The organism is Streptomyces sp. Da 82-17, assembly GCF_046098215.1.
Classification (GTDB): Bacteria; Actinomycetota; Actinomycetes; order Streptomycetales; family Streptomycetaceae; genus Streptomyces.
Genome location: NZ_JBJURH010000019.1, coordinates 56,938 through 172,280, shown reverse-complemented (window position 1 = coordinate 172,280; position 115,343 = coordinate 56,938). Strand labels below are relative to the sequence as shown.

The window sequence follows — 115,343 nt, the reverse complement described above, 5'->3', positions numbered from 1 at the left end:
CTCGTTGACCCGCACGCCGCCGCGGCGTCTGACCTCGTCCAGGATCAGGGCGCGGCGCTGTTCCGCGAGCAGGTTCTGGTTCTCGCTCACGCCCGATCCCGGTCCTTCCGTCGCGTGCGGTCCTCGGCCTTCGGCCCTCGCCTCCGACCTCGGAGAACGGGTTCGGCGCGAGGTGTTTCATCCTCGCACGCGGCACTGACAGCCGTGCCATCGCCCGTACGTGCGGCGGGACCGTACACCTTTGGGAGATTCCGTGACGAGGGGTGCCCAGCGGGCCCGCGAACGGGGATCCTTGTCACGCACAACGACATGGAGAATCACGGGGGTCGGGGGGCCAGTGGGGCGCGCGAAGGACACAGCTGAACAGCGGGGCCAGAACCCGGCCGGCGGGAGCGGCGACAGGGTCGCCCTGGAACTCCTCGTCCACGGCGTCGGCGGCACCACCCCGCAGGAAATGCTCAACGACCCGAGCACCGTGCGGATCACCGGCGACAAGACCGCCGCCGTCCACCGCCGCGCCGACGACGCGGACGCCGAAAAACGCCCACAGGACTACGCGGACGAGCCCGTCGCCGAGGCGTACGTCTGGTCCAACCTCACCTCCGGCAACGGCGCCCGCGCCCTGTGGCTGCTGCTCCTGCCGTTCATGGTGGTCAACCTCGCCCACTGGATGCGCCCCACCGCGGACGGCATGCGCCGCGCGGTGCGCGCTTACGGGACGCTCGTGCGGCTCGTCGCGCTCACCCTCACCGTGCTCCTCGTCGCCGCCGCCTGCGAGGTCGCCCTCGACCTCACCGCCTGGCAATGCGCCGGCACGCGCGCGTGCGCCGAGGAGCGGGCCTGGCTCGGCTTCCTCGCGCCCAGCGAGACGCCCGGCGGCTGGTGGACCCAGCCCGGCCGCCGCCTCGCCCTCGCCTCCCTCGCCCCCGCGGCCCTCACCGCCCTGCTCTGGTACCTCTCCCAGCGCACCTGGAGCGCGTACGAGTCCCAGCAGCCCCTGCCGCACCAGTCCGAGCCCGAGGAGGACGGCTCCCGGAGCGCCCTCAGCCGCCCCGGCTTCTGGTACGGGCGGCGCCTGGTCGCCCGCCTCCGCGCCGCGCACACCGCCGCGGGCCTGCTCACCGTGGCCGCCTCCGTCGGCACGTCCGCCGCGCGCCACGACCGCACCGCGGGCGACGGCGCCCTGCACGTCTTCGGCATCGCCCTCGAAGCCGTGCTCGCCCTCGGCGCCGTGATCGTCGTGACCGTGGTCTGCCGACGCGGCCGCAGCGAGTCCACGCTCGACGAGCACCTCGACCGCGCCGTGAAGGTCCTTCCCCTCAGCGCGCTCGCTGTCCTCGGCGTCGCCATCGTCTACGCGTCCTGGGACCGCCCCGACTGGCGCTCCGGGGGCCGTCTGCCCGGCGACGAGACGTTCGGCGTGATCGCCCTCGTGCAGGGCCTGCTCGTCCTCGCCCTCGCCGGCTTCGCCTACGCCCTGCACCGCCGAAGCGCCGTCCCGGGCACCGTGCTCGGCGGCCTCGGCGGGCCCGCCGTCGCCATGCTGGCCTGCGCGCTCGGCGGCGTGATGTCCGGCGGCGTCGCCCAGCGCGTCGGCGACTGGCTGGACGACGGCGGCACACCCGGCGCCGACGGCTCGGTCTTCCTCGGCCCGCCCGTCGTCCTGACCTGGCAGTCCGCCGTCATCCCCGTCCTCCTCGTCGCCGTCCTGCTCCTCGCCGTCGTCCTCGTGATGCGCGCCCGCCGCCGCAGCCGCCTCGAGGTCGCCCGCGTCCACCGCGACTACGCAGGCGAACGCCCCGACCCCGAACGCACCCGCCGCATCGCGAACACCCGCGCCCTCGCAGCCCTCACCGACCGCGCCCCTGTGATCGTCGGCATCGTCTCCGCCCTCACGCTGCTCCTCGGCGCCGCCGCCCTCGTCGGCGCCTGGGGGACCCGGCAGGTGCCGAGCGAGGCCGCCGAAGGCACGCCCGCGTTCGTCGAAGGCGTCGCCGACACCACCCAGGCCCTCGGCTCCTGGCTGATCGGCTTCGGCTTCATACTCTTCGTCACCTGGGGCAGGCGCGCCTACCGCGACCCCTCCGCCCGCCGCACCATCGGCATCCTCTGGGACGTCGGCACGTTCTGGCCGCGCGCCGCCCACCCCTTCGCCCCGCCCTGCTACGCCGAGCGGGCCGTGCCCGACCTGACCTGGCGCATGGCCACCTGGACCCGGCAGACCGGCGGCCGCCTCGTCATCTCCGGCCACTCCCAGGGCAGCGTCCTCGCCGCCTCCGCCCTGTGGCAGCTGAGCCCGTCGGTGCGCCGCCGCGTCGCCCTGCTCACGTACGGCTCACCGCTCCAGCGCCTCTACGGCCGCTGGTTCCCCGCCCACTTCGGGCCCGCCGCGCTGATGTCCCTGCACCGCGAGGTCGACTGCTGGCGCAACCTGCACCGCCCCACCGACCCCATCGGCGGCCCGATCGGCCTCCCCGGCGCCTGCGGCCCCGACGTCGACCACGCCCCCCTCAAGGACCCCCTCGCCTACGGCCGTACGGAGAGCCAGCCCCTGCCCGCCCCGATCCTCGGACACGGCGACTACCAGGCCGACCCGGTCTTCGCCGACGTCCGCGGCACGCTCCTCGCCCGCCTCCGCCCCGGCGCCGACCGCGACAACGGCCACGACTGCGCCGGGGACGCACCGGCCGCCGAGCCTCGTACGACCGGCCTGCCCGGGCCGCGCGGTGACGGCGCCGTGACCGTGGCCGCGGACGCGGCGGGCCCCGACGCCGAGGCCGGTCAGGGGAGTTCGGGCAGGTCCTCCGGGTAGAGCAGCGTCAGGTCGTCCGTGCTGGCGTCGGCGACCTTGGCGACCCGGCCCGCGTGCCGCTCGACCATCGCCTCGAAGGTCTGCCGCGCCGTCCGGCCGTTGCCGAACGCCGCCCCCTTCGGCAGCGCCGTGAAGTACTTCAGGAGCGCCTCCGACGTGCCGGTGCCGAGTCTGTACTCGTGCTCGTCGGCCTGCTGCTCCACGATCCGGAGCAGCTCCTCCGGGTCGTAGTCACCGAAGGTGATGGTGCGTGAGAAACGGGACGCCACACCGGGGTTGACCGACAGGAAGCGCTGCATCTCCGCCGTGTAGCCCGCGACGATCACCACGACCGCGTCCCGGTGGTCCTCCATCAGCTTCACCAGCGTGTCGATCGCCTCACGCCCGAAGTCCCGACCCGAGTCCTCCGGCGACAGCGCGTACGCCTCATCGATGAACAGCACGCCGCCACGCGCGCGTTCGAAGGCCTCCTGCGTGCGGATCGCCGTCGAACCGATGTGCTCGCCGACCAGGTCGACGCGGGACACCTCGACCAGATGGCCCTTGTCGAGCACCCCGAGCGAAGCCAGGATCTCGCCGTACAACCGCGCCACCGTCGTCTTTCCGGTGCCCGGCGAGCCCGTGAAGACCAGGTGGCGGCGGACCGACGCGGCCTTCAGACCCGCCAGTTGACGCTTGCGGCCGACCTCGATCATGTCGGTGAGAGCGCGCACCTCGCGCTTCACGCTCTCCAGGCCCACCAGCGCGTCGAGTTCACCGAGGACGTCCTGCGAGCTGCGGACCTCCTCCGGGGCGGGCTCGGGCTCGGCGGGCTCCGTCGGCCGCTGCTCGGGCACGCCGCCGAGCAGGCCCACCGACTGCGTCGCGCGCTGCACGACCGGCTCGCCCGGGGCGGAGGGCGCGCGCACGCCGCCGCTCTCGTCGCTCGTGCAGTCCTCCACCTGAGGCCCTCCTGTGCCGCCCGAGCCCTGGGCGGCGCCGTCACCGAACTCGTACCCACCGCGCGCGCAGCGCTCCGTACGGCAGCGGCGCAGCGTGGCCCGGCAACCGTCGAGGACGTGGAAGCCGTAGCCCCCGCTGCCCGTCACCCGGCAGTTGACGAAACTGCCGCGCCCTTCCGCCGACACATAGAAACCGGCCTCCGAAGGGGAGGTGACCTCGCACCGCTCCACCGTCGGATCGGCGCCCTTCGTGACGATCACGCCCGTCTGCGCGCCGTCGATCGTGCACCCCGCGAGCGTGCCCCCGCTGCCGTGGTCGCGGAACCAGGCGCCCGTGGCGACCTCACGGATGCGGCAGTCGTCGAGCTGCGCGATCGCGCCGTCGCTCACCGACACCGCGGTGTTCCGCACCTGCGACAGGTCGCTGTCCACGACGTCCACGCGCGAGCCCCGGTCGAGCACGAACAGCGCGTCCGGCACGTCCCGCACCCGGCAGGCCTCCAGCACGGCGGTGGCGCCGTCACTGACCCACACCGCCGGGTAGTCGCCCGTACTGTCGTGGATCTCCGACTGGTTGGCGTCCACGCGCGTGCCCGGGTCCCACACCGACAGGCCGTTGCGCCCGAAGCGGCTGATCGTGGAGCGGGTGAGGGTGAGCACGGAGCGGGAGCGCAGGTCGATCGCGTTCTCCGGGATGTCGTGCAGCCGGCAGTCGGCGAGCGTCAGGACCGCGTCCGTGTCGAGCGTGATCCCGTCGGCCGTCGTGCGGTGCACCTCGCAGTCCGTCAGGTGCGCGCCGGCCCGCCCGGTGATCTGCACCCCGGCGCCCTTCACCTCGTAGACCTCGCAACCCAGGCCTTCGAGCGCGGAGTTCTCGCCGGTGACGGAGATTCCGGTGCCGGACGCGTGGTGCACACGGCAGCGCTCCAGGCGCGGGTGCGCGCCCCCGCGCACGGTCACGCCGCTCTGCCCGGCCGCGACGACCTCGCACTCCTCGAAGACACCGCCCGCCCCGTCGAGCACGGCGATGCCGATGCCCGCCGGGTTGTCGACCGTGCAACGGCGGACGGTGGGCCGCGCCCCCGCCCGCACTTCGAGCCCGGCGGCGGAGCGGGTGACGATGCGTACGTCGATCAGCTCGGGGGCGCCGTCCTCCACGAGCAGGGCGGGCGCGGCGGCGTCCTGGCCCTCGAACTGCAGGTCCTGCAGCACGGCCGAGGCGCGCACGGTCAGCGGCACTCCGTCTGCGGGCGCTATCCGCACGGAGCCGGGGGAGCCCTCGGGCCCGCGCAGCGTCACCGCGCGCTGCACCACGAGGTTCTCCCGGTACGTCCCGGGAGCAACGGTCAGCACGTCACCGTCGCCGGCCGCCTCTAGGGCCGCGGCGAGCGATCCGTACTCGCCCGTGCGGCGCCGCCACCGCGAAGTGCCGGTGTGCGTCACCTGGACCGTGCCCTGTGCCATGGCGTTGTTGTGCCCCCACCTCGTGCGATCCCCGTCGGACAGGCGTCCACCGTAGCGTGCGTGGAGGACGGGAGTTGACCGCTCGCCCCGGTCTGTGGACAACCCGTACGGCCCGGAAGGGGGAGGTGTTGTGACGTTGCGGTGTCGGGCCTATGGGCAGGGGCGCCGCGCGGGGTCATCTACCGTGCGGGGCACGGAAGTTCGAGTTCCGGACGTACGTCGACGTGGAGGCGGCGGGGCGTGGCCTCGGGGTCAACTCCCGGTGCCCGTACGGCCCCAGTCCGGGCCTGCGGCGGCCCACTCGCGCTCCCAGTCCGCGTAGCGGCGGCACACGAGGCGCCACAGGACGAGTCGGCGCGCGCCCTCGATGGTGGCGGCGGTGGCGGCTGCGACGCCGAGCCCGGCGAGCACCGCGTGCACGGTGGCCGTTCCGAGATCCATCGGCTGCGCCACCTGGCGGCCTGCCTGGTCGGTCCAGAGCGGGATGCGGTCGCCGGGGGCGGAGACCGCGCCGGCCGTCACGGTGCCGGAGCGCGGACTGCCGTCGGGGGCCGTCCAGTTGGCGACGACACGGCGATGGCCGTCACGCGCGGTGGCGGTTTCCGGGTCGGGGTCGACGGGCGGCTGTGTCACCGTTCTGACCACCGTCGCCGTCACCTTGTGGCGGTTCTCGTGCTGCGCCTGCACCGCCTGGTGCAGGGCGTCCTGGGTCAGTCCGCCCGCCACGGATCCGACGAAGGGCGCCGCCACCGCGATGAGCACCGCGGCCGCAAGCGCCACCAAGGCCTCGACGAGATCGGTCGTACGGCGCAGCGGATTGTGCCGCCAGCGCCAGAGTCCCGCGATCGCCCGCACGATCCTGCACCTCCCCCTTCCGCGTCCGTCATTACCGCCAACGGCACGGCCCAAGCGCGAGTGGCGCCGGAAGAGAGCGAAATCACCCTTCCCGGCGGCGGCCCGCGCACGCCTCCGGTCACGTCCGAGCCGTGCCGCGCTGCGACGAACCGGCCCGGCTGCCCGGTGGCCGCATTCTCACCGACCGGGGTCCGTACCGCCTTCTGCCCAGTGTGCGCCTGGACGCTTTCGGCCACATCCCGGGGTGGGAGGTTCCGGGAGGCCGGATCGGCGGGTGATTCTGCGGGTGCCGTCGCTTTTCTGCTGGGTGGTGCCGCCGACCGGGGCTGGACGGCCGACGGCCTCTCGCACATCCTGCCGGGTTCCCCGGGGCCCGGGGTCTATTCGAGGATCTTCACGGGATCGCCGACGCGGATCGTGCCCGTGGTCTCGGGCACCAGGTTCTGGCCGAAGACCAGCTGGTCACCGAAGCGGCGGTGCCGCGCGAGCGTGCGCAGCGGCTCCTTGCCGCGCTCTGCGGTGCGCTGGTCGGTGGTCGTCACGACGCAGCGGCCGCAGGGTTTGGCGACGCGGAACGGGATGTCCCCGATGGCGATGCGCGTCCACTCGTCCTCGGCCCAGGGCGCGGTGCCGTCGACGACGACATTGGGCCGGAAGCGGTTCATCGGAAGCGGGCCCTCATCGGCATGATCACCCTGCTCGATCAGGGAGTTGAGGGCGTCGAGCGACGACAGCGCGGCGAGCAGCAGCGGGAACCCGTCGGCGAAGCTGACGGTCTCGTCCGCCTGCGCGTACCCCGGGTCGAGCGGGCGGCGGCGGGTCGGGTCGTCCATGTGGACCAGGCGTATCTCGGTGTCGAGCCACTCGCTCAGCCAGGCGCTCGCGGACTCGTCGGCCGGAACCGCCTCCACCTTGTCCCGCCACACCTCGACCGGGACGGTGCGCGAGGCGTCCGGCACCGCGACGGTGAGCGGCGCACGGCCCGGAGCGGTCAGGCGGAGTCCGCCACCGGGCTGCGGTTCGGCGGACACCAGCGCGAGCCGCGGCTGCTGGCGCTGTGTGACGTACCGTCCGTCCGGCTCGACCACCATCCACCGGCGGTCACCGGCGAGCCCCCAGGGCTCCACGACGGCCTCCGCCGTGGCGTACCCCTGCACCGATTTGAGCGGGTGGATGTGGATCGAGCGCAGCGTTGGGTTCGGCATGGGGCCATCCTGCCAGGAGGCACTGACAGCCCCGGAGCCGGTCGAGCGTCAGTACCCGCGGCCGGGGTGCTGGCGGTAGTACGGGTCGTCGTGCGGGTTGGGCGCCGGTGCCGGGCGCGGAGCCGCCGGTCGCATCGCCTCGTAGCCCGTGCCGCCGAACGGCCGCTGCTGCTGCGGCTGTCCGCCGCCGTACCCGCGCGGGCCGGTGGCCTGCTGCGGGATGTGCGGCGCGGGCGCGGGCTGCATCGGCGCCTGCTGCTGGGACGGATAGCCGTACGAGGACGACTGGGGCGAGGGCGCGGCCGGCAGGGCGGGCAGCGCCGACGGGAGGGCCGGCAGGCTGCTTCCGGTGTCGTACGCGGAGGGGACCCGGATCGGGGCGATTTGCGGAGTGCCGCGCTCGGCCACGAGCGAGTCATAGATCGGGGTGTCCGGGAAGGACGGCGCGGAGTAGTAACCGCCGCCATAGGTGGAGCGGGGGGAGGTCATGGCACATAAGTTAAGCCCAAGATGTGCTGGTTGGGGAGACCGATAAGAGGGTTGCTTTACGTGTCGGTAGTGACCGGGCGTCCCCAATCCGAGCGAACTCGGCTAAAAACGGTCGCCCTTGAGGGTGTTGATCGTGTAAAGCGCGCGTTACCGGCGGTTGACCAGTGATCTTCGCTGCCCCCGGGTTGGGTCGTGCGGACCCTCGGGGAATAGGTTGGCCGTAACTAATCGGTCGCTTCCGGGCGGCCGTTCATGACCCTTCCCGACCGACGACTCGCAATGGGGGCGGACATGTCAATGCCCAAAGGATCGAATGTTCCGGTGCCCGCACCGGCAGTGCGGGTCGAAATCGGCTGGCACTCGGGCCCCGGCGTCCCGGACGCCGACGCCTCGGCGTTGCTCCTCGTGGCGGGAAAGGTGCGCTCGGACGGCGACTTCGTCTTCTACAACCAGGCTCAGCACGCCTCGGGAGCGGTCCGGCACGAGGGCAAGCAGCCCGCCGGAGGGCAGGTGACCGACACGCTGTTCGTGGACCTCGCGCGCGTGGAGCCGGATGTCGAGACCGTCGTGCTCGCCGCCTCCGCGGACGGCGGCGCCTTCGGGCAGATCCCCGGTCTGCACATCCGCCTCGTCGACCCGGCGAACGGCGCCGAACTCGCCCGCTACGACAGCGGGGACGCCACCGTGGAGACCGCCTTCGTGCTCGGCGAGCTCTACCGGCGGCAGGGCGCGTGGAAGTTCCGCGCCGTCGGCCAGGGCTACGACAGCGGACTCGCGGGCCTCGCCACGGACTTCGGCATCGCGGTCGACGAGCCGCAGGACGCGCCGCCCGCCCCGGTCTCCGCAGCGCCCGTCGCGCCTGCCCCGGCTCCCATGGCGCCTCCGCCGCCGGCCCCTGCGCCTGCCCAGCCGATCAGCCTCAGCAAGGTGACGCTCACGAAGGAGGCCCCGGCCGTCTCCCTCACCAAGCAGGGCGGCACCTCGGGAGCGATGCGCGTCAACCTCAACTGGCAGGTCCGCAAGCAGTTGAAGGGCTGGATGGCCAAGCTCAACCAGGCCATGGCCGCCCCCGGACTCGACCTGGACCTGGGCGCCCTGTACGAACTCGCCGACGGCCGTAAGGGGGTCGTCCAGGCGGTCGGCAACACCTTCGGCGCCCTGCACGAGCCGCCGTACATCCAGCTCGACGCGGACGACCGCACCGGGGCGCGTACCAGTGGCGAGAACCTGACCATCAACCTCGATCACGCACAGCAGTTCAAGCGAATTCTCATCTTCGTGACCATCTATGAGGGCGCCCGGAGCTTCGCCGACCTGAACGCGACCGTCACCCTCTCCCCGCAGCACGGAGCCCCCGTCGATTTCCACCTGGACGAGTGCACCGTCCCGTCCACCGTGTGCGCCCTCGCCCTCCTCACCCAGGAAAGCGGTGACCTCGTCGTGCGGCGGGAGGCCCGCTACCTGGTGCCGGAGCGCGGCGTCAGCATGCAGCGCACCCTCGACTACGCCTACGGCTGGGGCATGAACTGGACGCCCGGCCGCAAATAGCGGTCCACAAAGGGAGAGCGTTCACTGATCGGGAGCGGCCTCGGCGCGGTCCGGGCGCTTATAGGTGCGGCCTTTCCACGCCGCGCCCTTCCCTCTGTAGTGCTGGACGGCGGAGTCCACGGTCATGAAGAGATACAGCAGAGCCGTCATCGGCAACAGCGGCGCCAGCCACAGCGTCTGGCAGTAGTAGCGGAGCATCGGCAGATACGTCGCCGTCATGATCAGCCACGCCGCTCCACCCGCAGCCGCGGCCACCGGCTGATCCGTCACCAGCCCCGTGACGAGGGTGAGGGGCGGCGCCAGATACACCACCGCAAGCCCGAGCACAGTGCCGATCAACAGCGCCGGATTGTGCCGCAGTTGGGAGTACGCGCTGCGCGACACCATCCGCCACAGATCGGCGAGACGCGGATACGGGCGCACGCTGTCGACGCGTTCCGCGAGCCCGAGCCAGATGCGGCCGCCGCTGCGCTTCACGGCCCCCGCGAGAGCCACGTCGTCGATCACCGCGTGCCGGATCGCCTCCGGCACCCCCGCCCGCTCGGCGGCCTCCGTACGCAGCAGCACGCAGCCTCCGGCGGCGGCCGCGGTGCGTCCGTTGCTCTTGGCCACCCAGCGGAACGGATACAGCTGCGCGAAGAAGTACACGAAGGCCGGGACGATCAACCGCTCCCAGGCGCTGGCCACCCGCAGCCGCGCCATCAGCGACACCAGATCGAAACCGCCGGACCGCGCCGCGGCCACCAACTCCCGCAGACTGTCCGGCTCGTGAGCGATGTCCGCGTCCGTGAGGAGCAGGTACTCGGGCGTCTGCGCGGTCGCGTCGTGGTGGTACTCGCGGGCCGTCGCACGCGCGCGTGGTCCCTGTTCCCGGTCGGCCGCCGCACGCGCACAGGCGATTCCGTGCCGCACCGCCCACAGCTTCCCCGTCCACCCGGCCGGGGGCTCGCCCGGCGACGTCACGGTCAACGGCAGGCCCCGGTGCCGGTCGGCCAGCGCACGCGCGAGCCGGCCCGTCCCGTCGGAACTCCCGTCGTCCACGAGGACGATCTCCGCGCGGCCCGGATAGTCCTGCGCGAGAAGCGACGGCAGGCTCTCCCGCAGCACGGCCGCCTCGTCCCGGGCGGGCACCACGATGCACACGTACGGCCAGTCGTCGGGGTCGCGGCGCGGCGGAAGACGCAGGTCCGTACGCCAGAACAGACCCTGGCCGAGCAGCAGCCAGAGCCAGGCGGCCAGAGACACGAGGGCGATCCACGCAACGGCGCTCATCCCCGGGAGTCTGCCCCACAGGGCAGGGCCCGCAAGGCCCATCGACTATGGTGACCGGGTGAAGATCGCGCTAGTCGACTCAGGAATCGGACTCCTCCCGGCCACCGCGGCGGTACGCCGCCTGCGGCCCGACGCCGACCTCCTCATCTCCTCGGACCCCGACGGAATGCCCTGGGGACCGCGTACGCCCGAGGACCTCACGAAGCGCGCACTCCAGGCCGCCGAGGCAGCCGCGGCGCTGGGGCCCGACGCCCTGATCGTCGCCTGCAACACCGCTTCCGTGCACGCCCTGCCGACGCTGCGCGCCAAGCTGGAGCCGCAGCTTCCGGTGATCGGCACCGTGCCGGCGATCAAGCCGGCGGCCGCCGGTGGGGGACCGGTCGCGATCTGGGCCACGCCCGCCACGACCGGCAGCCCCTACCAGCGCGGGCTGATCCGCGAGTTCGCGGACGGCGTCGACGTCACCGAGGTGCCCTGCCCGGGTCTCGCCGACGCGGTCGAGCACGCCGACGAGGACGCGATCGACAAGGCCGTCGCCGCTGCCGCCGCGCTCACGCCCAGCAAGGTCGAGGTCGTCGTCCTCGGCTGCACCCACTACGAGCTCGTCGCGGAGCGTATCCGCGCCGCCCTGCAGCGGCCCGGGCAGCCGCCGCTCGTCTTCCACGGCAGCGCGGGCGCCGTCGCGGCCCAGGCGCTGCGCCGCATCGGCGCCTCCGCCCAGCCGGACGCCGAGCCCACCGGGTCGCTCACCGTGCTCCTCAGCGGCCGTGAGGGCGCCCTGCCCGCAGCGGCCCTGAACTACGCCGAGGGACGCCTGCTCGGGCAGCTCAGCCCGGCCCGCTGACCGCCCCGGGGCGGGCGGTTCTCACGCTCGGTGAGCTTCTGCCTGCGCAGCGGGACACGAGTAGCCTGCTGGTATGAGGCACCACCCGCACACCGCGCGGGGCGCCGATGAGCCCCCGCCGGAAGTCTGGACCGGACACGCCACGAATCGCATGCAGTGGCTGCTGGCCCTCGTGGGCGCCGCGTGCATGGCGCTGGGGATCCAGCTCGCCGTCGACTCGTCCTGGACGAACGGCCTCACACCGCTGGTCATGGCCGTCGTGGGCTGCGTCGGCGCCGGACTCCTCATGCTGTTCGGCACCCTCGCGTTCGTCCAGGTGGCCGTTCGCGTCGACAAGGACTCGCTCGAAGTGCGCTGCGGGCACATCGGCGTGCCGCGCCGCCGCATTCCGCTGTCGCAGATCGTGGCCGCCGACTTCGCGCCGCAGGTGTGCCCGCGCCAGTGGGGCGGCTGGGGGTACCGCTGGCGGCCGGAGAAGGGCACCGCTGTGATCGTGCGGCGCGGCGAGGCGGTGGTGCTCAACCTCGGCGACGGGCACAAGTTCACGGTCACCGTCGACGACGCCGAGTCGGCGGTACGCGTCATCCGCGACCGGCTGCGGATGCGTTCGACGGGGCCCGCGGCGGGGGTCTGAGGCCGCCGCTCCGCCGAGCCGGAATCGGTCTCCCTGGCACTGACTGCAATTGAGCCGGATTTCGTCGTCGCTGAGCTGGATTTGGCGGTCACTGAGCTGGATTCGGCGGGTCGCCGTCCGGCAGCGGTTGGGCCGTCGCCAGGCCGGCCAGCACACCCACTCCCACGGTCACCGCGGCGAAGCTCAGCGTGTTCCCCACGGCGGCCGTAGCCGCGACCGCGGTCAGGGCGAGGCCCGCCGTCAGCACGAGCGGTGTCGACCGCGACGAGCGCCACAGTGCGTGCAGCAGCCAGCAGAACGCGGTGCCGAGGAGGACGACTCCGACGACACCCTGCTCGGCGGCGAGCTGCAGCGGCGCGGAGTGCGGCCTGGCATCGGAGTGCAGCGCCTGCTGGGCGGCGACGCTGAACTCCGCGTACCGGCCGGGGCCCACGCCGAGCACCGGGTCGCGCTGCGCGAGGAGCAGGGCGTCGTGCCACAGGGCGACGCGATGGCCGGTGAGCCGGTCCGTGAGGGCGTCCGTCAGACCGGTGGGCAGGGCGGAGGCGGCCACCGCCCACGTCGTCCCCACGAGCAGCCCTGCCGCCAGCCCCAGGCAGGTCAGCACCCGTCCCCGGTGGTTGAAGCGCTCCGCGGCGAGGGAGCACAGCAGAATCGCGACGCAGCCGACGAGACCGGCCGCCGAACCGAGCACAGCCGCCACGACCGCGGCACACAGCGCGAGCAGCCGCAGCGCCAGCCGCACAAGGAGCCAGCCCGTCGCCCAGGCCGCACAACAGGCAGCACCGGCCGACAGCACGAGCAGTGACGCCGCGGGGCTCGTATGGCCGAGTGGCGAGTCGAGCGGTGAACCGCCGACGCCGGACAGCGCGGTACGTGTGGGGTCGGTGCTGGACACGGTCGGGGAGGCGTTGACGGCGAGGCCGAGCCAGGCGAGCGCGGCGGCGGCGCAGGCGCCGACGGGGAACACCGCACCGCCGATACGGCCGCACGCGTACCCGGCGGCGAGGGCCAGGACAGCGAGCAGCACGCCCTCGGGACGGCCGCCGCGTGCCGTCGCCGTGATCAACGCCCATAACGCGCAGCAGCCGAGGATCGTCATGCCCGCGACATCGGCCACCGCGCGGGGCGTGGACCGGCTGTCGTCGACATGCGCCGTCACAGAAGTCATCGGCTGTCCCCCCCCGTCGCCCCCGACCGCCCCTGACGACCTCGGGCGATCCGCAGAACTCCCGGTCAGAAGCACGGCCAACGGTAATGGCTGCCATGCGGATGTGTGCCCCTAATGCGGGGATGCCGTGGCTCGTCGAGCACTGTGCGCGGGCTGTCGGGCACTACGCGCGCGTGGTGCCGGACGAGGCACGCGCGCGTGGTGCCCGATGCCGATGAGAGCCGGTCGGCCTCGCTGGACCACCATGTCGGTATGTCAGGGCTGCGCCGTAGACTCCGCGAGGTGACAGCCACCACCACCTCCACCTCCACCGATGTGCCGGGACCGCAGGAGCAGGAGCCCGAGCGTTCCACGCGGGACAAGCTGCTGCGGCGGTTCGCGCGCCCCGCGGCCGCCGTCGCCGCGGGACTGCTCCAGTACGCGACGTTCCCGCCGCGTGAGCTCTGGTGGCTGGCCCCGATCTCCTTCGCGCTGTTCGGCCTCGCCGTGCACGGGCGCCGGGCACGGGCCGGATTCGGCCTGGGCCTGCTCATGGGGCTCGGCTTCCTGCTGCCGCTCTTGTCGTGGACGGGCGTCGACGTGGGCCCGCTGCCGTGGCTGGCGCTGGCCGTCACGGAGGCGGTTTTCGTCGCAGTGGGGGCGGCCGGCATCGCCTTCGTGACGCGGCTGCCCGCGTGGCCCCTCTGGGCGGCGGCGGTGTGGATCGTCGACGAGGCGCTGCGGGCCCGATTCCCGTTCGGCGGCTTCCCCTGGGGCAAGGTCGCGTTCGGTCAGCCCAGTGGTGCGTTCCTGCCGCTGGCGTCGATCGGCGGCACGCCCCTGCTCGGGTTCGCGGTGGTGCTCTGCGGCTTCGCGCTCGCCGCGCTGGTGCGCCGACTCGTCGCCGTACGCGGAGTGCGGGACCGGGGGGTGATCGCCGCGGCGGCGCTGACCGTGGCCCCCGTGGTCGCGGGGGCCGGGGTGCTGCCGACGATGTCCGACGAGGCGGAGAACGGCACCGCGCGGGTGGCCGTGATCCAGGGAAACGTGCCCCGTATGGGGCTCGATTTCAACGCGCAGCGGCGGGCCGTCCTCGACTACCACGTACGCGAGACCATGAAGCTCGCCGACGCCGAGAACAAGCCCGACCTGGTGGTGTGGCCGGAGAACTCCTCGGACATCGACCCCTACGCGAACCCGGACGCGTACGCCGAGATCGACAAGGCGGCCAAGGCCGTCGGAGTGCCCATCTCCGTGGGCGCCGTGGTGACCGCCGAGGACGGCACCGCGCGCAACCGCCAGATCCTCTGGGACCCGAAGACCGGTCCCGGAGAGGTGTACGACAAGCGGCAGCTGCAGCCCTTCGGGGAGTACATGCCGTACCGCAGCTTCTTCCGGATCTTCAGCTCCGACGTGGACCGCGCGGGCAGCTTCGTCCCCGGTGACGAGCCGGTGGTGTTCGACATGGCGGGCACCGGGATCGGGCCGGTCACCTGTTACGAGGCGGCTTTCGACGGGGTCGTGCGGGATCAGGTGCAGGCCGGGGCCGAGGTGCTGTCCGTGCCGAGCAACAACGCGACCTTCGGGCGCAGCCAGATGACGTACCAGCAGCTCGCCATGGACCGCGTGCGCGCCGTCGAGCACGGGCGCGCGGTGCTCGTGCCGGTCACGAGCGGCGTGAGCGCGGTGATCCGCCCCGACGGGTCGATCGCCCAGGACACCGGGCTGTTCGTGCCCGCCACGCTCGTCGCCGAGGTGCCCAAGCGGACGTCGCTGACCGTGGCCACCCGCGTGGGCGCCTGGCCGGAGGCGCTGATCGTCGCGCTCGGCGTGGGCGGTCTCGGGTTCGCCGTGGCGCGGTCGATCAAGGCCCGGCGCACGGAGTCCTGACGCGCCCCCGGCAGGCGCTCCCGCGCGCCGCCGGGAGTGTCGTACGTCCCGGTTAGGGTCGACGACATGGCGATTCCTGAGTTCCTTCGTGAGATCCGAGCCTCGGCGGGCAACCAGCTCCTGTTCCTGCCGGGCGTCACCGCGATCGTCTTCGACGACGAGGGCAGAGTCCTGCTCGGCCGCCGCTCCGACACCGGGAACTGGGCGGTCATCGGCGGCATCCCCGAGCCCGGCGAGCAGCCGGCGGCGTGTGCGGTGCGCGAGGTCTACGAGGAGACCGCCGTGCACTGCGAGGTCGAGCGGATCGTCCTCGTCGAGACGCGCGAACCGATCCAGTATCCGAACGGCGACATCTGCCAGTTCCTGGACATCACGCTGCGCTGCCGGGCGACCGGCGGCGAGGCGCGGGTGAACGACGACGAATCGCTCGAAGTGGGCTGGTTCGACCTCGACTCGCTGCCGCCGCTCGAGGAATTCGGCACGCAGCGCATCAAGATGGCGACGGAGGACGGCCCCACCTGGTTCGAGGGGATGCCCAGGGGATGAACACGGCGACTCCGGCGGTTGCGGTCCCCCAAGGGCCTGCCTCGGTGTTGCGCAAGTGGATGTTGTGTTCACGACATTCGGCTCTGAACTCTTCCTCGGGGAGCGGCTCGCGGGGTGAAGTGGCCCCTGATCCCGATCGCGGCGGGCGGTGCACCTCCATGCCCGGATCCGGGTGCCCACCCATGCGCACTTCTAGTCGAGTTGGAGGCAGGCCGATGACGGCAAGAACAGCGAACGGAGACCTCTTGTGATCGTCGGAGTCCTCAAAGAAGCACGGCCGGGCGAGAGCCGCGTCGCGGCGACGCCGACCACGGTCGAGCAGATCCGCAAGCTGGGTTACGAGGTCGTGGTCGACGCGGGCGCGGGCCTCGCGGCGAGCTTCGCCGACCGTGCGTACGAGGCAGCGGGGGCGCACATCGGCGACGCGACGGCCGCCGACGTGGTGCTCGGCGTGAACGCGCCCAGCCCCGCGCAGCTCGACGGCGTGCGGCCGGAGGCGACGGTCATCGCCCTGTTCTCGCCGGCCTTCGACAGCGAGATGGTCGAGGAGTTGGGGCGTCGGCCGTTCACCGCGCTCTCCATGGACGCGGTGCCGCGGATCAGCCGGGCACAGTCGATGGACGTGCTGTCGTCGATGGCGAACATCGCCGGGTACCGCGCGGTGGTCGAGGCGGCGCACGAGTTCGGCCGGTTCTTCACCGGGCAGGTGACGGCGGCGGGCAAGGTGCCGCCGGCCAAGGTCCTGGTCGCGGGCGCGGGCGTCGCGGGCCTCGCGGCGATCGGCGCGGCGGGCTCGCTCGGCGCGGTGGTGCGGGCGACGGACCCGCGGCCCGAAGTGGCCGAGCAGGTCCGGTCGTTGGGCGGCGAATACCTGTCCATCGAGTCGCAGGAGGCGGAAGTCTCGGCGACGGGCTACGCGAAGGAGATGGGCGACGACTACAAGGCGCGCGAGGCCGAGCTGTACGCCGCGCAGTCCCGTGAGGTCGACATCGTCATCACCACCGCCCTGATCCCGGGCCGCCCCGCACCGCGGCTCATCACCGCCGAGATGGTGGCGGAGATGAAGCCCGGCTCGGTGATCGTCGACATGGCGGCGGCCAACGGCGGCAACGTCGAAGGCACGGTGAAGGGCGAGAAGATCGTCACCGAGAACGGCGTGACGATCATCGGCTACACGGATCTGGCGGGCCGACTGCCCGCCCAGGCCTCGCAGTTGTACGGCACGAACCTCGTCAACCTCTTGAAGCTCCTCACGCCGGACCAGGACGCCCAGCTGGTCCTGGACTGGGACGACCCGGTGCAGCGCTCCATCACCGTCGTACGGGAAGGGGAGTTGGCGTGGCCGCCTCCGCCCGTGCAGGTGTCGGCGGCCCCGGCGCCCGCCGCCGCTGCCGCACAGGAGAAGGCACCGGCGAAGCCGGAGAAGAAGCCGATGACGGCGGCGCAGAAGTTCGGCGGAGTGGCCTTCGGGGCGCTCGCGCTGTTCCTCGCCGCGGCGTTCGCGCCGCCCGCGCTGCTGCCGCGCCTCACCGTGTTCGTGCTGGCGATCGTGATCGGCTTCTATGTGATCGGGCACGTGCATCACGCGCTGCACACGCCGCTGATGTCGGTCACGAACGCGATCTCCGGGATCATCGTGGTGGGCGCGATGGTGCAGATCGGGCACTCGTCCAGCACCGCCGTGATGGTCCTGTCGTTCGTGGCGATCCTTCTGGCCACCATCAACATCGTCGGCGGCTTCGCGGTGACGCGGCGCATGCTCGGCATGTTCAGCAGGAGTTGAGATGTCTGCGACCATCGCCGCCCAGGCGGCCTACCTCATTGCGGCCCTGCTGTTCATCCTGGCCCTCGCCGGGCTCTCCAAGCACGAGTCGGCGCGGCTCGGCAACGCCTTCGGCATGCTCGGCATGGGCGTCGCGCTGATCGCGACGGTCGTGCTCGCGGTCTCCGACCACCTCAGCTACGCGAGCATCGCGCTGCTGGCCGTCGCCATGCTGATCGGCGCGGCCGTCGGCCTGCAGCGGGCCGGCCGCGTGGAGATGACCGGCATGCCCGAACTGATCGCGCTGCTGCACTCGTTCGTCGGTCTGGCGGCCGTCCTCGTCGGCTGGAACGGCTTCCTGTCGGTGGAGAACGACCCGGGCGGCGCGGAGGCCAAGTCCCTCGACGCGCTGGGCACGTTGGGCATCCACCACGCCGAGGTGTTCATCGGGGTGTTCATCGGCGCGGTGACGTTCACCGGCTCGATCGTGGCCAACCTGAAGCTCTCCGCGAAGATCAACTCCAAGCCGCTGATGCTGCCCGGCAAGAACGCCCTGAACGTCGGTGCGCTGGTGCTGTTCGTCGCGCTGACGGTGTGGTTCACGATCGCGCCCGCCCTGTGGCTGCTGATCGTCGTCACCTTGGTGGCGCTCGCCCTCGGCTGGCATCTGGTGGCGTCGATCGGCGGCGGTGACATGCCGGTCGTGGTGTCGATGCTCAACAGCTACTCGGGCTGGGCCGCGGCGGCCTCCGGCTTCCTTCTGGAGAACGACCTGCTGATCGTGACGGGCGCCCTGGTCGGCTCCTCCGGTGCGTATCTCTCGTACATCATGTGCAAGGCGATGAACCGCTCCTTCCTGTCCGTGATCGCGGGCGGCTTCGGCATCGAGGCGCCGTCGGGATCGGACGTGGACTACGGCGAGCACACCGAGATCACCGCCGACGAGGTCGCCGAACTCCTCGAAACCGCGCGGTCGGTGGTCATCACTCCCGGGTACGGGATGGCGGTCGCCCAGGCGCAGTTCCCGGTCGCGGAACTCACGTCGAAGCTGCGCGCGAACGGTGTGGACGTGCGGTTCGGCATCCATCCGGTCGCGGGTCGTCTGCCGGGGCACATGAACGTGCTCCTCGCCGAGGTGAAGGTGCCGTACGACATCGTCCTGGAGATGGACGAGATCAACGACGACTTCCCCGACACGGACGTCGTCCTGGTGATCGGTGCGAACGACACGGTCAACCCGGCCGCGGCGGAGGACCCGGGCAGTCCGATCGCCGGGATGCCGGTGCTCAATGTGTGGAACGCGGGCAAGGTCATCGTGTTCAAGCGGTCGATGGCCTCCGGCTACGCGGGAGTTCAGAACCCGCTGTTCTTCCGGGACAACACGGCGATGCTGTTCGGCGACGCGAAGGACCGGGTCGAGGACATCGTCGCGGCGCTGACCGAGCGCGGTGTGCGTCATGCGGACAGCGGGGCTGCGGCGAAATAGCCCTCCGCGTGAGCCTGCGCATGCCTGAGGAGTGCGCTGGGGCGGCGGGCCGGTGCGTGCCGAGTGAGCGCGCGCCGGCCCGCCGCCTTGTAGCGTCGGCTGCTTTATACGGGGCTCCGCTCGTACGGCCCGTCCTCCGCACATGGTCCGAGCCCAGCTCTGAGGGTCGAAGTATGGGTTCTGACCACATGGGGGCGGTCGGAAGTGCTGCCTAGGGTGCCTGCATGAGCGCCTCACCGATCACCCGCAGCCCGCTCGACGCTCCGGCAGGCCGTACCGTCGCCGTCGACCTGTCCGGCCGTACCGCACTGGTCTCCGGCGCCGCGTCGGGCATCGGCCGCGCCTGCGCGCTGCGCCTCGCCGCGGCAGGGGCGCGGGTCAGGGCCGTGGACCGGGACGTCGACGGCCTCGGCACGCTCGCCCACGAGGACGTGGACGGCGGCGGCAGCATCGAGCCCCGCCCGCTCGACCTCACCGACCTCGACGCAGCCGAACGCGCGGCCGCGGGCGCCGACATCCTGGTCAACAACGCAGGACTCCAACTCGTCCGCCCCATCGAGGAGTTCCCGCCGGACGTCTTCCACACGGTCCTCACCGTGATGCTGGAGGCGCCGTTCCGCCTGCTGCGCGGCGCGCTGCCGCACATGTACGCGCAGGGCTGGGGACGCGTCGTCAATGTGTCGTCGGTGCACGGGCTGCGCGCTTCGCCGTACAAATCGGCGTACGTCGCCGCCAAGCACGGGCTCGAAGGGCTCTCCAAGACGGCGGCGCTCGAAGGTGCACCGCACGGCGTGACCTCGAACTGTGTGAATCCCGGCTACGTCCGCACGCCCCTCGTGGAGAAGCAGCTCGCCGATCAGGCGGCCGCGCACGGCATCCCCGAGGAGCAGGTGCTCAGGGACGTGATGCTGCGCGACAGCGCGGTGAAGCGGCTGATCGAGCCGGCGGAGGTCGCCGAAGCGGTGGCCTACCTGTGCGCCCCGCAGGCCGCGTTCGTCACCGGCACGTCGATGGTCATCGACGGCGGCTGGACGGCGCACTGACCTCCGGCCCTCGCACGGTCCGCACTCCGCTGACCTGGGGCGGAAGGGAGTTATCCACAGGCCTGGCGGTGATGTCGGCCGCGTCGGTCATGCTGTCCTCATGTCCATCGACCACCCGCCGACCGCCGTGAGTGCGGAGGCCCCCTTCCTCGCGCTGCTCGCACGGGACGCCGACGCCGAGGCGTACGAGCAGCCCGTGCGGCTGGCCCGCGCCGAGGGCGCGTCGGCCGAGCGGATCGCCGAGCTCGAACACGCCAAGCTCCTCGCGCTGCGGGTGCGCGCCGAGCTGGAGGGGCGCAGGCGCCGCGAGGCGGAGTTGTCGGCGCTGTTCGAGACCGCCCACGACCTGGCGGGACTGCGGGATCTCGACGAGGTGCTGCAGGCGATCGTGCACCGTGCCCGCTCGCTGCTCGGCACGGACGTCGCGTATCTGTCGCTCAACGATCCGGTCGCGGGCGACACCTACATGCGGGTCACCGAAGGCTCGGTGTCCGCCCGGTTCCAGCAGGTGCGGCTCGGCATGGGGGAGGGGCTCGGCGGCCTCGTCGCCCAGACGGCCCGCCCTTATGTGACGGACGACTACTTCCGGGACGAGCGTTTCCGCCACACCCAGTCCATCGACACGGCCGTCCAGGACGAGGGCCTCGTCGCCATCCTCGGCGTGCCCCTGCTGCTCGGCACCGAAGTGATCGGCGTGCTGTTCGCGGCCGACCGCCGGGCGCGGGTCTTCGAACGGGAGCAGATCGCCCTGGTCCGCTCGTTCGCCGCGCTCGCCGCCGCGGCCATCGACTCGGCGAACCTCCTGGCGGAGACGCGTTCGGCGCTCGCCGATCTGGAACGCGCCAGCGACATCATCCGGGACCGCAGCGGCGTCATCGAGCGCGCCTCCGACGTGCACGACCGCCTGGCCCAACTCGTCCTGCGCGGCGGCGGTGTGCAGGACGTGGCGGCCGCGGTGTCCGAAGTCCTGGACGGCACCGTCGAGTTCAGGGACAGCGCCCACGCCCCCGCCCAGGCCCTGGAACGCTCCCGCGCGGACGGCCACGCGGTGCAGCACGGGGACGACTGGATCGCGGCGGTCGCGGCCGGCGGCGAACTGCTCGGCGCGCTCGTCATGCGCGGCCACCCCGCGCTCGACCCGGTCGACCAGCGCACCCTGGAGCGGGCCGCGATGGTGACCTCGCTCCTGCTGCTCGCGCGCCGCTCCGCGGGCGAGGCCGAGCGTCGGGTGCGCGGGGAGCTCCTCGACGACCTCCTGGACGGCCGCGACCACGACCCCCGGCTCCTGCGCGAACGTGCGGCGCGGCTGCAGGCCGACCTGGACGCACCGCACGTGGTGCTCGCCGCGCACCTCGGCTCGGGTGCGACGGCCGGAGACCCGGAAGGCGCGGCCCGAGGTCGACTCTGGGCCGCCGCCTCGCACCTGGCGGCCACCCGGCACGGCCTGGCCGCGGAGCGCAACGGGGGTACGGTCCTGCTGCTCCCGGTCGAACATCCCTGCACGGCAGCCGAGTTGGCGCAGGAGGCCGCGAAGTCCCTCGGCGCGGCGGCACGGGAGCCGGTCACTGTGGGAGCCTCCGGCCCGGTGCACGCGCCGGCGGCCGAGCCCGAGGCGATCTCCGTGGGGTACGCGGAGGCGCGGCGCTGCGTGGACGCGCTGCGGCTCCTCGGGCGTACGGGGGAGGGCGCGGCCACGGAGGACTTCGGTTTCCTGGGGCTGCTGCTGTCGGACGGCCGGGACATATCCGGGTTCGTGAGCCGCACGATCGGGGACGTCGTGGCGTACGACGAGCGGCGCGGCACGGACCTCGTGCGCACCCTCGACGCCTACTTCGACTCGGGGATGAGCCCGGCCCGTACGAAGGACCGGCTGCATGTGCACGTGAACACGGTCGCGCAGCGGCTGGAGCGAATAGGTCGGCTGCTCGGGGACGACTGGCAGAGCCCGTCCAGAGCGCTGGAGATCCAACTCGCCCTGCGACTGCATCGGTTGGGGGCGGCGGTCGAGCGGTAGGGCGGTCCAGCTCCTGCCGCGGACGTCGGGAGCGCCGGGAATGCCTCCGCCCCGTCCGGTTCGACGGTCGGGGTGACCGGTCGAGCCCGGCGGGGCGGGTGGAGGGAGGCGGTGCGGGGCGCGGCGCGGCTCACGCGGGTCAGGACGGCACCGGTGGTCCCGCAGCAGGTGCTGGGTGCCGGGCCGCTCGGGCGGCGCGTGACCGCTCAGGCGGTGCGTGCGTCGGTCGGGGACGGAGCGCTGTCGGCCGGAGTCGGGGAGTGCGGGTCGACGTCGGACAGGTCGCGGTGCCGGGTCTCGCGGGCCACGCCGACGGCGAGCAGCGTGAGGAGCGCAGCGGCGATCACGTAGAGGGCGATGGGGGTGGAGCTGTTGTAGTCCGCGAGCAGGGCGGTCGCGATGAGCGGGGCCGGGGCGCCCGCGGCGACGGAGGAGAACTGCGCGCCGATGGAGGCACCCGAGTACCGCATCCGGGTCGCGAACATCTCGGAGAAGAAGGCCGCTTGCGGTGCGTACATCGCACCGTGCAGGACCAGGCCGACGGTCACGGCGAGGAGGAGGTTGCCGAAGGTGCCGGAGTCGATGAGGGCGAAGAACGGGAACATCCAGGCGCCCACGCCGGCCGCGCCGAACAGATACACCGGCCTGCGGCCGATCCGGTCGGAGAGCGCGCCCCAGGCCGGGATGACGGCGAAGTGCACGGCGGAGGCGATGAGTACGGCGTTGAGGGCGGTCTGCTTGGACACCCCGGCGGAGGTGGTGGCGTAGACGAGGATGAAGGCGGTGACGACGTAGTAGCTGATGTTCTCCGCCATGCGGGCGCCCATGGCGATCAGGACGTCGCGCCAGTGGTGACGCATGACGGCCACCAGCGGCATCTTCTCGACCTGGCTCTCGTCCCGAGCGGCGGCCTTCTTGGCCTCGGCGCGGGCCAAGGCCTCCTTGAAGACGGGGGACTCGTCGACGGAGAGACGGATCCAGAGGCCGACGATCACGAGTACGCCGGACAGCAGGAACGGGATGCGCCAGCCCCAGGAGGTGAAGGCCGATTCGGAGAGGAGCGCGGTGAGGGCGGAGAGGACACCGGTGGCGAGCAACTGCCCGGCGGGGGCGCCGGTTTGGGGCCAGGAGGCCCAGAACCCTCGGCGTCGTGCGTCGCCGTGTTCGGAGACGAGGAGGACGGCGCCGCCCCACTCGCCGCCGAGCGCGAAGCCCTGGACCAGGCGCAGCACGGTCAGCAGGATCGGCGCGGCGGTGCCGATGGTGGCGTGCGTGGGCAGCAGGCCGATGGCGAAGGTCGCGCCGCCCATCATCAGCAGGCTGAGGACGAGCAGTTTCTTGCGGCCGAGCCGGTCGCCGTAGTGGCCGAACACGAGGGCGCCGAGCGGGCGGGCGGCGAAGCCGACGGCGTACGTGAGGAAGGAGAGGAGGGTGCCGACGAGGGGGTCGGACTCGGGGAAGAACAGCTGGTTGAAGACCAGGGCGGCGGCCGAGCCGTAGAGGAAGAAGTCGTACCACTCGATCGTGGTGCCGATCAGGCTCGCGGCGACGATGCGCTTGAGGTTGGAGGGTGTTGGTGGAGCGGTTGCTGCGGAGGCCATGTGCACCACTTCCAGGCGGTGAGCGGGGACTTGTGTCTGCTGGTACGTGCTGGCACAAGGTAGGAACCCGCAGGTCAGTGGCACATGTGGTGGGACACCATAGTTCTGGGGGTGAGTATGGCGTCAGGGGCTGGGTGGGGCGAGATGCGGTCGACTCCGGGAGGTTCGGCTCAGGTCGGCTCGGATCACTTCGGCTCGGTTCACTTCGGCTCGGTTCAGGGGCACTTGAGGTCCGAGGAGCCCTGTGTCACCGAGTCGACGAGCTTCTCCAGCTCCGGCTTGAGGCGGGTGAGGATCTCCGGTACGGGAGTGCCGTCGGGGATGTCCTCGTAGGCGCGCTTGAGGCCGTCGGCCGCGCCCGTCACCGCGTCCTCCTTGGCCGAGCTGAGGGCGGTGATGTGCTCCTTGGCGTCGTTCCAGTCGTCGCGGATGTCGCCGTAGGCGTCCTGGACCTGCTCCTTGGTGGCGGACGCCGGGTCGAGGCCGGTGAGCTTGGCGATGTCGGCCTGCAGGTCGTCGATGTCGCCGCAGAGCTCGGTGGCGGCGCTGGTGGCGGCTTCCTCGGGCGACTCGTCGTCGGAGCACGCGGCGGTCGACAGGGCGAGGGTCGCGCAGAGGGCCCCGGTCAGGACGAGCCGCTTCGCCGGTACGAGTCGCTTCATGGGGTGCCCTTCTCGGTCGGACCTGCTGGAAGTATCCGTTCCGGTCACGCGCCCCGCACCTTGGCGAACGTTCCGGCGGGCTCACCTTTGACCGGCGAGCTCAGCCGCAGCGCGCGCTTGGCGGATCGGGCTCTCCCGGGGCCCTGGCGGGAAACTCTGAATGGTGGTTCACTTCTTTCATGGCGTACCGCAAGACCCCTGCAGAGATCCGTCGGCTCGAAGCGGCCCGCGAGCGGCTGGTCGGCTGTGCGACCGAGGTCGTCGCCGAAGTGGGCTGGTCGCAGGCGTCCGTGACGGCGGTCGCCGACGCTGCCGGGATCGCGGCCGGCTCGGTCTACCAGCACTTTCCGTCGAAGGCCGCCCTCGCCGTCGAGGTGTTCCGGCGGGCGGCGGGCCGTGAGGTGGAGGTGCTGGGCGAGGTTCTGCACGCCCCGGGGGAGCCGGTCGAGCGGCTGACCCGCGGTGTCGAGGTCTTCGCCCGCAGGGCCCTGGAGAACCGCGGCCTGGCGTACGCGCTACTCGCGGCCCCCGCCGAGCCCGCGGTCGGCGCCGAACGCCTGGAGTTCCGGCGCCGCTACCGGGCGCTGTTCGCCGAGGTCGTACGCGAGGGCATGGCGCAGGGCCAACTGCCGGAGCAGGACGGGGAGATCACCGCGGCGGCGCTGAGCGGCGCGATCGGCGAGGTGCTCGTCGACCCGCTCGGCGCGCCCGAGGAGAGCGAGGTGGAGGAGCTGATCGCCGAACTGACCGCCATGGCCCTGCGCTGCGTGGGCGCCCCACGCGCCTGACGCCGAACGCGCAGCGCGCACGCGACGCCGAACGCGGCGCCGATCGAGCAGCGCCCCAGCAGTACGCACGCCCGCACCCGACGTCCACACACGCCCCGCCGGAGGAGCCGGTTCCATGACCACGGAAGCGCCCCGCAGTCGGCCCAGTGCCGAGACGCATCAAGTCACCAACCAGGCACCGCCGTTGACGGGGCACGACGCCGCCGACGACCCCGTGCTGGCCGAGGGCGTGCGCCGGGAGGGTGCCGAGTGGCATCTCGACGAGCTGCACGCGTTCGGCCGGTACGTCGGCAGCGAGGGGGCCCGTACCTGGGCGGAGCAGGCCAACCGCCACGAGCCGGAGCTGCGCACGCACGACCGCTACGGCAACCGCATCGACGAGGTCGACTTCCACCCCGCGTACCACTCGCTGATGTCCGCCACCGTCGGCGCGGGCGCGGCCGGTTCGGCGTGGGCGGACGCGCGGCCGGGGGTGCACGTGGCGCGGGCGGCTACGTTCATGGTGGCCACCATGCTGGAGCAGGGCCACATGTGCCCGGTCTCCATGACGTACGCCGTCGTCCCCGCCCTGCGGCACGCGCCCGAGTTGGCGAAGACGTACGAGCCGCTGCTCACCAGCACCGTCTACGACCCGGGGCTGCGGGCGCCGGCCGAGAAGCGTGGGCTGCTGGCGGGGATGGGCATGACGGAGAAGCAGGGCGGCACCGACGTCCGCGCCAACACCACCACCGCGGCCGAACAGGCCGACGGGACCTGGCGGTTGCGGGGGCACAAGTGGTTCACGAGCGCGCCGATGAACGACCTGTTCCTCGTCCTCGCGCAGGCGCCCGGCGGGCTGTCCTGCTTCCTCGTGCCGCGCGTCCTGCCCGACGGCAGCCGCAACACCTTCCGGATCCAGCGGCTCAAGGACAAGCTCGGCAACCGCTCCAACGCCTCCAGCGAGCCGGAGTTCGACGACACCGTGGCCTGGCTCGTCGGGCCCGACGGCAAGGGCGTGCGGACGATCATCGAGATGGTCACCATGACCCGGCTCGACTGCGTCCTCGGCTCGGCGGGCCACATCAGGGAGGCGCTCGCCCAGGCCGCCCACCACACCCGGTACCGCTCGGTCTTCGGCGCCAAGCTGATCGACCAGCCGCTGATGCGGAACGTCCTGGCCGACCTGGGCCTGGAGTCGGAGGCCGCCACGACCCTGGGGCTGCGGCTCGCGGGCGCCGCCGACCGGGCGCAGCGGGGCGACGCCCAGGAGCGCGCGTTCCTCCGCCTGGCCACGGCGGTCGCCAAGTACTGGGTGTGCAAGCGGCAGCCCGCGATCGTCGCCGAGACCCTGGAGTGTCTGGGCGGCAACGGGTACGACGAGGCGTCCGGCATGCCCCGGCTCTATCGCGAGGCCCCGCTCAACGGCATCTGGGAGGGCTCCGGCAACGTCAATGCGCTCGACATGCTGCGCGCCATGACCCGCGAGCCGGAGTCCCTGGACGCGTTCCGTGCGGAGGTCGAGTCCGCGGCCGGCGCCGACGCCCGACTCGACGCCGCCTGGCGGGAGTTGAGGGATCAGCTGACTCTCACCGAGGACGCCCCGCTGCGGGCCCGCCGGGTCATCGAACGCGCGGCGCTCGTCCTGCAGGGCTCACTCCTCGTACGGCATGCGCCCGCCGCCGTCGCCGACGCGTTCTGCGCCTCGCGCCTCGCCGGCGACCAGGGCCTCGCCTTCGGCACGCTGCCGCCGGGCACGGACTTCGAGGGGGTGTTGCAGCGGCTGCCCGCCTGAGCAGACCCAGGGGCCGGCTTCAGCGGCTCCCCCCCCGAGCTGACCCAGTGGGGGCCGTCGTCGCCGAGCTCCGGCAGCAGTGGCTTGGCCCCGGCGGGGCCGTCGGCCGCCCGACCCGCGAGGCCCTCAGAGCTCAGGCCGCCGGTCAAAGCCACGGCCGCCGGCCAAGCCACGGCCGCCGGCCAAGCCACGGCCGCCGGTCAAAGCCACGGCCGCCGACCAGAGCTACGGCCGCCGCCGAGTCAGAGCTCAGGCCTCCGATGCAGATCCAGCGGCACCGTCCCCGTGGAGAAGCCGCGGCGGTCCAGGCGGCGACCGGCCAGTTTGTACGGGCGTATCACCACGCTGCGGTCGACCACGTCGATGTGCGGCAGCTTGCGCATGATCGACGTCTCCAGGCGCTGCCCGTCGCTGATCGTGCGCAGCCACACCGCGATCAGCAGGTTGAACGGGCCCGCCGCCGACAGGATCGCCCGCACCTCGCCGACCGTCGCGAGGGTGGCCGCCGCCTCGTCGAGCCGGTCCGAGGGCACCCGCGCGAACAGCCACTCCGAGACCGACCAGCCGGTGAGCGCGCGGGCCAGTTCGCAGCGCAGCCGCAGACTGCCGTTGCCGATCAGCTGGTTGAGGCGGCGCCGGGTCGTGCTCTCGCTGGTGCCGGTGGCCTGAGCGAGCTCGCTGAGCGGGGTGCGGCCGTCCACCGAGAGGGCCGCGGCCATCTCCCGGTCGGCCGCCGTCGGCAGATACGCGCCGCCGTCCTTCGACGGCTTCGGCAGGCCGGACTGCAGCTGCCGCTCCTGCGCCCGGCTCAGTGCCCGCAGCCGCCACTTGCTCGCGTCCGTGTACGTGTTGACGAGGATGTGGCTCTGCACGCGGAGCACGTGCGGCACCCGGGCGAGGCGTTCGAGCAGGTACCAGGAGAGCTGGTCGGGGTCGTCGCACACCACCGTCACCAGGAGGTCGCGCGCGCCCGCGGACACGTCGATCGTCATGGCCTGCGGATCGCCGGCCAGCGCCTCGGCGACCTCCAGGCTGCGGCCCGGCTCCGTGATGATCTCCACCAGGGCCATGGACGGATCCGGCACGAACAGCGGCTGGCACGACACCCACGCCGCCCCGTGACTCTGCAGCCGCGCCCAGCGCCGTGCCGCCGTCGACGCGTCCACGGCGAGGGCGCGGCCGACGGCGGCCCATGGAGCGCGCGGGTTGATCTGCAGCGCGTTGACGACCTCGAGGTCCAGCTCGGACAGCTTGAAGGCCTCCGCCTGCCCTGTGGAGGGTTCCGGCCCGCTCGGCTGCCTCCTGGCGGGATCCCGCCCATCCGCAGTGGCGGAATCCGGTGATTCTCTCGACGTCATGACGGAATCATGCATCTTCACCGGTCGATCTGGAACCGGTCCCACCCTGGTCGGCACCACCCGAACCTGTCACGACCCGAGGGGCCCGACATGACGACCCTGGCCGACCAGGAGAAATGCCCGGAGACCGGCGAAGCCGTGGGAGCCGTCGTAGCCGAATCCGAAGACGGACCCGAAACCGGAACCGGAACCGCCGTCGCAGCCGACGTCGTGGCCGAGATCGCTCGCCTCCGGGAGCGGCTCGTCCGGCTCAGCCACGACATCCACGGTTACGCCGAGCTCTCCTTCGAGGAGCACAAGGCCGCCGCAGCCCTGGCCGACGCCCTGGACGAGTCGGGCTTCGCCGTCGAGCGCGGCGTCGCCGGACTGCCGACCGCCTTCAAGGCGTCGTACGGGACGGGTGACCTGGTCGTCGGGATCTGCGCCGAGTACGACGCGCTGCCGGACGTCGGCCACGCCTGCGGGCACAACATCATCGCCACCAGCGCCCTCGGCGCAGCCCTCGGCCTCGCGAAGGTCGCCGACCGGCTCGGCCTCACCGTGAAGGTCCTCGGCACGCCCGCCGAGGAGCACGGCGGCGGCAAGGTCCTGATGCTCGACGCGGGCCTCTTCGACGACCTGACCGTCGCGATGATGGTCCACCCCGGCAACGCCGACGCCCACCCGGCCGACACCGCCACGCAGGGCGTGAGCCGCTGGGCCGCCACGTTCACCGGCAGGGCCTCGCACGCCGCGGCCGCCCCGCAGCTCGGCGTCAACGCCGCCGACGCCGCGGTCGTCACGCAGGTCGCCGTCGGCCTGCTGCGCCAGCAGCTGCCCGCGACCGCCCGCGTCGCCCTGTTCGTCCGCGAGGGCGGCCAGGTCACCAACATCATCCCGGAGCGCACCGTCGTCGACTTCGAGGTCCGCGAGTTCGACCTCGACGCCCAGCGCGACCTGCACGCCCGCGTCCTTGCCTGTTTCGAGGCCGGCGCGCTCGCCACCGGCTGCACCCTCGAAGTCGAGGAGACCGAACCGGAGTACGCGCCGCTGCGCCAGGACGTCCGCCTCGCCGAGCGGTACGCCGCGGCCCTCGACCGGGTCGGCCGCCCCCTCGCCGACCGCTCGCCGCTCAGCGGCGGTTCGACCGACATGGGCAACGTGTCCCAGCTCCTGCCCAGCATCCACCCGATGATCGCCGTCCGCGGCAGCGTCAACGCCCCGCACACCTACGGCTTCGCCGCGGACGCGATCAGCGCGGAGGGCGACGCAGCCGTGGTCGACGGCGCGACCGCCATGGCGCTGACCGTGGTGTCCGTGGCCCAGGACGCCGCCCTGCGCGCCGAACTCCTCGCCGAACAGCGCGACCGCGACGCCCACACCCCGAACCGGAGCCGGCGATGACGACCACGACGAACAAGTCCGGCGCGAACAGACCCGCCGCGACCAGCTCAGCCGCGACCGGATCCGGCTCCGACAGGCCCGGCCGCCCGCGCCGACCCGCCATGACGACGACGTCCCGCCTCGCCTCGTACGCGCCGCTCGTCCTGACCGCGCTCGTGCTCACCGCGGTCGCCGAGCTGATCGGCCCGCACACCCTGAACCTCGGCATCGGCGAGGTCACCCTGCACCCGTTGGTCTGGGGCATCCTCATCGGCGGCGTCGTCAGCGTGCAGAAGGTCAAGCCGCTGCCGGTACGCCTGCAGCAGCTCGCCACGCAGACCGTCCAGGTCGGCATCCTGCTGCTCAGCGTGCGCCTCGCGTTCCTCGTCGGCGAGAACCTGCCCGTCCTGGCCGAGGCCGGTCCGGCGCTGCTGCTGCAGGAACTCGGCCACCTCTTCGGCACGGTGGTGTTCTCGCTGCCGCTCGCGGTGCTGCTGCGGATGGGCCGCCCGGCGGTCGGCGCCTGCTTCTCCATCGACCGCGAGGGCTCCTTCGCGATCGTCTCGGAGCGGTACGGGGCGGACTCCGACGAGTACCGCGGCGTCCTGTCGATGTACGTCTTCGGCACCATCGTCGGCGGCCTCTACGTCACGCTCCTCGCCTCGTTCCTCGCGGGCACCGGCGTCTTCGACCCGCTGGCCCTCGCCATGGGCACCGGCGTCGGCTCGGGCTCGGTGATGGCGGCCTCGTCGGCGGCGATCGCGGCCGAGTACCCGCAGATGGCCGACCAGATCCTGGCACTGGCGGCGGTCAGCAACCTGATCACGAGCCTGCTCGGCCTGTACGTCGGGATGTACGTGGCGCTGCCGATGGCGGAGCGGTTCTACCGGTTCCTCACGCGGAAGCGGAAGCAGCCGGAGCCGACGGTTCCGGCGCAGGCTCCCGAGCAGGCCGCCGACCCTCAGGAAGCTCCGGAATCGGCGGAAGCCCCGGAATCGGAGGAAGCCCCGGAAACGGAAGAAGCCCCGAAGGTCTCGCTCCGCTTCGCCCTCCCGCTGGTCGTCTCCGGAATGGTCCTCTCGACGATCCTCTTCAACAAGGGCTTCGACTGGAAGATCCTCGCCGGCTACGCCCTGATGACGGCCGTCGTCCTCGCCGCCCTCGCGCTGCGCAAGTACACCCGCCTGTCCCCGGTCATCGGCGTCACGACCATCGGCATCCTGCTCAGCTCGCCCTGGTCGCCGGTCGCCGAGCAGGCGTCGGCGCTGCTCAAGCCGATCGAGTTCCTCGCCCTGACCACCCCGGTCCTGGTCCTCGCGGGCCTCGGCCTCGGCAAGGACTTCGGGATTCTGCGCCGGGTCGGCTGGCGGATCTTCCTCGTCGGCCTGGTCTCGTTCGCCGCGTCGTTCGTGGTGTCCACCCTGATCGCCGAGATCTCCCTCGGTCTCGGCTGACCCTGACCCGGGTCACACCCCTGCGACCGCCCCCGGCCACCGGAGCCGTACCCCGTGTACGACCCCCGGCCGAGGGCGGTCGCCTCGTCGGTGCTCAGGCCCGCGCGACGAGCGACGCCAACTCCTCCGCCGTACGCGGAACTTCACCGTCCGCCGCCGTCAGCCCCTGCGCCCGCAGCAGCGATCCCACCGCCACGCCCCACGGCAGCCGCAGCCCCGCCTGCGCCAGCAGCTCGCTCCGGCCCAGCAGGTGCGGGGCCGGGCCGCAGCGGACCCCGGCCGGGGTGAGCAGCGCCGCGTCGTCGGCCCAGCGGAGGGCGAGGTCCACGTCGTGCGTGGCCATGACGACCGTCGTGCCCGCCGCCCGCAGCCGCGCCAGTGTGTCGAGGAGCCGTTCCTGCCCGTCGGGGTCGAGCCCGGCCGTGGGCTCGTCGAGGATCAGTACGCGCGGCCGCATCGCCACCGCCCCCGCGATCGCCGCGCGTTTGCGCTGCCCGTACGACAGCAGGTGCGTGGGGCGGTCCGCGAGGCCGGTGATGTCGAGCGCCGCCAGGGCCTCGTCGACCCGGGCCCGCACCTCGGGTCCGGCGAGCCCGAGGTTGAGCGGCCCGAACGACACGTCCTGCGCGACGGACGCGGCGAACAGCTGGTCGTCCGGGTCCTGCACGACCAGCTGCACACTGGTCCGCAGCCGCACAAGACCCTTGCGGTCGTACGCGACCGGCGCGCCGTCGACGCTCAACTGCCCGGCGTCCGGCCGCAGTCCACCGCTCAGCAGCCGCATCAGCGTGGTCTTGCCGCTGCCGTTGCGGCCGAGCAGGGCGAGGGCGCGGCCCTCGGTGACGTCGAAGTCGAGCCCGTCGAGCACGGTCGGGCCGTCCTCGTAGGCGTAGCGGGCGCCCCGCAGGGAGACCAGGGGCACGCTCATGGCAGCAGCCTTTCCAGTACGAGGGTGAGGGCGGCGAGCGCGAGCAGCAGCGCGAGGCTCGCCCCGACGAAGCGGCGGGAGACGCGGACGTCGGGCACGAGGACGTGCAGCGTCCCGTCGTAGCCGCGCCCGGCGAGCCCGGCCTGCAGTCGGCTCGCCCGGTCGAAGGCGCGCACGAACGCCGTCGCGCCGAGCCCGGCGAGGGAACGCCAGGCCGCCGCGCGGGTGGTGTGCCCGAGCCGAGCGGCCTGCGCCTGCCGGATCCGGCTCATGGAGTCGAGCAGCAGAAAGCTCATCCGGTACGTCACCAGGGCCACGTCCACCACCGGCGCGGGCACGCCGGCCCGGACGAGGCGGGGCAGCAGGTCCGACATGGGCGTGGTGAAGGCGAGCAGCAGCACGCCGAGCGAGGCGGCCGACGTACGCAGGAGCAGCTCACCCGCGCGTGCCGGACCGTCGTCCGCGAGCCCCAACAGGCCGTCCGGGCCGCCGACCTGGACGAGCAGAGTCAGGGCGCCGGTCACGCAGAACCCGAGCGGGACGCGATACGCACGCCACAGCTTCCGCGGCGGCACACCCGCGGGACCCAGCAGCAGCGTGAGCGCGGCCACGCTCACGAGCGCCGCGCCCGGCCACGGCGGGAGCGACACGGCGAGCACGGTCAGCCCGAGCCCGAGCACGGCCTTGTCCAGGGGGTGCCGCCGACGCCAGCAACTGCTGTGCGCCGCCACATCAATGGGCAACACGACCCGTCAGACCCCTTCGCCCTGGGCACGGCGGGGCGCCGGATCGCCTTCGGCTCGGCGGGGCGCCACCGGGGAGGCTTCGGCTTCTCCGGCTCCGGCCTCGTCGGGCTCCGACCGCACGCCTTCGCTTCGAGCGGCCGCCGTCCGGTCGGCATGGGTGGCTGGGGTGCCTTGGCTGGCTTCGGCGGCGTTCCTGGGCTGCGGCCGAATTGCCTCGGGCGCGGCGGCTTCGGCGCGACCCGGTTCGTACGGGGCGGCTTCGGCGCCACCCGTCCCGGCCGGGCCGATCGCCCCGGACCGGCGAACCTCCGTCCGGTCGGCCTCCGCGCGGCTCGCCCCTGCCCGGCCCGCTCCAGCGCGGGTTGCCTCCGCCTGGCCCGCTCCAGCGCGGGTTGCCTCCGCCTGTCCTGCCGCCTTGGGCCGACCGGGCTCCGTCGGCCGCTCCTCGACCGCACCCGCCTCAACGGCCTCAACCGCCGCAGCCGAAACCGCCGTTGCTCGTTCCGCTCCCTGGCGGCGGCCCCTGCGGAGGCCGAAGTAGTACGCCAGGACGCCGGCGCCGATGGCTGCCTGCAGGGCGAAGAGGGCCGACTCGACCTCGCCGGACGGGGGTTCGTACAAGGGGGAGAACCAGGGCTCGTACTCCGGGGCCAGTTCCGTGATCGCGGTTTCCGCCTGGGCGTCGGCGCCCGTGAACGGTTCCTTCTTGTGGTCGCCGAGGCCGAGCGCGAGCGGCAGCGTCGCGAGGGCGGCCACGGCGAGCAGCAGGACGGCGTTGATCTTCGCGTTGCGGCTCATCGGGCGCTCGCCCCCGTCCCGGCCTCGCTGGTCTGCTTCGGCTTGCCCGACAGCACGCCGAGCCGTGTGAGTTCACCCCTGCTGGACTGCACGAGCAGCCGCATCACCAGAACCGTGAGCAGGCCCTCGCTCACGGCGAGCGGGATCTGCGTGACGGCGAAGATCGAGCCGAACTTGGCCAGCGCGCCGAGGAATCCGCTGCCCGGGTCCGGGAACGCCAGGGCGAGCTGGACGCTGGTGACGCAGTACGTCGACAGGTCGGCGACGAACGCCCCGGAGAACACGGCGACCATCAGCGGCACGTCGTACCGCTTGAGCAGGCGGTACGTCCCGTACCCGGCCCAGGGGCCGACGACCGCCATGGAGAAGACGTTGGCGCCGAGCGTGGTGAGCCCGCCGTGGGCGAGCAGCAGCGCCTGGAAGAGCAGGGTGATCGTGCCGAGCACGGCCATGACGGGCGGGCGGAACAGGATCGCGCCGAGGCCCGTGCCCGTCGGGTGCGAGCAACTGCCCGTCACCGAGGGGATCTTGAGGGCGGACAGGACGAACGTGAAGGCCCCGGAGGCGCCGAGGAGCAGTGTGCTCTCGGGGTGTTCCCTGACCTCACGGGTGAGGGAGCGCACTCCCTGGACGACGAACGGGGCGGACGCGACGCTCCAGGCGACCGCGTGTGCCGGTGGCAGAAAACCTTCGGCTATGTGCATGGCTCAGCAGACCCTCTCCAGCACCTCGTGGATGGCAACGTGCCTTGGCCGGTCTCCTGGCTGACGGGTCGTACCGCCCGGACTCCGCCTTCCCGGGCGCTCGCGCGCCCAGTGGCCGCCCGCAGGGGGCTGGAGCCGGACTTCCCGATCACAGTGGCGAGGGCCGCACCGGCATCACACCGGATTTCCCGAACACCAAGGCCTGGTGACCATATTGCGTACCCGGAAGGTTGACAACAGCGGGTCCCGGTCGCGCCCAGCGCGCGCGACCTCCCCGCACGCCGGGGTCAGGCGGCTCGGGCGGTTCAGACAGCTCGCGCGGCTTCCGCGGCGCGTGCGGCTTCCGCGGCTCGCGCCGCGCGGACCGTCTGCCGGGCCCGGCGCACGGCGAGGGCGAGTCCGACCGCGGCGAGCAGCACGGGGACCGCGAGGAGGACGGCCAGGTGCGCCGCCCAGTCGGGGTTGAGCCGCTCTGTCGTCCCGCTCGTGTACCGGCAGGTGGCCTGCGGCGGGAAGAAGCTGTACGTGAGCGTGCGCGGCGGGTTCGAGCCCCAGTCGGCGCCCGACGAGCAGACCGACGACGGGCCCGTGAACAGCCGCCAAGCCACGAGCGCGTAGTACGTCAGGAACGCCGAGCCGGTCACGAACAGCGCGGTCAGCGCGCGCCGCAGCCGCTCGGCCCGCGACCTCGGCACGACCGCCGCCCCGCCCCGAAGCAGCCCCGGCCCCCGGCCCGCCTTCGCCCCCGTGTCGAGGGGCGGCTCGAACCACTCCGCGACCAGGGCGAGCAGCACGCACCCCACGAACACCGCCATGGCCGCCCACAGCAGCACGGACAGCACCCCCGAACCGCCGACCGACGCGACCTCGCCGCCCGTGAACTCGCAGACGGTGGCCGGGGGATAGGCCGCGTACCGCGCGCGCTCGAACCGGCCCGGGCCCGTGATCATCCCGTGGGCGCACCGCTCGTCGAACTCCAGCATCCCGAACAGCGCCACGGCCGAGCCGAGCACGACCGCACCGAAGGCGATCCCGGCCCCGGCCCACACGGCGCCCGTCCGGAAACCGCCGTACGCGGGGGAGTTGGACATGCGCGCACCTTAACCGGCGGCCCCCGCGCGGAAGTTCGGTGCTGGGCGCGGTGGCCTCAGGGTTCGATCAGGCCCGAGCGGATCGCGTACCGGGTGAGTTCGAGGCGGTCGCGCAGGCCGAGTTTCTGCAGCAGGTTGGCGCGGTGCCGCTCGACCGTCTTCGGGCTGATGAAGAGCAGGTCGGCGATCTGCTGCGAGGTGTGGCCCTCGGCGACGAGTTTGAGGATCTCCTCCTCGCGGTCCGTGATCGTCCGCGTACGCGCCGGGAGGTCGGCGTCGCCGTCCGCGGCCCGGTCGAGGAAGTTCCGGATCAGCGCGTTCACGGCGCCCGGGTAGATGAACGGCTCGTCCCGCATCGCCGCCCGGCACGCCTCGACGAGGTCCCGGTCGGCGACGGACTTCAGGACGTACCCGCACGCCCCGGCGCGCAACGCCTCGAAGAAGTACTGCTCGTTGTCGTACATCGTCAGCATCAGGATGCGGGTCCGCGGCAGCAGCCGGGACAGTTCACGGGCCGCCTGCAGACCGGTGAGCCGGGGCATCGCGATGTCGAGGACCGCCAGGTCGGGGGCCTCCGCCCGGGCCAGCTCGACGGCCTCGGCGCCGTCCCCGGCCTCCGCGACGACCGTCAGATCGGGCTCGCTGTCCAGGATCAGCCGCACGCCCCGGCGTACGAGCGCGTGGTCGTCGGCGAGAAGGATGCGGGTGGGGCGGGGCGCGGCCGGGTGGTCCGTCGGGTCGGGCCGGGCGCCAGGGTCGGGCCGGGCGCCCGGGGCAGGCGGGCCCGTGGGCGCCGCCGAAGTGCCGGGGCCGGGCGGGCCCGTGGGGGCGGGTGGGGTGCCCGGGGTGCCCGGGGCTGGAGTCGGCAAGGTCACGTGCTCAGTTGCTCCTCTCACGCAGCGGCGCCCGAAGCCGTACCTCGGTGCCGCCGTCCGGGCCGGGGCCCACCGTCAGGTCCGCGCCGATCAGCAGCGCCCGCTCCCGCATGCCGCGGATACCGGCGCCCTCGGCCGCGCCGCCGATGCCGCGCCCGTCGTCCCGGACCGACAGGGTCAGCGTCCCGGCGCTCCCCGCCGTGCCGCGGCGCAGGCTGAGGCGGGCGTGCCGGGCGCCGGAGTGGCGGACGATGTTGGTCAGGCTCTCCTGCGCCACCCGGTACAGGACCAGTTCCTCGTCCGGGCCGAGCTGCGGCAGGTCGGCGTCGAGATCGTGGCGTACGGTCAGCCGGTCCGGGGTGCTGTTCTCGGCGGCCAGGGCACGCAGGGCGCTCGCCAGGCCCAGCTCCTCCAGTACGCCGGGGCGCAGCCGGCGGGCGATGCGGCGGATCTCGTCGAGGTTGCCGCGGGTGGTCTCCTGCACGTGGTGCAGCGCGGCGCGCAGCTCGAGCGGGGCGTGGTCGGCGGCGGTCTTGAGGCCGAGGAGAACCACGGTGAGGGACTGCCCGATCTCGTCGTGCAACTCCTGGGCGATGCGGCGGCGTTCGGCCTCCTGCGCGGAGAGGGCCAGTCCGCTGCTCGCGGCCCGCTCCGCCTCCAGCCGGTCCAGCATCGTGTTGAACGTCCTGATCAGACCGGCGACCTCCCCGTTGCCGGACACGGCCGGGCGGCTGCCGGGGCGCAGCAGGTCGGTGGTGCTCATCGCCCGCGTCAGGCGCTGCAGCGGGGCGAGGCCGACGCGCAGCAGCGCGGCGTTGGCGATCAGCATCACGACGAGCCCGGCGCACAGGATCAGCGCCTCGGTCAGCAGCACCGGCGTGGACACGGTGACCGGGCCGAGCAGCAGCAGCGCGGCGGCCACGAACAGCACCGAGGCGTTGAGCAGAAAGATCCGCCAGAACAGGGACACGGGTGCGGGGGCTCCTCGGGGTCGACGGTGGCCGTGCTTGCAGCCAGCCTCCGTGCCCCGCGGCCGGTCTGTCCATCGGGGCCGCCACCCATCTTGCCCGCCATGCCCGCCCCGACCTGCATGTTCGCCCCGCCCCGATATGGGTGCCGCCCCCGATGGCCCGACCCGGCCCCGCCCGCCGAGCCTGGAAAGACCACGGCCCCAGTCCCTGACGACCACGGTCCCTGGGCCCCTGCCCCTTACGCCCACCGATCCCGTACGCAGAGGAGTCCCCGATCCCGTACGCCGAGAAGCGCTCGATCCCGTACGCCGAGCAGCCCCCGATGCCGAACCGGTCGCCCAGGGAGGAGGAGCATGACGCGCTACGACGACGAGCGGCTCGGCGACATCGCGGCCCGACTCGCCCGCGACGACCCGGAGTTCGCGCGCGCCATCGGCAGCGGACGCCCCTGCCGGCCGCGCGAGTACCGGCACGGCCGCGCCTGGCTCGCGCTCACGCTGGCGCTGGCCTGCCTGGGCGTGGGGATCGCCGTGGGCCACGGGGTCGTCATCGGGGCGGGCCTGATCCTCGCGGGCGCGTCGGCCCCGCACTTCGACCCGCACCGCAGACGCCCGCCGGGCCCGCCGCCGACGGCGGACGACTGAGCGGGCGCGGCGGGCGTGACGGGCATGGTGGGCCTCGTGGGTCTCGTGGGTCTCGTGGGCCTCGTGGGCGTCACAGGCGTCACTGGAGTGCCCACGTCGAGGAGGTGACATGAGCCTGCAGTCGCTGTACCTCGGCCTGCTCGTCGGCGGAGGAGTGCTCCTCGCCAGCATCGCCGCCGCGCGGATGGCCGGCCGGCTCGGGCTGCCCAGCCTGCTGCTCTTCCTCGCCGTCGGCGTGATCGTCGGGGAGGGCGGTCTGGGGCTCGACTTCGACGACGCGCAGCTCGCGCAGGCGCTCGGCACGGCCGCGCTGGCCGTGATCCTCGTCGAGGGCGGCCTGAGCACCTCGTGGTCCGACGTACGGAGACTGCTCGCGCCCGCCGGAGTGCTGGCCACGGTCGGCGTCGCCCTGTCCGTCGCGGTGACGGCCGCCGGGGCGCACTTCCTGCTCGGCGTGGACTGGCATCTCGCGCTGCTGCTCGGCGCGATCGTCTCGTCCACGGACGCAGCCGCCGTGTTCGCCGTCCTCCGCGCGCTGCCGCTGCCGCGCAAGGTCACCGGGCTCCTGGAGGCCGAGTCCGGCTTCAACGACGCCCCGACGATCATCCTCGTCCTGGTCTTCAGCACGGCCGCCGGCGACCTGCCGAGCCCTGCGGCCGTCGGCGGGAACCTCCTCTACCAGCTGGCCGTCGGCGCCCTGATCGGCCTGCTCGTCGGCCGGGTCGGCGCCGCCGCGCTCCGGCACGTGGCGCTGCCCGCGACCGGCCTGTACCCGCTGGCCACCGTCGCCTTCGGCATCGTCGCGTTCGCCGCGGGCGGGGCGGCCGGGGCGAGCGGGATCATCGCCGCGTACCTGTGCGGACTCGTCCTCGGCAACGCCGGGCTGCCGCACCGGGCGGCGACCCGCTCCTTCGCGGAGGGCGCGGGCTGGCTCGCGCAGATCGGGCTGTTCGTGATGCTCGGCCTGCTCGTCGACCCGGCCGAACTGCCCGCCGCGATCCTCCCGGCGGTCGGGGTCGGACTGGTCCTGCTGCTCGTGGCCCGGCCGGTGTCGGTGGCGCTGTGCCTGCTGCCCTTCCGCACGCCGTGGCGCGAGCAGGCGTTCATCTCGTGGGCCGGGCTGCGCGGGGCGGTGCCGATCGTGCTCGCGACGTTCCCGGTCGTCTCGGGCGTCGAGGGCGCGCGGCACCTGCTGCACATCGTGTTCGTCCTCGTCGCGTTCTTCACCCTGGTCCAGGGCCCGACGCTGCCCGCCGTCGCCCGCCGCCTCGGCCTGACCCGCGCGGGCGCGCTGCACGACGTACGGGTGGAGACCGCGCCCCTCGACGTCCTGCACGCCGACTTGCTCACCGCGACCGTCCCGCCCGGCTCCCGGCTCGCGGGCGTCGCGATCTTCGAGCTGCGCCTCCCGCATCCGACCGCGGTCACCCTGATCGTCCGCGAGGGCAGCACCCTCGTCCCCACCCCGACGACGGTCCTCCGCACCGGAGACGAGCTCCTCCTCATCACCACCCCGGAGTCCGCGGCCCCCACGGAGAACCGCCTACGAGCAGTGAGCCGCCGCGGCCGCCTGGCCCACTGGCACGGGGAGAGAGGCGAAGACGGGCCGCAGGAGCGCGAGTTGAGGGCGACGACGGAAGGCCCGCGTCCGCAGTAGCGGTACGGGAGACCGCACTCGTCGAGCCCGCTGACGCGGCACGCCCCACCGCACCCACGCCGGACACCCACGACGGGCGAGGCCCCGCCACCCACCCCGCCGAACCCGACCGACCCCCGCCGGGCACGGAGCGAAACCACGGGCGGGCAGCCGGGGGCCCCGCTCGTCGGGCGGGCCCGCCCCGGCAAGTCGGCGAAGGGGCCGGGCCGCCCAGGCCGGGGAGCCGACGAGGAGAACGCGCGGCACCGGAGGCCGCCGAAACCCGCGCGAGGCGGGGTAGGTCATGCCCAGGGCTCAGGCCCGCTGACGGGCCCGTGCGCCCGTACCGCCGCCCCGCCCCACCGCGCCGGTCGGCGGGGAGACCGGCGCCGCACAGCCCGGGAAGCCGACGGCGAGAGCGCGCGGCTCCGGAGGTCGTAGAACCCGCGCCCGGCGGGGCGGCCATGCCCTGAGCCCCGCTCCTCGACGGCTCGGAGTGCCCCGCCTCGCCCCTGCCCGCCGCGCATCCTCGGTCATGCCCGTCCGCCCCCGGCCGGTCAGCGGAGGGGACCAGACCGCGTACCCCGCGAGCCGAATGACGAGAGTGCCTCTGCAGCCGCCGCCCCGCTCCGGCGGAGGCGCAATGCGTGTCGGGCGGGGGAGGGGACGCTGGGCCCCGGTGGGAGCAGTTCCGGCGTGACCGGGTATCAAGGAGCCATGGTCCCTTCCCCGTTCCGTGCGGCGCAGCGTCACCTCGGGTCCCGGTCCCTTCGTGCGGGGCGGTCCCTGCACGGGGTGTTGCGGCGGGCCGATCACTCCGTGTTCCGGCAGGTGGCCGCGCGGGCGTGGCCCGGGGCCGAGCCGGTGTTGCCGCGGCTCAGCCGGGCCGCGAACCACGGCATGCTGTGGGGCGGCGTCGCCGTCGGGATGTGGGCGCTGGGCGGGGCCAGGGGACGGCGGGCCGCCGTACGGGGCGCCGCCTCGCTCGCCCTCGCCTCGGCGACCGTGAACACCCTCGGCAAGGGCGCCGTACGCCGCTCCCGGCCGCTCCTGGACGCCGTACCCGTCATCCGGCATCTGCCGCACCAGCCCCTGACCAGCAGCTTCCCGTCCGGGCACGCCGCTTCCGCCGCCGCGTTCGCCGCCGGTGTCGCCCTGGAGTCGCGCGGCTGGGGCGCGGCGCTCGCGCCCGTCGCGTTCTCGGTCGCGTTCTCCCGTGTCTACACCGGCGTGCACTACCCGAGCGACGTCCTCGTCGGCGCCGCCCTCGGCGTGAGCGCCGCCTTCGCCGTGCGTGGTCTCGTCCCGTCCCGCGACCAGCTCCCGCCGCCCGCCCGCTGCCAGGTCGACGCCCCCGCCCTGCCGGACGGCGACGGACTGTACGTCGTCGTCAACCCCTCGTCCGGTGCGCAGCCCCAACTCGTCGACCCCGTGCGCCAGTTGAGGACCCTGCTGCCGCAGGCCGAGATCGTCCTGTACGACGACGAGGCCGGGCCGCTGCCGGAGGTCCTGCGGGCGGCGGCGCAGGACGCGGCCCGCAAGGGCGGCGTGCTCGGGGTGTGCGGCGGCGACGGCACCGTCAACGCGGCCGTCGAACCCGCGCTCGCCGCCGACGTCCCGCTGCTCGTCCTGCCCGGCGGCACCTTCAACCACTTCGCGTCCGACCTCGGCGTCGACACCGTCTCCGACGCCTGCGCCGCCGTCGCCGCCGGGCACGCCGTCCGTGTCGACGTCGGCCGGATCAGCCCCCTCACCGGCCCCGTCACGGCCGACGGCGCGGCCCGGCCCGTGTACTTCCTCAACACGTTCAGCCTCGGCGCGTACCCGGATCTCGTGCGCCACCGCGAGCACTGGTCGCCGCGGATCGGCGGACCGGCCGCCTCGGTGCTCGGTGTCGCGAAGATCCTGCGCACCGCCGAACCGATGCGGGCCGTCGTGAACGGGCGCCGCCGCGCCATGTGGCTGCTGTTCGCGGGCAACGGCGTCTACCGCAGCCTCGGTATCGCCCCGGTCCGCCGCCACGACCTCGCCGACGGCCTCCTCGACATCCGCATCGCCCACGGCGGCCGCCTGGCCCGCACCCGCCTGTTCGCCACGGCCCTGGGCGGAGGCCTGGCCAGGACCCGTACGTACGCGGCCGCGCACGTGCCGCGCCTGCTCGTGTCCGGCCTGGCCGAGGGCACGCGGATGGCGTACGACGGGGAGGTCGTCGACGCCCCGAGGGCCTTCCGCGTCGACAAACTCCCCGAGTCCCTGACGGTCTACCGGCCCCTCCCGGAACCCGCCGACCTGGACCACTGATCCGGGGCCGGCGGCCGCAGTCCGGCGCCGCGAACGCGCTCCGCCCGGTCCACCACCCCCGAAGGGGCGGCGGACCGGGCGGAGTCGGGGCCGGGAGCCGGAGCGGGTCAGGCCACCGGGGCCGGGTACGTCGGGTACTCGACGCCCGAGACGTGCTGGACGACGCGGATGACCTGGCAGGAGTAGCCGAACTCGTTGTCGTACCACAGGTAGAGGATCGCGTTGTCGCCGTCGACCTTGGTCGCGCCGGCGTCGACGATCGAGGCGTGGCGCGAGCCGATGAAGTCGTTGGAGACGGCCTCGGGGGAGTCCGTGAAGTCGATCTGGCGCTTCAGCGGCGAGTTGAGGGAGACGTCCCGCAGGTACTCCAGGACCTCGTCGCGGTCGGCCTCGCGGCCCAGGCGCAGGTTGAGGATCGCGATCGACACGTCCGGCACGGGCACGCGGATCGAGGAGCCGGTGATCGGCGCCTTCAGGTCCGGCAGCGCCTTCGCGACGGCCGAGGCGGCGCCGGTCTCCGTGATGACCATGTTGAGCGGCGCGGAACGGCCGCGGCGGTCGGCCTTGTGGTAGTTGTCCAGGAGGTTCTGGTCGTTCGTGAACGAGTGGACGGTCTCCACGTGGCCGCGCAGCACGCCGTACTCGTCGTCCATCGCCTTCAGCGGCGGCACGATCGCGTTGGTCGTGCAGGACGCGCAGGACAGGATCTGCTCGTCCGGCTTGATCATGTCGTGGTTGACGCCGTGCACGATGTTCGGGACGTCGCCCTTGCCGGGGGCCGTCAGGACGACCTTGTCGACGCCCGGGCGCAGGTGCTTGGACAGGCCTTCGCGGTCCCGCCACTTGCCCGTGTTGTCGATGAGGATGGCGTCCTTGATGCCGTACGCCGTGTAGTCCAGCTCGGACGGGTCGTTGGCGTAGATCACCTTGATCTCGTTGCCGTTCGCGACGATCGTGCTGTTCGCCTCGTCGACGGTGATCGTGCCCTGGAACTGGCCGTGGATGGAGTCGCGGCGCAGCAGCGAGGCGCGCTTCACGAGGTCCTGGTCACCGCCGCCGCGCACGACGATGGCGCGCAGCCGCAGGCCGTTGCCGGAGCCCGCCTTCTCGATGAGGAGCCGGGCGACGAGGCGGCCGATGCGGCCGAAGCCGTAGAGGACGACGTCCCGGCCCTCGCGGCGCTCGATCTTGTTGGCGCCCGTGGCGCCCGCGACGGCCTCCGCGGTGAACTCCTCGACCGACAGGCCGCGGTCGTCCGCGCGGTGCGCCTCGGCGAGCAGGCCGATGTCCACCTGCGAGGGGCCCAGGTCGAGCGTGGTGAGCGCCTGCAGGAACGGCAGCGTCTCGGTGACCGAGAGCTCCTCGCCGGCGATCTGGCGGGCGAAGCGGTGCGTCTTCAGGATGCTGACCACCGACTTGTTCACCAGGGAGCGGCTGTGCAGCAGGACGGTGACGTCCCGCTCGCGGTGCAGCTTCCCGATGATCGGGATCATCGACTCCGCGATCTCCTCGCGGTGCTTCCAGTTGGTGAACGAGTCCTCGTTGACAGTCACGTTTTTATCTTTCGAGCTAGGCGGTGCTCATATGCTAACCCTCCCGGTTCCGAGCACCGCCAGGGGCCTCCGCGGCCCTACTCGAAGAGCGTCGTCGGGCCCGCGCCCCGGCGTACGACCTCGGCCTCGCCGCCGGAGAAGTCGATCACCGTCGTCGGCTCCGTACCGCAGTCGCCGGAGTCGACGACCGCGTCCACGACGTGGTCCAGGCGCTCCTTGATCTCCCAGCCCTGGGTCAGCGGCTCGTCCTCGTCCGGCAGCAGCAGCGTGCTGGACAGCAGCGGCTCGCCCAGCTCGGCGAGCAGGGCCTGCGTGACGACGTGGTCGGGGATGCGCACGCCGACCGTCTTCTTCTTGGGGTGCATCAGCTGGCGCGGCACCTCCTTCGTCGCGGGCAGGATGAAGGTGTAGCTGCCGGGGGTCGCCGCCTTGATCGCGCGGAACACGTCGTTGTCGAAGTAGACGAACTGGCCGAGCTGCGCGAAGTTCTCGCAGACCAGGGTGAAGTGGTGGCGCTCGTCGAGATTGCGGATCGACCGGATCCGGTTGATGCCCTCGCGGTTGCCGAGCTGGCAGCCGAGCGCGTAGCAGGAGTCGGTCGGATAGGCGACGAGGGAGCCGGAACGGATGCCGTCGGCGACGTTGGTGATGATGCGCCGCTGCGGATTTTCGGGGTGCACGTCGAAGTACTTCGCCATTGGCCGAGCGTATGGGATCCCGCCCGCACAGGGGCCGTCACGCGCTGATCGCCCCCGCGCGGGGGACGTCACGCGACCCTCCCCGCAGCTGCCGGGCGGCCGTCACGCGCTGATCGCGCCCAGCAGGGTACGCGCGCACAGCTCCCTGACCTCGTCCCGGCTCAGGTCCGGCTCGTCCAGCCAGTCCAGGCAGACCGTCACCAGGAACGCCAGCCAGCCGCGCACCGCGAGCCGCAGCGCCGGGCCGTCCGCCGCGTCGGCCGGGCGGGACGCGGCGAGCGCACCGAGGATCTGCTCCTCCTGCGCGGCGAGGCTCGCCCGGTACACCTCGCGCACCGTCGGATCGCCCGCCGCCTCCGCGCGGTGGAAGGCGCGAAAGCCCTCCGCGTGCTGCTCGACGTACGACAGGAACAGGTCGATGCCCGCGTCGATCTGCTCGCGCAGCGGGCGCCCCGGCACGGCCGCGGTCAGCCGCAGCATGCGCTCGCTCTCGTGCCGTACGACGGCCGCGAAGAACTCCCGCTTCGTCGGGAAGTAGTGGTAGAGGAGGCCGCGCGAGACCCCCGCGATCTCGGCGACCTGCTCTATCCACACGTCGTCGTACGGGCTGCGCGCGAACAGCCGCGAGCCGACCGAGAGCAGTTGCGCGCGGCGTTCCTCGGTGCTCAGCCGGCGGCGGGCCGGGCGTGCGGTGCCTGAGCTGCGGTTCGCTGCCATGCCAAGGACCGTACAGGGCGCGTCCGCGCGCCCGGCGGGACGTTCGCGGACCTTCGGCAGGCGTACGTCCTTGACGTGGATTCGACGGCGCGACCACACTGGCAGCGTCTATTGAACCGAGATGCAATAGCGCAATCGGCGGGCGCGGCAGGGGAGTTGGGGCGAGATGGCACAGATCACCGAGGCGGCGCACGACGAGGGCGCCGCACTGCCCAAGGGCTTCCGCAGCGCCCAGCAGGGCTGGCCCGAACTGCACCGCATCCCGCACCCGCCCCGCCGCGTCCCGCTCGTCGGCGACGTGCTCGGCGCGAACGTGCGCAAACCCGTGCAGGACTCCATGCGGTTCGCCCGCGCGCTCGGCCCGATCTTCCGGCGCAAGGCCTTCGGCAAGGAGATCGTCTTCGTCGGCGGCGCCGAGCTCGCCGCGGACATGGCGGACGAGACGAGGTTCGCCAAGCACGTCGGGCTCGGCGTCGCCAACCTGCGCCCGGTCGCCGGGGACGGGCTGTTCACCGCGTACAACCACGAGCCCAACTGGCAACTCGCGCACGACATCCTCGCCCCCGGGTTCAGCCGCGACGCCATGGCCGGATACCACCGGCTCATGCTCGACGTGGCCGGACAGCTCACCGAGCGCTGGGACGCACACGAACGCGCCGGGCGGACGGTGGACGTGCCCGGCGACATGACGAAGCTGACCCTGGAGACCATCGCGCGCACCGGGTTCGGGTACGACTTCGGATCCTTCGAGCGGGAGCGGCCGCACCCCTTCGTCACGGCGATGGTCGGCACCCTCGCCTTCGCGCAGCGCCGCAACGTCGTGCCCGGACCGCTCGCCCCGCTCCTGCTGCGCGAGGCGACCCGGCGCAACGACGCGGACATGGCGTACCTCAACCGCACCGTCGACGAGGTCGTCGCCGCGCGCCGAGCCGAGGGCGGCAGCGGTGAACTGCGCGATCTGCTCGACCGGATGCTGGAAGTCAGCCACCCGGAGACCGGCGAGCGGCTCACCGCCGAGAACATCCGGCGCCAGGTCATCACGTTCCTAGTCGCCGGACACGAGACCACCTCCGGGGCGCTCTCCTTCGCCCTCCACTACCTCGCCCGCCACCCCGAGGTCCTCGCCCGCGCACAGGCCGAGGTGGACCGGGTGTGGGCGGGCAAGGACGAGCCCGCGTACGAGGACGTGGCGAAGCTGCGCTATCTGCGCCGGGTCCTCGACGAGTCGCTGCGTCTGTGGCCGACCGCGCCCGCCTTCGCCCGTGAGGCCCGGCAGGACACGGTGCTCGGCGGCGAGCATCCGATGCGGCGCGGGGCGTGGGCGCTCGTCCTCACGATGACCGTGCACCGCGACCCGGCGGCGTGGGGCGAGGACGCGGAGCGCTTCGACCCGGACCGCTTCGAACCGTCGGCGGTACGGGGACGGCCCGCGCATGTCTTCAAGCCGTTCGGCACCGGGGCGCGGGCGTGCATCGGGCGGCAGTTCGCTCTGCACGAGGCGACGTTGGTGCTGGGGTTGTTGTTGCGCAGGTACGACCTGCGGGCCGAGGAGGGGTATCGGTTGCGGGTCGCGGAGCGGTTGACGTTGATGCCGGAGGGGTTGAGGCTGCACGTCGGGCGCCGTTGACCTGGGGCTCCGCCCCCGGGCCCCCTCTTTCCGGTTGTCGCCCGTCCGCGGCTTTCGTCGTGGCCGCTCGCGCAGTTCCCCGCGCCCCCTGGGCCGGGGCTTCGCCGCCGGTTCCCCGTTCGTTGTCCGGTTGCCGGGCCGTCGTGGCTGGGTGCGCAGTTCCCCGCGCCCCTCACGGGGCACGTCCCGGCCCCTCTTGGCCCGCTGCCCGGCTTTCTCGCCGTCGTGGCCGCTCGCGCAGTTCCCCGCGCCCCTGGGCCGGGGCTTCGCCGCCGGCTCCCCGCTCGTTGTCCGGTTGCTGCGCCGTCGTGGTTGCTCGCGCAGTTCCCCGCGCCTCTGACGGGCACCCCCCTGCCCGCAAAATCAGCCTCTCCGGCGTTTGAGGAGCGGGGGTTCGGGGGCGGAGCCCTCGAAGTGCCGCAGGCTTTCGGGAAGGGGTGGGGTGGGGGACAAAGGGAGCCCGTCCGGCGATTGAGGACGAGCCCGCAGGCGATGGCCCGCACCCCCTCCCGCCCGCACGGATAGGCCACCGCACCCGCATGATCAAGAGCCCCCCGGAGAGGGCAAGGTCACAGCCGTGGGGCCTGCTACTGACGAGTGAACGTGCCCTAACATCCGAGCCATGACGGTCCTGCCTGACGACGGGCTTTCGCTGGCCGCCGAGTTCCCTGATGCGACCCACGAGCAGTGGCAGACCCTGGTGTCGGGCGTACTGCGCAAGTCGGGCAAGGAATTCTCGGGCACGGCGGCCGAAGACGCCCTCTCCACCGCACTCGAGGACGGGCTCAGCACCCGCCCCCTCTACACGTCCCACGACCCCGCGCCGCACACCGGCCACCCCGGCTTCGCCCCGTTCGTCCGGGGCGGCAGGCCGCACCGCGGCACCGCCGGCGGCTGGGACGTACGGCAGCGGCACGCCGACCCCGACCCGGCGCGCGCCAACGAGGCGCTCCTCGCCGACCTGGAGAACGGCGCCACCTCGGTCTGGCTCACCGGCGTCCCCGCCTCCGGCCTCGCCCGCGCCCTCGACGGCGTCTACCTCGACCTGGCCCCGGTAGCCCTCGACGCGGGCGCCGAATACGCCGACGCCGCCGCCGAGTTGCTGCGGCTGTACGCCGAGCGCGGCGTGACCGGCGAGCAGGCGGCCGGCACCCTCGGCGCCGACCCGCTCGGCCACGAGGCCCGTACCGGCGTCGAGTCGGACGCCGCGCCCGCCGCCGAGCTGGCCGCCCGCTGCGCCCGCGACTACCCCGGCGTCCGCGCCCTCGCCGTCGACGCCCTGCCGTACCACGAGGCCGGGGCCTCCGCCGCGGAGGAGCTGGCCTGCTCCCTCGCCACCGGGCTCGCCTACCTGCGGCAGCTCACCGCCGCCGGGCTGGACCTCGGACAGGCCCTGGGCCAGCTGGAGTTCAGGTACGCCGCGACCGCCGACCAGTTCCTCACCATCGCCAAGCTGCGCGCCGCCCGCCGCCTCTGGGCCCGGGTCGCCGAGGTCTGCGGCGCGCCCGCCGACGGTGCGCAGCGGCAGCACGCCGTGACCTCGTCGGTGATGATGACCCGCCGCGACCCGTGGGTGAACATGCTGCGCACCACGGTGGCCACGCTCGCCGCAGGCGTCGGCGGCGCGGACTCCGTGACCGTACTGCCCTTCGACGAGGCGCTCGGTCTGCCCGACGCGTTCGCCCGCCGCATCGCCCGCAACACCTCCACCATCCTCCTGGAGGAGTCGCACCTCGGGCAGGTCGTCGACCCGGCCGGCGGCTCCTGGTACGTGGAGCGGCTCACCGACGAACTCGCCCACGCCGCCTGGGAGTTCTTCCAGGAGATCGAGCGCGAGGGCGGCCAGGCGTCCGCCCTGCGCAACGGTTTCGTACGCGACCGCCTGGCCGCCACCTGGGCCGCGCGCAGCGCGAAGCTCGCCACCCGCCGCGAACCCGTCACCGGCGTCAGCGAGTTCCCGCACCTCGCCGAGAAGCCCGTCGTCCGCGAGCCCGCCCCCGCCCCGCGCACCGGCGGCCTGCCGCGGGTGCGCCGCGACGAGCAGTACGAGGCGCTGCGCGCCCGCTCCGACGCGCACCTCGACGCGACCGGCGCCCGCCCCAAGGTGTTCATCGCCGCCCTCGGCCCGGCCGCCGCCCACACCGCGCGCGCCACGTTCGCCGCGAACCTCTTCCAGGCGGGCGGCATCGAGCCCGTCCACGACCCGGTCACCGTCGACGCGGACACGGTCGCCGAGGCGTTCAAGGCCAGCGGCGCGGGCGTGGCCTGCATCTGCTCCAGCGACGCGCTGTACGAGGAGCAGGCCGAGGCCGTCGCCCAGGCGCTCCGACTGGCGGGCGCCCAGCGGGTGTTCCTCGCCGGGAAGCCCGCCGAGCGCACCGGTGTCGACGCCCATGTGCACGTCGGCTGCGACGCGGTCGCCGTCCTCAGCTCCACCCTCGACCGGATGGGAGTGGCGTGATGCCGAACCAGATTCCCGACTTCTCCGTGATCGGCCTCGGCACCGGCGCCCCCGCGGGCTCCGACGAGGAGTGGCGGGCCGCCGTCAAGGAGTCCACCGGCAAGTCGGTCGACGACCTGACGTGGGAGACCCCCGAGGGCATCGCCGTCCAACCCCTCTACACGGGGCGGGACTTGGAGGGCATCGACTTCCTCGGCACGTACCCGGGCGTGGCCCCGTACCTGCGCGGCCCGTACCCCACGATGTACGTCAACCAGCCCTGGACGATCCGGCAGTACGCCGGTTTCTCCACGGCCGAGGAGTCCAACGCCTTCTACCGGCGCAATCTCGCCGCCGGGCAGAAGGGCCTCTCCGTCGCCTTCGACCTGCCGACGCACCGCGGGTACGACAGCGACCACCCGCGGGTGACCGGTGACGTCGGCATGGCCGGTGTCGCCATCGACTCCATCTACGACATGCGGCAGCTCTTCGACGGCATCCCGCTGGACAGGATGACCGTGTCGATGACGATGAACGGCGCCGTGCTGCCCGTACTGGCGCTGTACATCGTGGCGGCGGAGGAACAGGGCGTACCGCCCGAGAAGTTGGCCGGGACCATCCAGAACGACATCCTCAAGGAGTTCATGGTCCGCAACACCTACATCTATCCGCCGAAGCCGTCGATGCGGATCATCTCCGACATCTTCGCGTACACCTCGCAGCGGATGCCGCGCTACAACTCCATCTCCATCTCCGGCTACCACATCCAGGAGGCGGGTGCGACGGCCGACCTGGAGCTGGCGTACACCCTCGCCGACGGCGTGGAGTACCTGCGCGCCGGGCAGGAAGCGGGCCTGGACGTGGACGCGTTCGCGCCGCGGCTGAGCTTCTTCTGGGCGATCGGCATGAACTTCTTCATGGAGGTCGCCAAGCTGCGCGCCGCCCGCCTGCTGTGGGCGAAGCTGGTCAAGCAGTTCGAGCCGAAGAACGCCAAGTCCCTCTCCCTGCGCACCCATTCGCAGACCTCCGGCTGGTCGCTCACCGCGCAGGACGTGTTCAACAACGTGACCCGTACGTGCGTCGAGGCGATGGCCGCCACCCAGGGCCACACCCAGTCGCTGCACACCAACGCCCTGGACGAGGCGCTCGCCCTGCCCACCGACTTCTCGGCGCGCATCGCCCGCAACACCCAGCTCCTCATCCAGCAGGAGTCCGGCACGACCCGCACCATCGACCCGTGGGGCGGCAGCGCGTACGTCGAGAAGCTCACGTACGACCTCGCGCGCCGCGCCTGGCAGCACATCCAGGAGGTCGAGGAGGCGGGCGGCATGGCCAAGGCCATCGACGCCGGCATTCCCAAGCTGCGCATCGAGGAGGCCGCGGCCCGCACGCAGGCCCGTATCGACTCCGGCCGGCAGCCGGTGATCGGCGTGAACAAGTACCGCGTCGAGAACGACGAGCAGATCGAGGTCCTCAAGGTCGACAACTCCTCGGTCCGCGCCCAGCAGATCGAGAAGCTGCGCCGCCTCAGGGAAGAGCGCGACGAGCAGGCCTGCCAGGACGCGCTCGCCGCGCTCACCCGGGCGGCCTCCGGCGAGGGCAACCTCCTGGAGCTGGCCGTCGACGCGGCCCGCGCCAAGGCCACCGTCGGTGAGATCTCGGACGCACTGGAGAAGGTGTACGGGCGGCACGCGGGCCAGATCCGTACGATCTCCGGCGTGTACCGCAACGAAGCAGGCCAGTCGCCGTCCGTGGAGCGCACCCGCGCCCTCGTCGTCGCCTTCGAGGAGGCCGAGGGGCGCCGCCCGCGCATCCTCGTCGCCAAGATGGGGCAGGACGGGCACGACCGCGGCCAGAAGGTCATCGCGTCCGCCTTCGCCGACCTCGGCTTCGACGTCGACGTCGGCCCGCTGTTCCAGACCCCGGCCGAGGTGGCGCGGCAGGCCGTCGAGGCGGACGCGCACATCGTCGGCGTCTCCTCCCTCGCGGCCGGGCACCTCACGCTCGTACCGGCGCTGCGGGAGGAACTGGCCGCCGAGGGACGCGAGGACATCATGATCGTCGTCGGCGGCGTGATCCCGCCGCAGGACGTGCCCACGCTCCTCGACATGGGCGCGACCGCGGTCTTCCCGCCCGGCACGGTCATCCCCGACGCGGCGTACGACCTGGTGGAGCAGCTCGGCGAGCAGCTCGGCCACGAGTCCGCCGGGCGTTGATCCGATGCCGAAACCGATCGACATCGACGGGTACGTGCAGGGTGTCCTCGACGGGAAGCGTGCGCACATCGCGCGCGCCATCACCCTCGTCGAGTCCACCCGGCCCGACCACCGCGCCCACGCCCAGGAGTTGCTGACGCGGCTGCTTCCGCACTCCGGGCGGGCCCGGCGGGTCGGCATCAGCGGAGTGCCGGGGGTCGGCAAGTCGACGTTCATCGACGCGCTCGGCACGATGCTCACCTCGCTCGGACACCGGGTCGCGGTCCTCGCCGTCGACCCCTCCTCGACGCGCACGGGCGGCTCCATCCTCGGCGACAAGACCCGGATGGAACGGCTCTCCGTCGACCCGAACGCGTTCGTCCGGCCCTCGCCAAGTGCGGGCACGCTGGGGGGAGTCGCCAAGGCGACGCGCGAGTCGATGGTGGTCATGGAGGCCGCCGGATACGACGTGATCCTCGTGGAGACGGTCGGCGTCGGGCAGTCCGAGACGGCCGTCGCGAACATGGTCGACTCGTTCCTGCTGCTCACCCTTGCCCGTACGGGGGACCAACTGCAGGGCATCAAGAAAGGCGTCCTCGAACTGGCCGACGTGCTCGCGGTCAACAAGGCCGACGGCCCGCACGAACGCGACGCCCGCGCGGCGGCGCGTGAACTCGCGGGCGCGCTGCGCCTGATGCACCCGGCCGACGCGGCCTGGACCCCGCCCGTCCTCAGCTGCAGCGCCCGCGAATCCACCGGGCTCGACACGGTCTGGGAACGCCTGGAGCAGCACCGCTCGCTGCTCGACTCGACCGGCCGCCTCACGGCCAAGCGGCGCGACCAGCAGGTCGACTGGACCTGGACCATGGTCCACGAGGAACTCCTCCAGCGCCTGCACGCCCACCCGAAGGTGACGGACCTCGTGCCGGGGCTCGAACGCAGGGTCAGGGAAGGCGAGTTGACGGCGACGCTGGCGGCGGAGGAAATCCTGCGGGCTTTCCGGGGCTGAGCGCTCCCTCCGGGGGGGCGGCGTTCTTCGTCTGCGGCCCCGTCGTGGCTGGTCGCGCAGTTCCCCGCGCCCCTGGGGAACCGGGGCCGTCGTTCGTCTGCGGCGCCGTCGTGGCTGGTCGCGCAGTTCCCCGCGCCCCTGAGGACGGGGCTGCGCCCCTGCCCTCCTCGGGCCCGTCGTGGCTGGTCGCGCAGTTCCCCGCGCCCCTGAGGAACCGAGGCCGTCGTTCGTCTGCCGCGCCGCCGTGGCTGGTTGCGTAGTTCCCCGTGCCCCGGGAGCGTTCGCAGGACTTTCGGGAAGGGGCGGGGTGGGGGAAACAAAAAGGGAACCAAGAACGATCACCGCACGTCACACCTGCGCCGTATCGTCGCCCTGCGGCGGACCGCGCTGACCACGTGGGCCGCCGGGACGCGACACAACCCCCCACAGCACCCCCCACAGGAGCTACAAGTGTTCGGCGCCACACCCCCCACAGGCATACCCGAAAACACCCCGAACTCGACCGTGTCGTACGGGAGTTGCCCGTACCGCGGGGGACAGGCCGTCCACGCCCGCGTCGACGCATGAGGCCCGCCCGGCGGCGTGGGCGCCGTAACCGGCCGGTGTTCATCGAGCGTGCGGGGCGCCGCAGACGAGTGCTGCGGCAGCTCGCCGCGCTCCTCGGCTGCGCCTGCGCCGGCTACCTGCTGTTCCTCGTCGTCCTCGTCGACGCCGTACGGCAGCCCGCGGGCACCGCACCACCGCGCATGGACGTACCCCTGCAGACCACCAACGCCCGCCACGACACCACCGTCCCCGACGAGCAGACCCGGCCGAGCAGGCCCCCCACGCCCGTACCGACGTCGACCACCACCGCGCCCGCCCCGCCGCGGGACGGCCGGTGAGCCCCCGGCACGCGCTGCGCCGTACCCCGCGAGGGCACTGGATCCTGCTGTTCCTCGTGCTGCCCGTGGTCACCATCAGCCTGCTCTTCGAGGGCTGGACCACGCACGAGGTCGACGCCGCGCGTTCCAAGGCGCCCTGCACCCGCCCCGTCCCGGCCGCCGCCGACGACGGCGAACCGGTGCTGCGCATCACCGGCGACCGGATCGAGACCGCGGGCATGCCGCCGCGCACCGCCGCGCTCACCTTCAACGGCGGCCCCGACCCGTACTGGACGCCCCGCCTGCTCGACCTGCTGCGCGAGCACGACGCGCACGCCACGTTCTTCCTGTACGGGGCCCGCGCCACCCGGCACCCGGCCCTGGTCCGGCGGATCAGGGCCGAGGGCCACGAGATCGGCTCGTACACCTACACCGGCGGCGACCTCGGCACCGCGTCCGCGCTGCGCGCCCGCATGGAGCTGGCGCTCACGCAGACCGCCCTCGCCGGTACGGCAGGGGTCAACACCCGCCTCCTCCGGCTGCCGCACACCACCGCCCCCGACACCCTCTGCGGCGCCGAGTGGAGGGCCGCCCAACGGGCAGCCGCCCAGGGCTACTTGCTGGTCGCCGCCGACCACAAGTCCCGCCGCCCGTCCGAGGGTGTGGTGCGGCAGTACAGCCACACCGACCTCGGCTACCGCGAGGCCCGCGCCCTGCTGAGCAACCCCCGCGTGGACAAGTTCACGACCCTCACCGCGGGACTCGGCCGGCCCACGCTCACCACCCCCGTCGCCGTCACCGAACGCCTCAAGGGCGAGGGCCTGTTGTGGGCGCAGACCCTCGGGCACGCCTTCACCCGCGCCATGGCCTGGGTGCTCGGTGTCGCGGGCGCCCTCGGCGTGCTGCGGCTGCTGCTGCTCGCGGTGTTCGCCCGCGCCCATGTGCGCCGCGTCGACCGGCTGCGGCCCGGCGCACCCCGGCTGCGCGAAGTGCTCGACCCGGTCACGGTCCTTGTGCCCGCGCACAACGAGGAGGCCGGCATCGGCGCCACCGTGCGCTCCCTGCTCGGCTCGTACTACCCGCGGCTGGAGATCGTCGTGATCGACGACGGCTCCACCGACCGCACCGCCGAGATCGTCGCGGCCGTCGACGACCCGCGCGTCCGCCTCGTACGCCAGGCCAACGGCGGCAAACCCCGCGCCCTCAACACCGGCCTGGGGCACGCCCGGCACGACATCGTGGTGATGGTCGACGCGGACACCGTCTTCGAACCCGACGCGCTGTACCGCCTCGTCCAGCCCCTCGCCCATCCGGCCGTGGGCGCGGTCTCCGGCAACACGAAGGTCGGCAACCGCCGCTCCCTGCTCGGCCGTTGGCAGCATCTGGAGTACGTGATCGGCTTCAACCTGGACCGCCGCATGTTCGAGGTCCTGGAGTGCATGCCGACCGTGCCCGGCGCCATCGGCGCGTTCCGCCGCGACGCCCTGATGGGTGTGGGCGGCGTCAGCGAGGACACCCTCGCCGAGGACACCGACCTCACGATGTCCCTGTGGCGGGCCGGCTGGCGCGTGGTGTACGAGGAGTCGGCGATCGCCTGGACCGAAGTGCCCAGCACCATCGGCCAGTTGTGGCGCCAGCGCTACCGCTGGTGCTACGGCACCCTGCAGTCGATGTGGAAGCACCGCAGATCCCTCCTGGAGATGGGCCCGGCGGGCCGGTTCGGCCGCCGCGGTCTCACCTACCTGACCCTGTTCCAGGTGGTGCTTCCGCTGTTCGCCCCGGTCGTCGACGTGTTCGCGCTGTACGGCCTGTTCTTCCGCGACCCCACCGAGGCGGTCCTGGTGTGGCTCGGCTTCCTCGTCGTCCAGCTGATCACGGCCGGGTACGCGCTGCGGCTCGACGGGGAGCGGCTGCGCGAACTCTGGGCGCTGCCCCTGCAGTTGTTCGTCTACCGGCAACTGCTCTACCTCGTCGTCATCCAGTCCGTGATCACCGCCCTGCTCGGCACCCGGCTGAAGTGGCACCGCATGCTCCGCACCGGCACCGGCGACCAGCACCTCCTGGAGGAGAGCGGTCACGGGCGGCCGCTGCCCACCCCGCGATGAGAACGAGAGGAGAGACTTCCGTGCAGCACGATCCGTATCCCGACCCCGACCCCGGCGGCTCCGGGCCGAGGCACGGCCGGGACCTGCGCGCGGGCCCGGTCGTCGCGGTGACCGGCCCCCTGTGGCAGGACGAGCCGAACGGGCCGTACGAGAACGGGCTCGCGGTGGACGGCGGCGACCGGCTGCCGCTCCGCCCGCCCCCGCGCCGTACGGCCCGCTCCCGCCCGCGCCGCCGCAGGCGCCGACACCCGCTGCGCCGCGCCTTCCTGTTCCTGCTGGCCCTGCTGCTCGCCACCCCGCTCGGCACGTACGCCTGGGCCGAGACCCGCCTCAACCGCGACGTGGACCTCGGCGCGTACGGCCACCGCCCGCCGCCCGGCAAGGGCACCACGTATCTGATCGTCGGCTCCGACAGCCGCGCCGGGCTCACCGCCGACGAGCAGCGGGACCTGCACACCGGGTCTGTGTCGGGGCGGCGCACGGACTCCATGATCCTGCTGCACACCGGCGCCTCCGGCACCACGATGGTGAGCCTGCCGCGCGACTCGTGGGTGACCGTGCCCGCGCACCTGCGCACCTCCACGGGCAAGCGGACACCGGCCGGCCGCAGCAAACTCAACGCGGCGTTCTCCCGCGGCGGACCCGAACTCCTCGCCCGTACCGTGGAGTTCAACACCGGCCTGCGTATCGACCACTACGCGGAGATCGGCCTCGCCGGCTTCGTGAAGATCGTCGACGCGGTCGGCGGCGTACGGATGTGCCTGCCGCGCGCCATCCGCGACGAGAAGTCGGGCGCCGACCTCCGCAAGGGCTGCCAGCGGCTGGACGGCGCGCAGTCCCTCGCGTTCGTACGCCAACGCCACCAGGAGGCCGAGGGCGACCTGGGCCGCACCCTCAACCAGCAGAAGTTCCTCGCGGCGCTGGCGAAGCGGGCGGCGACGGCGGACACGGTCCTGGACCCGGGCGTCCTCTACCCGGCCCTCGGCGCGGGCCTGGACACGCTGGTCGTCGACCGCGACATGACGCTGCGTCAACTCGCCTCCCTGGTCAGGGCGGTACAGGGCGTGACGGACGGCCGCGGCCGCCGCATCAACGTCCCGGTGTCGGCGGTGGGCATCCCCACGCCCCAGGGCAGCGCGATCCGGTGGGACGAGAGGAGGGCGCGGGAGCTGTTCGAGCGGCTACGACGGGACTAGGGCCGCACTTTTCTCCCCGCCCCGCCCCTTCCCGAAAGCCTCCGGCGGTGCTTGTTCGGCCGTCCTGCCGTCGTGGGCTGTGCCCCTTCACGGGCGCGGGGAACTGCGCGACCAGGCACGACGACGCCGCAGTCGGAAGAACACCGCCGGAGGCTTTCGGGAAGGGGCGGGGGAGGGGATTCAAAAGGCCCCCGCCCTACACCACCGCAACCCGCGAGAACCGCCCCACCACCCGAAGATCCGCCTCTACCCTCGCGGCAGCGGCCCGCAGCGCAGGCAGCACCTCCCCCCGTACCTCCTCCGGTGTCCGCCGACTGCTGTGCATCGCGACGTTGACCGCCGCCACCGCCCGCCCGGACGCGTCCCGCACGGGCACGGCGAGGGAACGCAGCCCTTCCTCCAACTCCTCGTCGACCAGGGCGTGTTCGGCCTCCGCAATCGAGTCGAGAAGCGCATCGAGGGCGCCCCGCTCGGTGACCGTGTGAGGGGTCAGGGGACGCAGTTCCATGCCGTCCAACAGCGCCGCCCGCTCCTCCGCCGGCAGGTCGGCGAGCAGGACCCGCCCCATCGACGCCGCGTAGGCGGGCAGCCGCGTGCCGATGGTGATGTGCACGCTCATGATGCGGCTGGTCGCGACCCGCGCCGTGTACCGGATCGCGTCCCCGTCGAGCACCGCTAGCGACGCCGAGTCGTGCACCGTCCGTACGAGCGCGGCCAGATGGGGCGAGGCGATGTCCGGCAGGGTGCTGCGGGACAGCGGCGCGTGCCCGAGGTCGAGGACGCGCGGCGTGAGCCGGAACGTACGCCCGTCGCGGTGTACGAGGCCGAGGTGCTCGAAGCTGATCAGGGCGCGCCGGGCGGTCGCGCGGGCCAGCCCCGCGGCCTCGGCGACGGCGGTCAGGCTGAGCGCGTCCCGGCCCTCGTCGAACGCGGTCAGCACGGTCAGTCCGCGCGCCAGGGACTCCACGAACCCGGAGCCCAACTCCTTTTTGGACGCGGTGGTCCAGTCGGCCGGCCGGGCGTCCGACGGGGCGGGGCGCGGCGCCGCCGGTGCGCGCAGCAGCCGCTCCATCGCCGCGACCGTGCGCCGCGCGCCCGGCAGCAGCGACCGGCGCAGGGACGCGGCGCTGTGCCGGCTGGTGTGGCTGACGACGCTGAGCGCGCACACCGTACGCCCCTCCGGATCGCGCACCGGCAACGCCACCGCCACCAGTCCCGGCTCGATCAGCTGGTCGTCGACGGCGAGCCCGGACTCGCGGCACTCGGCGGCCCGTGCCGTGAACTCCTTGGCCGCGACGGCCAGTTGGGCCTGGTCCGCGTCCGTGGCCGGGCGGTCGGGGACGGCCGGGAAGGTCCGGTCGAGCGGGTCGGCGGCGCGCCGCTCCCGCCACCGCGCCCACTGCTCCTCGGTCCAGTCGGCGGCGAACACGGCGCCGGGCGCGGTGCGTTCGGCGGGCAGCAGGTCGCCGATGCGGAACGACAGCGACATGGCGCGGCGCCGCGTCGACTGGTGCACGAACCGGATGCCGTCCCCGTCCGGCACGGCGAGGGACACCGACTCGTCCAGCTCGTCGGCCAGTCGCTCGGCGAGCGGCCCGAGCGGACCCGGCACGTGCAGCGCCGCGAGGAACGCGTTGCCGAGCTCCATCAGGCGCGGGGCGAGCGAGGCGGTGTGCCCGTCGAGGCGTACGTATCCCATGCGGGCGAGCGTGCCGGTGACGCGGTCGACGGTCGAGCGGGCCAGACCCGTCGCGCGGACCAGGTCCCCGACCGGGGCGTGACCGTCGGCGGCGCCGAGGGCACGCAGCACGGCGACCCCGCGCAGGAGTGGCCCGACGGCCTCGGCCGGCGGCTCCTGCGCGGGGGCGTGGGGCGGGGGTGGGACGGCCATGGACTGCTCCGCTGCGGTGCTGTGTGCCGTCGAGCCGCGCGCACTCGACCCGTTGACATCGGCACCGGGCCCGCGCACACTCAGGGCGCTTCAAGAATGAACACAAGTTCACTGGACGAACACACTCTACCAGTCGGAGCCCTGCGGCGCCCGAACCGAGCGCCCGCCCTGAGCGCCCGCACCGAGGAGGACCCTGATGCAAGCCGAGCAACAGCCCGAGCACACGAGTGTCGCCGTCGTCGGCGCGGGACCGGCGGGCCTGCTGCTCGCCCGGCTGCTGCACCGCGCGGGCATCGACACGGTCGTCCTGGAGAGCCGGGACCGGGCGTACGTGGAGCGCCGCCAGCGCGCCGGAATCCTGGAGCAGGCCACCGTCGACGCCCTGCGCGCCGCGGGCGCCGGCGCCCGCATGGACCGCGAGGGCATCCCGCACGACGGCATCGAGCTGCGCTTCGACCGCCGCGCCCACCGCGTCGACTTCCCGTCCCTGACCGGCGGGCGGCGCGTGATGGTGTACGCGCAGACCGAGGTCGTCAAGGACCTCGTCGCCCTCCAACTCGCCGACGGGGGGCCGCTGTTGTTCGAGGCGGAGGTGCGCGGGGTCACCGGCGCCGACACCGGCCGGCCCGTCGTCCACTACCGGCACGAGGGCCGCGACCGCACCCTCACCTGCGACTACGTCGTCGGCTGCGACGGCTTCCACGGCGTCGTGAAGAACGCCGTCCCGGAGCGGGTGCGGCGCACCTACGAACGCGTCTACCCGTACTCCTGGCTCGGCATCCTCGCCGAAGCCCCGCCCGTGTACGACGAGTTGATCTACGCCCACTCCGAGCGCGGCTTCGCCCTCGCCAGCATGCGCTCCCCGCAGGTCGGCCGCCTCTACCTCCAGGTCCCCAACGGCACCGACCCCGCCGACTGGCCGGACGAGCGCATCTGGGACGAGCTCGACGCCCGCTTCGCCCTCGACGCCGAGCCCGGCTGGAAGCTCGCACGCGGCCCGGTCACCGCCAAGTCCGTCCTCCCGATGCGCAGCCACGTCACCGAACCCCTGCGGTACGGGCACGTCCTGCTCGCCGGGGACGCCGCGCACATCGTCCCGCCGACCGGCGCCAAGGGCCTCAACCTCGCCGCCGCCGACGTGATCGTCCTCGCCCGCGCCCTCACCGCCCGCTACCGCGACGGCGCCACCGCGCTCCTCGACGCGTACTCGGAGACCTGCCTGCGCCGGGTCTGGCGCGCCGAGCACTTCTCGTACTTCATGACGACGACGCTGCACACCGACCCGGAGCAGCGCCCGTTCGACACCCGGCTCCAGCTCGCCCAGCTGGAGCGGGTGGCGAACTCGCCGCACGCGGCGGCCGAACTGGCCGAGAACTACACGGGGTTGCCGATCCCCGACTGAGCGGCGGCGTCCGGGGCGGGGGAGCGGCGCGCGCCGAGCCGGCCCGCGAGCGGCACGAGCGCGATCGCCGCCGCGCCCACCAGACCGGCCACCGCGAACGCCGTGAACCCCCAGCTCTCGTTGCCGTTCGCGGCGAGCGCCCCGCCCAGCCACGGCCCGAGCACGGCGCCGGTACGCCCCACGCCGGTCACCCAGCCGAGCCCGGCGGCCCGCTCACCCGCGCCGTACACGGTGTCCGTCGCCGCGTACACCATCACCTGCGCGCTGAACAGCCACACACCGGTGATCGCCACGACCGCGTACGTCACGCCCAGCGGCAGGTGTTCCTTCAGGAGCAGCGCGCCCGCCGCCGTCAGCACGAACCACAGCGCCGACACCTTCACCGCGCCGAACCGGTCCGCCGTACGGCCCGCGATCAGCATGCCGACGATGCCGCCCGCGTTGATCACCATCAGGAAGCTCACCGACGACGTGAGCCCGTAGCCGGAGGCCCGCATCAGCTGCGGCAGCCAGGTGGAGACCCCGTACACCAGGAGCAGTCCGCAGAACGAGGCCAGCCAGAGCAGCGGCGTGGACCAGCGCGTGCCCGGCGCGAACAGCGCGCGCACCGCGGCGAGCCGGCCCTTCGCGCCGCCCGCGGGCGCCTCCACCGGCGTGGGCTCCGGCAGCCCGTACTGCACCGCCACCGCGCGCGCCCGCTCCCGCTCCCCGCGCGCGAGCAGCACACCCGGCGACTCGGGCATCAGCTTGAGCAGCAGCGGTACGGCGATCAGCGCGGGCGCGACCCCCGCCCAGAACACCCAGCGCCAGCCGGCCGCGGGCGCGACGGTCAGGCCCAGGCCCGTCGCCGCCATGCCGCCCGCGTGGTACGAGGTCATCAGGATGCCCGTCGTCAGGGCGGCCCGGCGCGGCGGCGCGAACTCCAGGACCATCGCCAGGCACAGCGGCATGAGCCCGCCGAGCCCGAGCCCCGCGAGGAAGCGGCCGGCGCCGAAGGAGCCGGGCGACATGGCGAGCGCGCACACGGCGCTGCCGAGCGAGAACAGCGTCACGCTCGCCACCAGCATCGGCCTGCGGCCCAGCCAGTCCGTGAGGTTCCCGGCGAGCAGCGCGCCGATCAGCATCCCGAAGGTGGTCCAGCTGCCGATGGTGCCCGCCGACGCGGGCGTCAGGCCGAGTCCGGGGTCGTCGAGCATGTGCGGCATCACGGCGCCGTAGATGTTCACGTCCATGCCGTCGAAGAACACGGCGAGCCAGCACAGCGCGAGCACCGGCAGCACGGAGCGGAAGGAGTGTCCGGTCATGTCAATCCCTGGGAAGGAGCGGCGTGTTCGCCTGGCGAACTTCGCTTCACTGAATGGGGCTGCATGAGTGTCGGGGCGGTGCGGCGGGGTGTCAATGCGTCGGACCGGCGGAATCCGCAGTCCGCTTCGGCGGCGGGACAGCGGACGCGCGCGGGAATACGGCCGCGCCGGTCCGCCTTGGAACACCACATGAGCACCGCAGCACACCCGGCCCCCGAAGCGGCCCCCGCGCCCGCGTCCGACCGCAAGCACCCCCTGGACCGGCCCACGTGGGCCGCGCTCACCGGGCCGCAGTCCGGGCTCGCCGAGCGGCGCGGGCGTGTGCTGCGCTTCCCGACGGACGTCTCACCGTGGCTGGCGCTGCCCGACGAGCCGGACGCGGACGACTGGGCGGACACGGCCCAACTCGTCGGCCCGGGCGGCACGTTCGCCCTCGCCGCGACCACCGAACTGACGCCGCCGCCCGGCTGGACGGAGACGTTCCGCGTTCCGGGCGTGCAGCTCGTCGACACGACGGTGCGGGCCCGCCCGGACGAGGAGGCCGTACCGCTCGGCCCCGCCGACGTGCCGGAGATGCTGGACCTGGTCGAGCGCACCCAGCCCGGCCCGTTCCTCGCCCGCACGGTCGAGCTCGGCGGGTACGTCGGCATCCGCCGCGGCGGCGCGCTCGTCGCGATGGCGGGGGAGCGGCTGCGGCCCACCGGACACGCGGAGATCAGCGGCGTCTGCACCGACCCCGCCCACCGCGGCCAGGGCCTCGCCGGCCGCCTGGTCCTCGCGGTGTCGGCGGGCATCCGCGCCCGCGGCGAGACCCCGTTCCTGCACACGGGCGCCGCGAACACGTCCGCGATCCGCCTCTACGAATCCCTCGGCTTCACCCTCCGCCGCGAGGTGTCGTTCTTCGGCCTGCAGGTCCCGAACAGGCCGTGACGAACAGGCCCTAGTCCTCCGGGAGTTGGACGTCCGCCGTGTCCGGACGGTGGTCGGGCAGCGTCGCGTGCGCCGTGGCCTCGCGGTGCAGCCGCAGGAACTCCAGGTGCCGCTCGTACTGGTCGAGGATGTCCCCGATGAGCTGCTGCTTGCTGTAGCCCATCACGTCGTAGCCCTGGCTGCCGTCGGAGAGGTGCACCTCGAAGCGTACGTACGTGTCGTGTTCACCGACCGCGCGGGCGGCGAACGACGGCGTGGGGGTCTCGATGGGCCACACCCGGTAGACGAACTCCTCGGTGCGACCCATCGGCGCCCGCAGTTCCAGGGGCGCGATGTCCGTCTCCTCAGCCGGGAGCTCGACGACCGTGGCCTCCGCGCCCTGCTGCCGCAGCTCCTCCGCGACCTCACGGAACGCCGGGTGGCAGACCTCGTCGACAAAGCGTCCGGCCGCCCGCTTCGTCGGGAAGTTCATCGCACGGGCGAGCCGCTGCCGCCAGTTGCGCTCCGCCGCGGGGCCGGGGCCCGGCATCCGGCCGGAGAGCGATGAGGGGAGGGACGTGGTCATCGCGTCCTCCCGCATGCGCTCGATACGCAACGCCTTGTAGAGGCCCGCGATGACCACGAACATCACAAGGGAGAACGGCAGGCCCATGATGATCGTGGCGTTGGTCAGCGCTTGCACGCCGCCGACGATCAGCATGGCCAGGGTGAGCAGTCCGATGGCGAGCGCCCAGAAGATGCGCAGCCACGGCGGCGAGTCGGTGAGCGGGCTGCGCAGGTGACAGCTGAGGTTGCCGAGCACCAGGGCTCCCGAGTCGGCGGACGTGACGTACAGGAGCAGGCCGACGACGGTCGCGAGGCCCGCACTGAACCCGACTCCCGGGTACTGCTCGAGCAGCCCGTAGAAGCCCTGCTCGGGGAGGTTCATCGCGGTTTCGCCGAACTTCTTGTTGCCGTCCCGGACGATGAACAGTGCGGCGTTGCCGAAGACGGACAGGAACGTCAGCGTGAAGAAGAACGGGATCACCAGAGTGGCGGCGACGAACTGGCGGATGGTGCGGCCGCGCGAGATCCGGGCGAGGAACATCCCCACGAACGGAGCCCAGGCCACCCACCACGCCCAGAAGAACAAGGTCCACGCGTTGAGCCACTCGGTGGGCCGGTCGTAGGCGAAGGTGTTCAGCGTCATCGACGGGAAGCCGCTGACGTAGTCGCCGATGTTCAGGACCAGGGCGTTGAGCAGCCGGATCGGGCTGTCGGCGATCAGCACGTACAGCATCAGGAGCACCGCGAGGAGCACGTTGAGCTCGGACAGACGCCGGATGCCCCGGTCCACTCCGGCCACGGCGGAGACGATGGTCAGGACGACGGCGACCAGGATCAGCGCGATCTGCGCGGCGAGTCCCTCGGGTACGCCGAAGATGAACTTCAGCCCGTAGTTCAGCTGCACCACGCCGATGCCGAGGGAGACGGAGATGCCGAAGACGGTGCCGAGCACAGCCGCCAGGTCGACGGCGTCACCGGTCCGGCCGTAGATGCGCCTGCCGATGATCGGGTACAGCGCCGAGCGGATCGCCAGCGGCAGGTTGTAGCGGAAGGAGAAGTACGCGAGGGCCATCCCCATCAGTGCGTACATCGCCCAGCCCGTGATGCCGTAGTGGAAGAGCGTCCACACGACGGCCTGCCGGGCCGCCTCCACGGTCTCGGCACTGCCCTCGGGCGGAGCGAGGTAGTGCGAGACCGGGCCCGAGACGGAGAAGAACATCAGGTCGATGCCGATACCCGCGGCGAAGAGCATCGCCGCCCAGGCGAACATCCCGTAGTCCGGCCGGGAGTGCTGCGGCCCGAGCTTGATGCGCCCGTACCGGGACGCGCCGACGAACACCACGAAGAGCAGATAGAAGGTCGCGGCGACGAAGTAGTACCAGCCGAATCCGTCGGAGATCCAGCCGACGACGACGCCGATGGTGCTCTCGGCGCCCTTGGGGGAGATGATCGCCCAGATCGACAGCGCGAGGATCAGTGTTGCAGCGCCGCCGAAGACGACGTTCTTGACCTGGTGCGCCGGCTCGGTGACCGCCGTGGCACCGCTGGTGGGTTCGGTCACCGGCGTCAACCCTTCCGCGCAGCGTCCCGGTACCGATAGAACCCCGCAGTCGACGGCGGCAACGGCGTATTGCCGAGAATCAGGTCGGACGCCTTCTCGGCGAGCATCATCACCGGCGCGTAGATGTTCCCGTTGGTCAGATACGGCATCGCCGACGCGTCGACGACCCGCAGCCCCTCCACCCCGTGCACCCGCATCGACGTCGGATCGGTCACGGCCATCTCGTCGATCCCCATACGCGCCGTGCACGACGGGTGGTACGCGGTCTCCGCGTCCCGGGCGACCCACTCCAGGACCGCCTCGTCCCCGCTGACCTCGGGCCCGGGCGACATCTCGCCCGCGTCGTACTCCGCGAACGCGGGCTGCTTCAGGATGTCGCGGGCGACCTGGATCGCCTCCACCCATTCCTTGCGGTCGTTGGGCGTGGACAGATAGTTGAACCGCAGCGCCGGATGCTCGTCCGGGTGCCCCGACTTGATCTTCACCGAGCCGCGTACGTCGGAGTACATCGGCCCGATGTGCACCTGGTACCCGTGTTCCGCGTCCACCGGCGTCCCGTCGTACCGGACGGCGATCGGCAGGAAATGGAACATCAGGTTGGGATAGTCCACCTCGTCGTTTCCGCGGACGAATCCGCCGGCTTCGAAGTGGTTGGTCGCCGCGGGCCCGGTGTGCGACATCATCCAGCGCATTCCGACGGCCGGCCGGTTGCGCCACTTGATGAGCGGATTGAACGAGATCGGCTTCTTCGAGGCGTGCTGCACATACACCTCCAGGTGGTCCTGGAGGTTCTCGCCGACGCCCGGGAGTTCGTGCACCATCTCGATGCCGAACTTCGTGATGTCCGCGGGATTTCCGATACCGGAGAGCTGCAGGAGCTGCGGGGTGTTGATGGCGCCGCCGCAGAGGATCACCTCGCCGCCGAACACCTGCTTGTGCTGCTTCCCGTACCGGCGATACGTGACGCCGACGGCCCGCTTGCCCTCGAAAAGCACCTTGTCGACCTGGGCGAAGCATTCGACGGTGAGATTCGGGCGCTTCATGACGGGATGCAGATACGCCTGCGCCGCCGACCAGCGCCGGCCGTCCTTGATGTTGCGGTCGAACCGGGCGAAGCCCTCCTGCTTGTAGCCGTTGACGTCCGACGTCAGCTCGTACCCGGCCTGCTGCGCCGCCTCCAGGAACGCGGAGAACAGCGGGTTCTCGGCCGCGCCGCGCTCCAGCCAGAGCGGACCGCCCTGGCCGCGCCATTCGTCGGCGCCGGCCGCGCAGTGCTCCATTCGTTTGAAATACGGCAGACAGTGCGCGTAGTCCCACGTCTCCATTCCCGGGTCGGCAGCCCACCGTTCCAGGTCCATCGGATTTCCGCGCTGGAAAATCATGCCGTTGATCGAGCTCGACCCGCCGAGGAGTTTTCCGCGGCCGTGACTCACCCTCCGGCCGTTCATGTACGGCTCGGGTTCGGACTCGTAGCACCAGTCGTAGAGCGGGTTCCCGATGATCATCGTGAGTGCCGCCGGCATGTGGGTGAGGATGTCCCACTTGTAGTCCGGCCGTCCTGCCTCGAGGACGAGAACCCGATTGGCCGGGTCCGCGCTCAGCCGATTGGCGAGGGCGCAGCCCGCAGAGCCGCCGCCGACAATGATGAAGTCAAACTCTGCCCGGCCCATGTCACTCCCTGGATTCTCGTCGGACGCCTTGTCCTGGCCGGTTCAAGCTAAGCCGCAAACAATCGGGTGCGCACAGCGAGAGCGCCGAATCCGCGGCCCGCCCGGCCACCGCGCCCGCCACCGGAGCCGCCGCCGAATTCCGGTCGCCGCGCGGCCCCACGGGCCCGGTGCCAGGCTGGAAGGACCGGACGAGTTGGAAGGAAAACCCCGTCATGATCACCACGGACTTCGCCACCGGCGCCCCCTGTTTCCTCGACCTGGGCGCCCCCGACGTCCCCGCGACAGCGGCCTTCTACGGCGCCGTGCTCGGCTGGCAGTACGAGCCGATGGGCGACGGCGAGGACATGGAGGGCGGCATGTTCCGCAGCGACGGCAAACTCGTCGCGGGACTCGGCAAGCTCACCGAGGAGGGCGCGCGCTCGGCCTGGATGCTCTACTTCAGCGTCGCCGACGCGGACGCCACGACCCGGGCCGTCGAGCAGGCCGGCGGAAGTGTCCGGGTGGCGCCGATGGACCTGGAGGACTGGGGCCGCATGGCGCAGCTGACCGACCCGCAGGGCGGCCAGTTCGCGATCTGGCAGCCGGGCAAGGACAAGGGCGTCGAGAAGGTCGACGAGACGGGCTCGCTGTCCTGGACGGAGCTCTACACCCCGGACGCCAAGGCCGCCAGGGAGTTCTACGGCAACGTCCTCGGCTGGACCTTCGACGACATGGAACTGCCGGGCGGCGGCGGCACGTACACCCTCATCACGCCGGCCGGGCAGAGCGAGGACCGGATGCAGGGCGGACTCATGCAACTCCCGCCCGATCAGCTGTCGTTGGCGAACGGCCGGGCCTACTGGCACCCGGTGTTCAACGTCACCGACTGCGACGCCGCCGTCGCCAAGGTCAACGAGAACGGCGGCAGCGTGCAGATGGGGCCCGAGGACGCCGAGGGCGTCGGCCGGCTCGCCGTCTGCCTCGACCCGGCCAACGCCGACTTCGTGGTCCTCACCCCCGTCGAGAGCTGAACCCTCCCTGGTCGGGAGCTGACCGCCCCCGGCCGGGAGCTGACTGCCCCCGGCCGAGAACCGAGCGCCCCCGGTCGAGAGGCGGGCGCCCGGCGGCTCACGGGGTGTCGTCCCCGGTCGCCGCGGCGTTGTAGCGCAGCAGATACTCCGCGAACCGCTCCAGGTCCGCCTCGTCCCAGTCCTCGACGCGGGCGGCGAACGCGCGCCGTCTGCTCGCCGCGGCCTGCGCGAGCACCTCGGCGCCCTCCGGGGTCAGGTGCAGGACCTGGATGCGGTGGTCCACCGGGTCCGTGCGCCGCTCCACGTACCCGAGTCGTTCGAGCCCCGCGACCTGGCGGCTGACCGTCGACTTGTCGAGCAGGTAGTGCGCCGCCAGGTCGGTGGCGCGGCAGCCCTGCCGGTCCTCCAGGTGCGCGAGCAGGGTGAAGGAGACGAGCGAGAGCTCCGGATGGGTGCGGGCCGCGCTCGCCCGCGCCCGCCGCGCGAACGCCGTCATCTCCCGCTGGATCACGGTCAGTGCCTCGGCCCTGCTGTACGTCATCGCGCCGTGCCTCGCCCCGGTTGTCGCCGTCGACTAATGGTTGTACAGTACAACGTAAGCCAAGAGTTGTAAAACACAACTATGAGAACGCGACTTCGGGAAGCGGAGCATGAGCGGAACACATCGCCAGGACGCGGGGGCCGGTGCGCGGGCGCCGGAGCGTGCATCGACGGGGGAGAGGCTCTGGGGGCCGACTCCGCCGGGCGCGCTGCGCCACGTGCTGCTGCATCTGCTCACGCCGCTGCTGATGTGCGTCGGCATGGGCCTCGCCTACCTCGGGGCCTTCGCGAGCCCCGAGCCGCACCAGATGCCGGTCGCCGTCGTCGGCTCAGGGCCCGAGGCGAAGGTGCTCGCCCAGACCCTGCACGACAAGGCGGGCGACGGCCTCGACGTCCGCACCGTCCCCGACCGTGCGACCGCCGTCGACCAGCTCGACTCCCGTACGGTCAGCGGTGCTTACGTCATGGACGAGGAGCACCCCGAACTGCTCGTCGCCACCGCCGGGTCCGACACCAGCGCCTCCGCCGTCGAGAAGGTCTTCACCAAGGTCTCGGACGCCCAGGGCACGCCCCTGAAGGTCACCGACGTCGCGCCGACCGCCGACGGCGACCCCACCGGCCAGGGCATCTTCTTCCTGCTCGTCGCCCTCAGCATCGGCTCGTACGCGTCCGTCGCAGCCCTCGGCGCCGCCGGTTCCGCGCTGCCGATGCGGCTGCGCGCGCTGCTCGTCACCGGCACCTCGTTCGTGGTCAGCCTGATCGGCGCCGCCTTCGCCGGGCCCGTGTTCCACCTGGTCGACCACGGACTGTGGGGCGTCTGGGCGCTGTCCTGGCTGTACTCGGCGGGCATCCTGTTCATCGGCGTCGGCCTGCACACGTTCCTGAAGCGGTGGACCACGCTCGGTGTGATGGTGCTGTTCGTGATGCTCAACTTCACCAGCTCCGGCGGAATCTTCCGGCCCGAGCTGCAGAACGGCTTCTTCGCCTCGCTGCACGCCTTCTGGAACGGCGCCGGGTTCGTGGAGGGCGTACGCGACCTCGTCTACTTCGACGGCCACGACCTCGCGCGCAACGTGTGGATCCTCTTCGCCTGGCTCGCCGCGGGCCTCGTCGTCATGGCGGCCGCCGGCCTCACGGAACGGCGGCGGCGCGCCGCGGCGGCGACCCCGGCTCCGGATCCGACTCCTGTGCAGGCGCCGATTCCCGCACAGCACAAGGAAGTCGACGCCGAGGAGGAGATGGAGGAGGCCGTCGCGGTCTGACCCGCGAGACGGTACGAGGAAGGGCCCGGCCGGGGCGTACGGCCGGGCCCTTCCGTGCGTACGCGTCACTCCTTGCGGTAGCCGTACGCCTCCCGGGCCGCCGTCTCCACCGCGTCCAGGTCCGCACCCGCCGAAGCCGTGACGACCGCGGCGACCGCGCCCTCCACGAACGGGGCGTCCACCAGGCGTGCCCCGTCCGGGAGTTCGCCCTCCTCGGCGAGCAGCGCCTTCACCGTGAGCACCGCGCTGCCCAGGTCGACCAGGAGCGCGACGCCCGCGCCCCGGTCCACCGAGCGGGCCGCATCGGCGATCAGCTCGGCGCTCGTGCCGAGCTCGCCGTCCTCCGTGCCGCCCGCCGGGGCGACCGGGGCGGCGCCGCTGCCCCCGGCGAGGCCGGTCGCGAGCTCGGCGACCGACGCGGCGACGGCCGCGCTGTGCGACACCAGCACGATCCCCACCTGCGCGCCGTCGCTCATGCCGCACCCCCGGCGCCCTCGGCGGTCTCGGCGAGCGCCGCGAACAGCAGGGCCGACGAGGTCGCGCCCGGGTCCTGGTGGCCGATGCTGCGCTCGCCCAGATAACTCGCCCGGCCCTTGCGGGCCTGCAACGGAACGGTCGCCTCCGCACCCTTGCCGGCGGCCTCGCGGGCCGCGTCGAAGGAGGTCGGCAGCGCGTCCACCGCCGGTACGAGCGCGTCCAGCATCGTCTTGTCGCCCGGCGCGGCCCCGCCGAGCTTCGCCACAGCGTCGACGCCCGCCCGCAGCGCCTGGGCCAGCTCCTCGCGCGACACCTCGCCGGTGTCGCCGAGCGCCTTGCCCGCCGTACGCAGCAGAGTGCCGTAGAGCGGGCCGGACGCGCCGCCCACCTTCGAGATCAACTGCCGTCCCGCCAGGGCGAGCAGAGCCCCCGGCGCGGTGGCGTCGCTCCCCGCGAGCGCCTCCGACACGGCCGCGAAGCCGCGCCGCATGTTGACGCCGTGGTCCGCGTCGCCGATCGCCGAGTCGAGGTCGGTGAGCCGGTCCGCCTCACGGTCCACGGCTGCGGCGGCGGTGGTGAGCCAGCGGCGGAAGAAGTCGCCGTCGAGCACGTCGAGCACAAGTCCTCCAAGTTCGTTGTTCGTTGGGCGCAGCGGGTCCGACGGCAGGCCGGTCACACACCCCAGCGCAGCGCGGGCGTACGGACCGGAGCGTCCCACAGGCCGAGGAGTTCCTCGTCGATCTGACACATGGTCACGGAGGCGCCCGCCATGTCGAGGGACGTCACATAGTTGCCGACCAGCACCCGGGCCACGGCGATGTTCCGCTCGGCCAGGGCGCGCTGCACCTCGGCGTGGAACCCGTACAGCTCCAGCAGCGGGGTGCCGCCCATGCCGTTGACGAGCAGCAGCACCGGGTTGCGTGGCCGCAGGTCGTCCAGGATCGCGTCGACCGTGAAGTCGGCGATCTCCCGCGACGTCATCATCGGGCGCCGCTCCCGGCCGGGCTCACCGTGGATACCGACGCCCAACTCCAGCTCGCCGGGCGGGAGTTCGAAGGTCGGGCCGCCCTTCGCGGGGGTCGTGCAGGCGCTCAGGGCGACGCCGAAGCTGCGCGCGTTCTCGTTGACGCGCCGGGCGATCGCCTCGACCTTCTCCAGCGGCGCACCGGCGTCGGCGGCGGCGCCCGCGAGCTTCTCGACGAAGAGGGTGGCGCCGGTGCCGCGCCGGCCCGCGGTGTAGAGGCTGTCGGTCACGGCCACGTCGTCGTCGACGAGGACCTTGGCGACCTGGATGCCCTCGTCCTCGGCGAGCTCCGCCGCCATGTCGAAGTTCAGCACGTCACCGGTGTAGTTCTTCACCACGAACAGCACGCCCTTGCCGCTGTCCACGGCCGCCGCGGCCCGGACCATCTGATCCGGCACGGGCGACGTGAACACCTCGCCGGGACACGCGGCCGACAGCATCCCCGGCCCCACGAACCCCCCGTGCAACGGCTCGTGCCCCGACCCGCCCCCGGACACCAACGCCACCTTGTCGGCCACGGGCGCGTCCCGCCGTACGACCACCCGGTTCTCGACGTCCACGGTCAACTCGGGGTGCGCGGCCGCCATGCCTCGCAGAGCGTCGGCTACTACGGATTCGGGAACGTTGATCAGCATCTTCACGGGAACCTCCGACTGATGTTGGCTCGAACCTGTTTGACGTGCGTTTTTGCTGGTCAGGGTGCGGATGGAGGGTTGTGGATCTTGACGGTTCTTGGCGGTCCGGGGCGGGCTTTGGCGGGACTGATGCTGAGTTAATGCTGAGTTTGATGACGGGGCGTCAGGTGTCGTGGGCTCGGCTTGCGAGCCCTCAGTATCGATCGACTTCGGCCGTGGGTCACGGTTGTGGGAGGGCTGTCTGGAAGTTCATCTCGTCAGCCCTGCGGCTGTGGGTGGCCGGTCGCTCAGGCTCAAGCCGGACTCCCTGCGCTGCGAGAGCCTCGATGTCGTTGCTCTCGAGCGAGCGCTTGCTGGGTTATGTCTCTAAGCGGGCGGGGCGGGGTGGCCAACTCTGCCAGCAACGCCACTTGGGCGTGCCCGTGACCGCGTCCAGGGTGTACAGGCCGTTGCCGCTGCCCACGTGGTTCTTCGTCTGCTGGTGGTACACGACCTAGAGTCCCTGTGACCTGCGTCTATGCGTGGAATCCCTTGATGCGAAGCTGAATTGGTCCGAGTCTGGTCCGGGCCCACTTGTGTTGATGCTTGCGGAGGTGCCTGATCCTGTTGGCCTGCAGGGCCGTGAGCGGCGCTGTGCGGAGCCTGCCTGTCGTCGCCACAATGGGTCCTCTTCGACACCGCATCGTTCTCCGAAGCCCGCTTCCAGATCACCACGAAGACCTGCGAGTGCCTCCAGTTCGACATGTGGGCCAGGCCCGCGACCTAGCTCGCGATGGTGGCTGGTGAGTAGTTGCTCTGGTTGTCCCAGGGCTCTTGCTCCGAGCAGGGGGGGCGGTGCGGCCGTCCTTGGAGCAGCCCACGATGAGTGCGCGACCCGCTTCATATCAGCCCTCCGTCCACGAGCCGATGGTTGGCCGGAATAGACATCCGATGGCCTGGCAGGGCTCGTGCACGAATGCCCCCTTGCCTTTGCGGTACGAGGGTCGCCCCGCCTCTCTGTTCTCCCGTTCAGTTGTGGGACGGGAAGCGGGCCATCGTGGCGTTGCGCAGGGCGAGGCGAGCGCCGGTGCTGCCGGGGAGGATCGCGTCGAACCGCCCGAGTCTCTCGCCGTCCACGTATGCGTCGCCGTCAAGGAGCACCATGGCGTTGGTGGTCTCCGCGGCAACGGTCAACTCCGTGTCACCCCGCAGGAGTTGGAGCGATCCTGGGTTTCCGCTGCGGACCATGAAGTTGAGGGCGCGGGTGCCCGCGGGGACGGCCGTGGTGGTCACCTCCGCGTCGCCCGCGAAGGCGATGCTGCGGGGGAAGTGCACGATGTGGAGGACGCCGTCGACCACCAGCTCCAGGGGTGCGAAGCGCGGGGCCGCGAGCAGGAAGTGGCGGTCCATGCCCGGCAGGGACGAGAACGGGCCCGGCTCGTCGATGTCCGCGAGGCTCAGCCGCCAGGCGGGAAGGCGGTCGGGGGTTGTGGCGGGTTCGCGGTGGATCTCGCGGGTCCAGCCGCCGCCGTTGGCCCACCGCTGCGGGGTGAGGGTGGTCGTACGGATGATCCGGGCTGTGGTGGGGTGCTGGGCGGGCATGGCCATTCCTACTTGTGCTGGTCCTTCTACGGGGGCGTGAGCGGAGTATGCGCCCGTGCCGCGGACCGGCCGCGCTCCCCTCGTGGCGCGGCCGGCCGGTTCTTCAGGTCACTTCGGACTTACGCCTGCGACGTCAGATCCGCCAGGACGTCGGCGAGGGCCTCGGTCCCGCTCTCCACGTCGGCGTCCTCCGCGTACTCCTCCGGCGAGTGCGAAACGCCGCTGGGGTTGCGGACGAACAGCATGCCCGTCGGGATGTGCGGTGCCAGCACACCCGCGTCGTGGCCCGCGCCCGTCGGAAGCAGCGGGGCGCCCGGCAGCGAGGCGGACAGCCGGTCGCGCAGCCCGGCGTGGAAGTGGGCCGTCGGGCTGTAGGACTCCGCGGTGACCTCCGCACTGCACCCCTGGGCGGCGGCGATCTCCGTGGCGCGTTCGGTGATCGTGGCGAGCACGGCGTGCACCGCGGCGTCGTCCGGGTGCCGGATGTCCAGCCACAGGTCGACGGTCGAGGCGATCACGTTGGCCCCGCCCGGTACGGGCCGCAGCTTGCCGACCGTCGCACGGGCCTGCGGCACGGCCCGCCCCGCGGCCTGGGCGGCCAGCACGATGCCGGCCGCGGCGGCCATCGGGTCACGGCGGTCGTCCATCGCCGTGGTGCCCGCGTGGTTGCCCTGCCCGGTGACGCGCACGCGCCAACGCCCGTGCCCCAGAATGCTGGTGGCGACGGCCACCGGGTGGTCGAGGTCCACCAGGCCGCGGCCCTGCTCGACGTGCAGCTCGACGAACGCGCCGATGCGGGCGAGGCGGCCGGGGTCGTGCCCCATGTACCTCGGGTCGATGCCCGCCCCGCGCGCGAGGTCCGCGAGGGTGTTGCCGTCGTCGTCACGGAGGGCGAGGGCACGGTCGCGGTCGACAGTGCCGGCCATCAGGCCCGACCCCAGGCAGGCGAGCCCGAACCGCGAGCCCTCCTCCTCGGGGAAGACCGCGACGGCCAACGGCCGCTCCAAGCGGTGGTCGCGTTCGCGCAGAACGTCGACGGCGGCGAGCGCCGAGGCCACGCCGAGCGGCCCGTCGAAGGCGCCGCCTCCGGGCACGGAATCGAGGTGGCTGCCGGTCACGACGACGTCGGTGCGCTCCTTGCCGGGCGCATCGAGCCAGGCCCACAGCGCGCCGTTGCGGTCGGTCTCCACCTCCAGGCCCCGCTTCTCCGCCTGCTCGGTGAACCAGGACCGCAGCTCCAGCTCGGCCGTCGAGAACACCGGCCGGCTGTAGCCGCCGCGCTGCGCGTCTCGTCCGACGTCGGCGATCGAGGACATGAGGTCGACGGTGGTCATCGGGCTGCTCCTGCAGGGGTGTTACCGGTCAGAAAGGGTTCGGGTACGAGCGTCCGGCCCGCAGTGGCGTCGGCGGCCGAGGCGACGCCTGCGGCGAGCGCGCCGATCAGCGGCGCGAACTTCGCCCCGTGTCCCGAGCACGGGGACAGGATCGTGAGCCCCTCGCAGCGGTCCAGGACGAAGTCCTCGTTCGGGGTGTTGGTGAACAGGCAGGTGGTCTCGGCGTACGGCGTGGGGTCCAGGCCGGGGTGGTGGCGGCGGACGTAGTTGATGACGCGGTCGCGGTTCTTGGCGTCCACCACGCCGTCCTGGTCCGCGGCCGAGTGCAGCAGCTTGCCGCCGTTGAACTCGGCCACCTTCAGGCCCTGGAAGTCCGCGTCGCGACCGCCGGGCAGGCCGTACGTCTGGATCTGCAGGTTCTTGTGGATGAAGGTCGGCCAGCGGTGGTTCTCGCGGTAGCGGAAGTGATACGCCTGCTCCTGCCGGACCTCGATGTGCGGCAGACCGGCGCGGAAGGCGCTCGGCAGCGGGAGCAGATCGAGCAGCTTCGGCAGCCAGCCGCCCGCCGCGACGATCACGCGTTCGGCGTCGATCCGCCTGCCGTCGGCGCTGCGCAGGGTGTAGCCGTGGCCGCGGCGTTCGACGGCCGTCAGGTCCCAGTCGGTGAGGAGCCGGGCGCCGTTCCGCTGGGCCTGGACGACCATGGCCTCGACGCTGCGCTCGGAGTCGATGACACCGGCCTGCGGGTGCCAGAGCACCTTGGTCTCGAAGTTGAACTGCGGCCAGCGGGCGGTCGCCTCCTCCTGGCTAAGCAGTTCGTGCTCGATCCCGACCCGCTCCAGGACCGCGGCGAGCGCGGCCGGGTCGCGCTCAAGTCCCCAGTCCACAGCACCGGTTGAGGAGATCAGCGTCTGCGCGCTCGCCGCCTCCAGCTGCGACCACAGGGCCCGCGAGCGCGCTACCAGGCGCGTGTAGAACTCGGACGGGTAGGCGTACCGGAAGATCCGCGCCGAGCCGTGCGAGCTGCCGCCCTCGTCGGCGGGGGTGCCGCGCTCGACGATCGTGACCTCGTGCCCGGCTGCGGCGAGCTGCCATGCGGTGGCCGCGCCCGCGAGTCCCGCTCCGACGACGACGTACTGGGAGTGGTCGACATCCACGATGGAGGCTGCTTTCTGTGAGGCGTGCGTTCTCGGTCCGTCCAGTACAGCCAGGCATTACCCTGCCCGTCCAACACCAATAATTCGTTGATTGATCTCCCGAGAGAGATAATCGGGCACAATCGAGAGCATGGAACTCCGACAGCTGCGCTGCGTCGTCGCGGTCGCCGAAGAGCTGCACTTCGGCCGCGCCGCCAAGCGCCTGCACATGGCCCAGGCCCCGCTCAGCGCGCAGATCCAGCGGATCGAGCGGGAGTTGGGGCACCGGCTCTTCGAGCGCACTACCCGCAGCGTGCGGCTCACGGCGGTGGGGGAGGAGTTCTACCGGCGGGCGCTCGACATCCTCGCCCGGGTCGACGAGACCACCGCCGACCTCCAGGCGGTCGCCGACGGTCGGGCCGGCACCCTGCGGGTCGGCTTCGCCAGCTCGGCCAGCTACTCCGTACTGCCGCAGGCCGTACGCCGCTTCCGGCAGGCGGCACCCGGCGTCGACCTGCAACTCGTCCCCCTGACCAGCGCGGAGCAGGCCGAGCAACTGCACGAGGGACGGCTCGACCTGGGCTTGGTTCGCGGCGAGTCCGGAGCGCTCGACCTGCGTACGGAACGCCTCTTCGAGGAACGCCTCGTGGCGTGCCTGCCCGCCGACCATGCCCTGTCCGCCGAGGCCGAGGTGTCCCCGCAGGCGCTCGCCGACGAGCCGATGATCTTCTTCCCCGCGCGGGACATGCCCGGCTACGTCTCGGAGATCCGCCCGGTCTTCGCGGGACTGCCGTTTCCCCGGGTCCGTACCCGCGTCGTCCACCAGGAGACGGCGCTGGGGTTCGTGGCGGCCGGCATGGGCTTCACGGTGCTGCCCGAGTCGGTCTCGTCGTTCCGCCCGGCCGCGGTCCACGTCGCCCGCATCACCGGCGACCCCAAGACCGTCATGTGCGCGGCCTTCCCCGATACGGAACTCTCCCCCGCGGCCGAACGCTTCCGCGAGGCGCTGCGCACGAGCGAGGCCTGACGCGTACGGGGCGTACGTGGTACTCGGCCGCGGGGAGCGTTCCGGGGCCGCCGACTTGGAGGAGCTTCAGGAGGTGCTGGCCGCGGTGCAGGCATGCGGCACGGAACCGACGCTCGGGCTGTCCCCAATCTCGGTTGGAACACCTCGCTCGGTCTACGCCCCGCTTGGGGCGTGTTTCCTGGCGTAGCAACGGCCGCTGCCGCCCTTTCAGTTGGGCGGCAGCGGCCGCGAGGGGAGTGTCAGCCGGCCACAGCTTGCCGGGCCGGCTCGGCCGGGTCCGACAACGTCGCCGACTCCTTGAGCGTCAGGCCTCGGGTCTCGGGCGCCCATGCCAGGGAGGCCAGAGCGCCGGCCGCGCTGATCGCGGCGGCCGCGAGCATCGTGTTGCCGATGCCCCAGCCGGACAGCGCCATCGGCACCAGATAGGTGCCCACGGCGGCGCCGATCCGGCTCAGCGACGACGCGAGCCCGACGGCCGTGCCCCGTACCTCGGTCGGGAACAGCTCGTTCGGATAGATCCACTGCAGGATCTGGGTGCCGCCGATCAGCACCGCGTACGCCGAGAACAGCGCCATGACCACCGATGCGTCCGCATCGGGGAACAGGCCGAGGAGCAGCAGTGCCGCACCTGACCAGATGAAGCTGTGCGTCAACAGGGTCCTGCGGCCCATACGGTTGACTGCGAACAGCGCGGCGATCGTGCCGAGCGTGAACAGCACGCTGATCACGGCCGCCCCGTAACTCGCGAGATCGCCTTCGAGTTTCAGGGCGTCGAGGATGACGGGGCCGAAGGCGTAGATCGCGAAAAGCGGGACGACGGAGCACGTCCAGAAGACCGAGACGAACAGCATCCGCTTGCCGTAGCCGGAGCGGAGGATCGCCTTCACGTCGACGTTCTCGCGCTCCTCCTCGCCCAGGTCGGCCAGGGTCGCCTCGGGGCCGAAGACATCCTTGAGGATCTTCTCGGCTTCCGCCGTACGGCCCTTCTTGACCAGCCAGCGCGGCGACTCGGGGGTGCCGAGCCGCAGCAGCACGATGACGGTGGCCGGAAGGGCGGCGCTGGCCAGCATCCACCGCCAGCCGTCGTCGCCGAGGGCCAGCATCGCCTCACCGACGATGTACGCGATCGAACCGCCTGCGAACCACATCACTAGGAGTCCGCCGAGCAGGACACCGCGGTGCTTGCGCGGGGTGAACTCGGCCATCAGAGACGTGGCGATGGGATAGTCCGCTCCCACGGCCATGCCGATGACGAGCCGCAGGACGAACAGCCACACCGGGTCGGTGGCCCAGAACTGGGCCACCGAGCACACGATGATCGCGACCAGGTCCACGGTGTAGAGGACCTGCCGGCCGAACTTGTCCGTAAGCCAGCCGCCCGCGAACGCGCCCAGGAAGATGCCGATGAGCGCCGATGCGCCGATCAACCCCTGGGCGGATTCCGAGAGTTGGAGCTGCGGGGTGATCTGCGTCATCGCGACGCCGATGATGCTGAGGATGTAACCGTCGAGGAACGGGCCGCCCGAGGAGTACAACGCCAGCTTCTTGTGGAAGCCGGAGAGCGGCGCGTCGTCGACCATGTTGGTGGAGCTCATGTGCCGTACGTCCGATCTCAGTTGCCGGCGGTGCCCATGTACGGGTACGTCCAGTTGAGGTCGGGGCTCATGTTCTCCTTGATGTACCGGCCGCTGACCCAGCGCTGCAGGGCGAGCGGGGAGCCCGTCTTGTCGTTGGTGCCTGAGGCGCGGCCGCCGCCGAAGGACTGCACACCCATGAGCGCGCCGGTCGGCTTGTCGTTGACGTACATCATTCCGGCGGTGTTGCGCAGGACCGAGAGGGCCTCGGTGATGGCCGCGTGCTCGCGGGCGAAGATCGAGCCGCCCAGGGCGTACTCGCTGGTGCCGTCGACGAGCTTCAGGATGTCGCCCCACTCGGCCGCGTCGTCGTAGACGTGGACCGTGAGCAGCGGCCCGAAGAACTCCTCCTTCATGGTGAAGGCGGTCGGGTCCTCGGTGACGAAGAGCGTCGGGTCGACGAACCAGCCCTTCTCGCGACGGACGGTGCCACCGGCCAGGAGGGTGTGGCTGTCGAGGGCCTTGGCACGCTCGATGGCGTTCTCCAGGCGGTCGGCGGCCGCCTCGTCGATGACCGCGCCCACGTAGGTCTCGTGCTCGGTGACGTCGCCGACCTTGAGACCCTTGACGGTCTCGACGAGCTTGGCCTCCAGGACGTTCCAGATGCTGCGGGGGACGTACGCGCGGGAGCCGGCGGTGCACTTCTGGCCCTGGAACTCGTAGGCGCTGCGGACCATCGCGACGAGCAGCGCCTCGGGGTCGGCCGAGGAGTGCGCGACGATCGCGTTCTTGCCGCCGGTCTCGCCGACCAGACGCGGGTAGGCGCGGTAGGTGTCGATGTTCTTCCCGACCGTCTTCCACATGCTGCGGAACACCGCCGAGGAGCCGGTGAAGGTCAGACCGGCGAAGTTCTCGTCGGCCATGGCCTGTTCGGAGATCTCCTGTCCGCGGCCGTGGACCAGGTTGATGACGCCGGGCGGAAGGCCGGCCTCCTCGAAGAGCCGCATGACGACGTCGCTGGACAGCGCCGACTTCTCGGAAGGCTTCCAGACGACGGTGTTGCCCATCATGGCCGGGGTCGAGGGCAGGTTGCCCGCGATCGCCGTGAAGTTGAACGGGGTGATGGCCAGGACGAAGCCCTCCAGGCCGCGGTGGTCCATGACGTTCCACTGGCCGGCGGGGGAGACGGGCTGCTGCTCGTAGATCTGCGCGGCGTTGTGGGCGTTGTAGCGGAAGAAGTCCGCCAGCTCACAAATATCGATCTCCGCCTGGTGGTACGTCTTCGACTGGTGCAGCATCGTCGTCGCGAGCAGCTCGTCGCGGAACTTGCCGCTGACCAGGTCGGCCGCGCGCAGGAAGATCGCGATCCGCTCGTACCAGGGGGTGTTGGCCCAGGACTCCTGCGCGGCGAGGGCGGCGTCGATGGCCGCCTGCACCTGCTTCTGGTCGGCGAGCGAGATCCGGCCGAGCACGTGCTGGTGGTCGTGCGGGGCCGTCAGTTCGAGCTGTTCGCCGCCGAACTGCCGCTCGCCGCCGATGACATGGGGCAGCTCGCGGACCTCGCCCTTGACCCGGTCGAGCTCGGCATAGAGACGCACGGCCTCGGGGGAACCGGGCGCGTAGTCCTTCGCGGGCTCGTTGTACGGGGCAGGAACGCGGACGACGCCGTTGTGAACGATGGTGCTGTTTGCCATTGCTTTCCTCGGATTCCAGGGTGCCGGCCGCGCTGCGGGTGCGACTGCGGGACCGGGGCGGGGCGGAGGGGCAGTGCAAGAGCGAGGCTGTGAACGTTGCACTGAAATTTCAGCGCGACCGTACTTACACTGTTCGGTATGCGTCAAGAGACGGATCTGATAGCGGTCGCGGAGCGACCCTCCAGCAGTGCGCCCACGGCGCCGGGTGGGCGCACGCTCGCCGAGAGCGCCTACATGCGGCTGCGCGACGACATCATCACCGTGAAGCTGCAGCCGGGCGACCCGCTGGACGAGAAGCAGCTGAGCCGTGACCTTGATGTCGGACTGACTCCGGTGCGTGACGCCCTCAAGCGGTTGCGGCACGAGCGGCTCGCCGTGATCTACCCGCGCCGCGGTACCTTCGTCGCCGAGATCAACATCAGCGACGAGCGCTGGCTCACCGAAGTCCGTACGGACCTGGAGGGGTTGGCCGCGGCGCTGGCTGCGGAGCGCGCCACCGACGAGGAGTGCGCCGAGCTCAAGCGCATGGCCGAGGCCATGGAGGACGCGGTCGAAGTGTCCCGCGACTACATCGCCCAGGACACCGAGATCCACCGCGCGATCTACCGCGCCGCCCACAATCCGTACCTCGAGGCGACCCTCACCCAGTACTCGAATCTGGCCATGCGGATCTGGCACTACGGCGTGGCCAGGGCGCGGCCGCACACCCCGCGCTCCTGTGCGCAGGACGACGTCGTCGAGGCGATCTGTGCGCGCCAGCCGGGTGCCGCGCGCAAGGCGGCGCAGGCGCATCTGCTCGGGTTCTCCGCCTCGGTGCGATCGATGCTGTGAAGCGTCCTCATGGCTCGCGTGGCCAGTAAAATTTCAGTTACTTGAACGGGTGTCCCCGTGGGGCGTCGGCAGTGGCCGACGCCCCGTTTTTGCATGTCAGCGCCCTGGGGGCGAGGTCGACCTCCATGAAGTTGCGCAAGCGAACAGCAAGTTACGTCCGGGTTGGGGGTTGTGTGATTCGTGATCACATCTTAGGTTCCTGGCTCAGCAGCCCCGCGGAGCGCGAGCAGTCTCGCCGCCCTCTGCGGGAGCTGCCCCATTCCCAATCTCCCGCCCCCCGGTCCGCCTTCCCGCCGGACCCCTGTCATCTGGGGATCGATGTGCTGAGCAACCTGCTGCTGCGCGCAGCCGAGAGCAAGAAGCTCGAACGACAGATCAGCAAGAACAAGCTCACCCGCGGCCTGGTCAGCCGCTTCGTCGCCGGTGTCAGCCTCGACGAAGCCATCCAGGCGACCAAGGAGCTCAACAAGGACGGCATCGACGTCAGCCTCGACCTGCTCGGCGAGAGCGTCTTCGACCTGACCGAGTCGACCCGCGCCACCGACCAGTACATCGAGACGATCGAGGCCATCGCCCAGCACGTCCCCGGCTCGACGGTCTCGGTCAAGCTCTCCCAGCTCGGCATCGCCGTCGACGTGGACGCCTGCGCCAAGAACCTCGAGCGGCTCTTCGGGGCGGGGGAGCAGCACGGCGTCGTCGTCGAGGTCGACATGGAGCACAGCTCCGTGGGCCGCGACACCATGGACCTGTTCCGCAAGGCCCTGCCGCGCTACCCCCAGTCCCGCATGGCCATCCAGGCCGCGCTGCGCTCCACCCCCGAGGACCTGGAGTCCTTCACCGAGGTCAAGCCGCGCCTGCGTCTGGTCAAGGGCGCATACGACGAGCCGCTGCACCGCGCCCAGCAGGACCGCAAGGAAGTCACGGCGCAGTATCTGCACCTGACCCGCTACGTGCTGGCCAACTGCCCGGACCCGGCCTTTGCCACTCACGACGACCTTTGCATCGACTTCGCGAAGCAGGCCGCCAAGGACGCCGGCGTCGACAAGAGGGACTACGAGTTCCAGATGCTGTACGGCGTCCGCCGCGACCTGCAGAAGGAGCTCGTCCGCGACGGTTACCGGGTGCGCGTGTACCTGCCGTTCGGCACCCAGTGGTACCCGTACCTGATGCGCCGCATGGCCGAGCGCCCCGCCAACCTGCTGTTCTTCCTGCGCTCGCTGGTGGGTGGCTGACATGCCCGCCGACGCCGACTGCGTGGTGGGCCGATGACCGAGGCGGCTCCGCTCGTCCAGGCGTCCCTGCTCACCGACCAGGTCCACGCCGTCCTGTACCAGGCCGTCATCAACGGGGCGATGCCCGCTGGCACCCGGCTGCGGGTGCGGGACGTCGCCGCGCGGATGGGCACCAGCGTGATGCCCGTACGCGAGGCGATAAGGCGCCTGGAGGAGAGCGGCTTGGCCGAGCGGGAGCCGCATAAGGGTGCCGTGGTCAAGGGGTTCACGCTCCGCGAGCTGATCCACATCTACGACGTACGTCTGCTCCTGGAGACCGAGGCCGGCCGCCAAGGAGTCGCCGGTCTCGACGGGGACCTGGTCCGCATCATGGCCAAGGAGTGCGAAGCCCTGAACGCGGCAGCGCGCGAAGGACGCGTGCGCGACGCGCTCGATCACGACGAGGCGCTGCTCACCGTCCTGTACGGCGCGGGCGGCAACCCGGTCCTGATGGACACCATCCGTGGCTTGTGGCACCAGTGCCGCGCCTACAAGGTGCTCGGTGCCGCGGCTGCCGAAGGCGAGCGGGAGTCGACGTTGTGGCGGTACCAGTCACGCGTCGTCGAGGCCGCGCGCGCCGGCGAGGCGGACACGGTCGCCGAGCTCATCCGCGACTCCCTGCTCAGCTCCCGTTACCGCATCCAGTCCACACTCGACGAGGAGGGCGAGGCCACGTGACCTCCGCGGAGCGGACCTGCCACTGCGGCCGGCCGCTGACCCCGTGCGTCGGCTGCGGAGACCCGCGCTGCCTGCGCTGCGACCCGTACCGTTCCGAGGACTGCGAGCGCGCGCGATGAGCAACACCCTTGATTCCGTGGGCAGTTGTACGTTCGTGGTCATCGGCGAGACCAATCTGGCGCGCCGGGTGTGTGCCTCGCTCCGCGAGTGCGGGCACACCGTGCGGCACCTCACCGCGCCCCGCGACCACGAGCTGCGCGAGGCGATGGAGCCGGAGCCGGACGCGGTCGCCGTGCTGCTCCACGACGACGTCGCCGCGCTGCGGTACGCGCTCGCCGTGGCGCACATCGGCGAGCGCACGCCGATCACCGTCACCATCTTCGACCGGACCGTGGCCGACGAACTCCTGCGCCTGCTGCCGCAGTGCCACGTGACCTCACCGGCCGAACTCGCGGCACCGGTCCTGGCCGGGCCCTGCCTGGGGGCGGACATCAGCGCCCTGCACCGCCCTCGCGGGGAAGGGGCGACGACTCATGCCGTCCGCTTCACCGACGACGGCCCGGTCAGCAGCGTGCTGCGGGAGACCGAACGCGTACGGCTGCGGACGCGGATCGGCCGACTGACGGGGCAGCTTCGCCCGCACGACGCGGGCACCCGAATCATGCTGCTCGGCCTGCTCGGGATGCTCGCCGCCCTGGTCATCGACCTGACCTGGCTGCTCGCCGTTGGGCACCACCCGGCGAGCGCGCTGTTCGACGCCGCCCGCGTGGTGGCAACCGTCGGCCCGGCCGAAGCGCCGGACCACTCGGCCGGCTACTCCGTACTGGCCAGCGTGCTGATGCTCGCCACGGTCGTCTTCGGCGCGCTGTTCACAGCCGGGGTCGTCGAGCGGATGCTCGGGCCGCGCCTCTTCGGCCTGGTCGGACCGCGTACGGTGCCCCGCTCGGGGCACGTCATCGTCGTCGGCATGGGCCAGGTCGGCCTTCGGCTCTGCGGCGAACTGCGGCGGCTCGGCGTGCCGGTGGTCGGCGTCGAACGCGATCCGGCCGCCCCAGGCATCAGGCTCGCCCGCTCGCTCGGCATCCCCGTCCTGACCGGGCACGGCGGGGACCGGGTGGTCCTCGAGCAACTGAGGCTGCACAAGGCACGTGCCCTCGCCGCGGTCGGCTCCGACGACCTCGACAACGTCGCCGTCGCCATCGCCGCGCACGGCGTCGCCCCCGACACCCGCGTCGTGCTGCGCGCGGGCGAGCACGAGGCGATCGCCGAGACCCGCTCGCTGCTGCCGCTCGGCACGGTGCGCGACGTGAACAGCCTCGCCGCCGCCTACGTCCTGGCCCGCATGCTCGGCACCCCCGCCACCGGCGTCATCGCCCACCGGCACCGCACGCTCGTCCAACTGCCCACCGGCACCTTCGAGCCCTGGCCGCTGGCCGCCCGCCGGGGCTGTGCGCACGTGGCCGTCGCCCTGAGTGGCTGAAGCCCTTTGGCCGCCTCTCGCCCTCCACCTGGGCCGCCGTTGATCCCGTCGAAACGAGCAGGCCTTGGCTACGGGGTCCGAGAACCCTGCCTGGCGCGCGGGAAGGGGGGGCGCCCCGGAGCAACTGGCGGCCTGCGCCTCGCAGTTGGTGGACCTGAGTCAAGCGGTCAGTCCAAGCAGCTCCGGAGTTGTCGTGGGGCTAGCATGCGGCGGCAGCCGGCGTCGATGGCGTTCTTCGTAGTCTGCCGGCTGTCCGGGCTCACGTACTGCCAGGAGTGCTGTGGGTGGAGGCGTGGGTCTCGGTCGTGTCGCGTAGACCTCCCTCAGCGCGAAGGCGGACCGTCGCCGCATCGTGGATGGTCGGATGGCGCGCGGTGCAGCGAGGAGGCGTGCATCGGGCTCGGCATCCCTGCTCGCCCGTTCGCGATGCCGGCCCACATGGAGGAGCATGCCTCTCGGCGGGGCAGACTGAGCGGGCCGCTTTGTCCGGCACGTGATGGCCGGGTTCGGCGCATCATGGAAGCGGACAGAAGGACAAGTGGGCGAGCTCGGGCGCCCTGGCCTGACACGGCCGGCGGACCCGAGACGATGGGACGGAGCGATGACGACGGTCCCGAAGAACGCCCTGGCCGGGGAGCCGGGACAGCGGTTCGACCTGGCGCAGACTGCCCTGGCGCTGCTCGACGAGCAAGGGTTGGTCACCGGCTGGACTCTCACGGCGGAACGCCTGGTCGGCTACTCGGCTGAGGCGATCCTGAACCAGCCCGTCACGACCTTGATCGATACGGACCAGCACCCCCCGACACCGGTTGAGGCTGCGGACAAGCTTCGCGCACCGGGTGGCTGGCACGGTGCGGTGACAGTGCGGCGCCGCGACGGCGGGAAGCTGCGGTTGGTGGTGCGTACGCTTCCCTTGATCGACCCGGCCGGCAGCAGGCGATGGGTCGTACTTGCCCAGGACGATCCGGCACCGGGATGGGACCTGGGCCGGTCGATGCTCGAACCGCTGCTCACGCACTCACCCGTCGGCGTGGCGGTCCTCGATACGGATCTGCGATACGTCTGGGCGAACGACGAGATGGCATACGGCGGTGCTGTGCCCCGTGGGCGGCGGGTGGGGCGGCGCCTCTCGGAGATGCTGCCGGTCGAGCCCATCAGACGGCTCGAGGAGCAGTATCGGAGGGTTCTGGAGACAGGCGTGCCGGCGCTCAACTACGAGTACCGCGCGCCCAGTACGGCGCAACCGGACCGGCAGCATGCATGGTGGGAGTCCATCTTCCGGCTCGAGGACCCGGCAGGCCATGTGCTCGGCGTGTGGCTCATGTCCATGGACAACACGGAGCGTTGGCGCGCCCAGGAGCGGCTGGGCCTCCTGACCGAGGCCAGCGCCCGCATCGGCAGCACCCTGGATGTCGTACGAACCGCGCAAGAACTCGCCGACGTCGCGGTGCCGCGCTTCGCCGACATCGTCACCGTCGATCTCATCGAGACGGTCCTTCGTGGTGAGGAACCTCCTGCCGGTCCGATCCATAGGGCTCCTGACCTGCGGCGCGCGGGACAGCGGTCGATTCACTCGGAGTACCCGGAGACCGTCGGCGAAACCGACACCCCGCTCGACCGACCGGTCGCCTCGCCTTCGGTGCGCTGCCTGATGGACGGCAGACCCTGGACGGAATCGCTCACGGAAACCTCCCCGGGCAGCTGGGCCACCGAGGACCCGGCCCGGGCGGCCACGGCCCGCGAGCTCGGAGTCCACTCGGTTCTGGTCACGCCGGTCCATGCACGGGGTGTACGCCTGGGCGTCGCGACGTTCCTGCGGTCGCAGGCCCCGGATCCGTTCGATCAGGACGACGTGAGCCTTGCGGAGGAGCTCGTCACCCGTGCAGCGGTCTGCATCGACAACGCCCGCCGCTACACGCACGAGCGCACCGCGGCTCTGGCGCTGCAGCGCAGCCTGCTGCCGCGGGGGCTGGCGACAGGAACCGTCCTCGAGGTGGCCTCGCGGTACCTACCGGCGAACGCGCCGCATGCGGTGGGCGGTGACTGGTTCGATGTGATCCCGCTGTCCGGGGCGCGGGTGGCCCTGGTGGTCGGCGACGTGGTCGGGCACGGGGCCAACGCGGCGATCACTATGGGACGGCTGCGCGCCGCCGTACGCACCTTGGCCGACCTGGATCTGCCTCCCGACGAACTCCTGGCGCACCTGGACGACCTGGCCATCAGCCTGTTGGAGCAGGAGGGAGCCGACGCGGTCGCCGAGGACGAACTGCAGGACGTGGCCTCCTCAGTGCTGGGCGCCACCTGTCTGTACGCCGTCTACGACCCGGTCACCCGCAGGTGCACCCTGGCCCGGGCAGGCCACTTGCCCCCGGCCGTTGTGACGCCCGACGGCACGGTCTCCTTCCCGGACCTGCCGGCCGGGCCTCCGCTGGGCCTGGGGCTCTATCCGTTCGAGTCCGCCGACCTCGAACTGCCCGACGGCAGCCTGCTCGCCCTGTACACCAACGGCCTCGTCGAGCGTCGCGACCAGGACGTCGACGTCGGGTTGGAGCGGCTCGCGGACTCCCTCACCTGCCCGGCCCGGTCGCTGGACGCCGCATGCGACGACATCGTCGGGGCCCTGCTGCCCGGTCCGCCGTCGGACGACGCCGCCCTGCTGCTCGCCCGCACTCGTGGCCTGGACGCGGACCAGATCGCCTCCTGGGACCTGGCCAGTGATCCGGCCGTCGTTGCCGACGCCCGCGACCTCGTTGCTCGCCGGCTCGCGGACTGGGGCATGGAGGAGCTGCAGTTCACCACGGAGTTGCTCGTCAGTGAGCTCGTCACCAACGCGATCCGCTACGGCCGTGACCCCATCCGGCTGCGTCTGATCCGCCGGGACACTCTTGTCTGCGAGGTCTTCGACGGCAGCAACACTGCTCCGCGCCTGCGCCACGCGCGCACCACTGACGAGGGAGGGCGCGGGCTGTTCCTCGTCGCCCAGCTCTCCCGCCGTTGGGGCACGCGGTACACGACGGACGGCAAGATCATCTGGGCTGAGCAAGCCGATCCGGCCACGCACGTCACGCCGTAATCGCTGATGTTTCCGGCCCGGGTTCGTCCGCGAGCCCGGCGCAGCAGCGGGATACGCCTGTGCCGACCGGGACCTCGTCCATCCGACTGTACGCACACGCCTTCTGCGTGAGTCATTGTCAGGGCTGCAGATTGCATGACCACTGCACTGCAGGCGAGGAGTGTGGCCGCGTTGCCGGGGCGGTGGACGGTTTGCGGCGGGCCCAGAGGTGCAGCGCTGCATCACCGGGTGCGCGACGGGGCAGAGAAGTTCCGGATCTCAGCCTGCTGATCGTCGGTGAGGGGCACCGCGCTGCAGGGCGACGTCCGAGCAGGCAATCGCATCCGTATTTATGAATCACCAGTGCCTTGTTGCTCAGTGCGGGAGCGAAGGCATTGTTGGCCGACCCTGGTCTTCACATACTTCGTGTCATTCGGCGGCCACGCTTTCGCCGGCCTAGAGCAATCCGTGAGTTTCCCTCGCTCGCTGCGGCACCACCCACCCGTCGGTACGAGCGACGGGGCGCAGTTGACCATCACGCAAGCCGGGGCCGACCACGCTCACCGAGCACCGCACTTGCGACATCGGAACCGCAGTGTGCTCGGCGCCCGGATATCCCAGGCCAAGGCGGCATGCGGCGGCCGAACCACTACACGACATCGACCCCGAACAGGACCGGACCTACCCTTTTGGTAAGTCCGGGAACGTTCCCGGAGGCTGTGATGACTGCATCTGCAGGAAACAGAGTGGATGACGCGCCCCTGTCGCGCTTCCACAAGAAACTGGCTCTGTACTCGTCCGGGGGGCCGTTCCTTGACGGTTATGTGCTGAGCATCATTGGTGTCGCGATGGTGCAGATCACGCCGCAGCTTCAACTCTCCGACTCTGCACAGGGGTTGATCGGTGCGTCCGCCCTCATCGGCATCTTCCTCGGTGCGTTCGTGGGGGGCTGGCTGACTGACAAGTTCGGGCGTCAACTCCTGTACACCATTGATCTGGTGGCGATCATCGTCTGTTCCGTGGCGCAGTTCTGGGCGACGGATCCGGTGTGGCTGTTCGTGCTGCGTCTGTTGATCGGTGTGGCGGTCGGTGCGGACTATCCGATCGCGACGTCGCTGCTGGCTGAGTTCACGCCCCGCAAGTACCGCGGTCCGCTGCTCGGCGGCCTGGTCGTGATGTGGTTTGTCGGTGCGGCTACGGCGTACATCGTCGGCGAGGTGTTGCTGTCGTACGGCGGTGACGACGCCTGGCGTTGGATGCTCGCCAGCGCGACCCTGCCCGCCACGGTCATCGTGCTACTGCGTCACGGCACGCCCGAGTCCCCGCGCTGGCTGGCGAACAAGGGGCGCGTCGAAGAGGCCGAGCAGGTCCTGAAGAAGGTCTACGGCCCGGAGGCGACGATCCACGACCTGCCTGCCGAGGAGCGCGAGAACGTCGACCTGAAGGCGATCATGCGCTCGGGCTACGGCGGCCGGATGCTGTACATCACCGTCTTCTGGACCTGCTCCATCGTCCCGCTCTTCGCGATCTACGCCTTCGGCCCGAAGATCCTCGACGCGCTGCACCTCGAAGGCGGCCTTGCCAACATCGGCGAAGCCCTGATCACCGTCATGTTCCTGATCGGCTGTGCGCTCGCGCTGTTCTTCGTGAACCGAATGGGCCGACGTCCGCTGGTCATCCACAGCTTCGTCTGGTCCGGCGCCGCCCTGCTGCTGCTCGGCATCTTCCCCGACGCCCCGTCGAACGTGATCATGGCCCTTTTCGCCCTGTACGCGCTGATCATCGGCGGCACGCAGATCCTGCAGTGGGTCTACCCCAACGAGCTGTTCCCGACCGAGGTACGCGGCTCTGCCGTGGGTCTCGCATCGTCCGCCAGTCGCATCGGCGCCGCCGTCGGCACCTATCTCGTACCGGTGGCGCTGACGGCCTGGGGCATCGGCGGCACCATGATCGCCGCTGCGGCCATCAGCCTCCTCGGCGCGGTCGTCTCCGTCCTGTGGGCGCCCGAGACCCGAGGCCTGTCCCTCGACGAGGCGGCCTCCCTGGGGACTCAGGCGAAGCCTGCGGCCCAGCCCGCCGAGATCTGACCGTTCGGACAACGGGCCCCATCACCTGATGGGGCCCGCGGCATGTCGGCCTCGTGCCACTGCCGAAGCTCAGTGAGAGGAGTCCGCCCCCATGCACGACGTTCTCATCGTCGGCGCAGGTGCCGCAGGCATCACGACCGCCTACCGGCTACGGAATTCCGGCCTGGACGTCGCCGTGTACGAGTCCTCGGACCGGATCGGCGGCCGCACCCGCAGCGTCGACGTCGGTGGTGTCACCGTCAATACCGGCGCCATGTTCGTCTACCGTGACACCCCCGCCGAGGCCCTCGCGGCCGAACTCGGAGTCCGCACCGAACCGTTCGAACCGCAGACGTACGGCATCCACCTACATGGCACGACCGTCGTCGATGCCGACAACGCCAGGCTCATCGCCCGTCTGCCCCTCGACGACGAGGCCAAGAAGCAGCTCACCGTGTTCGTCGACGAGGCCATGGCCGAGTACGAGCGCTGCACGAACGGCGGCCAACTCGCCACCAATTCCGGCGAGTTGGGTACGCAATCGGTCGAGGACCGGCTCGTCGGCCTGCACCCGGACGTCGTACGGATCATCCGGACCGCGGTGCGGGGCGGAGCGGTCGGGAAGGCCTCGCAGACCACCGCGCAGTACGGGCTGCGTTACTTCGCGTCCTACCTCGCCCACGAGAAGCGCAACCGGCTCTTCCCCGTGGACGGCATGCAGCAGTTGCCGTTGCGCATGGCGGAGCAACTCCCGTGCGGAAGCCTGCACTTGGGTGTGACCGTGGAGTCCGTTGAGCCGGCGGGTGACGGCACGTACCGAGTCCGGCTGCGCGAGCGGAACGACACCAGGCGGGAAGTCGCAGCCCGCCGCGTGGTCGTCACGGTTCCCGCGCCGCAGGTGCCGGAGGTCGTGCCGGGCCTGCCCGACTGGAAGCGCGCGGCCCTGGACCGGGCTCTCACCCCCGGCAGCCGAACCCTCGCCGTCGTCGCCGACGTGGGCCACGCCCGGCACCTGGCCGACTGGTCGTTCCTCACCACGGTCGGCACCCGTTTCGACGCGGTCATCAACCCTGCACCCGGCCGCCCCCACACCGATCGCCGTACGGGCGCCTTGCTGGTGCAGTACGTCTGCTACGGCAACAGCGCGGGCCACCAGGAGGGATTCGGCTCGGACGCGTCCGAACTGAGCGCCTGGGTCGAGGACTTCCTCGCGGTGGCGCCCGAACTGCGGGGTCACGTCGTCGGCGTGCACGGGCAGACCTGGCCGTACTGCTTCTCGCTGCTCTCCCCGACGCGGCTGTCCGTGCTCGACGCGCTGCGGCGGCCGGTGCAGGGCATCGAGTTCGCCGGCGACTACACCTCGGCGACGGCGGGTACACACGGCTGTTACGCGGAGGCGTACCGGGTCGCGGAAACCCTAATGTCCCCGTAGGCCTTCACTTCTTGCCGTGCCCCCTTGATCGCCTCGCGGGAGCAAGTTCTCAGGTGTGTCGGTTCGCGTGCCGGATGGTGCTGTCCTAGTGGGCCAGCACCATCCGGCAGATTGCTCTGCCCGGTCGGCACGTCCGCGGCTGTCCGCGATCGCCGGCTGACGGGCAGGAATCGCTTCGCTTCAGTGGGTGCCGGTGCCGGTGCCGGTGCCGGCGGGCTGGGGGAGAGTGGGCGTCGATTCCGCCGGTGCTGCCCCGCTGGCCTCGGCCAGGCGGCGTCCGCGGGTCTCCGGGGCCAACGTGACGCACACGGCGAAGCCCAGCAGGGTGATCGCCGCCATGATGAGCATCGTGTTGCCGACACCGATGCGGTCGAGGCCGATGGGCAGCAGGTAGGTGCCGATGGCCGCGCCGATGCGGCTGATCGCGGTGCCGATGCCAACGGCGGTCGCACGGACCTCGGTGGGGAACAGCTCCGTCGGATAGATGAACTCGAGGATGCTCGGGCCGCCGGAGAAGAGTGCGTAGGCGCAGAAGCAAGCGAGGATGACGGCGACGGGCGCTGTGGGGACGAACCCCAGAACGGCGAGCGGGACGACCATGAGTCCGAAGGACCAGATGATCAGGCGTCGCCGCCCCAGTGTGTCGATGAGGCGCAGCGCGGGCAGACAGCCGATGAGGAAGAGCATGCTGATCAGTGCGGAACCGAGGACGGAGTCGCCGCCGTCGGACATTCCGAAGGCGCTCAGGACGGTCGGGCCGAAGGTGTAGATGGCGAACAGCGGCACGATCTGCAGCAGCCAGAACAGGCCGACGAACGCGGTGCGCTTGAGGTAGTCGCCGCGGAACACCTCGGCGAAGCCGAGGCCTTGTGCCGTCTCGTCGGCGACGAGCGCTTCGACCGCCTCCGGCGTGGCTTCCTCGCCGTACACGCGGCGCAGTACGGCCTGAGCCTCCTCCACGCGGCCGCGGCTGACGAGCCAGCGGGGCGACTCAGGTGTGCCGATGCGGGCGATGATGAACGCGACGGCAGGGATGGCGGCGCTGCCCAGGGCCCAGCGCCAGGCGTCGGCGTCCATGAGGTTGATGAGGGCGTAGCCGACCACGTAGGCGGTGGTGGCGCCCACGAACCAGGCCATGATGAGCATGCCCATGACTCGTCCGCGCTGGGCGGTCGGGAGCCACTCCGAGAGCAGGGCGCTGCCGATCGCGTAGTCCGCGCCGAGCGCGACGCCGATGACGAAGCGCAGGATGACCAGCAGCGTCGAGTCCTGGACGAACATCGACGCGATCGAGGCTACTGCGATCACCACGAAGTGCAGCGTGAAGAGCAGCTGGCGGCCGATACGGTCCGTGATCCGCCCGAAGATCAGGCCGCCGGCGAAGAGGCCGACCAGGGCCGCCGCGCCGATCAGTCCTTCTTGACCGGCCGACATGTCAAGGTCCGCGCTCATGCCGAGCACGACGACGCCCACGATGCTCAGCAGATAGCCGTCGAGGAACTGCCCTCCGGCCGTGAGCGCGAACATCTTTTTGTGGAAAGGCCGGAAGCGAGCGTCGTCGATGAGGGAGGTGCTCACGAGGTTCTCCTTGAGTTCGCCGGTCCTGACGCAGGCCGGCCGATCGGCGGTGAGCGCCGATGTCGGGACTCTGGTGCGCTGCGAGGGCTCTTCAGCTCCCATGAGTGAGGCGTAATACCTCACTGCTGGGTGGCGCTGGACATCTGCGGTCGACGGTCGCGTATGGGGATCCGGGTGAGCGAGTACGGGATCGGGGGCGGGGTGAGCCCCGATCGACCGGAGTGATTGCCCTGCTGCGTAATGCGTGATGCCTTACACATCATCTATTGCTTCGGTTCGCTGTCAAGAGGTCGAGCGTTCACGAAGGTGCCACGCGGAGTGAAGGGTGACATGGGCTGCCGGTGTGGGGAGGGCTGCCGGGTGTGGGCTGCTGAAGAGCCAAGTGCTCCCCGAGTGGGCAGAGTTGACGCTTCCCTCCGGGGGAGGATCCGGGGCTGACTCGCTCAGGAATCGCCCTCGGCCCGGCCTGCCCAGATTCCGCGGCTGTGAACCAGGTGCTTGCGCATGAGATCAGCGGTCAGCTCTCCGTCGCCCGCCTCGATGGCGTCGACGATGGCGATGTGCTCCTCGCCGGACTGGGTCAGCTCGCCCAGGTCTGCCAGCTTCTGCAGGCCCTCCATGCGGGCCTGGTCGCGGAGCTGGCCGACCGTGGCCACGAGGCGGCGGTTGCCCAGGAGTTCGAGCAGGCCCAGGTGGAACTGCCGGTCCGCGTCGAGGAAGGTGTGGAGGTCGCCCTGCCGCGCGGCTTCGGTGATCTGCTCGGCGAGCCGCCGGAACTGGGGCACGGCTGCGCCGTCAAGGGCTTCGACGACCTCGGTCATGGCCGGCACCTCCAGCATGGTGCGGAGGCGATAGATCTCTTCGAGGTCGTGGTCGGTGAGGATCGGGACCCGGAAGCCTCGGTTGCGGATGACTTCGACCATGCCGAGGTTGGCAAGGTCCATGATCGCCTCGCGGACCGGGGTGACCGAGACGCCGAGCTCTGCAGCGACGTTGATGACGCTCTCCACCTGGCCGGGCTCGATCTGACCCAAGACGATCCGCGTCCGGACCGCTTCTCGCGCCTGCTCGCGAAGGCTGACTGACTTGAGCTGCGAGCTGCGTGCGGTCGCTGCCGCAGGGCGAGGAGTGGTCACACCTCATACATAACACGGAATACCTGGCCTGGGCATCCATCCTTGTCGAGATGTGTAAGGTGTAATACCTTACTCGGATCTCACTCAGCGACCGCCCGCCACACAGCAGGAAGAGCAGCGATGACAAACAGTGCAGTGATCGTCGGGGCCGGAGTGATCGGACTCGCCGCCGCGCACCGGCTCGCCGAGGACGGCCTGGCCGTGACGGTCGTGGACGCGGCTCCTGACAGCCAGAGCGGTACGTCGGTCCACAACGCCGGGTGGATCGTGCCGATCATGTCGGCACCCGTCCCTGCACCCGGGATGCTCGGCAAGGCCGCCCGGTGGATGACCAAGAAGGACAGCCCGCTCTACGTCCGGCCGTCCCTCAACCCCGAGCACGTCCGCTTCATGCTCGCCATGCTGCGCTACTGCAATCCGAGGGACTTCAACCACGGAATGGGCGCGCTGACCACGCTCAACGAACGCACCGTCGCTCTCTTCGACGCCTACGACAAGCAAGGCGTGGCCTTCGAGTACCACCAGGTCGGGCAGCTTCTCGCCTTCCACACCTCGGAAGGCATGCAGGAGTACCAGCGGGCGACGGCTCCCGTGGAGCGGATCGGCCACACCGCCGTGCCGCTGTCCGGCGACGAGCTCCGGGACCTCGAGCCCGCCCTCGGCCCCCATGTCCGCAGGGGACTGCACTGCGCTCAGGAACGGCACGTGGATCCCGCAAGTCTGGTCAAGGGCCTGGAGGAACGCTGCCGCGAACTCGGCGTGCGGTTCATCCGCAGCAGCCGGGTCACGGAGGTTCGCTCCAGCGGTTCAGTGGTGACCTCCGTCTTGGCAGGGTGCCAGGAGATCCAGGGTGACCTGTTCGTGCTCGCCGCGGGCGCGCACACGGGCCGGCTCTCGCGTCTCGCCGGATGCCGACTGCCCATCCAGCCCGGCAAGGGCTACGGCTTCGACGACCGCAGCGGCTCGGTGAAGCTGCGGCACTCGGTGTATCTCGGCGAGGCGAAGGTTGCCGTCACGCCGCTGTCGGACCGGCTGCGCTTCGCCGGCACGATGGAGTTCGGCAGCTCCGACGCGACCATCGACCCGCACCGCGTACGCGGCATCGCCCGCTCGGCCCATGAGTTCCTGCCCGGGCTCCGGCCCACGGAACAGCCGCGCGCCTGGGCGGGCCACCGGCCGATGACGCCCGACGGGCTGCCGGTCATCGGGGCGCTGCCCGGCAAGGACAATGTGCTCGTGGCCAGCGGTCACGCCATGCTCGGCGTGACCCTGGCCCCGGTGACGGCGGACATCATCTCCGCGACCGTCGAGGGCGGCAGGCGCGCCGCCGAACTCGCCCCGACAGTCCGCCCGTTCGCCCCCGAGCGCTTCACTGCACGCCGACGGGCCTGATGCCCAGTCAGGCGCCCCGCCCGACTTGCCCCACCCGTCGGCTTGAGGCCATCGGCGTGGCGGGATCCAGGTCGCTCCCCGTACCGGACACGTCGTGGCCGTCGGACCGGGGCAGGTCGTGCTGCGCGAGCTGGGCCTGCACAACGTGCAGGCCATGGCCGCCGTGGCCTCCGACGACCTGGACAACCTCGCTGTGCGGGTGGCCGCGCGAGCGGTCTCAGCAGATCTGCGCGTGGCCATCCGGGCCCGTCACCACGCGGCCAACGCCGGGACCCAGTCGCTGTTCTGCGTGGACCGTCCACGTCCCCCCAGCCTGAGCGCCGCTTGCACGGTCGCGGGCCTCCCCGACTGAGCCCGCGTGGCGTACTCGCGCACGCCTGGCGGCTTCTGCTGCTCGGCAACGGGGGCCCCGGGGCGCCGAGGACCAAGCGAGGTTCTGGTCGACCCGGGGCGGAACGTTTGAGGAGTCAGCTCTCCAGGATGCGCACTATGGCGTCGTAGTCCTTGTAGCGGGCGTGTTCCAGCGCGGTCAGCCCCGCGGCATCGGGGATGTCGCGCTCGGCCCCAGCGGCGAGCAGGATACGGAGGATCTCCTGGTGGGCCTCCCCTCCGTCGCTGAGGACCACGGCTTCGAGGAGTGCAGTCCATCCGTAGTGGTTGACGTGGTTGACGTCGATGCCGGTCTGTACGACGCGCCGGATGTACTTGACGTGGCCGCGCTTGCTGGCCGGTATCAGAGAGACGCCGCCGAAGCGGTTCTCGACAGTGAGGTCCGGCTTGGCCGGCAGAAGCGCTTCCAGCATCGCGACGCTGCCGGTCGCCCCGGTGACCAGCCACGGGGTGTCGTGCTTGTCGTCCAGGGCGTTGGGGTCGGCACCCTGCGCCACCAGGAGTTCGGCCACGTCCACATGGTCGTTGGCTGCCGCCAGCAGGAGCGCTGTGCGTCCTCGCTCGTCCCGTACTTCGATGTCCGCACCGGTATCGAGCGCCGAGGCGATCACCTCTGCTCTGCCTGCACTTGCTGTGGCGAGCAGTTCCTCGTTCACACGCGTCATGTCATCCCCGGAGGGTGCTTCTGTCACTGTTCTCTCCCGTATTCGTTCCTGTTGCTGTCGTGCCGCTCTTCGCCTGGGCGCCTGAGAACCCGGCCGCCGGTTCACCGGGTCACGTCGATGTCGACTCCGAGTCCCTTCTCCCGGGCGGCGTCCACGACGAGGCGTGCTGCCGAGAGGTCTTGGATGCCGATGCCGACCGAGTTGAACAGCGTGATGTCCTGCGGGTTTCGGCGTGCGGGCTTGGCGCCGGTGATGACATCGCCGAGTTCGTCCGCGAGCTGGTGCTCGCTGATCCGGCTCTCGCGAAGCGGGATCAAGAGGGTGTCGGACTCGTTGAGCGCGACTGTCCGGTCGTCGACGACGATGCGGCAGCGGGCCACGGCATCGCTGTCGAGCTCACGAAAGCCCGGCCTCGGAGGGGCGCCGACGGCGTTGATGTGCATCCCTGCGCGCAGCCAGGCGCCCCGCACGAGGGGCTCCGGCGGGGGCGTGAGCGTACACAGCACGTCAGCGGTGCGTACGACATCCTCCGCAGAGCTGACCGCGGTCGCCTTGACCCCCAACTGTGCGCATTCCGCGGCGAGTTCGTCCGCAGCGGAACGGCGCCGCGCCCACAACACGACCTTCTTGATGGGGCGTACGCGGCGGATCGCGTCGATGTGCGTGCGCGCGAGGGCGCCGGCGCCTATGAGGCCCAGGGTGGACGAGTCCGGGTTCGACATGTGCCGGGTGGCCACCGCTGTTGCGGCTGCCGTACGAACCCGGGTGAGGGCGGCGCCGTCCAGGAGTGCTTCGCACCGGCCGGTGCAGCCATCGATCAGCAGGATCGTCGACTGCTGCCGCGGAGCCCCCGTCACCGCGTTGTCGGGGCAGTCGGTGAGGATCTTCGCGCCCGCGGTGGTCACGAGGCCGTTCGCGGCGATCATGGGCACCAGGAGGCCGTCGGAGTCCGGGAGCTGAACCGTCAGCCGTGGGGCCTGGACCGCTGAGCCCTCGGCCAGCGCGGCGTGCCCGGCCTCCACGGCGTCGATGACGGCATCGACGTCCAGCAGTTGAGCGATGTCGGATCGGCTCAGAATGAGCACGAGAAAGCTCCTCGGTACGAGTTGGGGCCGCCGCGCGAGACGGGGCGCGGGGAGGGGCGGGTGCGTCAGGCGAGGTCGGCCTTCGCGGTCTCCCGCTGCAGGGCCAGCCATCCGGCGGCGATCAGTGCCGCCCCGGCGACGTAATAGACGGGCGCGATCCTGGCCCCGGTCGAGGCGACGAGCCAGGTCGCGATGTACGGCGTGAACCCGCCGAAGACCGCACTCGCGACGTTGTAGCCGATCGCCATGCCGCTGGTGCGCGAAGAGGTGGGGAAGAACTCGGCCATCGTCGCGGCAGCGGGCCCGGTGTAGAGCGCCAGCATGGCTCCGACCGCCGCCACCACCAGGAACAGCACAACGAAGGGCGGCTCGTCCGAGAGCAAGCCGAACAGCGGGACCGGCACGACGACGAACGCGAGGCAGCCGGTCAACAGGACGGGCTTGCGGCCGAAACGGTCCGACAGTGCACCGCACACCGGGATCAGCGCCATGTGAACGACCATGGCCAGCGAGCTGATCCAGGTTCCCTGGCTCGCCGAGACCCCGAACTCCCGCTGCAGGAAGGTCGGCATGTACGTGAGGAAGAAGTAGAAGCCGACCGACCAGAACATTGTGAACACGAACGCACGCCAGACGGGCCGGAATCGGCCCATCGCAGGTCGGGCCGGCCGACTGGACTCGTCTGCCTGCGCCTCGACCAGGTCGCTGAACGCGGGAGTCTCCTCCGTGGTGCGGCGCAGCAGGTAGGCCAGCGGGGCGAGGCAGCCGGCGATGACGAATGGAATCCGCCAGCCCCACTCCTGCATCTGGCTCTCGCCGAGGACGCTGTAGCAGGTGGCGACGCTCAGGCTGCCGAGGAGCAGCCCGGCGACGGCTCCGGCCTGCATGAAGCTGCCGAAGAATCCGCGTCGTCCACGTGGGGCCCACTCGACCAGGTATGCGGCCGAGGTGGTGATCTCGCCGCCCGCCGAGAATCCCTGCAGCAGACGGAGAAGCACCAGCAGGGCGGGAGCCAGCACGCCGATCGTCGAGTAGCCGGGCAGCAGAGCGATACCCAGCGTTGCGCCTCCCATCAGGAGCAGGGTGACGAGGAGGACCTGGCGTCGGCCTCGACGGTCGCCCAGACGCCCGAAGACGACGGCGCCCGCGGGCCGCGCCAGGAAGCCGACGCCGAAAGCGGCGAACGATGCGAGGAGCGACACCGTCCGGTCGGCAGAGGGGAAGAATTCGGCGCCGAGGATCACGGCGAGGTAGGCGTAGACGCTGAAATCGAAGGTCTCCAGCGCGTTCCCGCTCGCACCGGACAGGACCGCCTTCCGGGAGGCGGGCCGATTCTGGGAAGTGGGATGTGGTGCCGTTGCCTGGGCCTGTCGGGGCTTCATGAGCCCTCCTTCACCGCAGTCGGGTTGGCTTGATTCGGCTCACAGTGGGTTGAGTGTCATGTGTAATACCTCACTGGTCAACCATTAGGACCGGGGAGAGGTTGGGCTGAAGGTCTCCCGCGCGACTTGCTACCTGCGTGCGTCCGAAGGGTCGGGGTGCCTGTCGATGTCGGTCTGTCGACTCTGGATGGGCGTCGATCGCGCATTGTTTGTGCAGATCAGCCGGAGAGATGGCTGATGTGGTGGCCGCCGCCTGGCAGGGGGCTCGGGTCCGTTCGGTATCGGCCGTGACGCCGGTCAGTCGTTGCGTCAACAGGCGAGTCCCTCGGCTCTATTTTGGTTGACCATTTTGACCTGGGGGTGATTGAGGGCGGCAGGTGCACCCAAGGGTTTTCCTCGCATCGGGCGTCGGTGGGCGGCCCGACTGCCACTGCGTGGGCATCGACAAGCCACAAGGCGTGAGGTGTAATACCTTACTGAGACTTCGATGGATGGAGAGAAATGACGACTGTCAGCGTCAACGCGCAGGAGATCCGTGAGGCCGTGTCGATGCCGGAGGCGATCGAGGCCGTTCGCCAGGGGTTCATCGACCTGGCCAACGGGGAGTTCGAGATGCCTACCCGCACGGTGCTGCGAGACGGCCAGTTCCTCTCGATGCCGGCCCACCACCGCCCCTCACGGTCCGCCATGATCAAAACGCTCAGCCTGAACTTCGAGCGCACGCCCGCCATCACCGGCACCATCGTGTGGAGCACCCTGGACCGGCTCGACCACCTGGTCGCCGACGCGGGTCCCGTCACCACGCTGCGCACCGGAGCCATCGTCGGCGTCGCCACCGATCTCCTCGCGGCCCCCGACGCCCACGAACTGACCCTCATCGGCGCCGGCGGCCAGGCGCCCGACCAGGTGCGCGCCGTTCACGCCGTGCGCCCGCTCACTCGCCTCACCGTGGTGGACGCCAACGCGGAGCGGGCCCGGGTGCTGGCCGACGCCATGCAGGCCGAGCTGGACGGGACGGAGGTCGTGACCGCCTCCGACGCGGCCACCGCCGTACGGGACGCCCAGATCGTCTGCTGTGCCACCACCGCGACCAGCCCGCTCTTCCCGGAGACGGCCCTGCCGGCCCAGGTCCACGTCAACGCCATCGGTGCCTTCCGGCCCACGATGCGCGAGCTGCCCGATGAACTGCTCGCGAACAGCAACGTCGTCATCGACGAACTCGACGCCATCCTGGAGGAGTCGGGCGAGATCATCCACGCACTGGAGGCCGGCGCCATCACGCGCGGCGACCTCACCGAGTTGGGGTCCGCGCTCCTCGCGCCGCCTTCCGACTTCGGCAAGCGCACCGTGTTCAAGTCGGTCGGCGTGGCCATGCAGGACTGGGCCATCGCGCGGCTGCTGGCGGACAAGTTCCTCGGCTGAGCGTCGACGCCCTCCAAGCCGGGCCTGCGAGACGACTCTGACCGTCCCCCGCTGTGTGAGCGGCTGCTGAAACTCCGCTCGGTTCAAGCGCCGTTGCCCGAGCGGTGTCCGGCCCCGGGCGCCCACACCCCAGGGGGCCCGGGGCGCTCAACTCCTGCCCACTTCCGTGCCGTTCGGAGATTGCCCTATGACGTAACTCGTCGGCGCGCGCTTCCCACCCGGCGAGCGGGTGGACGACGTAGTCAGAGTCGTCCATGACCTGGCGGCCAAGAGGCCTCGAACCGGCCCTGACGATCCTCGGGGAGTGCTGAGGATCGCCCCGCGTGGACGGCACCGCCAACTCACGTACAGCAAGGCGGACTTCCCATACTGCTCGGAAGGAACCACGATGACATCGAGAACCGCCTCCGCACCGAGACAAGGCCGCAAGGTCCTCCTGTCGAGCCTCATCGGCAGCACTGTCGAGTGGTACGAGTTCTTCGTCTACGGCACCGCTGCGTCCCTGGTCTTCAGCGACCTCTTCTTCCCCTCGGCTGACCCGCTCACCGGCACGCTGCTGTCCCTGTCCACGTTCGCCATCGCCTTCGTCGCCCGCCCCGTGGGCGGTGCGATCTTTGGGCACTTCGGCGACCGGCTCGGCCGTAAGTCGATGCTCGTGTTGACCCTGACGCTCATGGGCGGCGCGACCTTCGCCATCGGCCTGCTCCCCACGTACGAACAGATCGGTGTCGGCGCACCGTTGCTCCTCGTCCTCGTGCGGCTCGTGCAGGGGCTTTCCCTCGGCGGCGAGTACGGCGGGGCGGTTCTGATGAGCGTCGAGCACGCCGAACCGCACAAGCGCGGCCTGTACGGGGCGATCGTCAACACCGGTGTCGGCTGGGGCCTGTTGCTCGCCAACCTCATGTTCCTCGCACTCGCGCAACTGCCCGACGGGGCGTTCCGCAGCTGGGGCTGGCGCGTACCGTTCCTGCTCAGCGCCGTGCTCGTGGCGCTCGGCCTGTTCATCCGGATGAAGGTCGCCGAGTCGCCCGACTTCGCGCAGGTCAAGCGCAGCGGCGAGGTCGCCAAGGCCCCGCTCGTGCAGGTGCTGCGCCGCCACAGCGGTCTCGTGGCCCTCATGTGCCTGGCTTACGTCGCGACCGGTGCCGTCTTCTACATCGGCACCGTCTTCTCCCTCAGCTACGGCACCGACCACCTCGGCTTCGGCAAGAGCGCGATGCTCGGTGCGGTCATGGCCGCCACGGCACTCACGCTCGTCGCCATCCCGCTCTTCGGCCGCTGGTCCGACCGCTCCGAACGCTTCCGGAAGGGCCTCTTCCTTGCCGGGGTCGCGGGCATGGTCGTCCTTCCGTTTCCCTGGTTCGCCCTTTTGGACACGGGCAGTTACCCGCTCATGCTGGTCGGCTTCGCGCTCCTCTTCACGGCCTGGTCGGCGACGTACGCGGCGATGCCGACGTTCTTCGCCCGCGTCTTCCCCGTCGAGGTGCGCTACACAGGCCTGTCGGCCGGCTACACCCTCGGCACGGTGCTCGGCGGCGGCTTCGCCCCGATGATCGCGACGTACCTCCTCGACCGCACCGGCCACTGGTCGGCCATCGCCCTCTACCTGAGCCTGGCCGGCGTGATCTCCTTCGTCGCCGCCTGCTTCCTGCACGAACGTGCGGACGGCGAGCTGCTCCTGGACCAACGGCCCCGGCCGGTCAGTTCGTCGTGCCGCTGAAGAGCACCCACTCCCTTCGTGCCGGAGCCCGACATTCTCTACGGCACGCAGTAGCGCCGGGTCAGTGCCGGTACGGGGCCGGCTTGCCGGCGATGGTGACCCAGAGGTTCGGGTCGAAGTGGGACTGGGGAAGCAGCGTGACCATATAACGGGCGCTGCGTTCGACCTTGATACGCCACAGGCGAGCGGCTTCGTCACCGTCGCCGCTTCGGATCGCTTCGAAGATCGCGGCGTCCTCACGGGCGATGAGATCCGCAGCGGCGTCGGCGAAGTCGAGTTGCAGCACCGAGATGAACATCCGCAGTCGCATGGTGAGGCGCTGGAAGATCAGGCTCGCTTGGGGGAGGCCCGCCCTCCGCGCGATCGCGTCCTGGAAGCAGAGGTCGCTCTCCCCGATCCGGGCGTGGTCGCGCCGGGCCACGTCACGGACCTCGGTCAACGCAGCCTTCACCGGGCGGAGTTCGGACCGTTCCAGCATTGCGGCCCGGCGGATCACCATGGTGCCCAGCGCCGCCCGTACCGCGTACATGTCGAGGACGCTGGTGACGCCGACCGTGGGAACCGAAGCCCCGTGAGGGGGCAGTTGGTCGAGGACCCCTTCCTCTACGAGCACCCGCAACGCCCCGCGAACGGCTCTGCGGGAGATGCCCAGCCGGGACGCCAGGGGTGCCTCCTGTACCCGTTCTCCCGGCGGTGGCGGGCTGGTGAGAAGAGCGTCGCGCACAAGATCGACCTCCTGGCGGTCACCAGATGCTGAGGCATGCACGTCTGGGCCGGCCGCGCGCCGGATGTCGGCGTTGGCCGGGTTCCGCTGTCCGTGTTTCTGCTCTACTGAGTCTTTATTGAGTCGACTCCAGGTGAACGCGCCGGCATCGGGCGTCCAAGTGGCGGCCCAGGCGTGGAGCTCGCTCCGGAGTGCGGCCAACGAGGTTGCCAAGCCGGGCATGCTCTCGTGGCTGAGGAGCGGGTTGTTCGCCAGGATCGTCTCGATCTCGTCCAGCCACGACGAGCCGGCGGGGACGAGGTGCAGATGGAACCGCGGATGCTCTCGTACCCAACTCTGAAGGCCATGGAGCACAGCGTCCGGCTCGCAGGCGATGACCAGGTGCACTTCACGGCTGGGGGCGACGCATTGGTCCAAGTCCGCAAGGAACCTGCCGACTTCCCTTGCCGTATCGGGTGCTCGGTGGCTGCAGGTCTTGCCCCTCAGCAGGGCGAAGGCGTTGGTCACGGCGAGGAGATTCCGCGCTTCGAAGGCTCGACGGCCTGCGAGGGAAGCCGGCGCCGGCGCGGCGCCGGCTCTGCTGCGGTGGGTCGACGCGGGTGCTGTGGTGCGAGTGTCCGCGATGACCGCCAGGATGCGGGCAGGCGGCGCGAGCAACAGGCCGACGACATCACGGACTCTGACGGAACCCATGACCGCCCGGCGGAGTTCGGGCCGTGTTCGGCCGGGGCGCTCCTGGAGCCGGTGCGTGCTCCAGATGCGGTTCACCGTTGCCTGGCTGAGGTCGGTCTCGGAGGCCATGGACCGTGTCGACCATTCCCGCCGGCCGCCGGGAGGAGCGGCCAGCAGCTTCACCAGGATCTGCACGACCGTGTCGTCGTCCGCCTTGCGCGGCCGCCCGGAGCGGGGCCGCTCCATGAGCCCGTCGAGGCCCTCGGCCAGGAACCGGGACCGCCACTTGCCGACCGTCTGCCGGGAGACCCCCAGCCGCTCGGCCGTCTCCGCGTCGCTGCCGGACTGCTCGCATGCCAGCACGATCTGCGCGCGCTGCGTCAGGGCCCGTGCGCTGGTGCGGCTGCGGGCCCAACTCTCCAGAGTCGCCCGCTCGTCGAGCGTCAGCTCGACGGAGGGACCGTGAATCGCTGGTACGTCTTCCATGGTCTGGCAAGTGTAAAGAAATATATGAGTCATCCGGTCTGACCGAGGGGCTGGAGAGAGCGAGGCATTGTTGTCCGACATGCCGAGCCGGAGACTTCCTCGCAACCCGGCGCCAAGACGCCGCCGACGCCCACAAGGCACACCGAGTCCGTCTCCCGATTTGGCGCCACCCCTCAGCAGACACACACATGCAGGTCGCGTACCTCGCCGCCCTGGCACCCCGACTCACGACTCGGGGGCGGGCCCAGATGTGAGGCGGAGTTCTGTGTGCCCGGCTGAGCGGGTGGCGGACCTGACACCGCAGGAGCCCTTCCCGTGGACCAATCTCCATCGATCATCGACCAGCAGCCTTACGGTCGATTTCATCGCAAGCTGTTCTTCCTCTCCTCTGGTGGGCCGTTCCTCGACGGCTACATCCTCAGCATCATCGGTGTGGCCATCGCCGGGGCGGACAAGGACCTGGGGCTGACCACCTTCCTCGAAGGCATGGTGGGCGCTGCCGCCCTGGTCGGCGTGCTCGTCGGCGGGGTTGTCTTCGGCTGGCTCACCGACCGGGTCGGGCGGCAGGCCATGTACACGATCCACCTGGTCGTCCTCGTGGTGGCCTCGGCCCTGTCGCTCGGTGTGACCGAGGCGTGGCAGCTGATAGCCCTCCGCTTCGTCGCCGGGCTCGCCGTCGGGGCGGACCACACGATTGCCACCGCACTGCTCTCCGAGTGGCTGCCGTCGAACCGGCGCGGCCGCACCATGGGCGCTCTGGTCGCCATGTGGTTCGTCGGTGCGTCCGCGGCCTACCTCGTCGGATACGTGGTCGCCGCCACCGGAGGCGATGAGATGTGGCGCTGGGTCCTGGCAAGCGCCGCGGTGCCGGGTGTCGCGCTGCTGCTCGGCAGGCTCGGTACGCCCGAGTCTCCGCGCTGGCTGCTGAGCCACAACCGCCCCGAAGAGGCCCGCGAGGCCATCAACACGGCTTTCGGGCGCTACCCGACGGACGCGGAACTGACGCAGTTGGCGGAGAGCGAACCGCCGAAGAGCGCCCGGCTGAGCGAGCTCTTCAAGGGCGGCTACCTCGGACGCACCATGTTCGCCGGCGGCTTCTGGATGTGCCAGGTCGCACCCGCCTTCGCGATCTGGACGTTCTACCCGGTGATCCTCGGCGAGTACGGCTTCGAGCAGGGCAACACCGCCCTGCTGTGGTCCGTGGTGGTGAGCCTCGTGACACTGGCCGGGTGCCTGCCGGCGATCCGGTGGGTGGACACGTACGGGCGCAGGCCGGTGATCATCTGGACCTTCGCGGGAGTGGCCTTGTCCCTTGCGGCGCTTGGCCTGTATCCGGAAATGGCCGCCGCGCTCGCCATCACGATGTTCATCGTCAACGCGCTCTCGCTCGGCGGCGGCAACATCCTCCAGTACATCTATCCGACCGAGCTGTTCCCCACCCACATTCGCGCCTCGGCCATGGGCGTGGCCAGTTCCATCAGCCGGATCGGCGCGGCCGCCGGCACGTATCTTCTGCCGCTCGGCCTGGACACCATCGGCCTCGGCCCCTCGATGCTCGTCGGCGCCGGTATCGCGGCCGTCGGCATGGTCATGTGTGTCGCCTGGGCCCCCGAGACCAAGGGCAAGCCGCTGCACGAATCGGCCGCTGTCGGGCCACGGCACACGGCCACCGAGACCGTCAAGGTCCCGTAGCAGCACCGCAGTTCGTACCGCCGCCGCCCCGCGCCAGAGGCAGCAAAGGAAAGCAGTCACCATGTCTTTCAAGCGAATGATCCACGCGGTCGAGACGCACTCGGGTGAGCCGATGCGCGTCATCACCGGGGGAGTCCCCCACATCCCCGGCGACACCGTCCACGAGCAGATGAAGTGGCTCGAGGAGAACGACGATCAGCTGCGCAAGCTCATGCTGCGCGAGCCGCGGGGCTACCCGCCCCTGTGCTGCAACCTCATCGTTCCGCCCAAGCACCCGGAGGCCGCAGCCGGCTTCATCATCATGGAGCAGGTCGAGTACCCCGTGATGAGCGGCGGCAACACCATCGCCGTCGCCACAGTCCTCCTGGAGACCGGCATGGTCCCGATGCAGGAGCCCTGCACCGAGTTCAAGCTGGAGGCCCCGGCGGGACTCATCGGGATCAAGGCAGAGTGCCGCAACGGCAAAGTGAAGGAAGTGACGTTCGAAAACGTCCCCGCCTTCGCCGCGCACCTCGACGCGGAGATCGACGTTCCCGAACTCGGCAAGGTGACCGTAGATGTCGGCTGGGGTGGCATGTTCTACGTCATCGCGGACGTGCGCCAGTTCGAGGGGCTGGAGCTCGTACCGTCCCACGGTCGGGAGATCACCCGCGTCTCCTCGCTGATCCTCCGCGCCGCGCAGGACCAGTTGCCGGTCGCGCACCCCGACTACCCGGGCATCGGCATCACCATCTCCCAACTCTCCGGCCCCACGCGCAATCCGGCCGCCGACATGAGGAACGCGGTGACGGTGGCGAGCGGGCCGGTGGACTTCGCGGACCCGGCGACGTGGACGGGCTCGGTCGATCGCTGCCCGTGCGGCACCGGCACGTCCGCACGGATGGCCACCCTGCACGCCAAGGGCGAACTGAAGCTCAACCAGCCCTTCCGCCACGAAGGCGTCCTCGGCACGGTCTACACCGGCGAACTTGTCCGAGAGGTGCAGGTCGGGCCCTACCCCGGGGTTGTGCCGACCATCGGCGGACAGGCCTGGATCTCCGGGTACAGCACCCATGTACTCGACCCGGACGATCCGTTCGTCGACGGATTCCGGATCGGCGACATCTGGGCCTGAGCCCGGGTGCCGTGGGACTCGCTCAGGCCCGCACGCCCGGATCACCCAAGTACGTCCCGTACGAGGGAGATCCGGGCGCACGCCGAGAGGACGTTCCCCGCGGAGCTCTTCGACTAACCCTGGGACCTGGACGCCGGCGCCGTCCGCAGGGTGGGCGTCATCCGCAACTGACCGGCGAGACACCCCTCCTCGCTGGACGAGGCTGTGTGTTTCCGGGACCGCCAAATCCCCTTGGTGCAGCAAGTGCCGTACGCCTGGCCGAAGTTCGAGTGCGAGCATGCGGGGCGCGTCGGGTCAAGGGGTGTCGGCAAGGGCGCTGTCCCTGGCTCGGCGCGCGGTCTGTCGGTCGGTGGCGAGGATGCTGCGCACCTCGTGGGCGGCGGAGAGGCCGGAGGAGATCGCCGTCTCGGTGTAGAGCGTCCCGAGGTAGTCGCCGGCCAGGAACACGCGGCCACCGCGCCGGGTCAGCGCGGGCTGGAGTTTCGCCCGTCCGGGAAAGCAGTACGGGGCCCCGGTCGGGAAGCGCTGCACTTCCGCCTCGACGACGTGCTCGGGGAAGCCGGGGAGGACCTGGTCGAGGTCGTCGAGGTAGATGCGGCGGATGGTGTCGTCGTCGTGATCGACCAGCCCGCGGGCGAGGGAGCCGGGGGAGAACGTCATCAGGCTGCTGCCGCGCTGCCGTTCGCGTTCGTGGCCGCGGACGATGTTCGACATGTTGAGCACCACGTTGAAGGACCGCTTGGGGGTGGCGATGGCGTACGCGTCGTCCCACTGCCGTCGCCCCCTCTCGTCGGACAGGAACGCTGCGCTCACGTAGGGCCCGTACACCACCTGGGACAGGGCCCCGCGGACCTCGGGGTCGAGGTCGACGGCGACGCGGTGCGCGGCCGTCGCAGGGGTGGCGAGGACGACGGCACGGGCCTCCACCTCCTGGTCGACGCCATTCTCGCAGTAGCGGACGACGACGGAGTTCTTCCTGTGCACGACCTCGTCGACGTGGGCCTCGAGCCGCAGATTCTCGCCGAGGGAGGCGGCGATCGATTCCGTGAGCGTGGAGGGGCCTCCGACGATGCTCTTCGTGAGGCCGCCGCCGATGCCCCAGACCAGGCTGAAGTAGCCGACGCCCGCGCCTGCGGACAACTGGTCGATGTCGGCCGCGGAGCGTGTGACCGTGGGCTCGAAGAGGGCTTGGGTGTCGGCGGGGACGTCGCCGATGAAGTCCTTGAAGGAGCAGTCGTTGAGGAAGTCGTAGATCCGCTGCTGCCGTTCGGCGGCCGTCTCGCCCTTGCGCTGCCCGACGATACGCGCGTACCGCGCCACCGACAGGGCGACCTTGGCCCCGGTCTTCACCATCCCGATCCGCGCCTGCAGCGTCATCGGGATGCGGAACGGGTACGTCTCCACGCGGCCCTTGATGATCGTCTTGCCGTTCATCGAGAGGCCGGACAACGAACCGGGCACGTCGATCGCCTCGACACCGGTGCTGTTCAGGAGCCAACCGGTCGCGGAATTTCCGCCCGCGTAGACGTGGCCGCCCCAGTTGAGGAAGTACGGTCCGCGCCGCTCGGAGCGGATACGTCCGCCGACCCGGCCCTCGGACTCCAGGAGCAGTGTGTCCCAGTGGCGCAGACGCCACGCGGCGGAGAGGCCGGCGATGCCACCGCCGACGATGACCACGTCCTTCATGGGGAATTCCCCTTCCTCAACGCTGAGACCGTGTGCGGTGAGGTGCTCGATCAACTGAGGGGGGAGCCCGGACACGGCGGGAAGAGTCGGGTCGAGCCGGAGAGCGAGAGGTGCTGGGCGGCGGACGCGACTGCCCCTCACAGTAGGATCTGATCACAGATCACTCAAGGGTTGGGGGGAAATACATGCATCGGATTCACGGTGGCCGCGTGACCGCCCGAGGAGCAGAGCAGAGCGGCGCGACTGGCCGCCGACAAGACCGCACTGCCTATGATTCAGCCGTGAATATGAAGCGCGTGGAGCCGTCCCCGTCCATGGCCGACCGAGTGTACGAAGTGCTTCACGAGGCCATCACGAGCGGGCAGTTCCCCGTCGGCTACCGCCTGCGCATCCGCGACCTCGCCGCCGAGGTGGGCACCAGCGAGATGCCGGTGCGTGAGGCCATCCGGCGCCTGGAGGAGGCCGGCTTCGCCGAGCGTGTCCCACACCGTGGCTCCGTGGTCAAGGGGCTCCAGCTCACCGAGCTCGCCCACGTCTACGACGTACGGCGACTCCTCGAGGTGGAGGCGGCTCGCTCCGGCGCTCGGCGGATCGAAGCCGAGCGCATCGCGGCCATGCAAGAGGAGCTGGGGGAGCTGCGCCGGGCCGTCGCCGACGGCGACGTGACTGCCTACCTGGACAGCGACGAGGCGCTTCTCTCGGTGCTCTACGAGGCTTCCGGCAACCCGGTACTGCTGAGCACCATCAGCACGTTGTGGCAGCACTGCCGCGCGTACAAGACGGTTGGTGCGCGTGCGTCCATCGACAAGCCCGGCGATGAGCTGTGGCACTACCAGGAGCGTCTGGTCGCGGCCGTGGAGGCGCAGGACGCAGAAGCCGCGGCTGCACTGACCGAGGAGTCGCTGGTCAAGGCCACCGATCGGATCCGGGCGCAGCTTCAGGCGCCGAAGTAGGGCGGGGAACGACGGAAGGGGGCGCCCGACCTCCGGCGGGCACCCCCTTGGGGGGACGGAACGGGCGGGAGGCCGCCACCCGATCCGTCCCTGCTTTCGGTCGGGCCGGGAGGCGGCCCTGACGGGGAGCTTCAGGCTGCCGGCTCGGTCTCCCTGACCTTGTTCTCGGTCCAGTAGTCGGCACCGCCGATGCCCAGGCGCTCCGGGTCGAAGACGGGGTCGAGCCCGTCACGCCGCTGCCGGTCGTAGTCGCGGATCACCTTGCGTACGACCGGGGTGAGGAGCAGGACGCAGCCCATGTTCAGCCAGCCGATGAGGCCGTAGCCGATGTCGCCCGCTGCCCACATGGTCTCGGCGCTGATCACGGTGCCGACGAAGCTGATGCCCAGGGCGCCGGCCTTCAGGACACCCTCAAGGGCGCGGTTGCGGCGCTCGCCGAGCAGGAACACCAGGTTGGTCGAGGCGACGTAGAAGAAGAACACCTGTGAGGTGAACGCGAACAGCAGGATCGCAATGGCGACGAAGACCGAGCCCCAGCCCGGAAGGCCTGTGTCGATGGCCTCCTGCATGAAGTTCGGGCCGGCGACGGTGCCCGGGACGTTGTTGACGAGGAAGCCGCCGGCCGGGTCCTTCACGTGGTAGGCGCCGGTGATGACGATCATCAAGCCGCTCGCCATGCAGATCAGCAGGATGTCGATGTAGATGCTGAAGGCCTGGATGATGCCCTGCTTGCCGGGGTGCGTGGTGCGGGCGGCGGCGGAGGCGAACGTGCCCTCACCCAGGCCGAGTGCCGAGGCGAACACGGCACGGCGCACACCCCAGGCCACGGCGTAGCCGATCAGTCCCCCGAACAACTGGTCCGTTCCCATGGCGCTGGAGACGATGAGCACCGCGGCCTCGGGCACCTTCTCCAGGTTGAGCGAGATCACGACGACGGCCGTCAGCACGTAGCCGAGCGACATGAACGGAACGACGGCCTGCGCCACGTTCACGATGCGGCGGGTGCCGCCGAGGATGACGACCGCGAGGACGGCGGTGACGGCGAGGCCGGTCATCCACGGTTCGAGGCCGAAGGCCAACTCGGCACTGGAACCGATGTTGTTGGCCTGGATGCCGGGAAAGACGAAGCCGTAGCCGATCAGCGTCACCACGGCCACGACCGCGGCCAGCGTCGGAGCCTTCAGGCCGTACTTGATGTAGTACGGCATCCCGCCGCGGTCCTCGCCCTGGATCCGGCGCTTGTAGACCTGGGCCAGGACGGCCTCGGCGTACGCACAGGTGGAGCCGACGAGCGCGGTGATCGCCATCCACAGGATCGCGCCCGGCCCACCGGCGGCCACGGCGGTGGCGACACCCGCGATGCTGCCGACGCCGACGCGGCTGGCGAGGGTCAGCGCAAGGGTCTGGAACGAGGAGAGCCCGCCGTCGCCGGACTTGCTGGACCTCAGTTGGTTGATCATGTCCGGCAGGCGGCGGAATTGCACGCCCTTGGTGAGCAGGGTGAAGAAGACCCCGATACCCAAGGCGAAGTAGGCCATCGGATCCCAGATCCAACCGCTGATGGTGGAGAGCGTTTCCATGTCGAAGACTCCGGCGTTCTGGACGTCCGGCAGGACGGGACCGGCCTGGGGAGGTGGGGCACCACCCACCGGCCTGGTGTGAGAGCGGGGCCGGGGAGAGTGCGCCCTTGGCGGTGCGCATGGGGCGCGAGAAGGCAGGCAGGGACGGATTCACATGCCTGGGGCAGCTGGTGGCTGCCGCTCGACTTCTGCGGAACCCTAGGTTGTGATCTCTGATCACACAAGACCTTGCGCAGTGACCGGGCAGTTGCATTCGGTGCTGCGCGATGGTCGAGGTCGGATGCGCCTCGCTTCGCGTATCCGTGAAAGGTCTTGCCGTGCAGGGGAGTTGGCCCTGGAGGCCGGCTCAGCCGAGTTCTGCGTCTGCCGCCTCGGCCCGATCACGTGTACTTGCCGTGCCGGCTGGGTGCCACTGCTGCCCGGTGGGCGTGGTCAGTGCGGTGCGCCCCGTACGGCTTCTCGGTGCAGATGCGGGCGGCCCGCCAACGTTGCCCACAGGTGCGGAGCCACGTCGTCCTCCGGGAGTTGGGCGATCATGAATCGGACGCAGCGTTCGATCTTGACGCGCCACAGCCGTGCCGCCTCGTTGCCGTCGGCGTTGCGCAGGGCGTCGTGAATCGCGCCGTCCTCATTGGCGATGGTGTCGCAGGCGTGGCTGTAGTCCATGTCCAGGAGGGTGACGAACATGCGCAACCTGGCCGTCAGGCGCTCGAAGGTGTGGGCAGCCTGCGGCAGGTCCGCGATCCGGGCCAAGGCGTCCTGGTAGCGCAGGTCCACCTCGCGGATGCGGATATGGTCCCCGTTGTCGGCGGCGCCGCGCACCTCGGCCAGCGCCTTTGAGGCCGGGGCGAGTTGACCGATCCCGAGCATGGCGACGCGCCGGATGAGCAGTGCGCCGAGGCTGGCGCGCAGAGCGTAGAGGTCGAGGACGTCCTTCGGCGTGACGGTCGGCATGGCGGTGGCGCCGCTCGGGAGCAGGTCGAGCATGCCTTCGTCGGCCAGTGCCCGCAGGCCGGTGCGGACGACGCGGCGCGGCACGCCGAGGCGGGTGGCGAGCGGGGTCTCCCGTACGCGTTCACCGGGTACGTGGTGCCCGTCGAGCAGCGCCTCCCGCAGGGCGCCCACGACCGGGTCCGTGGTGACAGGGGCTCCTGGGGTGGCATCCGTGGCTGTGACCTGGGGCACCATGGGAGCGGTGGGCACCTCGTGTGTGCGCGATTCCCAAACGTTCGAGTCACTGTCAGGCATGCAGATAACAGGGGCGTCGTACGGCGGTCGTGGTGCGGAGATCCGGGTGAAGGGGGCGGCCGAGCGGGTCCAGGTGGTCGACCAGGTCAGCAACTCGTCGCGCAGCCGGGGAAGTTCGTGCGCAGCCTCGTTCGGCGGCTGGACTTCAGGCGAGAGGATGCGCAGCGCTTCGCCGGTCCACGCGGCGAGGCTGGGCGTGCAGTGCCAGCGGATGCGTGGAGTCCCGGTCGCGTCCGACCGCTCGGCCGCCTCGTACGCCGAGCCGGGGGCCTCGGTCGGCACACCGTGGGCCAGCAGGTGCACGACGGCGCTCGAGCTCGCCCGCGCCCTGGCCTGATCGACGAACGTGTGGAGTGCGCGGCGGTCTGCCTCCGACAGTTCCTGGGGGTGCTGCCCGCCCCGCAGCTCCGCGAACGCTCCGGCCACCGCGAGGACATGCGGTACGTCCCGGTCCGGGCCGAACAGCCGGGTCACAGCGGTCGCGGGCGTGCTGCCGTCGCCGCCAGACGTCCCGTTCTTGATCGTCACGGCAAGCACGCACAGGGGCGGCGCGACGAACAGGCCGACCACCTCCTCCGCCCGGCCCGGCAGGGACCAGGTACGGCGTGGCGCAGCCCCGTCGCGGGCCCCTGGACGGATGCCGTACGTACGCCAGATGCGGCTGACCGTGCTCTGGCTCAGACCGGTCTCGGCCGCCATGGAGCGTGTGGACCACGTCTCCCGTGGTCCCGGTGGCGGTGTGAGGGTGCGCACGAGGACGTGCGCGGTGGTGTCGTCGTCGGCCGCGGGCGGGCGGCCGGGGCGTGCTTGTTCGTCGAGGCCGTCGAGGCGGTCGGCGAGGAAGCGGCCGCGCCACTTGCCGACCATGCCGCGCGAGATGCCGAGCCGCTCGGCCACTGCTGTGTTGGTGGGTTCGTCCGCGCAGGCGAGTACGATCCGCGCGCGTAGCGCCCGCGCCTGCGAGCAGGTGCGGCTACGGGTCCAAAGGAGCAGCGTGGCCCTCTCGTCCTCGGTCAGGACCACGGCGTCGCGGGGTCGGCCGGCCATGCCTCCAACTGTAGGCGATGTTTTGAATCAGCGACCCTCTACCGGTGGATGCCGGCTCGAGGGCATTGTTGGCCGCCCTTCGCCTTCACATACTTCGTGTCATCCGGCGGCCACGCTGAAGGCGCCCTCAAGACACTCCGAGTACGCCTCTCCCGCATCGCCTCGGCGCCGTCCGTCCGGAGCGACAGGAACAAGCGCGGTTGACCCGTGAGCTCCCGCCTGGCCGTCCACTTCGGTGCACGGCGGCAGCGGCGGCACATGGAGAGCACCGCGTTCCAGGCCGGACACCACCCTCCGACGGAGGCCTGTTCGAGCCTGCACGACCCACATCAACCTCGATCTGGACCGGAACCGATCCCCCGTACGGCGGACCCGGCACCGCCCCCGGAGGCTGTGATGACTGCATCTGCAGGAAACAGAGTGGATGACGCGCCCCTGTCGCGCTTCCACAAGAAACTGGCTCTGTACTCGTCCGGGGGGCCGTTCCTTGACGGTTATGTGCTGAGCATCATCGGTGTCGCGATGGTGCAGATCACGCCGCAGCTTCAACTCTCCGACTCTGCACAGGGGTTGATCGGTGCGTCCGCCCTCATCGGCATCTTCCTCGGTGCGTTCGTGGGGGGCTGGCTGACCGACAAGTTCGGGCGTCAACTCCTGTACACCATCGATCTGGTGGCGATCATCGTCTGTTCCGTGGCGCAGTTCTGGGCGACGGATCCGGTGTGGCTGTTCGTGTTGCGTCTGTTGATCGGTATGGCGGTCGGTGCGGACTATCCGATCGCGACGTCGCTGCTGGCTGAGTTCACGCCCCGCAAGTACCGCGGTCCGCTGCTCGGCGGCCTGGTCGTGATGTGGTTTGTCGGTGCGGCTACGGCGTACATCGTCGGCGAGGTGTTGCTGTCCTACGGCGGTGACGACGCCTGGCGTTGGATGCTCGCCAGCGCGACCCTGCCCGCCACGGTCATCGTGCTACTGCGTCACGGCACGCCCGAGTCCCCGCGCTGGCTGGCCAAGGAGGGCCGCACCCAGGAAGCGGAGGCCGTCATCAAGCAGGTCTACGGGCCGGATGCCGGCCTCGCCGATCTGCCCGAGGAAGAGCGTGAGAACGTCGACCTGAAGGCGATCCTGCGCTCGGGCTACGGCGGCCGGATGCTGTACATCACCGTCTTCTGGACCTGCTCCGTCGTCCCGCTCTTCGCGATCTACGCCTTTGGGCCGAAGATCCTTGACGCGCTGCACCTGGAGGGCGGGCTCGGCAACATCGGCGAGGCGCTGATCACGGTCATGTTCCTGATCGGCTGCATCGTGGCCCTGGTGATGGTCAACCGCATCGGCCGGCGTCCGCTGGTCATCCACAGCTTCGTCTGGTCCGGCGCTGCCCTGCTCCTCCTCGGCCTGTTCCCCGACGCGCCCTCGACCGTCGTGATGGCGCTGTTCGCCCTGTACGCGATCATCATCGGCGGCACGCAGATCCTGCAGTGGATCTACCCCAACGAATTGTTCCCGACCGAAGTGCGCGGCTCCGCCGTCGGGTTGGCCTCGTCAGCCAGCCGCATCGGCGCCGCCGTCGGCACCTACCTCGTACCGCTCGCGCTGACCGGCTGGGGCATCGGCGGGACGATGCTCGCCGCCTCCGCGATCAGCCTGATCGGCGCGCTGGTCTCCATGATCTGGGCGCCCGAGACCCGCGGCCTGGCCCTCCACGAGGCCGCTTCCCTTGAGCCCCGCGTCCGCAGGGAATCCGCCGTCAGTCCTGCTGAGGCCTGACCGATCGGACGTGCCATGACCGAGACAGACCGAGGAGGTAGGGGATGACCGCCGACGACCCGCTGATGGCACCCTTCGTCCTGAAGAGTTTGACCCTGCGCAATCGCATCGTCAGCACGTCGCACGAGCCCGCGTACAGCGAGGACGGTCTGCCCAAGGACAGGTACCGCGCGTACCACGTCGAAAAGGCACGCGGCGGGGTCGGACTGACCATGATCGGCGGCAGCGCCCTGGTCAGCCGGGACAGTGCGCCCGCGTTCGGCAACCTGCAGCTGTGGAAGGACGAGTCCGAGTCCTGGCTGCGCAAACTCGCCGACGAGGTGCACGACCAGGGCACGGCCGTGATGACCCAGCTCACCCACCTCGGCCACCGCACCAGCAACTACACGGACAACTGGATTCCCGCCGTCTCGGCGAGCAACGTCCGTGAACCCGCCCACCGCGCGTTCACCAGGGCCGCCGAGCAGTGGGACCTCGACCGGGTGCTTCAGGACTTCGTCGACGTGGCCCAGCGCTGCAAGTCGGCGGGCCTTGACGGCATCGAGCTGATGACCTGGGGTCACTTCCTCGACGCGTTCTGGACCCCGTTCTGGAACCACCGCGACGACGAGTACGGCGGCTCGTACGAGAACCGCATGCGATACCCGCTCCAGGTCATCCGCGCCGTGCGGGAAGCGGTGGGCCCGGACTTCGTCGTCGGTGCGCGCATGACCTTCGACGAGGAGCGCGAGGGTGGACTGGAGACCGACGAAGCACTGCGCATCGCCCAGGACATCACCACGGCGGGCATCGACTTCATCAGCCTGATCAAGGGCTCCATCGGAACCGACGCGGACCTCGCACGCGCCATCCCTCCGATGGCCACCCCGGCCTCACCGCACCTGGAGTTCGCCGGGCAGATCAAGAAGCAGCTGTCGGTGCCCGTCATGCACGCCGCCAAAATCGGTGACGTCGCCACCGCGCGGTACGCCGTGGCGGAGGGGCTGCTCGACCTCGTCGGTATGACGCGGGCCCTGATGGCCGACCCGGAGCTGCCGAACAAGGTCAGGGACGGGCACACCGACCGTATCCGTCCCTGCGTCGGCGCCAACATGTGCATCGACGGCATCTACACCTCGGGTGCTGCGTACTGCATGCACAACCCTTCCACGGGGCGGGAGTTGGAGGTGCCGCAGCGCATCGCGAAGGCGGACACGCGCAAGAGCGTGGCCGTCGTCGGCGCCGGGCCTGCCGGCCTGGAGGCGGCCCGCGTCCTCGCCGAACGCGGCCACGAAGTCCACCTCTTCGAGGCCGGCTGCCAGGCGGGCGGCCAGCTGCTTCTCGCCTCCAAGGCCCCGCGCCGCCGCGACCTGCGCGGCATCGTCGACTGGCGTACGCAAGAGCTGGCTCGCCTGGGCGTGCCGGTGCACCTGAATTCGTACGTGGACAGGGCGGCCCTCCTCGACGGGGCCTGGGACGTGGTGATCGTCGCGACCGGTGGAACCCCCACGGCGCCGCGCATTCCGGGCGCCGAGATGGTCCACGACACGTGGGACATCCTGGCCGGAGCGTGGCAGCCGCGCGGCCACGTTCTTGTGTACGACGACCACGGCGGCAACCAGGCACTCGACGCGGTGGAGGCCCTGGTACGCGGCGGAGCGACCGTCGAGCTCGTCACGCCGGAACGGACGATGTCGCCCGACGTCGGGTCGCTCACCGCATCCGGATATGTCAACTCCCTTGCGGAGAACGGCGTCACGACCACGGTCCTGCGACGCCTGCACGGAGTCGCGAAGTGCGGGCAAGGCCTGGAAGCGGAGTTCGGGGTGGACGGCTTCCCGCACCGCGAGCACCGTACCTTCGACGCGGTCGTCGCCGAGATGGGCACCGATCCGGTCCAGGAGCTCTACGACGAGCTGCTCGACGTGTCCACCAACCAGGGCGCCGTCGACCTGAACGCACTCCTGGCCTGTGAGCCCCAGGCCCTCGTACACAATGAACAGGGCGCGTTCCAGCTGTTCCGGATCGGCGACGCGGTGGCGAGCCGGAACGTGCACGCGGCGATGCTCGACGCAGCTCGCCTCTGCCGGGCCATCTGACGTGTATCGGACCGGGGCCGGCGAGGCATTCGTTTACGTGGCGCGGTCGAAGCCGGGCGTGTGTCCGGCC

At 71.3% G+C, this 115,343-nt stretch carries 87 protein-coding genes and 1 riboswitch (1 of these 88 running past the window's edge); of the genes, 45 read left to right on the top strand and 42 right to left on the bottom strand.

The window, feature by feature from the left end:
- On the bottom strand, window positions 1-90 hold the 5' end (the start) of the coding sequence (locus ACIDOF_RS28125; protein WP_409008924.1) for a DeoR/GlpR family DNA-binding transcription regulator. The gene continues 807 nt to the left of window position 1, outside the view; 90 of the gene's 897 nt are visible here — the first part of the coding sequence; it begins with the start codon at window positions 88-90; its stop codon lies beyond the left edge, outside the window.
- 247 nt (window positions 91-337) lie between these two features.
- Here ACIDOF_RS28125 and ACIDOF_RS28120 point away from each other — a divergent pair, with 247 nt between their 5' ends.
- Window positions 338-2,812 (top strand): hypothetical protein, encoded by a 2,475-nt coding sequence (locus ACIDOF_RS28120; protein ID WP_409008923.1) that lies wholly within the window; start codon window positions 338-340, stop codon window positions 2,810-2,812.
- On the opposite strand, the gene ACIDOF_RS28115 is transcribed toward ACIDOF_RS28120, so the two are convergent.
- The 4 genes from ACIDOF_RS28115 to ACIDOF_RS28100 all read right to left on the bottom strand — a co-directional run bounded on the left by ACIDOF_RS28115 (window position 2,782) and on the right by ACIDOF_RS28100 (window position 7,766).
- Window positions 2,782-5,217 carry a right-handed parallel beta-helix repeat-containing protein gene (locus ACIDOF_RS28115; RefSeq protein WP_409008922.1) on the bottom strand — a complete coding sequence of 812 codons (2,436 nt, stop codon included), beginning with the start codon at window positions 5,215-5,217 and terminating at the stop codon, window positions 2,782-2,784. The genes ACIDOF_RS28120 and ACIDOF_RS28115 overlap by 31 nt on opposite strands.
- A 252-nt stretch (window positions 5,218-5,469) precedes the next feature.
- Entirely contained in the window at window positions 5,470-6,072 is a 603-nt protein-coding gene (locus ACIDOF_RS28110; protein WP_409008921.1) for a hypothetical protein, read from the bottom strand.
- Between the two features lie 380 nt (window positions 6,073-6,452).
- Window positions 6,453-7,277, bottom strand: a complete 825-nt coding sequence (locus tag ACIDOF_RS28105; RefSeq protein WP_409008920.1) for an MOSC domain-containing protein — start codon at window positions 7,275-7,277, stop codon at window positions 6,453-6,455.
- A gap of 48 nt (window positions 7,278-7,325) precedes the next feature.
- Window positions 7,326-7,766, bottom strand: a complete 441-nt coding sequence (locus ACIDOF_RS28100; protein WP_409008919.1) for a DUF6643 family protein — start codon at window positions 7,764-7,766, stop codon at window positions 7,326-7,328.
- A gap of 297 nt (window positions 7,767-8,063) precedes the next feature.
- On the opposite strand from ACIDOF_RS28100, the gene ACIDOF_RS28095 reads away from it, so the two are divergent.
- Window positions 8,064-9,314 (top strand): TerD family protein, encoded by a 1,251-nt coding sequence (locus ACIDOF_RS28095; protein ID WP_409008918.1) that lies wholly within the window; start codon window positions 8,064-8,066, stop codon window positions 9,312-9,314.
- A 21-nt stretch (window positions 9,315-9,335) separates the two neighbouring features.
- Here the strand turns inward: ACIDOF_RS28095 and ACIDOF_RS28090 are convergent, their stop codons facing one another.
- Window positions 9,336-10,586: a glycosyltransferase gene (locus tag ACIDOF_RS28090; protein WP_409008917.1), complete on the bottom strand. Its 1,251-nt coding sequence runs from the start codon at window positions 10,584-10,586 to the stop codon at window positions 9,336-9,338.
- Between the two features lie 58 nt (window positions 10,587-10,644).
- On the opposite strand from ACIDOF_RS28090, the gene ACIDOF_RS28085 reads away from it, so the two are divergent.
- Together ACIDOF_RS28085 and ACIDOF_RS28080 are read left to right on the top strand one after the other, a co-directional pair.
- A complete protein-coding gene (locus ACIDOF_RS28085) occupies window positions 10,645-11,430 on the top strand; it encodes a glutamate racemase (protein WP_409008916.1) in 786 nt (261 codons plus the stop codon).
- Between the two features lie 73 nt (window positions 11,431-11,503).
- Window positions 11,504-12,064 carry a hypothetical protein gene (locus ACIDOF_RS28080; protein ID WP_409008915.1) on the top strand — a complete coding sequence of 187 codons (561 nt, stop codon included), beginning with the start codon at window positions 11,504-11,506 and terminating at the stop codon, window positions 12,062-12,064.
- An 88-nt stretch (window positions 12,065-12,152) separates the two neighbouring features.
- On the opposite strand, the gene ACIDOF_RS28075 is transcribed toward ACIDOF_RS28080, so the two are convergent.
- A complete protein-coding gene (locus ACIDOF_RS28075; RefSeq protein WP_409008914.1) occupies window positions 12,153-13,235 on the bottom strand; it encodes an O-antigen ligase family protein in 1,083 nt (360 codons plus the stop codon).
- A 252-nt stretch (window positions 13,236-13,487) separates the two neighbouring features.
- Between ACIDOF_RS28075 and lnt the strand changes: the two genes are divergently transcribed.
- The 6 genes from lnt (at window position 13,488) to ACIDOF_RS28045 (ending at window position 21,955) form a co-directional block, all read left to right on the top strand.
- On the top strand, window positions 13,488-15,104 hold the full coding sequence (gene lnt, locus ACIDOF_RS28070) for an apolipoprotein N-acyltransferase (RefSeq protein WP_409008913.1): 1,617 nt from the start codon (window positions 13,488-13,490) through the stop codon (window positions 15,102-15,104).
- A gap of 66 nt (window positions 15,105-15,170) precedes the next feature.
- Window positions 15,171-15,650 (top strand): NUDIX hydrolase, encoded by a 480-nt coding sequence (locus ACIDOF_RS28065; RefSeq protein ID WP_409008912.1) that lies wholly within the window; start codon window positions 15,171-15,173, stop codon window positions 15,648-15,650.
- Window positions 15,651-15,897: 247 nt separating this feature from the next.
- Entirely contained in the window at window positions 15,898-17,433 is a 1,536-nt protein-coding gene (locus ACIDOF_RS28060; RefSeq protein ID WP_409008911.1) for a Re/Si-specific NAD(P)(+) transhydrogenase subunit alpha, read from the top strand.
- A 1-nt stretch (window position 17,434) separates the two neighbouring features.
- On the top strand, window positions 17,435-18,898 hold the full coding sequence (gene pntB, locus ACIDOF_RS28055) for a Re/Si-specific NAD(P)(+) transhydrogenase subunit beta (RefSeq protein WP_409008910.1): 1,464 nt from the start codon (window positions 17,435-17,437) through the stop codon (window positions 18,896-18,898).
- A gap of 224 nt (window positions 18,899-19,122) precedes the next feature.
- Entirely contained in the window at window positions 19,123-19,941 is an 819-nt protein-coding gene (locus tag ACIDOF_RS28050) for a 3-hydroxybutyrate dehydrogenase (protein ID WP_409008909.1), read from the top strand.
- Window positions 19,942-20,041: 100 nt separating this feature from the next.
- Window positions 20,042-21,955, top strand: coding sequence for a helix-turn-helix domain-containing protein (locus tag ACIDOF_RS28045; RefSeq protein ID WP_409008908.1), 1,914 nt, complete (start codon window positions 20,042-20,044; stop codon window positions 21,953-21,955).
- Window positions 21,956-22,161: 206 nt separating this feature from the next.
- Here ACIDOF_RS28045 and ACIDOF_RS28040 read toward each other — a convergent pair whose 3' ends face one another.
- Entirely contained in the window at window positions 22,162-23,556 is a 1,395-nt protein-coding gene (locus tag ACIDOF_RS28040) for an MFS transporter (RefSeq protein ID WP_409008907.1), read from the bottom strand.
- Window positions 23,557-23,771: 215 nt separating this feature from the next.
- On the bottom strand, window positions 23,772-24,218 hold the full coding sequence (locus ACIDOF_RS28035; protein ID WP_409008906.1) for a hypothetical protein: 447 nt from the start codon (window positions 24,216-24,218) through the stop codon (window positions 23,772-23,774).
- 179 nt (window positions 24,219-24,397) lie between these two features.
- On the opposite strand from ACIDOF_RS28035, the gene ACIDOF_RS28030 reads away from it, so the two are divergent.
- Both ACIDOF_RS28030 and ACIDOF_RS28025 read left to right on the top strand, forming a co-directional pair.
- A complete protein-coding gene (locus ACIDOF_RS28030) occupies window positions 24,398-25,006 on the top strand; it encodes a TetR/AcrR family transcriptional regulator (RefSeq protein ID WP_409008905.1) in 609 nt (202 codons plus the stop codon).
- A gap of 115 nt (window positions 25,007-25,121) precedes the next feature.
- Window positions 25,122-26,777, top strand: coding sequence for an acyl-CoA dehydrogenase family protein (locus ACIDOF_RS28025; protein ID WP_409008904.1), 1,656 nt, complete (start codon window positions 25,122-25,124; stop codon window positions 26,775-26,777).
- A gap of 242 nt (window positions 26,778-27,019) precedes the next feature.
- On the opposite strand, the gene ACIDOF_RS28020 is transcribed toward ACIDOF_RS28025, so the two are convergent.
- Entirely contained in the window at window positions 27,020-28,135 is a 1,116-nt protein-coding gene (locus ACIDOF_RS28020) for an Lrp/AsnC family transcriptional regulator (RefSeq protein WP_409008903.1), read from the bottom strand.
- 90 nt (window positions 28,136-28,225) lie between these two features.
- Here ACIDOF_RS28020 and ACIDOF_RS28015 point away from each other — a divergent pair, with 90 nt between their 5' ends.
- Entirely contained in the window at window positions 28,226-29,518 is a 1,293-nt protein-coding gene (locus tag ACIDOF_RS28015) for a M20 family metallopeptidase (RefSeq protein ID WP_409008902.1), read from the top strand.
- The gene (locus ACIDOF_RS28010) at window positions 29,515-30,951 is read left to right on the top strand and encodes a DUF3100 domain-containing protein (protein ID WP_409008901.1); all 1,437 of its coding nucleotides are present in this window, start codon (window positions 29,515-29,517) and stop codon (window positions 30,949-30,951) included. The genes ACIDOF_RS28015 and ACIDOF_RS28010 overlap by 4 nt, the downstream gene beginning before the upstream one ends.
- 94 nt (window positions 30,952-31,045) lie before the next feature.
- Here the strand turns inward: ACIDOF_RS28010 and ACIDOF_RS28005 are convergent, their stop codons facing one another.
- The 7 genes from ACIDOF_RS28005 to ACIDOF_RS27975 all read right to left on the bottom strand — a co-directional run bounded on the left by ACIDOF_RS28005 (window position 31,046) and on the right by ACIDOF_RS27975 (window position 37,063).
- Complete coding sequence (locus ACIDOF_RS28005; RefSeq protein ID WP_409008900.1) at window positions 31,046-31,879, bottom strand: energy-coupling factor ABC transporter ATP-binding protein; 834 nt, start codon at window positions 31,877-31,879, stop codon at window positions 31,046-31,048.
- Window positions 31,876-32,625: a cobalt ECF transporter T component CbiQ gene (gene cbiQ, locus ACIDOF_RS28000; protein ID WP_409008899.1), complete on the bottom strand. Its 750-nt coding sequence runs from the start codon at window positions 32,623-32,625 to the stop codon at window positions 31,876-31,878. Before cbiQ ends, ACIDOF_RS28005 begins: the two co-directional genes overlap by 4 nt.
- Window positions 32,626-32,631: 6 nt before the next feature.
- A complete protein-coding gene (locus ACIDOF_RS27995; protein ID WP_409008898.1) occupies window positions 32,632-33,423 on the bottom strand; it encodes an energy-coupling factor ABC transporter substrate-binding protein in 792 nt (263 codons plus the stop codon).
- Window positions 33,420-34,127 (bottom strand): energy-coupling factor ABC transporter permease, encoded by a 708-nt coding sequence (locus ACIDOF_RS27990; protein ID WP_409008897.1) that lies wholly within the window; start codon window positions 34,125-34,127, stop codon window positions 33,420-33,422. The genes ACIDOF_RS27995 and ACIDOF_RS27990 overlap by 4 nt, the downstream gene beginning before the upstream one ends.
- Window positions 34,128-34,155: 28 nt before the next feature.
- A riboswitch (cobalamin riboswitch) is annotated at window positions 34,156-34,356 on the bottom strand.
- A gap of 76 nt (window positions 34,357-34,432) precedes the next feature.
- On the bottom strand, window positions 34,433-35,218 hold the full coding sequence (locus ACIDOF_RS27985; protein ID WP_409008896.1) for a hypothetical protein: 786 nt from the start codon (window positions 35,216-35,218) through the stop codon (window positions 34,433-34,435).
- 56 nt (window positions 35,219-35,274) lie between these two features.
- A complete protein-coding gene (locus ACIDOF_RS27980) occupies window positions 35,275-35,919 on the bottom strand; it encodes a response regulator (protein WP_409008943.1) in 645 nt (214 codons plus the stop codon).
- A gap of 178 nt (window positions 35,920-36,097) precedes the next feature.
- Entirely contained in the window at window positions 36,098-37,063 is a 966-nt protein-coding gene (locus ACIDOF_RS27975) for a HAMP domain-containing sensor histidine kinase (RefSeq protein WP_409008895.1), read from the bottom strand.
- 354 nt (window positions 37,064-37,417) lie between these two features.
- Here ACIDOF_RS27975 and ACIDOF_RS27970 point away from each other — a divergent pair, with 354 nt between their 5' ends.
- From ACIDOF_RS27970 to ACIDOF_RS27960, 3 genes are all read left to right on the top strand, one after another.
- On the top strand, window positions 37,418-37,708 hold the full coding sequence (locus ACIDOF_RS27970; RefSeq protein WP_409008894.1) for a DUF3040 domain-containing protein: 291 nt from the start codon (window positions 37,418-37,420) through the stop codon (window positions 37,706-37,708).
- A 109-nt stretch (window positions 37,709-37,817) separates the two neighbouring features.
- Complete coding sequence (locus ACIDOF_RS27965; protein WP_409008893.1) at window positions 37,818-39,365, top strand: potassium/proton antiporter; 1,548 nt, start codon at window positions 37,818-37,820, stop codon at window positions 39,363-39,365.
- 696 nt (window positions 39,366-40,061) lie between these two features.
- Window positions 40,062-41,645 (top strand): bifunctional phosphatase PAP2/diacylglycerol kinase family protein, encoded by a 1,584-nt coding sequence (locus ACIDOF_RS27960; protein WP_409008892.1) that lies wholly within the window; start codon window positions 40,062-40,064, stop codon window positions 41,643-41,645.
- Window positions 41,646-41,752: 107 nt separating this feature from the next.
- Here the strand turns inward: ACIDOF_RS27960 and ACIDOF_RS27955 are convergent, their stop codons facing one another.
- From ACIDOF_RS27955 to ACIDOF_RS27945, 3 genes are all read right to left on the bottom strand, one after another.
- Entirely contained in the window at window positions 41,753-43,198 is a 1,446-nt protein-coding gene (locus tag ACIDOF_RS27955) for a glyceraldehyde-3-phosphate dehydrogenase (protein ID WP_409008891.1), read from the bottom strand.
- Window positions 43,199-43,275: 77 nt separating this feature from the next.
- Window positions 43,276-43,896 (bottom strand): L-threonylcarbamoyladenylate synthase, encoded by a 621-nt coding sequence (locus ACIDOF_RS27950; RefSeq protein WP_409008890.1) that lies wholly within the window; start codon window positions 43,894-43,896, stop codon window positions 43,276-43,278.
- A 102-nt stretch (window positions 43,897-43,998) separates the two neighbouring features.
- Window positions 43,999-44,613 (bottom strand): TetR/AcrR family transcriptional regulator, encoded by a 615-nt coding sequence (locus ACIDOF_RS27945; protein ID WP_409008889.1) that lies wholly within the window; start codon window positions 44,611-44,613, stop codon window positions 43,999-44,001.
- A 166-nt stretch (window positions 44,614-44,779) separates the two neighbouring features.
- Between ACIDOF_RS27945 and ACIDOF_RS27940 the strand changes: the two genes are divergently transcribed.
- From ACIDOF_RS27940 to ACIDOF_RS27910, 7 genes are all read left to right on the top strand, one after another.
- Entirely contained in the window at window positions 44,780-46,240 is a 1,461-nt protein-coding gene (locus ACIDOF_RS27940) for a cytochrome P450 (protein WP_409008888.1), read from the top strand.
- A 622-nt stretch (window positions 46,241-46,862) separates the two neighbouring features.
- A complete protein-coding gene (locus ACIDOF_RS27935; RefSeq protein ID WP_409008887.1) occupies window positions 46,863-48,701 on the top strand; it encodes a methylmalonyl-CoA mutase family protein in 1,839 nt (612 codons plus the stop codon).
- Window positions 48,701-50,896, top strand: a complete 2,196-nt coding sequence (gene scpA, locus ACIDOF_RS27930; protein ID WP_409008886.1) for a methylmalonyl-CoA mutase — start codon at window positions 48,701-48,703, stop codon at window positions 50,894-50,896. The genes ACIDOF_RS27935 and scpA overlap by 1 nt, the downstream gene beginning before the upstream one ends.
- A 4-nt stretch (window positions 50,897-50,900) precedes the next feature.
- Complete coding sequence (meaB, locus tag ACIDOF_RS27925) at window positions 50,901-51,884, top strand: methylmalonyl Co-A mutase-associated GTPase MeaB (protein WP_409008885.1); 984 nt, start codon at window positions 50,901-50,903, stop codon at window positions 51,882-51,884.
- A 602-nt stretch (window positions 51,885-52,486) separates the two neighbouring features.
- Complete coding sequence (locus tag ACIDOF_RS27920; protein WP_409008884.1) at window positions 52,487-52,768, top strand: hypothetical protein; 282 nt, start codon at window positions 52,487-52,489, stop codon at window positions 52,766-52,768.
- Window positions 52,765-54,852 (top strand): glycosyltransferase, encoded by a 2,088-nt coding sequence (locus ACIDOF_RS27915; protein WP_409008883.1) that lies wholly within the window; start codon window positions 52,765-52,767, stop codon window positions 54,850-54,852. The genes ACIDOF_RS27920 and ACIDOF_RS27915 overlap by 4 nt, the downstream gene beginning before the upstream one ends.
- A gap of 20 nt (window positions 54,853-54,872) precedes the next feature.
- Window positions 54,873-56,048: an LCP family protein gene (locus tag ACIDOF_RS27910; protein WP_409008882.1), complete on the top strand. Its 1,176-nt coding sequence runs from the start codon at window positions 54,873-54,875 to the stop codon at window positions 56,046-56,048.
- Between the two features lie 196 nt (window positions 56,049-56,244).
- On the opposite strand, the gene ACIDOF_RS27905 is transcribed toward ACIDOF_RS27910, so the two are convergent.
- Window positions 56,245-57,939: an IclR family transcriptional regulator C-terminal domain-containing protein gene (locus ACIDOF_RS27905; protein WP_409008881.1), complete on the bottom strand. Its 1,695-nt coding sequence runs from the start codon at window positions 57,937-57,939 to the stop codon at window positions 56,245-56,247.
- Window positions 57,940-58,135: 196 nt separating this feature from the next.
- Here ACIDOF_RS27905 and ACIDOF_RS27900 point away from each other — a divergent pair, with 196 nt between their 5' ends.
- Window positions 58,136-59,341, top strand: a complete 1,206-nt coding sequence (locus ACIDOF_RS27900; protein WP_409008880.1) for a 4-hydroxybenzoate 3-monooxygenase — start codon at window positions 58,136-58,138, stop codon at window positions 59,339-59,341.
- Here the strand turns inward: ACIDOF_RS27900 and ACIDOF_RS27895 are convergent.
- On the bottom strand, window positions 59,314-60,645 hold the full coding sequence (locus ACIDOF_RS27895) for an MFS transporter (RefSeq protein ID WP_409008879.1): 1,332 nt from the start codon (window positions 60,643-60,645) through the stop codon (window positions 59,314-59,316). The two genes, ACIDOF_RS27900 and ACIDOF_RS27895, sit on opposite strands and share 28 nt — an antisense overlap.
- A gap of 189 nt (window positions 60,646-60,834) precedes the next feature.
- Here ACIDOF_RS27895 and ACIDOF_RS27890 point away from each other — a divergent pair, with 189 nt between their 5' ends.
- Window positions 60,835-61,575: a GNAT family N-acetyltransferase gene (locus ACIDOF_RS27890; RefSeq protein ID WP_409008878.1), complete on the top strand. Its 741-nt coding sequence runs from the start codon at window positions 60,835-60,837 to the stop codon at window positions 61,573-61,575.
- Between the two features lie 10 nt (window positions 61,576-61,585).
- On the opposite strand, the gene betT is transcribed toward ACIDOF_RS27890, so the two are convergent.
- Window positions 61,586-63,682, bottom strand: a complete 2,097-nt coding sequence (gene betT / locus ACIDOF_RS27885) for a choline BCCT transporter BetT (RefSeq protein ID WP_409008877.1) — start codon at window positions 63,680-63,682, stop codon at window positions 61,586-61,588.
- Between the two features lie 5 nt (window positions 63,683-63,687).
- Window positions 63,688-65,352, bottom strand: a complete 1,665-nt coding sequence (gene betA, locus ACIDOF_RS27880) for a choline dehydrogenase (RefSeq protein WP_409008876.1) — start codon at window positions 65,350-65,352, stop codon at window positions 63,688-63,690.
- A gap of 212 nt (window positions 65,353-65,564) precedes the next feature.
- Between betA and ACIDOF_RS27875 the strand changes: the two genes are divergently transcribed.
- Complete coding sequence (locus ACIDOF_RS27875) at window positions 65,565-66,362, top strand: VOC family protein (RefSeq protein ID WP_409008875.1); 798 nt, start codon at window positions 65,565-65,567, stop codon at window positions 66,360-66,362.
- 97 nt (window positions 66,363-66,459) lie between these two features.
- Here ACIDOF_RS27875 and ACIDOF_RS27870 read toward each other — a convergent pair whose 3' ends face one another.
- Window positions 66,460-66,903 carry a MarR family winged helix-turn-helix transcriptional regulator gene (locus tag ACIDOF_RS27870; RefSeq protein WP_409008874.1) on the bottom strand — a complete coding sequence of 148 codons (444 nt, stop codon included), beginning with the start codon at window positions 66,901-66,903 and terminating at the stop codon, window positions 66,460-66,462.
- A 109-nt stretch (window positions 66,904-67,012) separates the two neighbouring features.
- On the opposite strand from ACIDOF_RS27870, the gene ACIDOF_RS27865 reads away from it, so the two are divergent.
- A complete protein-coding gene (locus ACIDOF_RS27865; RefSeq protein WP_409008873.1) occupies window positions 67,013-68,164 on the top strand; it encodes a hypothetical protein in 1,152 nt (383 codons plus the stop codon).
- Between the two features lie 65 nt (window positions 68,165-68,229).
- Here ACIDOF_RS27865 and ACIDOF_RS27860 read toward each other — a convergent pair whose 3' ends face one another.
- The 6 genes from ACIDOF_RS27860 to ACIDOF_RS27835 all read right to left on the bottom strand — a co-directional run bounded on the left by ACIDOF_RS27860 (window position 68,230) and on the right by ACIDOF_RS27835 (window position 74,372).
- Window positions 68,230-68,640 (bottom strand): PTS-dependent dihydroxyacetone kinase phosphotransferase subunit DhaM, encoded by a 411-nt coding sequence (locus ACIDOF_RS27860; protein ID WP_409008872.1) that lies wholly within the window; start codon window positions 68,638-68,640, stop codon window positions 68,230-68,232.
- Entirely contained in the window at window positions 68,637-69,251 is a 615-nt protein-coding gene (gene dhaL / locus ACIDOF_RS27855) for a dihydroxyacetone kinase subunit DhaL (RefSeq protein WP_409008942.1), read from the bottom strand. Before dhaL ends, ACIDOF_RS27860 begins: the two co-directional genes overlap by 4 nt.
- Window positions 69,252-69,313: 62 nt before the next feature.
- The gene (dhaK, locus tag ACIDOF_RS27850) at window positions 69,314-70,306 is read right to left on the bottom strand and encodes a dihydroxyacetone kinase subunit DhaK (RefSeq protein WP_409008871.1); all 993 of its coding nucleotides are present in this window, start codon (window positions 70,304-70,306) and stop codon (window positions 69,314-69,316) included.
- 1,002 nt (window positions 70,307-71,308) lie between these two features.
- Window positions 71,309-71,881 carry a HutD family protein gene (locus tag ACIDOF_RS27845; protein WP_409008870.1) on the bottom strand — a complete coding sequence of 191 codons (573 nt, stop codon included), beginning with the start codon at window positions 71,879-71,881 and terminating at the stop codon, window positions 71,309-71,311.
- Between the two features lie 119 nt (window positions 71,882-72,000).
- Window positions 72,001-73,215: an allantoate amidohydrolase gene (locus ACIDOF_RS27840; RefSeq protein WP_409008869.1), complete on the bottom strand. Its 1,215-nt coding sequence runs from the start codon at window positions 73,213-73,215 to the stop codon at window positions 72,001-72,003.
- Window positions 73,212-74,372, bottom strand: coding sequence for an FAD-dependent oxidoreductase (locus ACIDOF_RS27835; RefSeq protein ID WP_409008868.1), 1,161 nt, complete (start codon window positions 74,370-74,372; stop codon window positions 73,212-73,214). Before ACIDOF_RS27835 ends, ACIDOF_RS27840 begins: the two co-directional genes overlap by 4 nt.
- 130 nt (window positions 74,373-74,502) lie before the next feature.
- Here ACIDOF_RS27835 and ACIDOF_RS27830 point away from each other — a divergent pair, with 130 nt between their 5' ends.
- The gene (locus ACIDOF_RS27830; RefSeq protein WP_409008867.1) at window positions 74,503-75,378 is read left to right on the top strand and encodes a LysR family transcriptional regulator; all 876 of its coding nucleotides are present in this window, start codon (window positions 74,503-74,505) and stop codon (window positions 75,376-75,378) included.
- 239 nt (window positions 75,379-75,617) lie between these two features.
- Here ACIDOF_RS27830 and ACIDOF_RS27825 read toward each other — a convergent pair whose 3' ends face one another.
- A complete protein-coding gene (locus ACIDOF_RS27825) occupies window positions 75,618-76,973 on the bottom strand; it encodes an MFS transporter (protein WP_409008866.1) in 1,356 nt (451 codons plus the stop codon).
- Between the two features lie 17 nt (window positions 76,974-76,990).
- Window positions 76,991-78,646, bottom strand: coding sequence for an L-glutamate gamma-semialdehyde dehydrogenase (pruA, locus tag ACIDOF_RS27820; protein WP_409008865.1), 1,656 nt, complete (start codon window positions 78,644-78,646; stop codon window positions 76,991-76,993).
- A 138-nt stretch (window positions 78,647-78,784) separates the two neighbouring features.
- Here pruA and ACIDOF_RS27815 point away from each other — a divergent pair, with 138 nt between their 5' ends.
- The 7 genes from ACIDOF_RS27815 to ACIDOF_RS27785 all read left to right on the top strand — a co-directional run bounded on the left by ACIDOF_RS27815 (window position 78,785) and on the right by ACIDOF_RS27785 (window position 89,456).
- Window positions 78,785-79,477 (top strand): GntR family transcriptional regulator, encoded by a 693-nt coding sequence (locus ACIDOF_RS27815; protein ID WP_409008864.1) that lies wholly within the window; start codon window positions 78,785-78,787, stop codon window positions 79,475-79,477.
- A gap of 320 nt (window positions 79,478-79,797) precedes the next feature.
- Window positions 79,798-80,709 carry a proline dehydrogenase family protein gene (locus tag ACIDOF_RS27810; RefSeq protein WP_409008863.1) on the top strand — a complete coding sequence of 304 codons (912 nt, stop codon included), beginning with the start codon at window positions 79,798-79,800 and terminating at the stop codon, window positions 80,707-80,709.
- Between the two features lie 33 nt (window positions 80,710-80,742).
- Entirely contained in the window at window positions 80,743-81,426 is a 684-nt protein-coding gene (locus tag ACIDOF_RS27805) for a GntR family transcriptional regulator (RefSeq protein ID WP_409008862.1), read from the top strand.
- 115 nt (window positions 81,427-81,541) lie between these two features.
- Window positions 81,542-82,906, top strand: coding sequence for a potassium channel family protein (locus ACIDOF_RS27800; RefSeq protein WP_409008861.1), 1,365 nt, complete (start codon window positions 81,542-81,544; stop codon window positions 82,904-82,906).
- A 601-nt stretch (window positions 82,907-83,507) separates the two neighbouring features.
- Window positions 83,508-85,979, top strand: a complete 2,472-nt coding sequence (locus tag ACIDOF_RS27795) for a SpoIIE family protein phosphatase (protein WP_409008860.1) — start codon at window positions 83,508-83,510, stop codon at window positions 85,977-85,979.
- Between the two features lie 701 nt (window positions 85,980-86,680).
- A complete protein-coding gene (locus ACIDOF_RS27790; RefSeq protein WP_409008941.1) occupies window positions 86,681-88,045 on the top strand; it encodes an MFS transporter in 1,365 nt (454 codons plus the stop codon).
- Window positions 88,046-88,136: 91 nt separating this feature from the next.
- Entirely contained in the window at window positions 88,137-89,456 is a 1,320-nt protein-coding gene (locus tag ACIDOF_RS27785) for a flavin monoamine oxidase family protein (RefSeq protein WP_409008859.1), read from the top strand.
- Window positions 89,457-89,636: 180 nt separating this feature from the next.
- Here ACIDOF_RS27785 and ACIDOF_RS27780 read toward each other — a convergent pair whose 3' ends face one another.
- Both ACIDOF_RS27780 and ACIDOF_RS27775 read right to left on the bottom strand, forming a co-directional pair.
- Entirely contained in the window at window positions 89,637-91,034 is a 1,398-nt protein-coding gene (locus ACIDOF_RS27780) for an MFS transporter (protein ID WP_409008858.1), read from the bottom strand.
- A 443-nt stretch (window positions 91,035-91,477) separates the two neighbouring features.
- Window positions 91,478-92,170: a GntR family transcriptional regulator gene (locus ACIDOF_RS27775; RefSeq protein WP_409008857.1), complete on the bottom strand. Its 693-nt coding sequence runs from the start codon at window positions 92,168-92,170 to the stop codon at window positions 91,478-91,480.
- Between the two features lie 120 nt (window positions 92,171-92,290).
- Here ACIDOF_RS27775 and ACIDOF_RS27770 point away from each other — a divergent pair, with 120 nt between their 5' ends.
- The gene (locus tag ACIDOF_RS27770; RefSeq protein WP_409008856.1) at window positions 92,291-93,562 is read left to right on the top strand and encodes an NAD(P)/FAD-dependent oxidoreductase; all 1,272 of its coding nucleotides are present in this window, start codon (window positions 92,291-92,293) and stop codon (window positions 93,560-93,562) included.
- Window positions 93,563-93,656: 94 nt separating this feature from the next.
- Window positions 93,657-93,914 (top strand): hypothetical protein, encoded by a 258-nt coding sequence (locus ACIDOF_RS27765; RefSeq protein WP_409008855.1) that lies wholly within the window; start codon window positions 93,657-93,659, stop codon window positions 93,912-93,914.
- A 115-nt stretch (window positions 93,915-94,029) separates the two neighbouring features.
- Here ACIDOF_RS27765 and ACIDOF_RS27760 read toward each other — a convergent pair whose 3' ends face one another.
- The 3 genes from ACIDOF_RS27760 to ACIDOF_RS27750 all read right to left on the bottom strand — a co-directional run bounded on the left by ACIDOF_RS27760 (window position 94,030) and on the right by ACIDOF_RS27750 (window position 97,084).
- Window positions 94,030-94,617: an ankyrin repeat domain-containing protein gene (locus tag ACIDOF_RS27760; RefSeq protein WP_409008854.1), complete on the bottom strand. Its 588-nt coding sequence runs from the start codon at window positions 94,615-94,617 to the stop codon at window positions 94,030-94,032.
- A 101-nt stretch (window positions 94,618-94,718) separates the two neighbouring features.
- Window positions 94,719-95,702, bottom strand: a complete 984-nt coding sequence (locus ACIDOF_RS27755) for an ornithine cyclodeaminase family protein (RefSeq protein WP_409008853.1) — start codon at window positions 95,700-95,702, stop codon at window positions 94,719-94,721.
- 65 nt (window positions 95,703-95,767) lie between these two features.
- Entirely contained in the window at window positions 95,768-97,084 is a 1,317-nt protein-coding gene (locus ACIDOF_RS27750; RefSeq protein ID WP_409008852.1) for an MFS transporter, read from the bottom strand.
- Between the two features lie 501 nt (window positions 97,085-97,585).
- Between ACIDOF_RS27750 and ACIDOF_RS27745 the strand changes: the two genes are divergently transcribed.
- Together ACIDOF_RS27745 and ACIDOF_RS27740 are read left to right on the top strand one after the other, a co-directional pair.
- Window positions 97,586-98,506 carry an ornithine cyclodeaminase family protein gene (locus tag ACIDOF_RS27745; protein ID WP_409008851.1) on the top strand — a complete coding sequence of 307 codons (921 nt, stop codon included), beginning with the start codon at window positions 97,586-97,588 and terminating at the stop codon, window positions 98,504-98,506.
- Between the two features lie 388 nt (window positions 98,507-98,894).
- Complete coding sequence (locus ACIDOF_RS27740) at window positions 98,895-100,226, top strand: MFS transporter (RefSeq protein WP_409008850.1); 1,332 nt, start codon at window positions 98,895-98,897, stop codon at window positions 100,224-100,226.
- Between the two features lie 61 nt (window positions 100,227-100,287).
- On the opposite strand, the gene ACIDOF_RS27735 is transcribed toward ACIDOF_RS27740, so the two are convergent.
- Complete coding sequence (locus tag ACIDOF_RS27735) at window positions 100,288-102,108, bottom strand: IS630 family transposase (protein ID WP_409008849.1); 1,821 nt, start codon at window positions 102,106-102,108, stop codon at window positions 100,288-100,290.
- Between the two features lie 315 nt (window positions 102,109-102,423).
- Between ACIDOF_RS27735 and ACIDOF_RS27730 the strand changes: the two genes are divergently transcribed.
- Together ACIDOF_RS27730 and ACIDOF_RS27725 are read left to right on the top strand one after the other, a co-directional pair.
- Complete coding sequence (locus ACIDOF_RS27730) at window positions 102,424-103,800, top strand: MFS transporter (RefSeq protein WP_409008848.1); 1,377 nt, start codon at window positions 102,424-102,426, stop codon at window positions 103,798-103,800.
- 61 nt (window positions 103,801-103,861) lie between these two features.
- Window positions 103,862-104,914, top strand: a complete 1,053-nt coding sequence (locus tag ACIDOF_RS27725) for a proline racemase family protein (RefSeq protein ID WP_409008847.1) — start codon at window positions 103,862-103,864, stop codon at window positions 104,912-104,914.
- 294 nt (window positions 104,915-105,208) lie between these two features.
- Here the strand turns inward: ACIDOF_RS27725 and ACIDOF_RS27720 are convergent, their stop codons facing one another.
- Window positions 105,209-106,600 (bottom strand): protoporphyrinogen/coproporphyrinogen oxidase, encoded by a 1,392-nt coding sequence (locus ACIDOF_RS27720; protein WP_409008846.1) that lies wholly within the window; start codon window positions 106,598-106,600, stop codon window positions 105,209-105,211.
- 287 nt (window positions 106,601-106,887) lie between these two features.
- On the opposite strand from ACIDOF_RS27720, the gene ACIDOF_RS27715 reads away from it, so the two are divergent.
- Window positions 106,888-107,553: a GntR family transcriptional regulator gene (locus tag ACIDOF_RS27715; protein WP_409008940.1), complete on the top strand. Its 666-nt coding sequence runs from the start codon at window positions 106,888-106,890 to the stop codon at window positions 107,551-107,553.
- Window positions 107,554-107,684: 131 nt separating this feature from the next.
- On the opposite strand, the gene ACIDOF_RS27710 is transcribed toward ACIDOF_RS27715, so the two are convergent.
- Together ACIDOF_RS27710 and ACIDOF_RS27705 are read right to left on the bottom strand one after the other, a co-directional pair.
- Window positions 107,685-109,133, bottom strand: a complete 1,449-nt coding sequence (locus ACIDOF_RS27710) for an alanine/glycine:cation symporter family protein (RefSeq protein ID WP_409008845.1) — start codon at window positions 109,131-109,133, stop codon at window positions 107,685-107,687.
- Between the two features lie 432 nt (window positions 109,134-109,565).
- The gene (locus ACIDOF_RS27705) at window positions 109,566-111,428 is read right to left on the bottom strand and encodes a helix-turn-helix domain-containing protein (RefSeq protein WP_409008844.1); all 1,863 of its coding nucleotides are present in this window, start codon (window positions 111,426-111,428) and stop codon (window positions 109,566-109,568) included.
- Window positions 111,429-111,848: 420 nt separating this feature from the next.
- On the opposite strand from ACIDOF_RS27705, the gene ACIDOF_RS27700 reads away from it, so the two are divergent.
- On the top strand, window positions 111,849-113,195 hold the full coding sequence (locus tag ACIDOF_RS27700) for an MFS transporter (protein WP_409008843.1): 1,347 nt from the start codon (window positions 111,849-111,851) through the stop codon (window positions 113,193-113,195).
- Window positions 113,196-113,239: 44 nt separating this feature from the next.
- Complete coding sequence (locus tag ACIDOF_RS27695; protein ID WP_409008842.1) at window positions 113,240-115,273, top strand: FAD-dependent oxidoreductase; 2,034 nt, start codon at window positions 113,240-113,242, stop codon at window positions 115,271-115,273.
- The last annotated feature ends 70 nt before the right edge of the window (window positions 115,274-115,343 follow it).

Coding starts and splice junctions, on each gene's coding strand:
- ACIDOF_RS27985 (WP_409008896.1), bottom strand. CDS start 35,218: ATGTCCAACTCCCCCGCGTACGGCGGTTTCCGGACGGGCGCCGTGTGG.
- ACIDOF_RS27960 (WP_409008892.1), top strand. CDS start 40,062: ATGGTCCCTTCCCCGTTCCGTGCGGCGCAGCGTCACCTCGGGTCCCGG.
- ACIDOF_RS28065 (WP_409008912.1), top strand. CDS start 15,171: ATGGCGATTCCTGAGTTCCTTCGTGAGATCCGAGCCTCGGCGGGCAAC.
- ACIDOF_RS27870 (WP_409008874.1), bottom strand. CDS start 66,903: ATGACGTACAGCAGGGCCGAGGCACTGACCGTGATCCAGCGGGAGATG.
- ACIDOF_RS27750 (WP_409008852.1), bottom strand. CDS start 97,084: ATGAAGCCCCGACAGGCCCAGGCAACGGCACCACATCCCACTTCCCAG.
- pruA (WP_409008865.1), bottom strand. CDS start 78,646: ATGGCAAACAGCACCATCGTTCACAACGGCGTCGTCCGCGTTCCTGCC.
- ACIDOF_RS27795 (WP_409008860.1), top strand. CDS start 83,508: ATGACGACGGTCCCGAAGAACGCCCTGGCCGGGGAGCCGGGACAGCGG.
- ACIDOF_RS27995 (WP_409008898.1), bottom strand. CDS start 33,423: ATGAGCCGCAACGCGAAGATCAACGCCGTCCTGCTGCTCGCCGTGGCC.
- ACIDOF_RS28015 (WP_409008902.1), top strand. CDS start 28,226: ATGACGACCCTGGCCGACCAGGAGAAATGCCCGGAGACCGGCGAAGCC.
- ACIDOF_RS27935 (WP_409008887.1), top strand. CDS start 46,863: ATGACGGTCCTGCCTGACGACGGGCTTTCGCTGGCCGCCGAGTTCCCT.
- ACIDOF_RS28100 (WP_409008919.1), bottom strand. CDS start 7,766: ATGACCTCCCCCCGCTCCACCTATGGCGGCGGTTACTACTCCGCGCCG.
- ACIDOF_RS27725 (WP_409008847.1), top strand. CDS start 103,862: ATGTCTTTCAAGCGAATGATCCACGCGGTCGAGACGCACTCGGGTGAG.
- ACIDOF_RS27740 (WP_409008850.1), top strand. CDS start 98,895: ATGACATCGAGAACCGCCTCCGCACCGAGACAAGGCCGCAAGGTCCTC.
- ACIDOF_RS28040 (WP_409008907.1), bottom strand. CDS start 23,556: ATGGCCTCCGCAGCAACCGCTCCACCAACACCCTCCAACCTCAAGCGC.
- ACIDOF_RS27825 (WP_409008866.1), bottom strand. CDS start 76,973: ATGAGCTCCACCAACATGGTCGACGACGCGCCGCTCTCCGGCTTCCAC.
- ACIDOF_RS28075 (WP_409008914.1), bottom strand. CDS start 13,235: ATGACTTCTGTGACGGCGCATGTCGACGACAGCCGGTCCACGCCCCGC.
- ACIDOF_RS27965 (WP_409008893.1), top strand. CDS start 37,818: ATGAGCCTGCAGTCGCTGTACCTCGGCCTGCTCGTCGGCGGAGGAGTG.
- ACIDOF_RS28090 (WP_409008917.1), bottom strand. CDS start 10,586: ATGAGCGCCGTTGCGTGGATCGCCCTCGTGTCTCTGGCCGCCTGGCTC.
- ACIDOF_RS27705 (WP_409008844.1), bottom strand. CDS start 111,428: ATGGCCGGCCGACCCCGCGACGCCGTGGTCCTGACCGAGGACGAGAGG.
- meaB (WP_409008885.1), top strand. CDS start 50,901: ATGCCGAAACCGATCGACATCGACGGGTACGTGCAGGGTGTCCTCGAC.
- ACIDOF_RS27890 (WP_409008878.1), top strand. CDS start 60,835: ATGAGCACCGCAGCACACCCGGCCCCCGAAGCGGCCCCCGCGCCCGCG.
- ACIDOF_RS28035 (WP_409008906.1), bottom strand. CDS start 24,218: ATGAAGCGACTCGTACCGGCGAAGCGGCTCGTCCTGACCGGGGCCCTC.
- ACIDOF_RS28115 (WP_409008922.1), bottom strand. CDS start 5,217: ATGGCACAGGGCACGGTCCAGGTGACGCACACCGGCACTTCGCGGTGG.
- ACIDOF_RS27940 (WP_409008888.1), top strand. CDS start 44,780: ATGGCACAGATCACCGAGGCGGCGCACGACGAGGGCGCCGCACTGCCC.
- ACIDOF_RS27840 (WP_409008869.1), bottom strand. CDS start 73,215: ATGACCACCGTCGACCTCATGTCCTCGATCGCCGACGTCGGACGAGAC.
- ACIDOF_RS27800 (WP_409008861.1), top strand. CDS start 81,542: ATGAGCAACACCCTTGATTCCGTGGGCAGTTGTACGTTCGTGGTCATC.
- ACIDOF_RS27770 (WP_409008856.1), top strand. CDS start 92,291: ATGACAAACAGTGCAGTGATCGTCGGGGCCGGAGTGATCGGACTCGCC.
- ACIDOF_RS27815 (WP_409008864.1), top strand. CDS start 78,785: ATGCGTCAAGAGACGGATCTGATAGCGGTCGCGGAGCGACCCTCCAGC.
- ACIDOF_RS27895 (WP_409008879.1), bottom strand. CDS start 60,645: ATGACCGGACACTCCTTCCGCTCCGTGCTGCCGGTGCTCGCGCTGTGC.
- ACIDOF_RS27710 (WP_409008845.1), bottom strand. CDS start 109,133: ATGGAAACGCTCTCCACCATCAGCGGTTGGATCTGGGATCCGATGGCC.
- ACIDOF_RS27805 (WP_409008862.1), top strand. CDS start 80,743: ATGACCGAGGCGGCTCCGCTCGTCCAGGCGTCCCTGCTCACCGACCAG.
- ACIDOF_RS27720 (WP_409008846.1), bottom strand. CDS start 106,600: ATGAAGGACGTGGTCATCGTCGGCGGTGGCATCGCCGGCCTCTCCGCC.
- lnt (WP_409008913.1), top strand. CDS start 13,488: ATGTCAGGGCTGCGCCGTAGACTCCGCGAGGTGACAGCCACCACCACC.
- ACIDOF_RS27950 (WP_409008890.1), bottom strand. CDS start 43,896: ATGGCGAAGTACTTCGACGTGCACCCCGAAAATCCGCAGCGGCGCATC.
- ACIDOF_RS27990 (WP_409008897.1), bottom strand. CDS start 34,127: ATGCACATAGCCGAAGGTTTTCTGCCACCGGCACACGCGGTCGCCTGG.
- ACIDOF_RS27845 (WP_409008870.1), bottom strand. CDS start 71,881: ATGCCCGCCCAGCACCCCACCACAGCCCGGATCATCCGTACGACCACC.
- ACIDOF_RS28010 (WP_409008901.1), top strand. CDS start 29,515: ATGACGACCACGACGAACAAGTCCGGCGCGAACAGACCCGCCGCGACC.
- ACIDOF_RS27875 (WP_409008875.1), top strand. CDS start 65,565: ATGATCACCACGGACTTCGCCACCGGCGCCCCCTGTTTCCTCGACCTG.
- ACIDOF_RS27945 (WP_409008889.1), bottom strand. CDS start 44,613: ATGGCAGCGAACCGCAGCTCAGGCACCGCACGCCCGGCCCGCCGCCGG.
- ACIDOF_RS28095 (WP_409008918.1), top strand. CDS start 8,064: ATGCCCAAAGGATCGAATGTTCCGGTGCCCGCACCGGCAGTGCGGGTC.
- ACIDOF_RS28105 (WP_409008920.1), bottom strand. CDS start 7,277: ATGCCGAACCCAACGCTGCGCTCGATCCACATCCACCCGCTCAAATCG.
- ACIDOF_RS27905 (WP_409008881.1), bottom strand. CDS start 57,939: ATGGCCGTCCCACCCCCGCCCCACGCCCCCGCGCAGGAGCCGCCGGCC.
- ACIDOF_RS28045 (WP_409008908.1), top strand. CDS start 20,042: ATGTCCATCGACCACCCGCCGACCGCCGTGAGTGCGGAGGCCCCCTTC.
- ACIDOF_RS27900 (WP_409008880.1), top strand. CDS start 58,136: ATGCAAGCCGAGCAACAGCCCGAGCACACGAGTGTCGCCGTCGTCGGC.
- ACIDOF_RS27860 (WP_409008872.1), bottom strand. CDS start 68,640: ATGAGCGACGGCGCGCAGGTGGGGATCGTGCTGGTGTCGCACAGCGCG.
- ACIDOF_RS28050 (WP_409008909.1), top strand. CDS start 19,123: ATGAGCGCCTCACCGATCACCCGCAGCCCGCTCGACGCTCCGGCAGGC.
- ACIDOF_RS27735 (WP_409008849.1), bottom strand. CDS start 102,108: ATGGAAGACGTACCAGCGATTCACGGTCCCTCCGTCGAGCTGACGCTC.
- ACIDOF_RS27695 (WP_409008842.1), top strand. CDS start 113,240: ATGACCGCCGACGACCCGCTGATGGCACCCTTCGTCCTGAAGAGTTTG.
- scpA (WP_409008886.1), top strand. CDS start 48,701: ATGCCGAACCAGATTCCCGACTTCTCCGTGATCGGCCTCGGCACCGGC.
- ACIDOF_RS27790 (WP_409008941.1), top strand. CDS start 86,681: ATGACTGCATCTGCAGGAAACAGAGTGGATGACGCGCCCCTGTCGCGC.
- ACIDOF_RS28005 (WP_409008900.1), bottom strand. CDS start 31,879: ATGAGCGTGCCCCTGGTCTCCCTGCGGGGCGCCCGCTACGCCTACGAG.
- ACIDOF_RS27715 (WP_409008940.1), top strand. CDS start 106,888: ATGAAGCGCGTGGAGCCGTCCCCGTCCATGGCCGACCGAGTGTACGAA.
- ACIDOF_RS27830 (WP_409008867.1), top strand. CDS start 74,503: ATGGAACTCCGACAGCTGCGCTGCGTCGTCGCGGTCGCCGAAGAGCTG.
- ACIDOF_RS27785 (WP_409008859.1), top strand. CDS start 88,137: ATGCACGACGTTCTCATCGTCGGCGCAGGTGCCGCAGGCATCACGACC.
- ACIDOF_RS28025 (WP_409008904.1), top strand. CDS start 25,122: ATGACCACGGAAGCGCCCCGCAGTCGGCCCAGTGCCGAGACGCATCAA.
- ACIDOF_RS27970 (WP_409008894.1), top strand. CDS start 37,418: ATGACGCGCTACGACGACGAGCGGCTCGGCGACATCGCGGCCCGACTC.
- ACIDOF_RS27745 (WP_409008851.1), top strand. CDS start 97,586: ATGACGACTGTCAGCGTCAACGCGCAGGAGATCCGTGAGGCCGTGTCG.
- pntB (WP_409008910.1), top strand. CDS start 17,435: ATGTCTGCGACCATCGCCGCCCAGGCGGCCTACCTCATTGCGGCCCTG.
- ACIDOF_RS28030 (WP_409008905.1), top strand. CDS start 24,398: ATGGCGTACCGCAAGACCCCTGCAGAGATCCGTCGGCTCGAAGCGGCC.
- ACIDOF_RS27760 (WP_409008854.1), bottom strand. CDS start 94,617: ATGACGCGTGTGAACGAGGAACTGCTCGCCACAGCAAGTGCAGGCAGA.
- betA (WP_409008876.1), bottom strand. CDS start 65,352: ATGGGCCGGGCAGAGTTTGACTTCATCATTGTCGGCGGCGGCTCTGCG.
- ACIDOF_RS28020 (WP_409008903.1), bottom strand. CDS start 28,135: ATGACGTCGAGAGAATCACCGGATTCCGCCACTGCGGATGGGCGGGAT.
- ACIDOF_RS28080 (WP_409008915.1), top strand. CDS start 11,504: ATGAGGCACCACCCGCACACCGCGCGGGGCGCCGATGAGCCCCCGCCG.
- ACIDOF_RS27865 (WP_409008873.1), top strand. CDS start 67,013: ATGAGCGGAACACATCGCCAGGACGCGGGGGCCGGTGCGCGGGCGCCG.